The organism is Hoyosella altamirensis (assembly GCF_014191505.1).
Lineage (GTDB): Bacteria > Actinomycetota > Actinomycetes > Mycobacteriales > Mycobacteriaceae > Hoyosella > Hoyosella altamirensis.
In genome coordinates, this window is the sequence record NZ_JACHWS010000001.1 from 1,202,217 (window position 1) to 1,313,577 (window position 111,361).

The window sequence follows — 111,361 nt, forward strand, 5'->3', positions numbered from 1 at the left end:
CCGTCGCGCAGATGTTGATCGGCTGTTCGGCGAATACGCCGGTTGACGCATTATTCATGCGTGATGCGCACCGAACGGGTGCGCGTATTCAGCTGAACTTCGAGGCGGTCGTCGCCTGCTTCGGCTTCGAACTCAACCGCCTGGCGGGTTTCTCGGTTGGTGAGTTCGATATCCACTGTGCGGTCACGTCCGCGATCTTCACCGCGCACTTCCCAGTCATCACGGACATCGAGGTTCTGCACGCGCACAGCGTCGTCCTCGACCTCGACCGTGATGGTGCCTGCTCCTCCGAGGCGGAACATGAACTCGCCGTTCTGGGCGGGGATGTCGATTGAGACGTCGGTGTCGAATCGTCTGTTGTTTACCGTCACATCGATATCTATCGATCCATCATCACTGACGAGCTCGAGTTCAAGTTCGTCGCGGTCCTCTTCCAGATTCTCCTGCCGCCAGCCGGGTTCGAGCTGGATATCACTGAGCGTCACGGCAGCGTCGGAACCATTCTGGACGGTGACGGTAACCATCCCAGCCGGTCCCGCATCGATGGGATAGTCACCCTCGAAGATGACTTCATCGAGCGCCGGCTCGCCTGGTTCGCTCTCGCCGAATTCTGCGGGGGTGGGAAGCGGGATCTCGGTGGTGCGGGCCGGGGGAGTTGTCACCGGCGAAGGGCCAGGATCGTGCGGAGCCCCGCAGGCCACTAGCGCACCGGCACACGTCAGGGCGAGGGCGAACTGGCGTTTCGGTGTGCGCGGCATGGTCTCCCTTAGTCAGTGCATTGTCGGTGCTCGTCCATTTTGACCCGCGAATCGGTGGGAGACGAGCAGACACGTGCGGGTGTGTTGTCAGGGCAAACCCCGATCCGAAATGGGTTGTGCGCACGGATGGCACGACGGCGCGCAAGCTCGACGATTGTACTTATGATTTTTCGTCGCACCCGTCGCTTGCTGGCCGCCCTGCTCACCGGCTTGTTGCTGGTGGGGATTGGGGGTGCCGTAGCACTGATGGTCGCCTGGAATGGAGCCAGGCATGACACCACAGATGTCATCGAGTTCGAGAACGCGCTGGACATCCCTCCGCTCGCCGATTCGCGGACTGAAGCCGACGGGACCCGGGTCTTCGACCTGACGATGCAGCGCGGCACCACCGATCTCGGTCACGGATCAGCCACCGAGACTTGGGGTGTCAACGGCAGCTATCTCGGGCCCACGGTCCGTGCTGCCCGAGGTGAGCGCGTACGGCTTAACGTCTCGAATGAACTCGGCGAGATCAGTACCCTGCATTGGCACGGCATGCACCTGCCTGCGGCGATGGATGGCGGCCCACACCAGATGATCGAGCCGGGCGAGACCTGGTCACCGCAGTGGACGATCGACCAGCCGGCTGCTTCACTGTGGTACCACCCGCACCTCCACGGTGCGACAGCTGAACATGTGTACCGCGGAATCGCCGGTATGTTCCTGATCGATGATGCTGAAACGCCGGAGCTGCCCTCGACCTACGGAGTCGACGACGTGCCCCTCATCGTCCAGGACAAGCGTTTCCGGGACGGGCAGCTCGACCTGCGGCCAGGCATGTTCACTGAGGCCGGAATCATCGGTTCCGACATCCTCGTCAATGGCACGCGAGCTCCGTTCTTCGATGTCACGACTGAGCACGTTCGGCTGCGTCTGCTCAACGCGTCGAATGCGCGGACCTACAACTTCACATTCACCGAAGGTGTCACGTTCGCCTTGATCGCTACTGACGGCGGTCTGCTCGCAGGGCCGGTGCGTCTGAGCCATCTCATGCTCTCGCCGGGCGAACGTGCAGAAATCGTCGTGTCAGTACCTGCGGGTTCATCGACCGTCCTGCGCAGCGTCACCCAGCCGCTTGGGCTGGACATGTGGACGAACCGATTCTCGGGTGGTGACGATTCGCTCGACATTCTGGAACTCCGCGCGGGCCATTCGCTCACACCGAACTCGGCGGTTCCAGACGAGTTGGTGGCCCCGCGTGACTTGGGGGAACCGGCCGTGACGCGGACGTTCACCATTTCCGGTTCGAGCGAGTTCAACGATCAGACCATGGACATGGGGCGTATCGACGAGGTCGTCGAAGTCAATACGACGGAGATGTGGGAGGTGCGCAACGGAACTGGCGCACCGCACAACTTCCACGTTCATGATGTCCAGTTCCAGGTTCTCGACTCGCGAGATCCCGCGCTGGCGGGCCCCAAGGACACCGTGTACATCCCGCCCGGGGAAACCGTCCGGCTACTGATGCGATTTGAGCACTACACGGATCCTGAGGTGCCCTACATGTATCACTGCCACATACTCGCGCATGAGGATCGTGGGCTGATGGGGCAGTTCGTGGTTATCGACGCCAGTGAGCATCAGGATCGGGTACCGCAGCGGTTGCCTCAGGCTGGGCACCATCACTAGCCGTGGACGGTTCGGCTGAACGTTCGGCATACACCCGTGCGTAGCGGGTACCGGCGACAAGGAGCAGCACACCCACCGCGAGGAATGTGAGTACACGATAGAAACCGTCGAGTGCCGCGAGATCGAAGAAGAGGAGCTTCAGCACTGCCATCGCAGCGAGAATGAGCCCAGCCCCGACCATTGCGGTGCGTGCCCGCTGCCGCAGGCCGAAAAGCAAGAGCGCGATCGCGGTCAGCATCCACAAGACGGTCGCAGCGGCGTGGCCACCCCGGAACCCGGCTTCAGAGCCCGCGGCAAGGACACCGGTGAGGACGGCTCCAGCACTCACTGCGTAGAGTCCGACGACCCCAGCGAACGCCCAGATTGTTTCCGACTGGTCCCGGTCCCCAGGGGTCGCGGCAGCCGCGACACCCGCGACGAGGGCCAGCAGCACGCTCGCCGCGATGGCAGCGAGACTTGCCGACTCGATCGCCCTCTCCGAGTCGAACAGCACCTCGGGCTCCGCGCTGGCGAGATACAGGAGCGCGCCGACGACCGCGTACCCGTAGCCCGACAACCGCATTACTGCGGCGCCGGTTCGGTGCGCGGCGACCAGTGCGGTCAGCGCAATGGCGAGTACAACGACGGGGCGCAGGCTTTCCGTCGACGCGGCGAGCGCAGCGCACAGCACCGCGAGCGCCGACACCGCGGCTAGCACGGTGCGTGACGCGACGGGGAAGGCGCGCAAGGCCCATGACGCACCTCCGGCAGCGACAGCCAGTCCCGCCATCAGGATCACATACGTTCCCCGTGTCGTTAGTGCGCCCGTAAAGAGCAGAGGCACCACCGACGTTGCGAGCAGGGCCGGCGCCACAGTGTCGGTGGGGTAGCGCCGTACGACCAGCAATGTTCCGCCGGCAGCAACTGTCGCGAAGACAACTGCGAGGATAACGAGATTCGTTGCATCAGAAGGGGTGCCAAGAGTGATGGCAAGGAGTAACGCGCCCGCGACCGGAATTGTCCGCGCCGCGTTTAATCCTGGCCAGTTTCGCTGATACTGCGCGGGGAAACTCGCGGCGAGCAAGACAATCAGGAATGCCAGCAGCAGAGGGCTCAGCCCGTCGGTGATGACGGGCGCGAGCACGACGGTCCCAATCACAACGATGAGGGCCAGTAGTTGCGAATCCCAGCGCAACGCGAGGCTCAGGCCAGCAGCTGCGACAAGCAGCGCCGTGATCAGCCCGGCTATGGGCGGCACCCATTCATAGAAGGACGTTATGGCGAGGACATCAAGATACAGCCCGGCCACACCAGTGGCCGCGAGGGCCACGGCGCCAACGCGGCCGCCAGGGCGTTCCGCGACGCGCCAGGCCACCGCGATCAGGGCGAGTGAGAAGACTGCACCGGCAATCACCCTCGCGAGTGGCCCGAAGTAGCCGGCTTGGGCCGCCAGTACGAGAAGCAGCACCACACCGACGAGTGTGAGCGCGGCCCCGGAAACCGCGAGCACCCGGCTCACGACTCCCTCGCGGTCCCACCATCGCTGTCGATCCGGGGCGGGGCCCACTGCTCGCTGCGGTTGTTGCGAATATCGCGAATGCGGCGAGTATGGCACTGCCGCAGGGGCGGGCGGCTGAACCGGCGCTGGGGGCTGAACCGGGGCGGGCCGCGAAGTCTCGTGGACGTCGCGCTGGTCGATCCGGTGCTGCAATTCGCCGAGTTCAGCCCGCGCGTAGTGCAGCTGTGAGCTGACCTCGTTGAGGCGAGCGGCAAGTCGCGCAGCGAGCTCGCGATCGTTGGTGTGCGGATTCACTCAAGCATTCTGCACCGCGCACGGCTCAAATGCAGCGCTTCGCCTGGCGGGCCGGGCCTAGGGAAGCAGGGCAGTGAGGAGATCGGGGTCCAGACCGCCGAACGTGTTGAGCAGGAATTCGATCGCTGCGGGACCGCCGAGGCCGCCAGCGATGCCGAGGAAAATGCCGCCGAGCCCGAGCGCAGTGCCGCCGAGGCTTCCGCCGAGGACATTAAGCAGGATGTCTTGAACCATCGAATTCCCCCTAGGGTCATGTACTGCACACGCGATGTCTGCGGTGCTCAGTTATTCAAACACGGCACCAGCTTGGGAATTCATAAAATCGCTGGCTAGGCTGACACTCACGGTGGCAGACTCACTGCATACCTTACGGTGAGGGAGGTCACTAATGAGCGAGCATCATCAGGTTCCTGACGAGCAGAAGCGGCAGTTCAAGGAAGCGCTTGCACACAAGAACGCGCACGATCACGACCCGCATAACAATCATGCTCATGGGCAGGGCAAAGCCCACGATGCTCACGGTGCCGCGGGGAACAGGAAGATGTTCCGCCGCAAGAGCGGCTAACCGGTCGTTCGCAGGGATTCGAGAAGCCGCGTCAGGCCAGAGATTGTATCGCTGAGGTCGCGCACCCGATTGTCGGAGTGCGCGAGCCACAGCGCGGCTTCGTTCATCGCGCCAGATAGCAGGTGGGCGATTGGAGCTACGGGTTGCGAGACGATGACGCCGGTATCCATCAGTTCGGCGAGCGCGGTTTCGAGCTGCCGCATCGATGTGGCGGCGTCGTGTCCTCGCCACGCGTGCCATCCAATCACTGACGGTGCATCGATCAGCATGATCTGCGCCAGACCGGGTTCGGTGCTCGCGGTCAGGAACGCCTGACAGCCGGCGATGAGCTGGGTCCAGGCGTCAGCGTGTGGGGCAGCGGATTCAATTTGTGCTGCGACCTCCAGGTGGCATTCATGCATGACCGCCTCAAAGAGGGCATCCTTTCCTGAAAAGTGGTGGTAGAGACCACCTTTCGTGACACCCGCAGCGGTTGCAATCTCATTGAGGCTGACGTGCGCGTAGCCCCGCTCAGCGAAAAGTCTCCGTGCGTGGCCGAGCAATGCGCGGGCTGTCGTGTCACGTTGTTGCGCCTTGGTGCGTTGGGGCATAACTCTACTTTACCCATTGACCTACCGATGGTCGGTATCTTACCCTTAATAGATACCGACCGTCGGTAGGTGAATGGGGCTATCATGAAACTTTCAAGCTTTTATCCAGTAATCTGCACCAAGAAGCTCGATGAGTCGCGCGCCTTCTATGTGCAACACTTTGGTTTCGAGGTTGCCTTTGAGGCTGAGTGGTACGTCAGTCTGCGCAGGGAAGGGGCACACGGACAGAAGTACGAACTCGCCCTGCTCGATGCCACCCACCCCACACTCCCTGACAGGTTCCGGAACCCTGTGCAGGGCCTGCTGCTGAACTTTGAGGTCGACGATGTGGATGCCGAGTATCAGCGACTGAGCGGCGCGGGTATCGATGTCGAGTTGACTTTGCGCAGTGAAGATTTCGGTCAGCGCCACTTCATCGTCAGCGATCCTTCTGGTGTGCTCATTGATGTCATTACGGAGATTCCGCCATCGGAAGAGTTCGCTGCCATGTTCGCAGCGCAGGACGGCCAGTAGCCCGCTTGTGGCGCAGCGCCTTGTCGGGCTAGGCCGCGCGCTCCGCGCTTACGGCCCGACTACGAACGCATCTGTGGCTGACCGTGACCCCTCGCGTGCGTGGTACACGATGCGGTATGTGCCCGCGCACGTGTCCGCAGGCACCGTCCATTCAGCGCGGGCGATGATTCGTCGGCGTCGTCGTGTGAACGCCACGCGTGTTTCCCAGTCGCCATCATCAGCGATGCGTACCCATCTGCCGTCGCGGTGGTGTTCGACGTCAACGTAATTCGGGCACATTGCATTCGCGGGATGAGCGGCGCTGAACTCAGCGACCACTGTGGCGCCCGGAGGATACGACAGTGAGGGCGCGGTGAGAACCTGGCCATATGTTCCGTTTTCGCGCGGCCGCACGGTGCGTGCCCGCAGTACCTTCCGCGATGCACCACCGCGCTGCCCCTTTGGGAGTGCGGCGCGGCTGGTGAGGTCCCGAGCAAGCCGCACGAATTCCTGCTGGTACGCGCACAGGGTGTAGCGGCCGAAAAGCGTCGATCCGCCCTCATACTGCTGGGAGTCGTACTCTTCTGGAGTGGTGACATATTGGGAGTACGCATTGGAGTAGCCAACGAGCAGGACGTCATCGACGTTCACGCGGAGTTCCGCCGCGACGGAAGTGCGAATGCGAAGTCCCGCGACGATCGTGAACTCCGCCGGTCCCGCGACGAGATACAGCGCACCGATCCGCATGATCTGCAGCGGCAGGATGTTCGGTGTCCAGCCAAGCCGGCCTGACGGCAGCACCACGATACGGCGATCGTGGGAAGCGAAGGGCTTCCTGAGCCCCTCGGGGATACCGATTCCAGGTCCATCTTCTACGCTCCCAGCCAGCGTGGGCAGTCCGATCGCACTGCTACTCGTACGGTGCGGCTTGCCGTCCGGGGTGTAGGCCGGGTCAATCGCGACGTCAGACATGTCGACGTACTGCAGTCGCGAATCCACCCCGCCCACCAGGGGCCGGGCACTACTGAACGCACTCAAAGCAGCACGGAACTGCCGATCCCCGATCATCTGGGTGTTCGTGAATTCATCTCGGGTGGGTCCAGTACCTGGCTTCAGATGAAGATTCGGCGACATATCTCCAGCATTGGTCTGCGGGAACGCGGCGACGAAGGGACTCGCATCGTCGCTATACCGGACTCCCGCATGATCGTGCTCCCAGCGGTACGCCGCGTACCCCTTGTTGTCGCCACTGATCAACCGATTCGTGTTCGTCATCGAGGTTCCATGCGTGGCGAAGAAGCTGATCGCGCCCACATCCGTGCTGCCCTGGCGGAACCGCAGAACCGTCATAGCGGGATCAATCGCGCGCGGAAACTCGCGCTGATCCTCGAGGGGGTTGAGGTCAAAGGCGGGACGTGATCGATTCACACTCGCATCCCACAACTCGGTTTGACCGAACGCGAGGGAACCCGGGGCCATGGCGTCGTGAGCTTTGCCGATTGCCGCCACGATACCGGTGACCACGGCACGAAAAGTCTTCTCGTGGAAGCCCAGGGGCGCAAGGTTATACAGCAGATGGTGCGAGAACCCGCCGGGACCGGCGTGCGTGTGTGTCGCGGTGAGCAGTACATTCTGTTCCCCATACAGGCTGCCGAAGCTTCCACTGAGTTCGGCGAGCACGGCCTGGCGAACGGCGTCGAAGATCATGCCGAGATCCGCGGAAACAAACACGACCCTTTTGGTGCCGTCGTCGACAATGAATGCGCGTGCCCGCAATCGCAGATGGATGCCCCCCGTGCGCTGCTGAGGCATCGAGTACCCCATCATCCCGTTGCCGAACGCCACACCGGTGACGTCGGCGATCCCGCAGCCGACCCTCATCCCTGTCACTCGGCTCAGCGTAGAGAGTTTTGCCGCCTAACGGTGCATCTACGCGGGAGCGACTGCGACGAATGTCTGCCCGGCGACATTCTCGACGCGAACCTCAGCGACGTCGTCAGGTGCTACTAGGGCTGAGCCACTGAGGGTAGTTCCCTCCGCTTCACCGCTTTCGGAAACGAGCCAGCCACCTGCGATCTCTCGATTTCCGTCGCGGTCTACCACGATGAGGTAGCACGGTTCCCCCGCAGGTATGCCAGTGACGGTTGCTGTGAGCCGAATCCAGCCAGCAGCGGGCGTTAAATCTGCGGTGAGCGTCGCACCTGTGGCGGGATCAGATCCGCTGATCGCAACCGGGGCCGGGCCGTCGAGTTCGGTACTTGACGTTCCTATTTGGTACCCGATGACAACGGCGACACCGATGAGCGCCACCATAGCGGCGGCGGTCGCGCCCAACGCGATCGACATCGTTCTGGAGACACGAGCAGGACGTTCCGATCTGGCCTGCCGGACTGCACGGGCGAGGACGAGGTCGGCATCCTCAGGTGCACCGTCGAGGAAGAACTCATGCGGCACGTCGCCCAGTTCGTCCTCGAGAGCGCGCAGGGTATCGACCTCGGCACGCCAGTCAGGGTGCTCCGCGAGATACTGTTCTGCGGCGTCCCGTTCCTCCTGTGACATCTGGCCGAACAGGTACTGTTCGATATCGAAGTCCTTATCCTTCATTCGATTGCACCTCCTTCCTGAACGTGCTCTCTCTTAGTGTTCTTAAAGCGTGATGGGCGCGCGATTTAACTGTGCCGGGCGGAACGCCCAACTTCTCTGCGGTTTCATTGACGGTGTGCCCGAGCACGTAGACGCATTCGAGGACGTCGCGGTGGTGCGCGGGCAAGCGTTCCAAGGCGCCCATCAATTCGAGGCGCTGCGTCACGCGGTCAGCATGATCGGGCTCGACTGGCTCGTGTGCCGGTGACTCGCGGACCTCGGCCGGCCGGGACTGTCGTGCACGCGACCGATCTATGACGATGTTGCGAACCACCGTAAGGAGCCAGCCCCGAACCGATCCCTTGCCATTGACCAGCGCGTCGGGATTGCGCCAGGCGCGCACCAACGCTTCCTGTACGACGTCTTCGGCGGCGGAACGGTCGTTGGTCAGCGATGTCGCGTAGGCGAGCATCGCCCGTCCGTGTTCAGTGAACAGCGCACGGATGATCGCTTCGTCAGCGTCGTTGCGCTGTCGGCGTTTGCGTGACGGCACCATCGTGGCCACCACCCAGCCTCTCCGTTGTTGTTCGTGCAGCCTACTTTTAACACGAACAGATCGGGCAAAACGCTCAAGATCGTGGGATAGTAAAAAAAGAAAATTTCAGGCCTTGCGGTGAACTTTAGTGGCCGGGCGTACGTGTGAACAGTTACCGGGCGGATGAGCCATCCGGGAACAGCACAGAAAGGCCTCACCATGTACCTTCGCTTAATGTCTCGTCTCGCCGCGGTTGCTCTGGCAGCGGTACTTCTCAGCGGCTGCAGCGGTAGTGGGGACACCGGCGCCGTGACCGGCGCAGACAGGCCAGCGGTTACAGAGGCGTCGCTAGTCGCCGACGAAGAGCCAGCGGAAGATGCGGAGACGGGAGACACCGGAGACACAGGCGAGGCCGGGCAAGCGAGCCCCTCCGAACCGGTACTCGCCAAGACTGAAGGCCCCCTGCAGGTTTTCGAAGGGACAGCGCCGGCTGGAGCGGAAAACGCGGTCTCGCTCATCTCCACCCCGAACGGGCAAATCGGCACCTACCTGTCCGATGAGGAGGGCTTCACTCTCTACCGGTTCGACAACGACACGACGAATCCGCCTGCCTCCAACTGTGCGGGTGAGTGCGCCGAAACATGGCCGCGCGTCCTGTTGAACTGGCCAGCCTCGGTGTATGTCGAGGGTGTCGATCCGGACCTCGTCAGCTATATCGAACTCGAGAACGGCGACTGCCAGCTCACCCTCAACAACTGGCCCGTGTACTACTTCGCCAACGACCGGGAACCCGGCGACGTCAACGGACACGGAGTCGGTGACGTGTGGTTCGCGATCGCGCCTGGCGGCGGCAAAGCGCAAGCGAGCTAGGAGCATTCCATGAAATCGAGAGGACCGATTCTCACCCTCGTCGCTGTGCTGGCGCTGGGGCTGGGCATCCTCATTGTCAATATGACGCTGTTCTCACGTTCAGAGTCATCCGATCCTCCCGCAGCCGCGGAAACGGAAACGGCCGAACCAACCGCGGAGACGGTGGAAACAACACCCGCTGAAGCATCCCCCGAGCCAGAGGAGGATGCCCCGGGGTTTCCCGCCGAAGGCATGTACGTGATCGAAATGCCCTCAGAACAGGGACCACTGGTCCTCGGCATCGCAGTCGAAGACGATGCTGCGATCGCGTATGCCTGCGATGGGGCCGACGTCGAGATCTGGCTGCGAGGCGAGGTGACAGGTGACTCGCTCGAGCTGACTGGGCGCGATAACTCTTCGGTGACGGGCAGTTACTTCAATGGCGCCGTCGACGGTGTTTTCGCGCTCGCTGACCAGGAGTGGGACTTCATCGCCGAGGCCCAGTCGCCGCCGGCAGCGCTGTATGCGTTCGGTACGGATACCCGGGTTAGCTGGATTGTTCAGCAGGACGGTTCAGTGACGGGCGTGCAGCGCAACCCCGATGGGTCCACGGAGCCTGCACCAGCGCTCGACCCCGATGGAACAGCAATTATCAACGGCCAGACCGTCCAGGCCAGCCTCATCACTGGCGCCGACGAGATCCCGTAAGGACAGGTGAATGAGTACTCAAGCCCCCGCAACCAGGGGATCATCCGGCCTCATCGTTCCCCTCATTGCTGGTTTGCTGGTTGCGCTCACGCTAGGGGTGTACGGCAGATTCCACGAACCGACCTACTTTTCCGTCAATGTCGCGGGCTTCTCCAGCCCTACGGCGGTGAAAGCGTGGCTCGCGACGGTAGCCATCGCGTTCGCCGTATTCCAGCTGGTTTCGGCGTTCGTAATGTACGGCAAAGTCCCGTCAGTGCGGGCGCCTGCATGGATTGGCACCGCACACAGGTGGTCAGGCCGGATCGCGGTGCTGGCCAGCGTCCCAGTCGCGGTGCACTGCCTCTACGCGCTGGGTTTCCAGGACTACAGCACGCGGGTGCTCGCTCATTCGCTTCTCGGCTGCTTCTTTTACGGGGTGTTCGTGACGAAGATGCTCATTCTGACCAAGAAGGGACTCCCGGCGTGGGCGCTTCCGGTATTCGGGGGTCTTGTTTTCACTGGGCTCACGGGACTGTGGCTGACCTCGTCACTCTGGTTCTTCAGCAATAACGGCCTGACGTTTTAGACAGAAAGGTACCCACGTGGATTTTCAGTGTGTTGACCGCCGTACCGCACTCAAAGTCGCGGGTCTGACGTGTGCGGGCGCCACGGTTGCCGGATGTGCGACCTACGGAGCGCAGGACAATGAGCCCGCCGAACCAGTAGCGCCCGTCACAGTCGATCCGAATGCGGAGGCCGACCCTGCCGAGGCCGCTGACGCGCTCGCAAGTATCGATGATATTCCGGTAGGTGGCGGCGAGGTTTTCGCCTCGGAACAAGTGGTGGTCACTCAGCCTGCCAGCGGCACGTTTCAGGCATTTTCCGCGGTGTGCACGCACGAGGGCTGCATCGTCGCGAACGTTTCCGACGGGACGATCAATTGCTCCTGCCACGGAAGCCGTTTCAATCTTGACGGCTCTGTGGCGAATGGACCTGCCGCCAGTGGCCTTCCACCACGACAGATTTCGATCGCGGGACGGTCCATCATTCTCGGCTAATGCTGCTTCGATCGCTACATCGCTGGCTTCGAGGCGAGGTAGTAGCTATTGAGAATGTCCTGGTCGACATGTTTGATCTCGATGCCGGTGAAGCCAGCCTCCGTCAGCATTTCGGTTGCCTTCTGCTCGCCCCAGGCAGTGCCGAGTCCCTCGCCGCCGAGGGCGAGTGACACCGTCATGCAGTGGGCCGTCGACACTGTGTAGAGCATGACCCCGAGGGGATGGTCCAGGTTGTCCTCGAGCCTGGACGATGCCCGGATATCGACCATGACGAAGGTGCCGCCCGGTTTGAGTGCGGTGAAGATCTGATTCAGCACACGTGCCGGGTGGGCCTGGTCGTGTATCGCGTCAAAAGCGAAAACGACGTCAAAGCGGTTCACTTCCCCTAGCTCACTGACATCCCTCACGATGAAGTCGGTGTTCGGGAGGCCCATCTGGTGCGCTTCACGCTTCGCGGCGCTGATGGCTTCGTCAGCGAAGTCGAAGCCAGTGAATGTACTGCGAGGGTATTCACGACCAAGGAGGTTGAGGGCATGACCGCTGCCACATCCGATGTCGGCGACGCTGATACCGTTCGTCAATCGTTCATGGAAGCCCGGAACGAGAGGAACGATGACTGGCAGCAGTGCGGCATCGTTGGTTGCTGCACTGAGTTCAGCCATGAGTTCGTGGAAACGGGTGTACTCGCTGTACGGGACGCCTCCTCCTGCGCGGAATGATTGGAGCACCTGCTGCTCGACCGTGCTCAGCAGCGGCAGCATTTGCGCCAGGCTTGCCAGGTTGTCAGGCCCGGCAGCTCTACTGAGCAGGGCCCCATGTTCTTCAGGCAGCACATAGGTTTCGGCGGACGGGTCATACCTGACGATCCCGCCGACCGTCATCGCGCCCAGCCACTCGCGGACGTACCGCTCGTTGAGCCCTGCTGCGTGCGCGATCTCGTCGCTGGTAGCTGCCGGCCGGGCGTTCATGGTGTCGAATAGACGGGCCTGGTGACCGATGCTGATCATCAAAGTGAGATAACCGTGGTTGAGGATGGTGAGCAGATTCCCTGCCGCGACCTCGATGGGTGTCATGTTCTTATGCTGCGCCTGAGTTGGCGCACTAGTCATTGGGAGTTCGCCACAACACCGGCATTCGCAGATGGTTGCTCAGTGACGATCTGCGAGCGATCACTTTCGGTGTTGCGTCCCAGATAGCGGAGGACAAAGTAGAGAGGTAGGACGAATGGGGAGAGCAGTATCGCGAAGAAGAGGACTGGTGCCATCAGCCATGGCGATATCCGGCGATCTCTGCTGTCGAGGTAGATCCACCGTCCGATCATGAGGTCCCACGCGATGACTTGAGCCCACAGGCCGGCCAGCGCCTCCGGCTGGGCGATGTACTGCTGCAGGCTCGTGAGGTCGGGTGCGACGACGAGTGCCCAGAATTCTGGGAAGAGCGGAACGATGAGAATCAGGCAGACACTAAGACTGGGCACGACGATGAACGGCGAGGCGATTATCCGTCGCGTGGCCGACCATCTCGGTGCCAGGATCATCATGGCCCAGAACGGAGCGGCGAACAGGAATGACAGGGTGAATAGCAGCTCGGTCATACGGATGCTTCCTTTTTTGAGTACGCGGTATCTCGGTGTTTCGTACTGGAAGTGAGGACGGCACGTGCGCTCACGACCGTGGCGGTGAGTAGAAGCGCCAGCGCGGCGAGCGTGAGCGAATCCGGATGGATCAGCGGCTGCCCGCGAAGTGCCTGCCAGGTGACGAGCGCGACAAACCCCGCGTAGCTCGCCGCTAGCACGCTGATCAGGCGCGTTCTGGTGATTTCGTTCCGCAGGACTGATATTCGCGGGGCCAGGAAGATCAGTGCAAGCGCCGCGAGCGGGATCAGTTGAAGGGCGTGCATTCCGACGAAGTGCGGGATGCGGAGGTCGCCACCTTCGGTGCTCCAGCCAAGTAGTGGGAGTCCGGGGCCTCCATCGGAAACACCCACACTGTGGGCGCCCACCATTGTTGGAGTATCGGCAGCGAGGCGGTCGCGCTGGTCGGGTGTCGGCATGACCATCAGGTACGCGAGACCCATCCCGATTACTGACAGTGTGACGCCATAGCGGATCGAGAGTGTCACGGACCTGTCGCCGAGGTCCTGCCGCCAGAGCAAGACTGCCCAAACCAGGTTGGCGAGGAAGAGGACGACGATCGTCGCGCCCATGATGGACCACAGTGTGGTGTCAAGCTCGGTCAGGGTGTTGAAGTGGCTCTGTCGGCCCCGGATGACTTGGCCGGTGATGATGAGCATTTCACCGAAGGCGGCCACTGTTATCACTGTGCCGAGCCACCAGCCGAATCGCCGCCACCTGCGTTGATACGACATCAGCCACGCCCACATGAGACTGTACGCGAGGAAGGAGACGGCGAACTTGAAGGGTTTCGCCCAGATTGGGGCGCCACCGATTACGCGATCATCGAGAGCGATGCCAAGGATGGAAACGACGGTCAGTGCAGCCATGGTGGCGGCAAGAATCATAAGCGGGCGGTGCGCCTGCCAGAGCGTTCGGACGAGTGTCATAATGATCCCCAGGAGCGAGATGGATAGCAGATACCGCTACTATCGCGATAGTGTAGCTATCCAAATGGAGGTAATGCAATGGCGCATTTGATGCGGATGGCCGAACTCAGCGCTCAATCCGGCGTCCCAGTCGCATCTATCAAGCTCTACCTGCGTGAGGGCGTGCTGCCACCGGGCGAACGGACAAGCCCGAACCAAGCGCTCTACGGCGAGATTCATGTGCGGCGGCTGCGTCTGATTCGCGCACTTCGCGAGGTGGGGGACGTGCCACTCGCCGCCATCAAGACGATAGTGGGCGCGCTCGACGCCCAAACCGGATCTACCCACGAGATCCTCGGAATGGTCCAGCAGGCAATCACGGCGCCGATCGACGATTCAGCGAGGGACGAAGTTGTGGAAACAATGGTCGATGAAATCATCGCGGAGCAAGGCTGGTTCACGCGCCAAAACCCAGCCCGTGACATGGTCGTTGCGGCGTTGTCTCGGGTAATCGAACTCGGAGGAGACCCGGCCCAGTATCGCGAACTGCTGTCCGCGTACGCACGCGCAGCGGAGATCGCGGCACGTGCCGACATTGCTGGGATCGCACGGGAACTCGAGTCAGACACCATTGTCGAGGAAGCGGTGACATGGACTGTTCTCGGTGACACGGTGTTGTCGGGGTTGCGGCGGATCGCACAAGAAAGCGGCTCCGCGAAGTTGTTTCGCCACGAGGAGTGCGAGTGAGCGCGGCAGGAACGGCGCGACGGGCAATCGTCGTGGGAGGAGGTATCGGCGGGCTCGCTTCGGCGGTTGCGCTGACGCGCAAGGGCTGGAACGTTACTGTGCTTAAGCGGGCGCCGCAGTTCCGGGAGATTGGCGCAGGCGTGACGTTGTTCCCGAACGCGATCCGAGCCCTCGATTACCTGGGCTTCGAACCGCAACTTTTTGTCGGACAGGGAATGCGTGCAGGCGGCCTGCGAAGCAAAACCGGTCGCTGGCTGATGCGTCAGGAGGTTTCGCAGTCAGACGTCGCTCCCGTGCACCGTGCGTATCTGCATGACATCCTGCGGAGTGCGGTTCCGGCCGAGTCTCTCATCGCTGATTCCCGCGTCACTGCTGTCACGCTCACTGGCGCGGTCGAGTACTGCAAGGACGGAGAGACACGAACGGTCTACGGCGACCTGATCGTCGCGGCAGACGGAATTTCGAGTGGAATACGCGCGCAGCACTGGCCGGAACTTCCGCCCGCGCAATACGTCGGTGTTACGGCGTGGCGCGCGATCGCGGAAGTTACAAATCCCCACGATTTCGGCTTGACGCAAACCTGGGCACCGGGTGCGGAACTTGGGATCGTGCCGCTTATCGATGGCCGGATCTATTGGTACGCAGCGCTTCTCGCACCGCCGGGTGAGCGCATCGCGGACAATCACGCGTACCTCCTAGAACGGTTTGGTGCCTGGCATGGCCCCATACCCGAACTGATTGCTGCCACCGAGCCGGGTGCCTTGCTCCATCACGACCTGTTCCACGTCTCCCGACAGCCAGAAACGTTCGTTCGCGGCAAAATTGTTCTTCTCGGTGATGCGGCGCATGCGATACCGCCATTCCTGGGGCAAGGCGCATGCCAGGCTCTCGAGGACGCGGCGACGCTCGGCGCGTATATAGGCACGCGGGACGGGCTGGATCGCTACGACCGCGTCCGTCGCGAGCGCGCACATGCCGTCGCAAAGGCGACGACAATGACGGGGCGCATGGGGATATTCGTGCGCAACCCGGCTCTCGCTGCAGCGCGCAACGCTATCGTGCGAGCTACACCCGGAAACATCGCGAGGCGCGCGATGGACCGTGTCACGCGATGGGAAGTTCCGGCCATGTAAGGGAGGCGTCGTGCTGCTGCCAGGCCACGTCGCCCGCGGGGTCGCCGCGGGGACAATCGATCTCGCTTTCCGTAGGTGGACGTCGCTGAGGATCACGGTCGGCTCGGTGTTTACCACGAGTGCGGGCCTGGTGCGGATTGACGAAATTCAGCAGGTAACGCCTGAATCGATCACCGAAGAGGACGCGCGACGCGCGGCTATCCCGACGTGCCTGCCCTCAAGCGGGACGTTCGGAAACTCAAACAGCGTGGACTGACTCAGAGCCTCCCGGTTGGTTATCAACTATCGCCAAGGGGCCGAAAGTATCTGGCTCTCCGCGATGATCATTCGAGGACACAGTTTGATGGCGAAAGCTAACGATCGGTGCACTTCGGTGCGCGCCTGCGACATGTGATCGCTTACAGTTGCCCCGGTAGTGCACCCGACAAGGAGGCGGAATGGATTCGCTGGGTCCCGAGTTTGCAATGATCACCCCAATGCTGGACATGATGGGATTCGTCCTGCCGATCTGGCTCGAGCAGTTCACACAGCAGCAGGTTGACCTCATCAACTACTTGCTGGTGCCGTACGGCATGGAGGCACTTCCCGCTGTCGATTTCGGTCTTGATTACGACATCAACGAAATCGAAAGCGCGAGCATCAGCTGAATCACGCGGCATTTCATCCGGTTTGGGGTACCACTCGTCCTGATGCCCCAAACCGGCTGCGTCCCAAAGTTGGCCCACGCTGAATGTGTGAGAGCGCCAGCTCCTGGGAACCCTCGTGTTGTACGACGAGTTCGCAACATTGAAGGGAAGGAAGCCGATGATCCTGGTGCTGACCGCGCAAACCGGCGTGGAGCGGGACGAACTACTCGTTCCTCTGAAGCATTTCCGTGAAGCAGGAGTTAAGGCGGTCCACGCTGCTCCCGAAGCCGACACGGTGCAAACGTTTCTTCACGACACCGATAAGGACGCGGTAGTCACTGCAGATATCGCGCTGTCAGACGTGAACGCCGCGGAATACGATGCAATCATCATTCCTGGTGGCACCGTCAATGCTGACAAGCTCCGCGGCAACGATGACGCCGTGGAACTTGTCAAAAGCTTCGCTGAGTCGGGAAAGCCGATCGCTTCTATCTGTCATGGCCCGTGGATCCTCGTTGAGGCGAACCTGCTCACTGGGAAGAAGGCAACCTCATACAAGACACTTCGGACCGACATCACCAACGCGGGCGGCGAGTGGGTCGATGAGCCAGTGGTTCGCTCAACTGAGAACGGCTGGACGCTGATCACGTCGCGCAACCCTGGTGACCTGGACGACTTCTGTGCCGCGATCGACGAGGCACTGAGCTGATCAGCGCATAAGTGCCGCGAGATACGGAGTCGTGTCAGCGAGGGATGCTGCCATCGTGCTGTCGTGGTCCTCAGCAGGGTAGTAGCGCACAGTGGCCGGCTCGGTGTTTGCCCGTAGCTGTGACGCCAGAAGTTCAGTGAGCGGGGCCCACACAGTCAAGTCAACTCCGCCCTGCGCTATGAAGAAGGGACGCTCGTAGCCGATGGTGGGTACTTCCATCGCATCGCGAATCACGGCGAAGAAGGACGCGTCGGTCAGCTGGCGCGAGAAAAGCTGACCGATACCGATCCCTGTGACGCGTTCGCGCTGGTCCCAGTAGCAGAGCTCTTCAGCGTCGCTGACCACACGTTTACCGAGTTCGGTGAGGTACGAATCAATTTCGGCATCCGGGTAGGTGGCGCGCAGGCTGGCCATGATGTACGACACGAAGACCGTCAGCCCGGGCTGGCTGACGTCGGGGAGCCACGGACCCGCAGCGGAAATCAGATACTCCAGATGTGACGGCACACCGGTGCCGACGCCGCCACGGAAGTCGAGTTCGGGGGCGTACGCCGGAGCGAGCCGCGTGGTGAAGAGTGTCGCGTGGCCGCCCTGCGACTGGCCTATCGCTGCCCATGTTGCCGAGAGGTCGGCGTCGACCGCGCGGCCCGCTCGTACCATATCGATGACGCTGTAGGCCGCTGCTTCTCCGACCAGGTAGGGATGGACGCCGGGTGTTCCGAGCCCCGAATAGTCTGTCGCGGCGATTGCGTAGCCTTGCGCGAGCCAGTGCCGGAGATAGGTGACATCGCGCTCGGACCGTCCGGCGACCGAGGGTGCGCAGTCATCACCGAGCCCAACCGTGCCGTGCGCCCAGGAAAGTACTGGCCATCCTCCGGCTGGAGGTGTGCCCTCGGGCACGAAGACCGCGCCTGTCACCGGTGTGCGATCACCTGAAGCGCTGGTCGACCAGTAGGTGAGGCGGTGAGCGCGAGCGGTGCCAGGCAACCACAGATGGGCGGGAAGCGGTGCCGAGTTGAGGACAGTACCGGGGATCGCGTTTGGGGATGCAGGTTCAGCGGACGCAGCCGGGAGTGCAAAAACGCTGGCCGAGAACAGAACGAGCGAGAGCACGGACGACGTGACAGTGCGACGCATCCTCTGACCTTATTCGCTTCCTTTGCTCGTGAGACACTTATCGCGTGCGTGAGGTTGAGATTCGCGATGAGAGCATCCGGCTCGGTCAGTTCCTGAAGCTCGCAGGATTCATAGATTCCGGAGCGGATGCGAAAGCAACTATTGCCGATGGTCATGTCGGCGTCAACCGCGAAATTGAGGTCAGGCGGGGCCGGCAGTTGCGTGATGGCGACGTCGTCACGATTGGCGGTGACTCGGTCCGCGTGGTGAGTGCAACGGCTTCCAATGACTGAGAAACACGCTTTTAACCACACCGCATAATGGACGGCAACTTCCGCCGCTAGTGTTTGCAGCCATGCCGCGCCGGTTGCCCTCCCCGCTGATTCCACGCTTGCTGGGGCATCATGACGCGGGTGATCGTGTCCCGATCATCGACGAACTGCGATCCGTGATCTTGTCTGGTGACGTTCCCGCTGGCACCGTGATTCCGCTGCGGGAAGTTGCAGACGCGTTCGGTGTAAGTCAGATCCCAGTGCGCGAAGCACTCAAAACGCTGATGGGCGAAGGCATTATCGCGCATCGCCGGAACGTCGGATACCGCGTCACGCAGCTGACTCGCGCTGAACTACGCGAAATCTACCTGATCAGAGAAGGGCTTGAGAGCGCTGCACTGACCGCGGCTGTGGCGGCGGCATCGGAGAGCGACTTTGAGCGAGCCCGCTCCGTCCACCGTCAATGCGCCTCGGCGTCAGCTGCCAGAGACGGCCGCGAGTACAACCGTCACAGCCGTGAGTTTCATGAGGCGCTGACCGTTCCCTGCGGGATGAAGCGGCTGATGCACATGCTGCAATCCGCGTGGAATCTCACGGAACCCGTTCAGCCCATGGCGCATATCAGCAATGCGGACCGCGCCGCGCTGAATAAAGATCATGGGCGCATGCTCGCGGCGTTCACAGCGCGTGACAGTGCGGGCCTCCTGGCCGCAGCCAACGAGCACAACGAGAGACTGGCGATAGTGGTGGCCGGTCTCGGTCGTGCTGCCGGGCTCACCGACGACGCCGTTTGAGATCCTTCGTCGCGTGTGCCAGTTCGGCACCCCAGTCGCGAGCACGATCCAGTTCCCCCGGAACCAGCGGGCCCTGCATCCCTTCGACGTGGAACACCGCTGGTTTCGCGGCGAGACCAATGTGCCTGTGCTTCAACGCACGGGCGGCGCTATGTGCCGCGGAACCAGGCAGCCAGCGCGGGGAAGCCGCCTTCGTACAAAACACAGCAACATCTACGACTGCGTCACGGTCCGCAAGCGTGGGCAGCCAGTCTCGCAGTGATACGCGCTGGGTGACGAGACAGGACTGACGGTTCGCGGCGTCGAGCCGCGTCTGGGGGCGTGACATGCCGAAGGCATGGGTCGGCCCGCCCGCGACCACAAGGTCCACGTCAGCGAGGGCACCTTCTGTGATGTCGTCAAGGTTGAGAACCGTGACGTCTGCATACTCAGCGAATCCCTCGCCGATTGCTTCGGCGATGGCGCGGGTGTTGCCGAACATCGATTCGTAGACTATGAGGGTCCGCATCATCGAACCTCTGCGGAGTATGGGCAGCGGCGTGATCCGGCGCGAACCCAGTCGGTGTCGGTGCCATCGGCCCCGTTGTTCACTGCGTCGGTCAGCCGGTACTGGGCGAGACGCTCGCTCATCTCGGGCAGGCCGTACAGCGACCCGCCAGAGAGGTCCGCGAGACAGCCGCCGAGAACGGCGCCGATCACTCGCGGGGTAAATGCGTGCCCGAACTGAGTGTGAAGCCGCGCCGTGGTGTCCCAGCACGCAGTGCATGCGGGTGTGGGCGGGACTTCCTGGGCGGTGGGGGACACCTGGCCAAGGATGCTGCACATAGACAACGGGATTTCCTTCTCGCTGGGGATCGACAGGCCGCTATGGGTACTGCCATCACACCGCGTCTCCGCGGTCGCGTGTAGGGCCGTTAGGGGTGGCCTTATGGGACTTTCGGCCCTCCGGGGGAGCGGGCGGGTTCTCACTGTGTGGATCTCGTGTCGCGGATCACCACACGGATCGCTGACACTAGAGGAATGGCAGATTCGACCACCGCACCTCTGGAACTGACGGAACCGCTTCGCGAGGACATCCGCCTCCTTGGCGGAATTCTCGGTGAGATCGTGCGGGAACAGGCGGGTGAGCGAATTTTCCAGTTGGTCGAAACCGCACGTACGGAGTCATTCCGGCTACGCAGGTCCGAAATTCACCGCAGCGAGCTTGCCGCGCTGTTCGACGGCATCGAGACGGCGGACGCGATCCCGGTGATCAGAGCATTCAGTCATTTCTCGCTCCTGGCGAACCTGGCGGAGGACTTGCACCGCGAGCGGCGCCGTGCGGCGCATCGCAAGTCGGGTGAAGCACCCCAGAACAGCAGTCTTGCCGCCACATACCGCAAACTCGATAGCGCCGATCTGCCGGCGGGACGCGTCGCGGAACTGCTGAAAGACGCGCAGGTCTCGCCTGTGATCACCGCGCACCCGACGGAAACTCGCCGCCGCACTGTTTTCGAGGTCATCAAAAGGATCACAGCCCTGATGCGCGAACGGGCACGCCCCGACGTGGAGCCCGAAGATGTCGAGCGGATCGACCTCAATTTGCGCCGCCAGATCCTCACACTGTGGCAGACGGCCGTGATTAGGCTCAGCCGACCGCAACTCGAGACTGAGATCGACGAAGGCCTCCGCTACTACACCATGTCGCTGTTCGAGGTGATCCCGGCGCTCAACGCAGAGATGCGCACCGAGTTGCAACGGCGCTGGCCCGCGACGGACGTCCTGACTCAGCCGCTGGTCCGCCCAGGTTCGTGGATCGGCGGTGACCGCGACGGCAACCCATATGTGACAGCGGATGTCGTTCGTACGGCAACTCGCCGCGCCTCCATGCTCGCTCTGGAGCATTACCTCAATGAGCTCGAAGCGCTCGAGCAGGAACTGTCCATGTCAGACCGGCTAGTCACCGTCACGCCAGAGCTTGCGGAACTTGCGGAAGCCTCCGGAGATGACGCCCCGTCACGTGCCGATGAACCGTACCGTCGCGCTCTGCGCGGCATTCGTGGCCGGCTTAGCGCGACGGCAGGCCGTGTTCTCGATGATCTGCCGCATCACTGGCTTGAGTCGTCGCTCACTTCGTACGGCCGCCCTGATGAACTCCTCGCAGACCTCGAGACGATCGATACGTCACTGCGCAATCACAGCGACGGGATCCTTGCTGATCAACGCCTAGCAGCCCTTCATGAGGCGGTTCTGACATTCGGGTTTCACTTGTGTGGGCTGGACATGCGCCAGAACTCCGAAACACACGAACAAGTCGTCGCTGAACTTCTTGCCTGGGCTGGCGTTCACCAGGATTACGGCTCGCTCAGCGAGACCGAGCGGGTCAATGTTCTGGTCGCCGAGTTGCGCACGCGCCGTCCGCTGATCAGGCCGGACGCAAAGCTGAGCGATCTCGCTCGCGGCGAGCTCGCGATTGCCAGCGCGGCCGCAGCTGCTATCCGTGACCTTGGACCGGATGCAGTGCCGCATTACATCATCAGCATGTGTTCCTCGGTCAGCGATATGCTCGAGGCGGCGATTTTGCTGAAGGAAGCGGGCATTTTCGATCCCGGCAACAGTGAGGACGGCCCATCCTGCAGCGTTCGCCTCATACCGCTCTTCGAGACCATCGACGACTTGCGTGCCGGAGCGAGCATCATTCGGTCGACGCTCGACGTACCGCTCTACCGGGATCTGGTCCGCAGTCAGGGGAACCTGCAGGAAGTGATGCTCGGGTATTCAGACTCGAACAAGGATGGCGGCTACTTAACTGCCAACTGGGCGCTCTACCGGGCGGAACTCGATCTGGTGGAAGCCGCTCGCGATGTGGGAATCCGGTTGCGTTTGTTCCATGGCCGCGGGGGCACGGTTGGCCGCGGAGGCGGGCCTAGTTACGAGGCGATCCTTGCGCAGCCGCCAGGAGCGGTCACCGGTTCACTGCGCATCACCGAGCAAGGGGAGGTGATTGCCGCTAAGTACGCGGAACCGCTGATGGCCCGCCGGAACCTCGAAAGCCTTGTCTCCGCCACTCTGGAGTCGACGTTGTTAGATGTCGAGGGGCTGGGCGACGATGCCGAAGCGGCGTACACGATCCTTGATGAGCTCGCTGAACTCGCACGCGATGCTTACACCGACTTGACGCAACGCACCCCAGGCTTCATCGAGTACTTCAGAACGTCGACGCCACTCGCGGAGATCGGTTCGCTCAACATCGGGAGCCGCCCAGCGAGCCGGAAGCCGACTAAGTCTCACCAGGATTTACGCGCGATACCGTGGGTTTTGTCGTGGACGCAATCACGCATCATGCTTCCGGGTTGGTACGGCGCCGGCAGTGCATTCACAGCGTGGGTGGGTGACGACCAGTCCCGGCTGAAACAACTAACGGATCTGTATAAGCGCTGGCCGTTTTTTCATTCGGTCATGTCCAACATGGCGATGGTGCTGGCGAAGTCCGATGTTGGCCTCGCGGCGCGCTATGCTGAACTGGTTCCGGACAGCTCAGTCCGGGATCTGGTGTTCGGCAAAATCCGGGACGAACATGCCCAGACAGTGGAAATGTATAAAGCAATCACCGGCTATGACGATCTAACGGGCGACAACCCTGCGCTGCACCGCTCAATCCACAACAGGTTCCCGTACCTGGAACCGCTCAACCATTTGCAGGTTGAACTGCTGAAGCGTTACCGGTCCGGCGATGACAGCCCGTACGTGCGGCGCGCTATTCACATGACCATGAATGGGCTGGCGACAGCGCTGCGAAATAGCGGATAGTCACCAGCGTTCGGTGATGACGTCCACGACCGCGTCGGGTGTTTCCCACGGGGGGAGATGCCCCGCGTGGCCGATCGTGGTTATCGTGACGTTGGACATTCCCCGGTACACCTCGAGTGAACGTGGGTCGACACGGCGGTCTTCCAGGCCAAACACGACATCAGTGCCGATTCCGAGTGCGCGGAGCCGCGACGCGAGCGGCTCCTCACCCAGATAGGTGTCGATCGCCTTCGACGAGCCGGTGGTGCCGCGGGGTCCTGCTCGCTGCAGATCATCAACGACAAAATCAGGCACTGTGCCTCCCGGCGCGACGATCGACTGTAGGCCCGCCCGGATCTGGGATTCTGGTGCCAGGCGCCAGACGAGCGGGCCGATGACCGGCAGCCTGATGATCCTTTCGCTCAGAGATCTGGCGCCGGACCGGCTAGCGAGAGTGGGCGACGTGCTGATGAGGACGAGGCGTTCCACAAGCTCGGGGGCCTGCTCGGCCAGTGCGGTTGCGACGAGGCCGCCCATGGAGTGACCGACGATGATCGCTGGTTTGATCGCAGCGTCCCGCAGCACATGAGCGACATGTGATGCTTCTGCGGATATCGGCACGCCACCGATGAGCGCCACGGCGCATGCTGGGACAGACACACGATCGAGGCCGTCCTCGACCTTTTCCCAGATTTGCGGTGAACCACCGAGCCCATGGAGCAGCACAACTTCCCGGTCGCCATCCTCAGTCATGCCCACAACGTACTCGGCATTTCATCACAGGGTGTCGATCAACCCACCCTAAGGTGGCTGTGTCAGACACTTCATTTCCCGCACACTTGATACGTGGTTATCGCTCTCGTCAGCGTTCTAGTGTGCGCTGCTCTCATTGCAGCGCTCGCTGTGCAATCGCACAGGACGCTGTCGCGGCTTCGTTCTGATGCGGATGCCGCGTTCACGGATCTCGCCGCTGAATTGCGTTCCCGGCACGAACTGGTGCCGCGGGTTCTCGCTAGCACCGAGCGATATCTCGGCTCAGCGCGATACGAAGCGTCGAATGTGGCAACTGCCCGCCACGCTGCGCGGACAGCGACGATCGGCCGGCGAGGCTTGCTGAGACAGGCACGAGCGGAAAATGCACTCTCCCAAGCCCTCGCGGATATCTTCAGGTTGGTCTCCGAGGATCCGGCTGGTGCGACCGACCCAACGGTCACATGTGTGCGCGCGCAAGTCGTCGACCTCGCGGATAGGGTTGACTCCTCTGTCCTGCGTTACAACACGGCCGCATCGCGGTACATGGCGAAACGAGGACGGTCTCCGTTTGCGCTGATGACGAGTATTTTTGGATTCGCGCCCCGCGAGACATTCGTACTGGAGGCATAGTTATGGACACCATCAACGTGGCGGTCGTCGTCGGTGCTGTGGTCGTAGCCTTCGTCCTCTGGGCAGGCTTCGTCACAGCGCTCGCCGTCTCAACACGCTCCGCGCCCGTTCGGCCCGGTGAGGCCACCTACGACCTGTCGGGAGAGCCGCCCGCCCTGGTCGCGTTCCTCACCGCACGCTTCCGCGCGGGGGAGACTGCTGCTCCGGCGACGGTCCTCGATCTTGCTGCTCGTGGCGTCCTCAGCATCGAACACATTGGGCCTGAATTGTCGCTCATACGTTTAAGGCGCCAGTCCAGCCGCGATGGGCTGAACCGGTATGAGCGCCTCGTATACGACCGGATTGTGAGTCTTGCGACAGCTGACGGTGTTGTCGCGACGGGTGCGCTTGCGGAGGGCACCGGGCATCTCAATTCGTGGCGCAAAAAGTTCGATAACGCAGTACGTGATGCATCGCGCGACGCGGGGTTATCGGAGGCGCGCTGGCACCGTATACATCACGTGATCCTTGCCGCGGCAGCGGTACTTCCAGCGTTCGCGAGCGGAATCGCATGGGTGGTGCTGATGCCCGTCTCCGAGGGTGAGGACGCTGATCCGATTGGCGGATTCTTCGCTAGCGCCGCGATTGTCTACGCGGTGCTGATGTTTCTCTCCGAGCGGCTCAACACCGAGCGTGGAACACCCGCGGGAGCGCGGGCGGCCGGACACTGGCTAGGGGTGCGCGCGCAATACAAAACGTTGAGCTTTCAGGACAAGTCGGCGGCCTCGGTGACGATTTGGGGCCGCGAACTCGCCTACGCGTCTGCGCTGGGACTTGCAGACCGAGCTGTAGTAAGCCTCCCTATCGCTGTTCCTGCTGATTGCGGACAGGCGTGGTCCGACTTTGGGGGACTCTGGCACCTCGTGCAAGTGCGCTACCGCGGAGATGGTCCGCACGGCCGGGTCTTCTGGGGAAGGTCACCGCGCGACGCGGCGGCCTTGGCGTTGCTGACAGCCGTTATCTTGCTGCCGGTAGTGGTAATCGTTACGGCGCTGCTCTCAGCTTTTGCCGGTCTGCCGGGAAATCCCGTATCTCTGGGCTTCCTGCTGAGTGCGCTGCTTGCGGTCGGTGGTCTCGCGCTCGCAGCCAGCGATTCGGCGTCGCAGCGCACTATCAACGGCCAAGTCGTCAGGCTGCGACGGCGGACGGTCAAGCGTTCAGGTGACTCGGTGACCTACCGTTACTGGGTTGCGATCGATGACGGCACCTCGCGGCGGATCAACGCACTGGGCATCGACGAAGCTGCCTGGTCCTCTCTGACTGAGGGTGACGTCGTCGAAGCGCGGGCAGGCCACAGGCTGGGCTGGGTGTATGGAATCCGCGTGGTTCAGTCGTCCCGGTTCCGGGACGGGACACTCGCGTGACCTTAACGCCAGCGCAGATGCCGAAAGTCCCTCGGGCGCGCGGCCTTAGGCCCTAGCCGGTAGGTTCGCAACAGTAGAGTCTCGGCAGTGGGTGTGTACTCAAGGAGGCGAACATGACGCAGGCTGCGATCGTTGCCGGTGTTGATGGATCTGCAGGTTCGGAACGTGCGGTGCGGTGGGCGGCGCATGAAGCTGTGCTCCGGCGCGCGCCGCTTCAACTTGTCACCGCCATGGTCACCTCGCGTGCCGCGTGGATGCCGCCCGCGTTCTTCACACTCGTCGAAGCCGAAGCAGCAAAGAAAGTCGACGCGGCGCGGCTCATCGCAGAGGACGAGTGCGGAGCCGGGTCTGGAGTGCAGATCACGACGTCGGTAATGCACGAGTCCGCGCGTCCGGGACTGATCAAAGCGTCGAAACACGCTGCGGTGCTGGTTCTCGGGTCGTCCGGCGAGGGGGAGTCTGGTGTTGCGCAACTGCTCGGCTCGACGGCGATCGCACTGGCGGCACACGCTCACTGTCCTGTCGCGGTGATCAGGAAGCACTCACGCAGCGTGCAATCCCGTGCGCGTGTCGTTGTCGGGGTTGACGGTACGAAGAACAGCGAGGCTGCGATCGCGGAGGCGTTCCGCGCAGCCGCGCTGCGGGGCGCTGAACTTGTCGCCCTGCACGCGTGGAGTGACTTCCGGATGTCTACCGCTTTCACAGACGTCGATTTGTCGTGGGAAACGGTTTCCGCGGCGGAAGAAGCAGTGCTCGCCGAACGGCTCGCCGGTTACGCCGCCGACTACCCCGATGTTCCGGTCAGCCGCGCCGTAGTCCGCGATTCACCTCTGCCCCATCTGATTGCGCACTCCCGCCAGGCGGACCTCATCGTGGCGGGCAGCCATGGGCGCGGTGGTTTCACCGGGATGCTCCTCGGCTCGACCAGCGCAGCGCTCATCGAGCACGCGCATTGCCCGGTACTCATTGTTCGCAGCAGGAAATAGTGGGAGAACCATGGACTACGCGCAATACCGAAAGTATGACGCCGTAGGACTCGCGTCCTTGGTCGCAGCGGGTGACGTGACTGCGGAGGAACTGCTCGAAGCCGCTATCGAGCGATGCGAGGCAGTGAACCGGCCGCTCAACGCAGTGACCACGCCGATGTATGGCATTGCAGGCCGGCGTGCGCGGGAAGAACTTTCTGGTGCGCTGGCGGGTGTTCCGTTCCTCATCAAAGACTTGATGCAGGACTACAAGGGGCTTCCGACCGGGAGCGGTTCAAAAGCGCTACGTCACGTGCGGGCCACTGCACACAGCACTGTCGTGCAGAGGTGGCTTGATGCGGGACTCGTGATCTTCGGGAAAACGAACACACCGGAGTTCGGGCTGAAAGGTATCACCGAACCACAGGCCGGCGGAGTGACACGGAACCCGTGGAATCTTTCACATACCGCGGGTGGTTCGTCGGGAGGTGCTGCTGCCGCTGTAGCTGCGGGCATCGTCCCTGTCGCGGGTGCGAGCGATGGCGGTGGCTCGATTCGTATCCCGGCCGCATGCTGCGGGGTGTTTGGCCTCAAGCCCGGGCGCGGCGTCGTGTCGTGTGGACCGCATCACGCGGAGTATCTGCATGGCGCGGCGACAGAGGGGGTTATCTCGCGGACTGTGCGCGACAGCGCCGTCATGCTCGACGTGCTGACAGCGAAACCCGACATGGGCGGGCCGTACCTCGTCGCGCGCCCCGACCTGTCTTACGCCACGCTTGCAGAGCGAGACCCGGGACGCCTCCGCATCGGCTACTCCACGAGGTCCCCGCTGGAAACGGACGTTCATGCCGAAGCCGTCGCGGCTGTGAGCGATGCCGCCGCGCTCCTCGCGCATCTGGGGCACGAGGTCGAGCCGGCCGAGCCAGCGATCGATGGCCGCCAGCTTGCTAGCGATTTCATCGTCATGTGGTGCACGCAGGTCGCAGTGACCGTCGATGAGGTGCAGAAACAGACCGGAGCGAGCGCGGACGATTTCGAACTCGACACGCAGGCTCTCGCCGCGGTGGGACGTGCAGTGAGCGCGACCGAGTACTACTCGGCGCATGAACGCTGGAACAGCTACAGCCGGCAACTCGGCGCGTTCCACGAGAAGTATGACGTTTTGCTGACGCCGACCATCGCGCGGCCTCCGGTGCGGATCGGGCAGCTAGATACGCCACCGGTCCTCAACGCCCTGCTGAGGCCAGTGCTGCGTCTGGGTATTGCAGATAAGTTCGCGTCTACGAGTGTCTGGAAGAACACGGTCCTCGCGAATCTCGCTACTGTGCCGTTCACTCAACTGGCGAATATCACCGGGCGGCCCGCAATGAGTGTGCCAACGTACCGGACGGCTGCGGGGCTGCCTCTGGGCGTGCAGTTCGTTGGTGGCCTTGCCTCGGAGGGCCTGTTGTTGAGCCTTGCGAATCAGATTGAGACAGAGCGTCCCTGGGCCCATCTGGAACCTGTGTGAGAGATCGATGCCAATAGGGTGCGCGACGGGCCCGCACTTGCCACACTGGAAATGATGACGGCAGAGAAGATCACCAGCGCGGACGACTCGGCGCTCGCACGCGACCTGACCGAAGCGATGCGCGGTGAGGTTGATTTTTCAGCCCGCAGACGCGCCGAATATAGCTCCGACGGTTCAAACTACCGTTGCGTACCGGCAGGAATCGTGTTCCCGCTTGATGAGGCGGATGCTGAAGCTGCGGTTGCGGTCTGCCGGAAACACGACGTACCGATAACGACGCGCGGTGGCGGTACCTCTATCGCTGGTAACGCGGTGGGGAATGGCGTGATCCTGGAGTTGTCGCGGCACATGAACCGAATCCTGAGCATCGATCACGAAGCCCGCACGGCCGTGGTCCAGGCAGGTGTCATCCCCGATGTGCTGAACGCTGCGGTCGCCGAATATGGCCTGAGATTTGGTCCGGATCCCTCCACCCATGCGCGCTGCACAATCGGCGGAATGATCGGCAACGACGCGTGCGGCTCACACTCTGTGCGGTGGGGGCGCACTTCAGACAATGTGGTCGACCTCGATGTCCTCTGTTACGACGGCACCCGGATGCGAACGAGCACGCCGCCGGAGCCGATCCGCGAAGCCCTGCGCGGTCTGGCGGCTCGCCATCGTGCCGAGCTGCGTACCGAACTCGGCAGATTCTCGCGGCAAGTTTCGGGTTACGGCCTGCACCATTTGCTGGATGAGAACGGCTTTGACGTGGGCCGCGCGCTCGTGGGATCAGAAGGTACTTGCGTGGTGGTGCTGACTGCGACGGTGAAGCTCGTGGAACTGCCGAAACAGCAACGACTCGTGATCGCGGGGTTCACCGATTCCATTGCGGCTGCCGATGCGGTACCGACGATCCTGCAGCACAATCCGCTGACATGTGAGGGGATGGATGACCGGATCCTGGATGTGCTGCGGTCACGCCGGAAAAACGCAGTCCCGGACGAGACGCTCCCGCGCGGTTCAGCGTGGCTGCTGATCGATGTCGAAGGCGACGATTCCGCCGCTTCGGCGCTCACTGAGGCGATCGCCGACTCCGCTGGTCTCGAAGGCATCTCCACCGTCGACGATCCAGCGATCCGGCGTGCGGTGTTCAAAATCCGTGAGGATGGGTCCGGTCTCGCCACACGTGCACTTGATGGAACGATGTCGTGGCCCGGCTGGGAGGACGCTGCAGTTCCGCCCGCGAAGCTGGGCAGTTATTTGCGTGACTTCGATGCGCTCGTCAAAGAGTACGGACTGACCGGCGTTGTCTACGGACATTTCGGTGAGGGTTGCCTGCACGTGCGCCTCGATTTCGACTTCTCCAGCCACGAGGGAATCGGAAAGTTCGAAGAGTTCATGGAGCGTGCCGCCGACCTTGTGGCTGGCCACGGGGGAGCAAACTCGGGGGAGCATGGCGACGGACGGGCCCGATCAGCGGTTCTGAGCCGAATGTACAGCCCAGGCATGCTTCAGGCCTTTGCCGAGTTCAAGCGGATATGGGACCCGGGAGGGAAACTGAACCCGGGGATCATCGTCGACCCGGCCGGTGTCGCGGATGATCTGCGTCATTCGCCTGATAACCAGTGGCGCAGCCTTCCCGTGAGCTTGGCGTTCCACGAGGATAGGGGAGACATTGGTAAGGCGGTCCACCGCTGCATCGGAGTGGGGAAGTGCCGCACCCTATCCGGTGGTGTGATGTGCCCGAGTTATCGGGCGACCCTTGACGAAAAAGACAGTACGCGCGGACGTGCGCGCGTCCTTCAGGAAATGATTCTCGGTGAAACCATCACAGATGGATGGCAATCCGACGAGGTAGGCGAGGCGCTCGACCTGTGCCTGTCGTGCAAAGGCTGCAGCAGTGACTGCCCGGTCGGGGTCGACATGGCAAGCTACAAGTCCGAATATCTGCACCAGCGCTATCACGGGAAGGTCCGGCCGCTGTCCCATTATTCGATGGGCTGGCTCCCATTGACGGCGCGGCTCGCGTCGAAGACTCCGCGCCTGGCCAACGCGGTTATGGGGTCCGGGCTCAGCAGCGTGATCAAGCGGACGGGAGGGATCGACCCCGCTCGCGAGCTTCCCAAGTTCGCCCCAGGCACCTTCTTGAGGTGGTATTCGGCGCGCGGACGGAAGAAACACGGCAAGCCCGTTCTGCTGTGGGCCGACACGTTCACGAATTTCTTCTCGCCCTACGTTGGTGCGGCCGCAGTTGAGGTGCTCGAGGATGCGGGCTTCTCGGTGCATGTACTCGACAAGCCGTACTGCTGCGGGCTCACCTGGGTCAGCACGGGGCAGCTCGATGATGCGCGGCGAGAGCTGCAGCGGGCATTCGGAGCGGCGGCCCCGCTCGTCGACTCTGGCGTCCCCATGGTGGTGCTCGAGCCCAGCTGCGCAGCGCTGTTCCGCTCGGATGGCGTCGAGCTCCTTCCCGGACGGGAGGCGGAGACAGTCGCCAGGGGAACCTACACGCTCGCGGAGTTTCTGCGGAAGCACGCGCCCAACTGGCAGATACCTGATGTAGTCGGCGAGGCTGCGCTCCAGGTGCATTGTCATCAGCACGCGGTGATCGGCGGTGCATGCGACGCCGCGGTGCTTTCTGAGACGGGTTCCACTACAACTGTGCTCGATGCCGGGTGCTGTGGGCTTGCGGGGAACTTTGGTTTTGAAGACGGACACTTCGAGACGTCACGGAAGGTCGCGGAGACGGGCATACTCCCCGCGCTCGAGAAGCTGCCGGAATCGGTTGTCGTGGCCGATGGCTTCAGTTGCAGGACGCAGCTCGACCAGCTAGCTGGCATCCGTGCTGTCCACCTGGCGGAGTACCTGAGGGCCGGGCTGGACTACGAAATATAGCGCGCGATCTAAGCTGAGCCTCTCGGGGACTGCACAACTTGAGTGCACACGTGTACACTAAGGTTGGTGTGACGTTGAACGGCGTCATGCGCAGTAAGGTGTGCAAGCCCCGGAATTTCGGTAAACGACCGTTCTAGTCCGGGCTTGGAGAATCAGCTCAGAGCTTTCCCGAGGAGCGGTATATGTCCAATCATCACTTGCAGGCCGCGGTTTTTCACGGTGACGCGTTGCGGTACGTCGATGTGGGCGAGGGCCCACCCGTGATTCTTGTCCATGGCTTGCTTGGTTCGCACGCGTCGTGGGGCAGCCAGATCGACAAACTTGCGAGAGACTTCCGCGTGATTGCCGTAGACCTCTACGGATGCGGCGGGTCCGACAAGTTCAAGGGCGACTATTCACTCAGTGCCCATGCGGCGAGCTTGCGAGACTTGATGCAGCACCTCGACATTGAGAAAGCCGCGTTCGTTGGGCATTCGTACGGTGGTGGCGTCAGCATGCAAATGCTGTACCTGTTCCCGGAACGTGTGGAGCGGCTCTGCCTGGTGAGTAGCGGCGGGCTGGGTCCCGAGGTAAGCGCGCTGCTACGCGCGGCGAGCCTCCCCGGCAGCGAGCTTGTTCTGCCAATTGTTGCCTCCCCGGTTGTCCGGGGCCTGGTCGGCGTCGTCGCCGCAGGAATGTCGCTGGTCGGTGCGCCGCTGCGTGCGCCAGCGAGCGTCGCAGAGGTATGGCGAAGCCTAGGGACGGTAGCTGACCCGGCGACGCGCAGTGCCTTCTTGCGTATCACCCGCGGGGTTCTGGGTCCGTTCGGTCAAACGGTGTGCGCCCTGAAGTACTTCCCCGATTACAAGGACCTCCCTGCAATGGTGATCTGGGGCCGTCAGGACCGGATGATCCCGGTCCATCAGGCCGAACGGCACCGCGAGGTCATGCCCCACGCGGAGGCTGTTGTGCTCGATTCGGCTGGACACTTTCCGCATCTGGACGAACCTGAAGCATTCCACGAGGCGATCGTGCCGTTTCTTGCTGCCGGAGCGAACAAGGGCGGCCTCGAACTGCAGACCGGCTGACCTTCTACCTTCCTGCACCGTCCAGTCGGTATAGTCGTCGGCTGGAGGTGGACTGGTGACGGGAAGCGAAGCAGTACTGATACTCGGGGTCTTCATCGGTGGTGCCGCGCCTTGGCTAGAGGCGATCGTGGTGATCCCGGCAGGAATTCTGGCCGGATTACATCCCGCGACCGCTCTGGCCGCGGGTGTTACCGGCAACTTGCTTACCGTCGCGCTCGCTGCCTGGTTTGGTGAGAGAATCCGCCAGTGGTGGCTGGCGCGTAAGCAGCGCAAGGTAGAGACGCACGGCCCGAAGCCGCATAAGTCGCGCCGCAGAGGGTGGATCGAGGCGTCAATGAAGCGCTGGGGTCTTCCCGCCCTTGCGATACTGGGCCCGCTCGGCCTAGGTACTCAGGTTTCAGCCGCGGTAGCGGTCGGCATGGGAACGGGACCGCGCGCAGCGTTCGTCTGGGTCGGTGCGGGCACCGTTGGGTGGGCAATCGTTGCGGCCGCGCTGACCGTCGGGGGAGTCTCAGTCGCTGGCATTGGTGGTTAAGTCTCGACTTATATAAGTAGCCGCTGTATCGTTGGTACGTGCACGCTTTTGATGTTCTCGGTGACCCAGTTCGGAGACGCATACTCGAACTGCTTGCTGACGGGGAAGTCACGTCTGGTTCGATCTCCGCGATCGTGCAAGGCGAATATGGAATTACTCAGCCCGCCGTTTCGCAGCATTTGAAAGTTCTGCGTGACAACGGGTTCGCCTCCGTGCGCAAGGATGGTTCGCGCCGTATGTACACGGTGAGTGCGGCCCCTTTGCGGGAGGTGGACGAATGGCTCGACCGATTCCGAGCGTTCTGGCAGCCCCATTTCGATGCTCTTGCTACTGAGGTTGCTCGTGGGTAAGCGTGCCCGCCGAACCAGCGATGAAAAGAGGCAAGATGATTGACGTCATACACCAGATCAACGCAGTCACCCGCTCGGTCGAGTCGCGAACTCTAGAAGCAGGTGATGCTCGGGTTGTCACTGCGAGTCAAGTCTATGACACCGATGTGAAGGACCTCTGGGATGCTGTCACGAACCCGGAACGGTTGCCACGATGGTTTTCACCGGTGTCGGGTGATCTGCAACAAGGCGGCACCTTCCAGGTTGAGGGTAATGCTGGTGGCACGATCTCTGCATGCGATCCTCCGCACGGCTTCAGCGCAACGTGGGAATACGGAGAATCAGTGAGCTGGATCTCGGTGCGCATCAGCCCGGCAGAGGGCGGTCACGCCCAGCTCGAACTCGAACACACCATGCTTGCCGATGACCATTGGACGCAATACGGTCCGGGCGCTACTGGGGTTGGGTGGGACTCGGCGCTTCTTGGTCTTACCCTGCACTTGCGCAGCGGTGAAGCTGCTGACCCGAAGGCAGCGGAGAAGTGGATGATGTCCGAGGACGGAATCGCATTCATGACCGGTTGCGGCAATCGATGGGGCGCGGCGCACATCGAGGCGGGCGCAGATGCAGCGACTGCAGAGGCTGCAGCGCAGCGGACGATTGCGTTTTACACTACCGTCCCGGAATAGGCTCGGCGTCAGGCCGCGTCGTCGAGAAACTTGTAAATATCGAGCCGAAGCCGGTCTGAAGTGTCCTGGACTGGGAACAATGCACGCGTCGATTGGTCGTTCGCGCGCAGAACCCCGAGCAGGATGTGTTCCGGACGGATTGTGCGATCCTTCCGTGCTAGGGCCTCACGCAGGGCGAGCTCGAGTGCTTTTTTCGCTCCGTCGGCGAATGCGAGGTGCTGACCGAGGAGACTTCCGAGCCAGCCGCGCCTCGGCGCTGGAGTGTCCAGAATGTCGCGGCCGAACTTGTTGTGGATGTCGCGGCGTACGGCATCGAGGTCGATACCGATGGCGGAGAGGGCTTCGGAGTCCATATCGCCGAGCTCTCCCGCCGACTCCAGCGAGCGTGTGACGGTCTCGGGCGTGACGCCATGCTTGCGCAGGGTCTCGCGGAGGTGCTCAGGTGCTGTCCGCGAGAGCGAGAGCACCAGATGTCCTGCGCTGATGACAGGGGAGCCGAGGTCCCTAGCGCAGTTCTGCGCGCCGACGACAATCTCGCGAGAGTCACGGGTAAATCGTTCGAACATCACAACCTCCGGTTGTACTTTTTGTGGACCGCCTGACGGCTGACCTCGAGTGAATCGGCGATCGCCTGCCATGACCAGCCCTGGCGCCGTGCGTTTTCGACCTGGATTGCCTCGAGCCGTTCGAGCAGGCGGCGAAGGGCGAGGACCGCGCGGAGGCCGGTGGCTGGATCTCCACTTGTCGCTGAAGCTGCGAGTTCCGTCGCTTCCGTCATGCTTGTCAATCTATATTGACAACGCATGCGTGTCAACTAAAGTTGACGAAGGCGAGGAGGCGGCCGCCCGAGTAAAGGCCCGGCCAACGCCCAGCAGGCAAAAGGTAAACGCACCAGGTACGTTCGACCCTATGTCGCTTGTCGAGCTTGAGGAGTCCGTACCGCAAGGCACATCCACAGCGTGGCCTGGATTGTTGCGCGTCCGGCCACGATCGATCGTGGCACTCACTGTCGCCGCACTGGGGCTGGCGTGGCTAGCGGTTGCCCTTATCGACGTCGCGGGCCTCGTTGACATCAGTGGTGATGTGCCGCTCTGGCTGTCGCTCTTCAATGAGGGAATTGTCGAAGTCACCCAGTGGATACTGAATGCCCTGGCGGTGGTCGCGGCCAGCTATATCGCTGGACGCCTGGCCGGGGGGAGGTACGCGGGTGGCGCGTCGTTCTTTTTCGTCCTAAGTATTGGGCTTGCGCTGATTCTCATCGAAGAGGCGGGGAACGTCCGGCTCGCCATGGCTGAATACCTCGGCGCGATGTTCGGCGGCCAAATTCTCGGAATGCATCCACATGTCGTGGGGGCCGTTCCCGTCTACGCGGTTCTGGCCTTCTTTCCCGTCTATGCGTTGCTGCGCTACGGAAAATACGTGTGGCGCGCACCGACAGCGCGCTGGTATCTCGTGATTGCTTACTGCCTCTACGGCGGATCCCAGCTGGCTGCGCTCACTTCGCACCTAGCCGGAGTCTGGTACGCCAAAGCCGGCAGTGCCGTAAACGAGCTGATATTCGGTGGCGGTCTTCCGGCACTGCCCAACGTGCACCAAGGTGTGACCGACTACTTCATCGTGGATTCGCTCGTCGAGGAAACAATCGAACTGCTCGCGGTGGCCACGATGCTCGCAATGATTCTCGCCTACATCCACGACCTTCGGCGAGGCGCCGTCTCGGCGGGTCAGAGCCCGAATCGCGACTAGCCGAGCGCTTAGCGCCCGTGCTAGTGGGGCACATCACCCTGGTGCAGGAGTCACCCGCGTGGTCCAATTATGTATACCAACATACATATTGGAGGGCGCATGACTGAGAATCCCGACATCGCGAAGATGAGCGGCCTGGAGCTATTGCGGGCGATGGTCGCGATGCCAGATCAACCGCCTAACATCGGCCGGCTGATCGGCATGGAACCCGGAGTGATCGAGTTCGGGAAGGTGCAGTTGAAGGTGACTACACGTCCGGACTACGCCAACCCGCTCGGTACCGTCCACGGCGGGATCTGCGCCACACTCCTGGACTCGGTAATGGGGACTGCCGTGCACTCGACGCTCGAGGCTGGCGTCGGCTACGGCACCCTCGAACTCAAGGTCAACTACATTCGCACTGTTCCCACGTCAGGTATTCAGCTCACCGCCACGGGCACCACGATCCACGTCGGCCGCACAACCGCTACGGCCGAGGGACAAGTTCACGACGACCAGGGCCGTCTTGTCGCGCACGGGACAACAACTTGCCTTATCTACCGGTGACGGCAACTCACCCCCACGGGGACCCTGGCGGGAGCATGAAGGTGAAGTCCCCCCACGGCGTGTGGCAAAGCACCGTGGTCGGAGGTGGTGGATAGATGAGGATCATCGGGAGCACCTCGCAATAGGGGACGGGCACCGCGTGCGCGGGCTGCACACCAGGTGTGCCTGCGCCGGCGATAGCGGGAGCACTCACAATCGCTGCGGCGGAAAGCATGCCCGCTGCCGCGACGCGCATGAGTTTTGGTCGCTGTGTCATAGTTACCTAGCTTACGTCTCGGATTTCCGCTGCGGGCAGTGCGAGTGAGCGAGCAGCATCGCGTAACCGGCTGACACCCGTACACGGCGAAAGGTGCGCACAGTGGCCACAATCAGCACCCATGTTCTCGATACTGTCAAGGGCCTGCCCGCCACCGGGCTCACCGTGGTCCTGCAGGCACAGGACGGCGCCGAGATCGCCTCAGTCGTCACCGATGGTGACGGGCGCGTCAGCGACGTTGCTGGAGACGACCTTCCCACAGGTGTGCTGCGTCTGGTCTTCGGCACCGGGGCGTACTTTGCGGCGCGAGGCGTGCAGGCTTTCCACCCGGAAGTGGTGGTGTCGATCTCACTGACCGAACACCGCCACTACCATGTGCCGCTCCTGATTTCGCCGTTCTCGTACACGACGTACCGGGGAACCTGATCAGAGGTTCTGCGTTAGCCGTTCGGCGAGCAAACGAGTGAAACGCGCAGGATCCCGCAGTTCGCCGCCTTCCGAGAGCACAGCCATTCCGTAAAGCAGTTCGGCGGTCTGGGAAAGAGCCGGGTCGTCAGCACGCTCGCCATGCGCGTCACGAAGACTCGTCACGAGTGGGTGCGCTGGGTTGAGTTCGAGGATCCGCTTGACCTTAGGAAGCGGCTGACCTGACGCGCGATACAGCTTCTCCAGCGTCGGCGTCATATCGAACGTGTCACCAACCAGGCACGCGGGCGAGGTAGTGAGGCGCGAAGAGAGTCGCGCGTCTTTGATCTCATCGCCAAGCGTTGTCTTGAGCCAATCGAGAACGTCAGCGAACTCCTTGTCCCGTTCCTCCTGCTTGGATTTGTCATCGTCACTCGGTTCGTCCTCCAGGTCGACGTCGCCCTTGGCGATCGACTTCAGGGGCTTGCCGTCATACTCGCCTACCGCGTCTACCCACATCTCGTCAACGGGATCGGTGAGGACGAGCACTTCGACGCCCTTCGCGCGGAAAGCCTCCATATGGGGTGAGTTCTCAATGAGTTCGCGCGTCTCGCCAGTCATGTAGTAGATCGCATCCTGCTTCTCGCCCATGCGATCCACGTATGCCTTGAGGGTCGTGACCTCTTCCTCAGATGACTCATCGCTGCTTGCCCGGGTCGACGCGAACGACGCGATTTCGAGCAGCGTCTCCCGGTTTTCCGTGTCCGAGAGCAGGCCCTCCTTCAGGACGCGGCCGAACTGCGACCAGAATGTGCGGTACTTATCCGCGTCAAGGTCCTTGATTGCTCCAAGAACTTTCTTGACGAGCCGCTTCTGAATCCGTTTGATCTGGCGGTCCTGCTGCAAAATTTCCCGCGAAACGTTGAGTGACAGATCCTGAGCGTCGACAACGCCTTTGACGAAGCGCAGATACTGGGGCATCAACTCTTCGCAGTTGTCCATGATGAACACGCGTTTGACGTAGAGCTGCACGCCCCGAGTGTGTTCCCGGGTGAAGAGGTCGAAGGGCGCCTGCGACGGTATGAAGAGCAGTGCCTGATACTCGAACGTGCCCTCGGCCCTCATCGCGATGGTTTCGAGTGGCTCATCCCAAGCGTGACTGACGTGCTTGTAGAACTCGTTGTACTCGTCAGCGCTGACTTCGTCCTTGGGACGTGCCCACAGCGCCTTCATCGAGTTCAATGTGACGGTTTCAATGGTGGTTTCGTCGTCGGTGGTGCGTTCGATTTCCATCCTGATCGGCCAGGAGATGAAATCGGAGTACCGCTTGACGATCTCCCTGATCTTCCATTCCTTCGTATAGTCGAAGAGATGATCATCGGAGTCTTCGGGCTTGAGGTGCAGGGTGATTTCTGTGCCCTGCGGGGCAGTGTCGATGGTTTCGATCGTGTAGGTGCCCGTGCCCTGGGATTCCCACCGCGTGGCGGTGTCCTCCCCAGCACGTCGCGTCACCATGGTGACGTTGTCGGCAACCATGAATGTCGAGTAAAAGCCGATTCCGAACTGGCCGATAAGGTCGGCTGGGGCTTCAGCATCCTTCGCTTCGGCGAGCGCGCGGCGCAACTCACCCGTGCCCGATTTCGCCAGCGTTCCAATAAGTTCGACGACCTCGTCACGTGACATGCCGATACCGTTGTCCCGCACCGTGAGCGTGCGTTTATCCGGATCCGGCGCTATCTCGATGTGCAGGTCGCTTGTGTCTATCTGCAGATCCTTGTCGCGAAACGCCTCGATCCGCGCTTTGTCGAGCGCGTCCGAAGCGTTGGAAATCAGTTCACGCAGAAACGTGTCCTTGTTGGAGTACACCGAATGAATCATCAGCTCAAGAAGCTGACGTGCCTCCGCCTGGAATGTGCGTTCCTCGACCTGAGTGCTCACTGACTATTCCTCCCGTTTCGTACTGGCCTGACAGCCGACGAAATAGTACTCGGATTCGGGGCAAGCCGACCACTGCCGGGAGGCAGGAGCGTCCAGCAGGGCGGCCGCGTTGCGGCGGCTCTGCTGCATCGTCAGCGCGCTACCAGGGGCGGGAGAAAGTGAGGTCTCCGAACCAGGTGTGACAGATGATCACTGGCCCGAAGAAGGGGAACTGCGCCTCCTCGCAATAGGGGAAGAGCACGGCGTGCGCTGGCTGGACGCCGGGTCGCTCCGGTGTCTCAGCGACCGCGGCCGCGGGCGCCGCGAGCGCGAGGCCTAGGGCCAGCGCGGCTCCGCACATTGCGTGTGATTTTTTGCGCGAACGGGCCATTTCTGCCTCCTCGGAATCATTCGAGATCCACGTGATCAAGCATGACACGAAGGAGGGCACGAACGGCAGGGTCTGTGGGCTATTTCAGCCTCGAACCACAACCCAGCTAGGAGGTCGCAGTGAACCGGTCAGCCGATTCACCCCGCAACCGGCCTGCGGGCAGTTTCCTGCCGCAGATGACGAGCAGGAGGTCCTGGGCGAGACCTTCCACGGTGGCACCGGTGCCGAACGTGAAGTCGAGGTCCGTGGCCGCTAGCCGAACTCCTGACAGGTCCGCGCCGAAGAACTTCACCGACGACGAGTTCGGTGTCGTGTCGGCGAGAACGATGGCGAGTCGCTGAGGGGGTACCAGATATTCGAGTCCGAGCGCCACAGTGATGTCGAGGCCGTGGATGATGTCGTGCCCCAGCGGTGCTTCATATCCCGACCCTGGTGGTTTCCACGGATGATCTGCGTTGGCGTGCAGCAGCCCAGCGAGTTCGGCAGGGGTGAATGCCGACCCATCGCGACGTGCCGTCTGGTCAGCCATCCGGTTGAAGTTTCCGCGGGCTTTGAGCATTTCCAGCACAAACCTCGGGAGTGAGTAGCGGAATCCGATGGTCATGTGCGCAACCACATCGCGAACTCGCCAGCCCGCACACAGACTGGGAGCCTCCCAGGACGCCCCGGGAAGACTGTCAAGCAGGTCTGCGAACTCTCGGCGCTGCGCCCCAATATGGCGCCGGAGCACCGCTGTCTCAGTCATTTCAGAGTCCCACTTCCGCTCAGCCTGTCAGCTCTAGCTCTGTCTTAGTTTATGGACCTCACGGAAAACACAGATTCATCGAGTGCACGGCATTGCGCTCTGCGCCTGGCAGAGTGTGTCCGGGGCAGTCCCGTGACCCGAGGAGGCAACCATGATCGACCGGAGTTCTGAAATCCCGGTTCTCGAAGCTAGGTCGCTGCGACTTGTAACGCCCTCGCTGGCAGCGGCGCTGGGCGTGCCGGACTTCGCGAATGAACTTGGGATGGAACCCGCTCGATCTGCTGGTGTCCTGCTCCTTGATGGGCTCGGTGCCGAACTTCTTTCTCAGCACGCTGACGACGCGCCGGTTCTGTCCGGGCTGGCGTCCCGCTATCGCAACCTGAGTGCCGGCTTCCCCGCCACCACGTCGACCAGCGTGACGGCGCTTGGTACTGGCCTCCACGCTGGCGAGCACGGAATCATCGGCTACACGTTCCGTGCGGGGGCGAGCGACGCGCCCGTTCTCAATACCTTGCGGTGGTGTGCGCACGCCACCAAGGGACACCCAGATCTGCGTGATGTCATCGTCCCCGAAACTGTGCAGCCCCGCCCAACTGTTTTCGAGCGAGTCGCGGCGCACGGCGTCGCGGTGTACCGGATTGTGCCCTCCGACCATCATGGTTCAGGCCTGAGCCGTGCGGTACTGCGGGGAGCGGGCCACGATGTCGCGGCGGACAGTCTTACCCAGCTTGCTGACGGCATCAAAACCGCGACGAATACACCTGGCCGTTCGCTGACGTATGGATACTACGGCGGGATTGACCTGGCAGGACATATCTTTGGCCCGGGCTCGCCGGAGTGGCGCGCGCAACTTCGCGAGGTCGACACCACTGTCGCCCGTATCGCCGAAGAGCTGGGTACGGACACCCTCCTCACGATTGTCGCGGATCACGGCATGATCGATACTGGCGACGATCGCATCGATATCGATACAGAGCCTGACCTGGCGGCTCAGTTAGTCGAGATCGGTGGCGAGCCACGCGTTCGCCACCTCCACACAGTCGCCGGATCCGCAGGGGATGTTCTCGACACATGGCGCGCGGTTGCAGGAGACCGGGCATGGATTGTGCCGCGTGAGGAAGCGATCTCCGCGGGCTGGTTCGGGCCGACGATGAGCGAGCCGTTTCGCCAGCGCCTTGGCGACGTGATCGTCGCGGCACGCGACAACTGGACCTTCGTTCGTTCAGTTGCGGAACCGATGGAAACCGCACTACGAGGGCACCACGGGTCATGGACTCCTAGGGAACAACTGGTGCCCCTCATCCAGATTCGGGCCTGAGGTCGTTACGGGGACGGCGGTTCCACCGAAGGGATAGCGATGGGGCACAATTCCACGTCATTCGCTGGCGTGTACCGGGAACACGTAACGCCAATCTGGCGCTACGTTCGTACCCGGGTGCCCTCAGACTCAGACGCCGAGGACGTGACAAGCGAGGTGTTCGCAGCGGCCATCCGATCGTGGGGAGATTTCGACCCCCAGCGCGGCGCAGTTGGAGCCTGGCTGACAGGCATCGCCCGGCATGCTGTCGCGGACTGGTGGCGCAAACGGGTTCGTGAGGTACCGTCCGACGGATTTGGGCAGCAGGGCGCCAGCGCGGAAGGACCCGAGGGCGAGGTGGTGCGGCGCGACAGCGCTGATGACCTTCGCCGTGTGCTTTGGATCCTCACCGAACGGGAGCGGGAGGCTGTGGCGCTGCGATTCGGCACCGAGCTCACGTCAGAGGAGATCGGCGCCCATCTCGGAATTTCAGCGACAGCAGCCCGGATGCTCGTCTACCGCGCCATCGGAAAACTCCGGGAGGTGATAACCGATGAACGATGAACTTTCCGCCGCGGACGCGCTGGACCAGGAAATTACCGAAACCCTGCAGGGGCATCCCCCAACGGGTTCTGACCCGCGCGTGCTGTGGCTTGCCGCCTCGATACGAACAAACCCGCCAGCGGCGCTCGAACGCCGCGTCGCACAGATAGCCGCGCAACAAGCGCGTCACCGCTGGCGCAGCTTTCAGATCGTCGCCGCTTCACTTGCGGCGCTGTTCATTCTCCACGGGCTCAGTGGCTTCTTCGCCGGTGAATGGATCGCATCGAATCTGCGTGAGCCGTTCAGCCGACACGCCGCGTTCGAAGCCGGACTCGCCTTTATCGCTGCCGGTGCTGCCGTCGGTGCAGGTGCGATTCGGAGGCGCTGGGCGCCGGTTTCCGTAGCTGCGGGCACACCGCTGGGTGTCCTGCTTGCGACGCACGGTGCCCGGGAAATCGCAGTCTTCCCCTACGGCGCGGCGCTGCACCTCACGGAAGGCGCACTTGCCATCGCGCTTTTTGTGATCTGGCTCAGAAATCACCGTTACAGGAAGGCTGGACGGCGCGAAGAGAAGTCATGACCACGACAGTTCGCCTGCGAGCCCCGATGTGGACGCGAATTGTGCTCGCGGTTTTAGCAGTGCCACAACTGGTCACTGGGTTGTGGGCGGTCATCAATCCCCGTCACTGGTACGACACGTTTCCGGGGCTCGGCCCGCTTTTAGTTGCCGCCGAACCGCCCTTCAACGCCCATCTAGCGACCGACGCTGGTGCGGGGTTCCTCGCGGTCGGTGTGGTGGCTGGGGTTGCAGCGCTGTGGGGCGAGCGCCGCGTTGTACTTGTTGGTGGGCTCGGACTTGCAGCTTTTGCATTGCCGCACTTCCTGTATCACGCCGCCAGCCCAGCGCCGGGCCTGAACGCGACGTCCAACACGGTCAACGTCATTATCCTGAGCATTGCTGCGCTGCTGCCGCTGGCGGTTGTCGCGGCGTCACTGAAAGGACGCGATACATGAGGGCTTTGCGCAGAATCTGGAATTATCTGGTGGTGTTGCGGCTCGCGCGGCGCAACAAATCTGATTTGGCGCGGTGGATGATCCGGCGCCCGCAGTTACTTGCCGCGACGGGACTGTACGAGACGAGCCTGCTGTTCAGTAATCGGGTTGACCCGGCGTTGAAGGAACTTGCTGAGTTGAAGGTGGCCACACTCGTGACATGCGAGTTCTGCCTGGATATCGGTTCTGCGCTGGCCCTGAAGTCGGGTTTGACGGAACAGCAGATCACGGAGCTCCCTCGCTACCAAACGAGCCCCGCCTACACCGAGCTGGAGAAGCTCGTCATCGAATACGCGGAGGTGCTGACGGCAACACCGGTGGTCGAAAAGGAGGAACTCCGCAAGCGTCTGCTCCAGCATCTGTCGCGCGCACAACTTGCCGAGCTCGCGGCCACCATCGCGTGGGAGAATCAGCGCGCCCGCCTCAACCAGGGCCTCGGTGTGCGGGCCACCGGCATGTCGGATGGGGCTGCGTGCGCGCTGCCCGACCGGTAGTGGCGCGTATCGTCACTGGACGACCGGACCGCCATCGGTACGGTCGCGCTGGCGCGCGAGAAACGCACGCTCAGCATGGTTTTCGGTGAGTTCGATCGCGGCCGTGTAGGCAGTTGTCGCCTCCGCGCGGCGTCCGAGTTTGCTGAGGAGGTCTGCGCGGACAGCATGAAAGGCGTAGTAGTCGGTCAGGTGCGTTTTGTCGACGGCGTCGAGGGCTTCTTGCGCGCCCTCGACCTGTGCGACTGCGACTGCGCGATTGAGCGCGACAACCGGGCTGGGGGCTATGGTCATCAATTGCTCGTACAGGGCCAGGATCTGGGCCCAATCGGTATCAGCGGCAGCGGATGCGTCCGTGTGGACTGCATTGATCGCTGCCTGAATCTGATACGGTCCCGGCTGGTTTCGCCGCAAACACGCTCGGACTAGCTGCTGACCTTCGTCGATGAGCACTCGGTCCCAGAGTTCCCGGTCCTGATCGTCAAGCAGGACCAGAGCGCCCTCGGCGTTGCACCGGGCTTTGTTGCGGGAAGCCAGCAGCAACATGAGAGCAAGGAGCCCTTGCGCCTCTGGTTCGTCGGGCATGAGCTCGACGATGATCCGGCCGAGACGAATTGCCTCGGCACACAGATCTTCCCGGACGAGCGTGGCGCCCGTACTAGCCTTGTACCCCTCATTGAAAATGAGATAGACGACAGCGAGCGCTGCGGAGAGCCGAACTGGCAGGTCGGCTTCTGCCGGAACACGGTAGGGGATTGCGGCGTCACGGATCTTCCGTTTTGCGCGGACAATTCGCTGTGCCATCGTTGGTGCCGGCACAAGGAACGCTCTCGCGATCTCCTCGGTTGTCAGGCCACCGAGGAGCCGCAAGGTCAGTGCCACCTGCGCTGGACGTGCCAGCGCAGGATGGCAGCACGTGAAGATCAGGCGGAGCCGGTCGTCGAGCACCGCTCCCTCCTCCCCGGTGGCTTCCGCTTGCCGTAGGAGCAGTGCTGCCTGGTGGCGCTGCTGACGGGAGGCGTCTTTCCGGAACCGGTCGACTGCACGGTTTTTCGCAGTGGTGATAATCCAGCCTGCTGGGCTGGGGGGAATCCCGGAGTGTGGCCAGCGGCTCACCGCCGCCGCGAAAGCATCTTGCACAGCTTCTTCCGCAACGTCGATGTCGCCGAATGCCCCGATCAGCACCGAAACAGCACGGCCATATTCTTCACGAAAGATACGATCGATCACTGTGGGGCTGGGTGGGGTGGACATTATTCGGATGTGCCCTGGAACGGCCTGACCTCGATCGGGAGGGTAGTGGCACGGGCTGCCTTGGTGCCCCATTCGAGCGCGGCGTCGAGGTCTGGAGCTTTGACGATGACGAGTCCGCCAAGGCATTCCTTCGACTCTGTGTACGGACCGTCGGTGACGAGCGTGCCGTCGCCGTTCTGCTGCACGACTGTCGCCGTGTCGGGCGGGAATAGCCCGCCTGCGAAAACCCATGCACCGGCTGCTTTCAGTTCCTCGTGAAATGCTTCGATGTTGCGCATGATGGGTTCGAGCGTTTCGGGTGGGGGCGGATCGCCGACGGGCTGAATGACGCTCAAAAGGTAGTTGTTCATTGCATGCTCCTTGCCTGTTTGTGGTCCTCACTCTCTATACGATCGGCAAGCCCTCAGATCGACACTTCAAAAACCTCCGTTGTCGCGCCCGAGTCGTCGAGGAGGTGCTTATGCGCGGTGCGGCGGTAGTCGCTGCGATACTCCTCAAACGCCTCCGGGGACGGAAACCAGAGAACGTGAACTTCCCTGAGTCCGTCACGACTGCGGAGGCGTTGTTCGAGGTGCCCGCCGTGCTCAGCGAGCAGTGGCAGCACAATCTCCTCGTAGCGCAAGAAGCTTTCGATTCCGCCTGGGGACAGCCGGGCCACCATCACATATCTGGCGCCGGCCTGTGGCCCGGAACTAGCAGAAGCATCCATCGGGCACCTCCTTTTCCGAAATGCTACGCGCTCTCATGGGTGACGAGCGGTGCCGCGGGCGCCCGCTCTGGGGGCCGCCATCGCGGCGGCGATGAGCAGGTAGGGAAGTGCGAAAAGTACGAATACCCACGCGTGTCCTGAGAAGGAGAACAGTCCCGCGTAGGCGAGAAACGCCGCCACGGTGAGTATCTCGGTCCCCAGGCCCGCGACAGAGGTCACTGTCGCCCGGCTTGGTCCGGTGATTCGATGCTGCAGGCGGGCATCAGCCACCACACTCGTCATCTGAAACACACCGAATGCCGCGCCGAGCGCGATCCAGCCGAACGGCGAGCCTGCGAGCGCACCAAGCGCCATCAGTCCAGCCCCGGCCGCAACGAGCACTGCCAGGCTGCGAATGTGGAGCCGCGCGCCTGCGCCAGCGCAGAGTCCACCGGCCGCGACACCTATCCAGATGACAAGAACAACCCACGGCACCAACTCCACGCGCACGCCGTCTTCGACGGCAAGGAGAGGTACGTACTCTTCCAGCGATTCCCACAGGGCCGGTACTACCGCGGCAAGAGCAACGGCCGCCAGCACCGGCCGGCTTTGGCGGATCTCCCGCAGTCCTGCACTCAGGGTGCGGAAGTACGCGGGTTCCGTCTCGGTCTCGCTCGTTGCGGCGGTACGCGTTTCGGGCAATAACAGGGCTGATGCCGCGCACATGAGGCAAACCAGGACGCTGGCGGCGCCGATGGCAGCGTAGCCGCCGAGGGCCATGACTGGAATCGCGACGACAGTCGAAACGCCCACAGCAATCACGCCGCATGATCGCGCGACACCCATGATCCGCGCGTACTGCTGCGCCGCACCGCGCGTATCGAGTTCGGTGAATACGAGCGCTTCGAGCGCGCCCGAGGACAGTGTGCCGCCTGCGCCCCACAGCACAAAGCCGAATGCGAACGCCCAGTACGAGGGGAAGATCAGCCAAAGCGCGAAAGCGGTAGCGGCGAAGAGCGGTGCACACGCCAGCAGGAGCCGCCGCGAAACTATGTCAGCCAAAGCGCCGGAGGGAACCTCCAGCACTATCGCCGTCGCAGACCAGATGATGAACAACGACGTTATTTGTGCGACCGACAAGCCTGTGTCGGCGAACAGCACCGCGTAAAAGGGGTACAGAAGTACGAACTCTTCGAGAGCGGCATACGCGTAGAGCGGTCGGGACACCCTGCGGGCAGGGGTACGCGCTACACGGGTCGGCAGGGTGAACATTGAGACCTTCTGGGTTGTACGGGCTGAGGACTACGTGATGCCGACCCCTCCTGGAGGGGCACGAGTCCTGGCCGCACAACGGCCTCGGCGTGAGGATCAATGTCGGTGACGCATAATCGAAAGTATATCGCGGCGCGACCCTATCGGCACTGCCGTGTGTGATGCAGTTCTGGCGGCCGTGTCGACCATGTCGACCATAATGAGCGTGACGGATGTATCGGAAGGCGGGACGGTGCGATGACGCAGGCGAAGGTCACGTGGAACAGCGCGGCATCTGCGCGTGACGAAGACGGCCCGGACGCCGTCGACCTGATCATCAGACAGTGGGCCACAGCTCGGCCGGAACTCGACGTATCAGCGATGGCGATTTTTGGGCGCTTGCACCGTGCTTTCCTGTTGTATCGCACGCAGACTCATGAGCTGTTCGAACGGTATGGCACGAACGAGGCCGGTTTCGACGTGCTGGCGACGTTGCGCCGTTCCGGCCCTGAGCATCGGTTGACGGCGGGGCAGCTGGCGAAGCAGTGCCTAGTGACAACTGGTGGTGTCGCCCTGCGTGTCAATCGGCTCGACACGGCGGGGCTGGTTTCGCGTGAACGTGACGCTGAGGACGCGCGTGTGGTGTACGTAAGTCTGACGGACAAGGGTCGCCAACTCGTCGACGACGTTGCTGACGCGCATTTCCGGAACGAGGCGCACATGCTAGACGGGCTGCCGCCGGAGAAGCAGGCGATTCTCGCAGAGCTTTTGAGGGATCTAGAGCGGGCGCTGCGCAGTGTCGAGCCACCAACGGAGGACGGCGAGCCCGCCCCGCTCTAGTTGTAAAGACAAGCTTCCGCTACAGCAAAAGCTCGCGATTTCGTTGACTATCTTAGCGCTAAGAGATACAACTGAAAGGGAGTGGTCTACCTCACAGCCCTGAGGAGGCACTCACATCACACGACGCAAGCTTTTGCGAGGAGACAAATATGAGCCGACTCCGACTGGCGGCCATGGCGACCCTAGCTTCCGTCCTCAGTGCAGCGCTGACTCTCACTGGATGCGGGGCGATCGCCGGTGCGCCACAGGACCCGGACGGCGAACTGGAAAAGACTGAATTAACGGTGGGGGTGCTTCCGCTCGCGGACTACGCGGCAGTGTACTGGGCTCGCGACCACGGCTTTTTCGAAGCGGAAGGCCTAACCGTAGAGCTCGAGCCGCTGCAGGGTGGCCCGATCGGTGTGCAGAAAGTGATTACCCGGGAAGTGGACTTCAGCTTCTCGAACGTCATCTCGTCATCTATCGCCGCCTCACGCGGTGCGCCGATCCAAACAGTGGTCGTCACGAGCAGTCTCGGACCTGGTGGGCTAGGAATTTTCGTGAACCCAGATTCGCCCATCCGCGAAATGAGCGACCTAGACGGCAGAACCGTCAGCATCAACACCACCAACAGTATTGGGGATGTCGCATTCCGGAACCTCGCCGACTCGGTGGGGGAGACGGCACAGCCGAACTGGGTTGAGGTGCCGTTCAATGAGGTCATACGCGGCGTTCAGGCAAACTCGATCGATGCGGGCTATCTGCCGGAACCGTTCGCTTCGGCCGCGCGGGATGCGGGACTGCGCGAAGTTGTCGCGTTAGCGGAGGGCCCGAACATCGGACTTCCCGTCTCGAATTTCATCGCGAGTAAGCCGTTCCTCGCGCAGAACCCAGACACCACTGCAGCCTTTGTGCGCGCCATGTACGCCGCCGGCATTGACATCAGCGAGAACATCGAGGAGTTTCGCGCCTGGCTCCCTGGAGTAGCAGGCGTGGCGCCCGACGTCGCCGAACATATGGCACTCCCGATCTTCGAGGAAACACTCGATCTCGAGCGCCTGCAATCCCTCGGTGACACGCTTGTTGGACAGGGCCTTCTCGACGAATTCGACGCACACGAGTTCGTCTTCCTACCCGCGGAAGTTCAATCATGAAACTCATCCGAGAACCTCTCAGTATCAAACAGCAGGTCGCGTACGGCGTTGCAGGAACCATCGGGATAAGCGCCCTCACCGAGGGCCTGCTGCGCAGCCCGGTGATCGATAAGCCGGGGCTGCCCATTCCGAGTGCAGTTTTATCTGAATCCATTGCTCTGCTAGGGAATTCAGCTTTCATGACCGAGGTCTGGTTCACCATGCGTCAATGGGCGCTCGGTCTCCTCATCGCGGCGATTGCCGGAGTTGTCCTCGGTGGGCTGATGGGTGCGTTCCGCAAGGTATTCATCGCATTCGAACTCCCCGTCGAATTCTTCCGTCCGCTGCCCTCCATCGCTATCGGGCCGATCCTCGTGCTCGTCCTCGGTGCTGGCATGCTTCCGCTCTCCCTCACAGTCGCAATCGCCTGCATGTGGCCGATCCTGCTCAACACTATGTATGGCGTGCGCGGAACCGACCTTGTCGCGGTGCAGACAGCACGCACCTTCGGTGAGTCCGCACTCGGGGTGTTTGCGCGCATCAAGCTTCCAAGCGCGCTTCCTTTCGCCTTCACTGGCATGCGGGTGGCCGCATCGATCGGCCTGATCGTCGCGGTCAGCGCGGAGCTGCTGATCGGCAGCGGCGACGGCATCGGCGGATTCATTCTTCTGCACGGATCGGTGTCCACCGACATGGATCCGATTTACGCGGCAACCCTCATCGCTGGTGTGATCGGCGTGCTGGTCAGCCTGCTCTTCGTCGTTATTGACTCCACCCTGTTCCGCTGGAAGAAGGGACTTGCCCAGTGAGTATCGCCCCGGCTAATTCAACAATTGAAGGGCAGGTGAAAGCGATGAACTCCAGGAGCTCCACGGCAGCGCCCGCGCAAACGCAAGGTGTTTCGGTTCACCGCCATGCCGTGCCCCCAGCGCGCAACGTGTGGGTGTCGCGCGCGGGCCGTATCGGATTGCGCCTCATCGTGCCCCTCCTCCTTCTCGCCGCGTGGTGGGCGATGTCGAGAACGCCGATCAATGGACTCTTCATCGCGGATCCCGCCGCTGCGTTTGGCCGCGTATTCCAGGACTACCTGAGTGCAAATCCGAGGGACTTTTTCCTTGGCCCAGTCGCGCAGGAGCATTTCCTGCCAAGTATCACCCGCGCGCTTGCCGGCCTTGCCCTTGCAATACTTGTTGGTGTGTCCCTCGGGGTAGCGCTTGGCGTCGTTCCCGTGCTTGCGGCACTCTTTCAGCCGCTGATTCACCTCGGACGTTCGTTGCCGAGCCCCGCACTCCTCGGTGTGTTCTTCTTCCTGTTCGGCACGGGGGACAGCCCGAAAATCTTCCTCATCGCATTCAGCGTCGTGTGGCCAATCCTGTTCAACACGATTCACGGTGTGGAATCAATCGGCGCGAACCGAGCTCAGGCCGCGGCAGTGTTCAAGATCCGCTCGCGTGACGTGTTGTTCCGCATCCTGCTTCCGGGCGCTTCACCCAAGATCTTCGCCGGTATCCGGACCGCGCTGGCGCTCTCACTCATCGTCATGATCATTTCCGAGCTGCAGCGGTCGGAGAACGGACTCGGATACTTGCTGCTCTCCACTCAGCGCGACTTCGACTACACGGGCTTCTGGGCGGTCCTCATTGTCCTCGCCCTCGTCGGGGTGACCTTCAACTTCGTCTTCACAATCATCGAACGCCGGGCTCTGGCCTGGCACAGAGGAGCCACTGATCAGCATGACTGAAGCACAGCACATCCGGGACCGCGGCGATGCCGACAGTCCAGCCGAACTCGACCTCGACGGAGTCTCGAAAGCGTACGGTGACACCCTCGCAGTCCGAGATATCACAGCGTATGTACCAGCGGGCAAGGTCAGCGTCATCGTGGGGCCGTCCGGCTGCGGAAAATCGACGCTGCTGCGAATCATCAGTGGCCTTGACTCGCCCACCGATGGGAGCGTCAGTTTCAACGGCGTCGTCGTCGACGGTGTGCCCGACGGGCTCGCCATGGTCTTTCAGGACTACTCGCGCTCGCTGTTCCCCTGGATGCGAGTCGATTCGAATATCGCGTTTCCGCTCAAACGAGTGCCACGTGAGGAACGTGCTGCCAGGGTGCAGGAAGCAATAGACGCGGTCGGGCTCAACGGGAAGGAAAAGCTGTACCCGTGGCAGATGTCCGGCGGGATGCAGCAACGAGTTGCTATTGCGCGCGCGCTGGCGTGCCACCCGAAGTTGCTGCTCATGGATGAGCCTTATGCTTCGGTCGACGCACAAACTCGGGCGGAACTAGAAGACCTGCTGCTCAAAATTCAGGCGGAGAAGAACATTACGGTTCTCGTGGTCACGCATGACATTGACGAAAGTGTGTACCTCGCGGATCACATCATTGTGTTGTCGAAACCACCGAGTGTGGTGGCGGAAACGATCGAGGTGGATCTGGCCCGGCCGCGCGATCATGTCGTCACCAAGACTGATCCGCGTTTCGTGGAGATCCGTGGGCACGTAACGCGGATGCTGCGCGGAGCGGCGGTCTCGGCGTGACCACACAGAAGCCCCACGTTGCTATTTGTGGCGCAGGTATCGGCGGGCTGACAGCCGCCCTTGCGTTACGGAAGCACGGCATCGATGTCCAAGTTTTTGAGCAGGCAACGAGATTCGGCCGGGTGGGCGCAGACATCAACCTCACGCCCAACGCGGTCCGGGCGCTCGATGAACTTGGCGTCGGCCAGCAGTTGCGGGATTCCGCCGCGAGGCCACAGTTCCGGATCAGCCGCATGTGGGACACCGGTGCAGAAACATCGCGGATCGAGATGGGCGCATCTGCGGAACAGCGGTACGGTTCGCCCCAGCTGACACTGCACCGCGGGGATCTAATGTCAGCGCTCGAGACTGAACTTGCGGACGATTGTGTGTCACTGGGCATGAGGATGGCGGGCGTCGACCTCGAGGCAGGAAACCCAGTTATTCAGTTCGCGGACGGCACAACCTATCAAGCGGACATCGTGATCGGAGCTGACGGTATCCATTCCGCCGTCCGAACCAGCCTGTTTGGTGAAGAGGTTCCGACATTTACTGGAATGGTGGCGTTCCGTGCCGTGATATCCGCAGCCGACGTGGCGGGTCTACCGAACCTAGACTCTTTCACCAAGTGGTGGGGCCCGGACCCTGAGACGCAGATCGTGACGTTTCCGCTCAGTCAGGGCAAAGAGATCTTCGTGTTCGCGACATGCGCCCAGGCGGAGTGGACCGAAGAATCATGGACGGCGCCCGGCAACATCGCTGAACTTAACGAGTTGTACCGTGACTTTCACCCGGATGCCAGGGGACTGCTCGCGGCCTGCGGCAGCGTCCTGAAATCGGCGCTCTACGTTCGTGATCCGCTTCCCGCATGGTCGCGAGGTTCGGCAGTTCTGCTTGGCGATGCATGTCACCCAATGACGCCATTCATGGCGCAGGGAGCCGGCCAGGCGATTGAGGACGCGATCGTGCTGGCTCGTGCACTCGACTCCAGTGACTACGGTTCCATTTACGAAGCGCTCAGCGGGTATGAGAAGACACGCTGGGATCGGACCGCGCAGATCCAGCACGGTTCACGTTCGAACGATTGGCTTAAGGTCGCAGGAAACGCCGATTGGGTTTACGGCTATGACGCGTGGACAGCTCCGCTTGCGTCAGCCGCCTGAGGATCTAGCGGCCCTCACAGCGTAAGGACCATCTACTGATTTGAAACGACAGCACAAAAATTATCTTGACACTAAACATCTTAGCGCTAAACTAAATATGTGACGTAGCGAACACGTCCAACCCAGGGAAGGCCTCACATGACACTCAGCAGCGCAGCACCAGTTGGCACCGCGGCTGTGTCCACCCAGCTCCGTGAACCCAGCACGCGCGACGAGATCTATGTCGCCGGCCAATGGCGCCAAGGCAGCGGAGCTGTCATCGAATCAGTCGATCCCGCAACGGGTGACGTGTTCGCCACGCTGCATAGCGCCACCCCGGGAGATGTCGGCACCGCCGTCGAGGGCGGCCTCGCCGCAGCGGCACAGAGCAAGTGGGCAGACCAGTTGCCGCACGAACGCGCGGCAGTTCTGTACCGCATCGGCAACGCAATCGACGCTCACGCGACCGAGATTTCGGCGCTGCAGACCCGGAATACCGGAAAGACACTTACCGAAACCCGTGCCCTGGCCTCCAGCGCAGCCGCCACGTTCCGCTACATCGCAGCTGCACTGGAAACGATGGAGGACGAAATCACCCCCGCACGCGGGAACTACCTGTCGATGTCGATCCACGAACCAATCGGCGTTATCGGCGCCATCACGCCCTGGAACTCGCCCATCGCCAGCGAGGCGCAGAAGGTAGCTCCCGCGCTCGCAGCGGGGAACGCCGTTGTCTCGAAACCACCAGTTTGGGCCCCATGGATCTCCCTGTACCTCGCTCGGCTTTGTGACGAAGCCGGACTCCCACGAGGGCTGTTCTCAGTCCTGCCAGGGCCAGGCCGCACCGTCGGTGACGCGCTCGCGCGGCACCCCAAAATCGGGAAGATCACCTTCACCGGTGGCACCTCGACAGGGCGCACGCTCGGACACGTCGCTGCTGACAAAATCATCCCGGTCACGCTCGAACTGGGCGGCAAGTCCCCGACGGTCGTCTTCGCAGACGCGGACATGGATCAGGCGCTGGCCGGGGTGCTCTACGGCATCTTCTCGTCAAGCGGGCAGAGCTGCATCGCCGGGTCACGGGTCTTTATCGAACGCGCTGTGTACAGCGAGTTCGTCGACCGACTGGTCTCGGCTGCCAACGAGTTGCGCGTGGGTCCCGGCACGGATCCTGGCACGCAGGTCGCGCCGCTGATCACGCACTCCCACCGGGACCACGTTGCGAGCATGGTGGACGAGGCGCGGAGCGAAGGAGCGGTGGTGCTCGCAGGCGGGTATGCACCCGGCGGCGACCTGGCGGATGGCGCCTACTATCGTCCGACAATTCTTGCCGGACTCTCCAATTCCGCGCGGATCTGCCAAGAAGAGGTCTTCGGCCCCGTCGCAGTAGTCCTGCCGTTCGAAGACGAAGACGATCTGGTGCGACAGGCGAACGACAGCGTGTTCGGGCTGGCGGCGGGCATCTGGACCGGTGATTACCGGAAGGCCTGGCGCACCGCGCGCCGCATCGACGCCGGCACCGTCTGGATCAACACCTACAAGCAATTCAGCATCTCGACGCCCTTCTCCGGCACGAAAGAAAGCGGGCTGGGAACCGAGAAGGGCCGCGACGGTATCCGGTCGTACATGCGCCAGAAGAGCATCTACCTGGATTTATCCGGACAGCCCATTCCCTGGTCCCGCTAACCCACCACGAAAAGGACAACCATGAGTGACCACCCCTACAGCCCCGCATTCGCGAAAGCCGGATTCGGCTTCGTCTCCGGCGCGCTTTCCGTCGACAACGCCGGGATCGCAGTCGCCGGGCGCGCGGAAGCGCTCGACGCGGCAATTGCCCGTCTCACCGAGCGGCTCGCCACCATCGGGATGGACCTGAAAGACGTCATCAAGACGACGTACTTCGTCACGGACGTCACCATGCGCGACGAAGCGAACACGCACTACGAACAACTTTTCGCGGAGCCGCGCCCCGCACGCTCGTTCGTTGAGGTCGCCGCCCTCCCATACGGCGCGACCGTCGAGATCGAAGCAATCGCCTACAAGTAATCCCACAGAAAAGGACCGCAGCAATGACGAACGTCGAACAGCGCACCAGCACACCCGAACTCGAGACCCTCATCGACTCGTGCATCGCGTCACGCGAAACACGGGACGAAGACTGGGCAGCACTCGGATTCCAGGCACAAGCTGGGGGCGACCGGTTCAAACGGGCACAGATCCGTTACATCGGCTCCGGAGCGACTGGAAACCATGAAGACGACAACCGGATTCTTCGGGCCGATCATTTCACCTTCTCCAACATGCGGCTCCCGGTCGGTGCAGTAGGTCCTGAACACACGCATCACGACGTTGAAGAGGTGTTCTTCGTGCTCGAAGGTGAACTCGAAGTGGCTGTGCACGATGTGGAAGATGGCCACAAGAAAGCGGTGCGCCGCCTCGGCTACCGCGACCTGATCCGAGTGCCTGCCGGTGTCCCGCGGAGTCTCGCAAATGTTGGCGACACGGACGCGCTCTTCTGCGTCATCATCGGCACCCCAAAGCCACAGCTTCCCACTTACCCACCCTCGTCAGAAATGCACGGCGTCACCCGCTGACGCACACCAGGACGAACGAAGGATCAGCAATGAACGAGCCCGTTGAGTCCGCGTCGGTACGGCACACCCTGCGCGTCAAGCAGAAGACATGGGAGGCCGACGGCGTGATCAGTCTCTCCCTGGTCGATCCCTCCGGCAGGCCACTGCCTACATGGGAACCCGGCGCCCACGTCAGCCTCCGCCTGCCCAACGGACTTGTTCGCGAGTACTCGCTCTGCTCAAGCCCGCACGATCCGTTCGTCTGGACAGTTGCGGTGCTGCGAACCCCCGATTCACGTGGTGGCAGCAGCTATGTCCACGAAACACTCTCCGTGGGTGAACTAGTCGAGGTGGAGGGGCCACGCAACGCGTTCCACCTCGAAGAAGCGCGACGCCACGTCCTCATCGCGGGCGGGATCGGTGTCACACCGATCCTGGCGATGGCGCGCAGGCTCGAAGAACGCGGCGCCGACTGGACCATGCTGTACACCGGCCGGTCACGCTCGACAATGGCATTCGCTGACGAAGTGAAGTCCTTCGGCTCGGAGAAAGTCACCATTCACGCCGACGACGAGTCTGGCGGTGCGTATCCCGACATCCGCGGGATGCTCCACGCGCTGGATCCCACGTCACTGGTGTACTGCTGCGGGCCCGAGCCACTCCTGCAAGCTGTGAGCGACGCGATGACCAACGCGTCATTGTTGCGAGTTGAACGCTTCAAAGCTCCGGAGCGTACGGCGAGCGACGATGAAACAAGTACCGGCTTCGACATCCTCTGCGAGCGGAGCGGTACACGCGTCCCAGTTGCGGAGAACGAATCCGTGCTCGACGCGCTCACCGGTGCCGGTGTGGAGGTTGAGTCTTCGTGCACCGAAGGGATCTGCGGGACATGCGAAGTGCGGGTCCTCCGCGGCGACGTCGACCACCGCGACTTCCTCATGTCACCAGAAGAGCACGAGGCGGAAGGAACGATGTTCGTCTGCGTTTCCCGGTGCCGCTCCAAAGAACTGGTCCTTGACCTCTAGATCTTTCACCAACCCACCGAAGAAAGGACCGGCACCCGATGTACAACACCAGCGCCCCCATCTGCCGGCTGCGCGCGCTCCGCTCGGTTTCCCTCAAAGTCCCCAACCCCGCCGCCTCAAAAGACTTCTACGACGAGGTGTGGGGCCTGGCCACCGTAGAGGCTGACCAAGACCGGTTCTGGCTGCGGGGCACCGGAACTCAGCATCACGTGCTGCGCCTCGAGCAAGCCGAGAACAACGCGCTGGGCGGTATATCTTTCGCTCTTGCCACTCCGCGGGAGGTGGACGACGCCGCGCGCCAGCTCGAGAAGCTCGGCATCCCGTTGCTCCGCGCACCCGGTCCGCTTGACGACGCGGGCGGAGGATACGGCCTGCAGCTCATCGACCCGGAAGGACGGATGATCGAACTTTCCGCCGACACGTTCGCGGTTTCAAATCAGGAGCCAGCTGGGCGTCGCGCCGTGCCCCGCAAGATAGCGCACGTGGTGCTGAACACCACCGACATTGACCGTGCCACCGCGTTTTACACCGAGGTCCTGGGGATGCGGATCTCCGACTGGTCAGAACACAAAATGGCGTTCCTGCGGTGCAACAGCGACCATCATTCCATCGCGTTCAATCAGGCCGACTGGACCTCGATCAACCACGTCGCGTACGAGATGGAAAGCGTCGACCATTTCATGCGCGGGATCGGCAGCCTCAAGACCCACGGCATCAGCCCGAAATGGGGGCCCGGCCGCCATGGCCCCGGTGACAACACTTTCTCGTACTTCACCGACCCCGCAAATCTGGTGTGCGAATACACCTCCGAGGTCGCCCAGATTGATGAGGACAGCTGGTTGTGCCGCACATGGAAGCGAACCGCGGAATTGTCGGACCAGTGGGGCACGGCAGGTCCACCCACCGCAGCGGTCCGCAATGCGATGGCCGGTGTCTCTGACACGGGGTACCGCGATGCGGTTCCAGCAGGCATCGACAACTACTACTTCGGTGGCAACTGAGATGCGCACCTCCGTCACCACCAGTGGCATCAACGTCGTCGTCAGGGGAGAGGGCCCACCTGTCTTCCTGATGCACGGAATCGGCGGAAGTGCACAATCGTGTGAACCCCTCGCAGGGATCCTCGCCGACAACGGGTACCGCACCCTGTGCTGGGACGCGCCCGGCTACGGTCACTCCGCTGATCCGGTGAGCACCGAAGACTTCGACCATGTCGAGGCTGTCGCCGAAGTGTTGCATTTCCACGACGCTGCACCGGCGCACATCTTCGGCACCTCGTGGGGCGGTGTCCTCGCGACGTGCCTCGCGGACCGCTATCCCGAACTCGTTCGCACACTGACGATCGCGGACAGCACACGGGGTTCCGCTGTGACATCGGAACGGGCGCAGGCGATGCGCACTCGCATCCGCGAGCTCGCTGCGCAGGGCCCGCGAGCGTTCGCCGCAGCCCGCGCCCCGCGCCTCGTCTCGCCGGATGCTGACTACAAGGTCGCGGCAGCAGTCGAAGCGGACATGGCGCGGGTCCGGCTGTCCGGTTACCGCGCCGCCGCGGAAATGATGGCACGGACGAACACGGCGTCAGTCCTGCACTCCCTCACGCACCCGGCGCTCGTGCTCGTGGGAGACGGCGATTCCGTGACCGGCGTCAGTGAATCCCGCCTCCTCGCCGACAGCATTCCAGGTGCGCAGTTCGGCCTGATTCTGGGAGCCGGACACGCGGCCTGCCAGGAGCGTCCCGATCGGGTCGCGGCCCACATGCTGCGATTCCTCGAAAGGAACGAGAAATGAGCCGACTGACAGTCGTGACAGGGGCGGGCCGCGGCCTCGGTTATGCAATAGCCGAACGCCTCGCCGCGGCGGGTGACCATGTCGTCATCGCTGAACGTAACTCTGAGAATGCAGTACTCGCGGAGAAGCGGCTGCGCGCGAAGGGCTACCGCGTCACCAGTGTTGTCACCGACATCTCCGACCGGGACTCAGTGCGTGAACTCGCTTCCGTCACTGAGGAACTTGGTGGCGTGGATGCTCTGGTCAACAACGCGGCACTCGCGGACGGAGTGGGCGGCGACGCGTTCTGGGAACTCGACGAAGATTTCTTCGAACGTGTACTGCGTGTCAACACCTTCGGGACGTGGCTCGTGTCGAAACACCTGTACCCGCAACTCGCGGCGCAGGCTCGCGGTGCGATCGTCAACGTCGCCTCGGACGCCGCCCTCTACGGTTCTCCCCGCCTCGTGCACTACACCGCATCCAAAGGCGCGGTGATATCGATGACCCGGACAATGGCACGCGACGCTGGACCGCACAACGTGCGGGTCAACGCCGTCGCGCCCGGCCTGATCCGCGTCGAGGCCACCGAATCAGTACCCGCGGACCGCTTCCAGCTTTACTCCGATAATCACGTCCTTCCCCGCGAGCAGACCCCGGAGGACGTCGCAGGCGCTGTCGAGTACCTGCTTTCCGAATCAGCCGGGTTCATCACCGGCCAGACGCTCGTCGTCGACGGCGGCTTCGTGATGGGCAACTAGGGAGCACATATGGACCTCAACCTCAGCGGCCGGACGATAATCGTGACGGGTGCCAGCTCTGGCGTAGGACTGGCGACGACGCGGCTGTTACTCGCCGAAGGCGCCCAGGTGGCGGCGTGCGCGCGAGATGGCGAGCGTCTGCGCACCGTCCTCAGCGATCTGCCCGGGGCGTCGCCCCACCGGCTATTCACCGCAAGCTGCGATGTCACCGACCGTGATTCCGCGCAACGCTTCACCGACGCGGTCCTTGGCGAATTCGGCGCGATCGACGGGCTGGTGTGCAATGCAGGGCGGTCGCTCATGGCAACGCTTGACGATACTGACGATCAGGCGTTCCGCGACGAATTCGAATTGAAGATCTTCGGATCCTGGAACATGGTTCGAGCCGCACGGAAAGCCCTCGCGGCGTCCGGCGCTGGCTCGGTGGTGAACGTGAACGCGATCCTGTCCCGGCAACCTGAGAGTCGGCTTGCGGCAACATCCGCGGCCCGTGCGGCGCTGCTGAATCTGACGCACACGCTTGCCGAAACCCTCGCGGAAGACGGCACGCGCGTCAACTCGGTTCTGCTCGGGCTGATCGACACCGGGCAGTGGCGGCGACGGTTCGAAAGCTCCGGTACCACTCTCAGCTATGACGAATGGAGCGCGGAGATCGCGGCGAACCGCGGAATCGCTCTTGGTCGTTTCGGCAACGCCGATGAAGTTGCGTTCCACATCGTCACCCTCCTCTCGCCGCGCAGCAGCTACACCACCGCAGCCACGATCGACGTCGGCGGCGGCGTCGCCCGGTACGTCTGAAAGCGAATCAACATGACAGAACAACGCGAACCCACCGGTGGCGACGTCCTTGTCCGAGTGATGAAACGTCACGGCATCGACACCGCCTTCGGTGTAATCAGCATCCACAACCTTCCACTCGTCGAGGCAGTCGACCGTGAGCTCACTTTCGTCGCGGTCCGGCACGAGGCGGCTGCGGTCAATGCCGCCGATGCATACGCCCGGGCCAGCGGGAAAGTGGGGGTTGCGCTCACCTCGACGGGGACAGGCGCCGGCAATGCGGCCGGATCCATGATCGAGGCACTCACGGCTGGCTCCCGGGTCCTACATGTCACGGGCCAGATCGACAGTGAATTCCTCGGCAGCAATCGCGGCGTGATCCACGAGGTGCCCCGTCAGCTTCAGATGCTCGACGCTATTTCTGGATACGCAAGCACCATCGTCGACGCACGTGACGCTGAGCGGGAACTGGAAAAGGCGATCGAATGCATCACCACCGCGCCTTCCGCGCCAGCCAGCATCGAATGGCCAAGCGACCTTCAGTACCTCGCACGTCCCGAAGATCAGCATCCGGTTAACCGGCCGACTCCGGTCCCGCTGGCCACCGCAGACGACGAGAACGTGGATGACGCGCTCCGGCTGCTGGCCTCTGCGGAACGCCCTCTGATCTGGGCAGGCGGGGGTGCCGCAGGTGCAGGCGAGGAACTCGCAGAACTTCTGCATCAGGTGGGCGCCGGTCTGCTGACCAGCAACTCAGGGCGCGGAATTGTGCCCGAGAGCGATGAACTCGTCATCGGGAACTTCGCATCCGCTCCTGGCGCTGCTGGTCTCATTGCGGACGCGGATCTGTTGCTGAGCATCGGCACCCATTTCCGTTCGAACGAAACAAAGAGCTACCATCTGCAGCTCCCGAAACCGCACATCCAGATCGATATCGATCCTCTGGCGGTGGGCCGGGTATATCCCGCGGATGTCTCACTGACTGGAGATGCTCGTACGGTCCTCGGCCAATTGCTCAGCGGACTCCCGGCGCGCGAGCCGAACCGCGAATTTACAGCGCAGGTAACACAGACTCGCGAGGCGGTCCGCGCTGCACTGACCACCCAGATCGGCGGCTATGCGGAGATCTGCGACTCGCTGCGCGACCAGTTGCCAGCTGAGTCTGTGGTGGCACGCGACGTGACGATTCCGTCAAGCCAGTGGGGCAACCGGCTGCTGCCGTTCTTCGACCGCGGCACGAACATCTTCCCGCTCGGCGGAGGTATCGGTCAGGGCCTCGCTATGGGTATCGGCGCGGCGTTCGCCCGGCCCGACGTGCCCACGGTGGTTCTCGCCGGTGATGGCGGTCTGGCTGTACACCTCGGCGAACTCGCGACCCTGGCTGGTTCTCAGGCCTGGTGCGTGGTGCTGATCTTCAACGACGGTGGCTACGGCGTATTGCGGAACATGCAGCGGGCGAATGGCTTCGCGCGCAGCGGCGTCGACCTGTACACCCCCGATTTTGGACTGCTAGCGCAATCACTGAACATTCCCTACACACTCGTGCGCGGTGCCGGTGTCTTCCCTGACGCCCTGCGCAGGGCCCTAGAGCACAGGGGGCCCACGATCATCGAGGTCGACGTTGAAGCCCTCGACCCCGCCCCGCAGGAATTCACGCCACCTGTTCACATTCCCGTCGCGAAGGGACGGTCATGACAATTGTCTGCCTGCATTCCGGTCCGGGGGCTGCGGAATTGTTCGCGAGCCAACTCGGTGCGTTTGATGGGTCCGCCTGGGAAACGCCCGCGGAACTGACGCTGCGGCCCGCTGTCGACTCGAGTGTCGAAGAGTGGGTCACTGCCGCGGCCCATGTCATTGCCCAGACCGACGACGGCCAGCGTCATGTCCTTGCCACGGGGGAGGCCGCGTTCGGGGCGATCATGCTCGCTGCCGAGCACCCCGGTCTTGTGACGAGCCTTGTCCTTGGGGATCCCGTGGTCGATGAATCCGATGACAACTACTGGCGTCAGATGAAGCGCGTCCAATGTCCCGCCCTGGTGGTGGCGTCCGCGCCGGACCGTGCGACTGACGTCGCACAGGCGCAGTCAGTCGCGGGAGGCATCGCGAATGGGGTGTTCGTGATCATCGACGGATGTGAAGCACCCGCACACAAGAACCGGGACAGCTCGTTCAACGAGTGGCTCGTCTCGTTCTTTGCGATCGCTGAGGGACTGCGGTCGCTCTCAGACCCCAGTGAACCGAACCAGCCTGCAATGGAGGAAGTATGAGCACCCAGTATCTCGAAGTTCACCAGACGCGGAGCGGTGACCTCAGTCCGTACGAGGAAAAGCTCGCGGGGTCACTGATGGAGATTTTCAGCCGCGGAACCCACGACTTGGCTGGTGTCGTTGACGGCCTCAACCGTCTCGGCCTCACCGCACCTGATGGAAATACCTGGACAGAGGCGAACTTCCGCGCCGAAATGAAACGACTGGGAGAATGACATGAAGGTCAAGAAAGTTGTCGGCACCCGCAAAACACTCGACGCCGCAGAGCTCGCGGCAACAGGGCTCCGCGACCGCTGGTACCCGATCTACCCGTCCAGGTTCGTCAAACCCGGAGGCATGACGAAGGTGACGCGTCTCGGCGTCGACTGGCTGCTGTTCCGTGACGCACGCGGCAAGCTCTACATGATCGAAGACCGCTGCCCGCACCGGAGCGCGCCACTCTCGGTCGGACAGCATCTCGGAGATCGCATCGCGTGCCGGTACCACGGTGTTCAGGTCGACGGCACCGGAACCGTAGTGTCAGTCCCCGGGATGCCCGGTTGCGCGCTGGAAGGCAAAAAGGCCACTGTTTCACTCGAGGTAGCTGAGGCCGCAGACACCATTTTCGCCTTCATTCCGCTTACCGAAGACTCGAAACCAACGCCTTTTGCCCTGCCGGAGCGGCTCGCCGATGAGGCGAACTCCTGGTTCCTGAACTACGCCGAATGGGCCGGGCCATGGCGCTTCTACATGGACAACGTGCTGGACCCGATGCACGGTGCCTTCCTTCACCGCGATTCGCATTCGATGTTCGGTGGCGACGTCTCCGCACGCTTCCGGATCCGGGAAACCGAGCGCGGCTTCTTCTTCGAGAAAACTGACCAGCGGGGGGTGAACTTCGATTGGGTGGAATTCTGCCGGGGTGCGATGGATTACGTGGACCTCGAGATCCCGTACGCGGCGTCAGCCGGCCCGGGAGGGGTCTTCGGAATCGTTGGAATGGCGACGCCGATCGATGAGAACAACTCCGCCATCTTCCATTGGCGGACCCGTCGTGTGAGTGATTGGGAACGTGACGTGTGGCGCTTCTTGTTCCGCGCGAAACTCGAGGAGAACCATTGGCAGGTACTGGAGCAGGACCGCATGGTCCTCGAGGCGCTGGCAGCGGACGCCGACGTCGACGAGCATCTATATCAGCATGACCTCGGTGTGTCGCGCATCCGCCGCCTGTACCGGTCGGACGCGAAACAGCAGGCTGCGGCATTGGCAGGGGAGTGAATGCTGCTGACGATCCTTCTTCGGCACGATCAGACTCAGAACCTCGAGCAGCTGCAAGGCAAGCTCGACGACGCAGACTGGTGGCACGGTTTCCCGCCGGACGGGTGCGAAATCGTGTCCTGGGTCGTCGCAATGGGAATAGGCCAGATTGTCACGCTCCGCCTAGACGCGAGTGATCTGGGGAAGGTGAACGTGGAACTGGAACGGCGCGCATGGGGAGTTTTCAGTACGGAGTTTTATCCGACGTACGATTTTCTCCCCGTCCGCCAGCGACTGACTCGCGAGTCTGATCAGAGGAAGAAGGCATGACCCGAGTTTCCGCACCGTCGGTGCCCGAGCCGCCGCGGCCGGGAATGTTCAGCAACGCGCGCGTGCACTCTCAGCACTTCGTCATCTCAGGTATGCACGCGGGCACCGCTGCCGGACCCATTGGCGGCGAGGACACGTACCTGCAGGCGCGCGAGGCCTTCCGCCGCGTTATCGCGCTCACTGAAGCGTGCGGAGCGACCGCGAATGACATCCTCATACTGCGCGTCTATCTGACCGACATCGCTGACAAGGTGGCAGTCGGGAAGGCGCGGGCGGAGGTCTTCACCGGCGACTTCCCGTGCTCGACGCTCGTCGAGGTGTCACGCCTGGTCGAACCCGGACTGAAAGTAGAGATCGAGGCACAGGGCATCATCGGGGCGGCGGCGGCGCATCGCGGTTAGCCTGCCTAGCTGCTCGTCAGGATCACGAGTTGCTGAGTTGCGCGGGTCATCGCGACGTAGGTATCGACAGCTCCTTCGATGCCTGTTCCGAACTCGTTGGGGTCGATGAGTATGACGAGGTCGAACTCGAGGCCTTTCGACAGCTCGGGGGTGAGCGATCGGACGCGGGGATGCGCACCGAATGTCGCAGCGTCGATTCTGCGCGCACTGATGATGCAGGCGACTCCTTCAGCATTCGCGGTGAGCCAGTCATCGAGGATCGGGCCTAACTCGGCGGCCGCTCGATGGACGACAGGGATACCGCTGTGCCGCACGGAATTCGGCACGTTCGCGTCGGGCAGCACCGCCCGGATTATCGGCTCGGCTTCGTACATGATTTCTTCCGGCGTCCGGTAGTTGATGTTCAGTGATCTGTGGCTGATGCTCGTGAAGCCGAGCCGCTGGAGCCTCTCCTGCCACGTTTCGGTGAATCCGTGCCTTGCTTGTGCGCGATCGCCGACGATGGTGAAGCTGCGAGAGGGGCAGCGGCGCAACAGCATATGCCACTCTGCGTCGGTGAGTTCCTGTGCTTCGTCGACGACGATGTGCGCGAACGGGCCTGCAAGCCGGTCTCGCACAGCGTCCGGTGCCGCGGTTTCGTCGACGAGGGCATCGCGCAGGTCTCGGCCACGCAGCATCGGCATCAGGCCTTCGCCGTCGTCATATTCGTGTGATGCGATGAGCTCGTCGACGACCCTGTCCATGTTCGCCTGCTCGGCGGCGAGGGCGGCCTGCCTGCGACGCTGTCGTCGTGACTCTTCCGGATCGCCGAGCCGTTGCCGTGCTGCGTCGAGGAGTGGAAGATCTGCCACGGTCCACGCCTGGGCGGGCGGGCGGTGCAACTTCTCCACTTCCTCGGGAGTGAGCCAGGGCGCGCACATACGCAGGTAGGCGGGTACCGACCACAAGTCGCCAACCACTTCAGCTGCGTCGAGCAAGGGCCAGGACTTGCTGAAAGTAGTGGTCAGTTCCTCATTCTGCGCCAGTTCCCGGCGCAAGAGTGCTGCTGGTACGTCACCGTCGCCGTGCTTATCGATGAGAATCGACAGCAGCGCCTCCCAGACCTCGTAGCGCGCGTCATTGTGTGGGGTGCCGAGTTCCGCCGCGTCGAACGCTTCCGCCCAGTCTGCGGCGCTGAGCCAGATATCAGCCCAGTAGGTTTCGACCAGCAGCCCCTCTGACGGTGGCGTCTCGTAGAACCTGACGGCCGTCTCGATTGCCTTCACCATCGCCGCAGAGGACTTCAGCAGCGCCACGTCCGGGTCGTTCTCGATCGTCGCGGCAGCGCCTTCAGCGATGAGTTCCCGCACTGTGCAGGTCCGTACGCCCTCCTCACCGAGACTGGGGAGGACGTCGGCGATATAGGCCAGGTAGGGCTGGTGCGGGCCCACGAACAAAACTCCGCCGCGGTGGTGACCGAGCCGAGGGTCAGCGTAGAGGAGATAAGCGGAGCGGTGGAGCGCGACGACGGTCTTTCCCGTGCCCGGACCGCCGTCGACGACTAATGCGCCGCGCGATCCCGCACGTATGATGGCGTCCTGGTCGGCGGCGATGGTCCCTAGCACGTCTCGCATCCGGGGAGACCTGCTGCTGCCGAGACTTGCGATGAACGTAGATTGATCGTCAAGCGCGGCATGCCCTTCGAGCCCCTCCGGGGTGAAGACCTCATCCCAGTAGTCGCTGACGCGGCCCTGGGTCCAGCGATATCTGCGGCGACTGATTAGGCCCATTGGTCTGGCGTGTGTTGCTGCGAAGAAGGGTTCCGCCGCTGGGGTGCGCCAGTCGACCAGCAGAGCGTTGCCGACGCGGTCCGTGAGTCCAATCCGGCCGATGTACAGAGGCCGGGATCCGTCTGCGCGGACGATGCGCCCAAGACACAGATCGAGCCGGAAGCGCTGCAGGACACGCAAGCGAGCGGTAATCCGGCGGATCTCGAAGTCGCGGTCCATCGCCTCGCGCCCGGTACCCCCGGGGGCCTTGCGCTGGGCGTCGAGCTGGTCGGACAGGTCGGTGAACTGCTGCTCGAAGCTCTCCGAGATAGCCGCGAAATGCTGATCGTCGCAGGCAATCAGTGCCGGATCCGATTTGGGGGCGAGATGCATGGGAATGCTGAACGCGGTGGTGGTCACCGAGAGATTCTGCGCCCGTACCGGGGTCTTGCGGCAAGCCCCCGGGTCCGCTATAGATTGAAAGGGGCAGGGGGTTCCCAGGTGTGGCAGCGAGTTCCGCCATTTCACTTCAGTCTGTTCGATCACGTTCACGAGATCTCACCTAGCGGACGACGTAAAGTCGGATGTGTCTTAGCGACTTTGATGGAGTAAGAGTTAAAGAAAATGGCGCGTGATACCGGCTTCCCTGCAACTGATGCAGAATTCGATTTCGCGCGGCAGCGACGCCGCGCTAGCCTGTCCAAGCTGTCGAAATGGATGTTGGGGCAGTCTGCCGACGTCAACAGCATCCTGCCCTTCGACGAGGTGGTTTCGGCGTTGGGGCGGCGTGAAGAGCGCCAGGTCGGTCTTCGTGTGATCGATGTTGACGACATCGTCGGGTCAGTTGATCGCACCAGGGACTTTGACCACAGATTCCGCCCGACCACATCGCGGACGCGTGAACGGTGGGAACGGCTTGCCGTGGCGCAGCGGCGGGGCGAGGCGATTCCGCCAATCGACGTGTATCAGGTCGGCAACATGTATTTCGTGGTCGACGGCCACCACCGCGTGTCCATCGCGCGTGCCGTGGGCATGAAGAACATAGAAGCGTATGTCACGGAGATTCGGACAAAGCTGTCGCCCGAGGGTGTGCACCGCCGCGGTGACATCGTCAAGAAGGACCTGCGCCGCTTGTTCGTCGAACGTGTTCCACTTGCCCAGCCGGATCGTGGCAAAGTGAAAATGACGGACCCGTGGGACTACCCGAAACTAGCCGAAGCGGTAGAGGCGTGGGGTTTCCGCTACATGCAGCAGCAGCGTGTGTTTTTCGACCGGCAGACGATCGCGAAGCGGTGGTTTGACGAGGAGTACACGCAGATCGTTGAGATGGGCCGTGATTGCGGAGTCCATATGGATAAGACCGACGCTGAGCTGTACATGTGGCTGACGAACGAACGATATCGCATGATCCGGTCGCACCGGTGGGACGAGAATGTGGCTCGGGAACTTGTCGCGAAGTCGATGGGCCGCAAGTCGCGAGCGGAACCGGGGCCCCATCGCCGCCGAAGGAGTTAGGCCAGTTGTAAAACTAGCCCGGCAGCCCATGAGTGCACTAGGGCATATCATCCCATGATTGTGTTCTGCGCCACAGAATTCCGTACCATAGGCGTATGGTACGGATATTAGTTGTTGCAGATGAAATTGTTCCAAGTTTGTATAGTCCGAGTGTCCAAACAATTAAGCCGGATCTCATCGTCGCCGCAGGTGACTTACCGTGGGATTATCTCGATTTTCTGGAATCCTCACTTAATGTCCCGCTAGTTTTTGTCCCAGGTAATCATGATCCCGAAGTAGAGAAGAAGAATCGTTCGGGCCTGTGCATGCGTGATGGCATGCCGTGTAGCTCGGTGCAGCCATATGGTGGCATCAACGTCGACGGGACGGTGGCGGAGGTTGCTGGATTGCGCATCGCCGGACTGGGTGGATGTGTACGCTATCGCCCCGGCCCGAATCAGTACTCTCAGCGACAATACGCATGGAAAGCGCGGCGGCTCGTGCGCAAGGCACGGCGCGCTTTTGGCCGGGATTCCGGTATCGACATTCTGCTCACGCACGCACCGCCATTCGGGCTCGGGGACGAACAGGACCGGCCACATGTAGGAGTGCACGCGTTGCATCGCGTGCTCGCTGAACTGCAGCCACGCTGGCATTTGCATGGCCATATTCATCCCTACGGGGTTGCGCGCCCCGATCGGCAGGTCGGACGAACGACCATTCGCAATGTTGTGCCGTGGAAGATCATGGAAATCGAACCCGCGTCCACGATCTCCACAGAACACCGCACTGTTTTGTCGGGGTGAGTAGCTCGGGATATTCGACGCTAGTCGACGTCATGAGCGCCCGCGGTCAAGTGGCCGAGCACGAAGCCAGGGGCTCACCTTCGGGGGCTCCGGCCAATGCAGTTTATTGTTTGCCTGCCTTTGAGCGACAGCAGTGAGTGGTGTCGCTGAGAGGTGGGCAAACAGTTGGGGGCTGTTGGTGCGGGCGTTGGGGTCACCTCTCGGTGAGGTTTTTGCCTGTTTCTGTGTCGAAGATGTGGATTTTTTCGGGGTTGAGCCAGAGTTGTGCGGGGTGGCCGGTTTGGACTGGTGAGGCGGCGTCGAGGCGGGCGGTGATTTGGGTGCCGAGTTCCATGTCTTGGCCCATGTCGCGGGCGAGGTCGTCGAGGTCGGGGGAGTGGGCGCTTTGGCCGTGGACTCGGAAGTAGGCGTAGATGTCGGAGCCCATGGATTCGACGAGGTCGATGGTGACGGGGAATGTGTGGCCGGGGGTGTTGCCGGTGAGGGTGGCGTCTTCGAAGTGTTCGGGGCGGGCGCCGATGATGACGTTGCGGTCGGTGCCTGTGGTTTCGAGGGTGCGGCGGATGCGGTCGGGCATTTCGATGGTGCCGAGGTTGCTTTTGAGGGTGTTGTTTTCGATGGTGGCGGGGAGGAAGTTCATGGAGGGGCTGCCGATGAATCCGGCGACGAAGAGGTTGGCGGGGTGGTGGTAGAGCTGGGTGGGGGAGCCGACTTGCTGGACGATGCCGCCGCGCATGACGACGACGCGGTCGCCGAGGGTCATGGCTTCGGTTTGGTCGTGGGTGACGTAGAGGGTGGTGGTGCCGAGGGTTTTCTGGATTTGGGCGACTTGGGTGCGCATTTGGACGCGGAGTTTCGCGTCGAGGTTGGAGAGGGGTTCGTCCATGAGGAAGGCTTTGGGTTTGCGGACGATGGCGCGTCCCATGGCGACGCGCTGGCGCTGGCCGCCGGAGAGGTTTGAGGGTTTGCGGTCGAGGTGCTGGGTGAGTTCGAGCATGGTGGCGACGTCGTCGACTTTTTGTTTGATGGTGGTTTTGTCGGTGCCGGCGAGGACGAGGGGGAAGGCGATGTTCTCGGCGACGGTCATGTGGGGGTAGAGGGCGTAGGACTGGAAGACCATGGCGATGTCGCGGTCTTTGGGGGCTTTGTCGTTGACGACGGTGCCGTCGATGCGGAGTTCGCCTTCGGTGATGTCTTCGAGTCCGGCGACCATGTTGAGGGTGGTGGATTTTCCGCAGCCGGAGGGGCCGACGAGGATGATGAATTCGCCGTCGGCGATGTGGAGGTTGAAGTCGTCGACGGCGAGTGCCCCGTCGGGGTAGCGCTTGATGACGTGGTCCAGGACGATCTCGGCCACTGGGGGGCTCCTTTGCTGAGGTGGTGCGGTGGCGGTGCCGGAGGCTTCGCGGTGCGGGGGGCGGGGTTAGCCTTTGACGGCGCCGGAGGTCAGGCCAGCGACGATGCGGCGCTGGAAGAAGAGGACGAAGATGACGATGGGGATGGTGATGATGACCGCGGCGGCGGCGATGGCGGCGGTGGGGCGTTCGAAGGTGGTGGCGCCGGTGAAGTAGGACAGTGCGGCGGGCACGGTGCGGGACGCGCTGGTGGTGGTGAAGGAGATCGCGAAGAGGAAGTCGTTCCAGCAGGCGATGAACACGAGGATCGCGGTGGTGAAGACGCCGGGCATGGCGAGGGGGGTGATGACTTTCCGGAATGCCTGGTAGGGGGTGGCGCCGTCCATTTTGGCGGCTTTTTCGAGTTCCCAGGGGATTTCGCGGAAGAACGCGGACAGGGTGTAGATCGCCAGTGGGAGCGCGAAGGTGACGTACGGGATGATCAGGCCGAGCCAGGTGTCGAAGGTGCCGATGGCGGTCTGGATCTGGAAGAGGGGGGTGACGAGTGCGATCTGGGGGAACATGGCGATGAGCAGGGACACGGCGATGATGGTTTTTTTGCCGGGGAAGTCGAGCCGGGCGATGGCGTAGGCGGCCATGGTGCCGAACACCAGCGCGATGAAGGTGGAGATCAGGCAGATGCCGATGGAGTTGATCAGGGCGCGGATGAATTCGTAGTCGGTGAAGATCTGCTGGTAGGACTCCGCGGAGGGGGAGCGGGGCAGGAAGTTGCCGTCGTTGAGGGTGCCGGCGTCTTTCAGGGACAGGGACACGATCCAGATGACGGGGATGAACGCATACAGCAGGACGAGGATGTTCACGCCTGTCCACATGGCTTTGCGCTGGGTGGTTTCTTTCTGGTAGCTCATCTGCGATCGTCTCCTGCCCCTGGTGCCGCGGCCCCGAAGAGCTTGATGTATATGAACGCGATTATCGCGATGCTGATAAAGATCAGCACGGACATGGTGGACCCGATGCCGAGGTTGAGCCCGCGTATGAGGTTGTTGTACGCGAGGATCGACACTGAGGCGGTGTCGTTCGCGCCGGCGGTGAGCACGAAGATGTTGTCGAAGATGCGGAACGAGTCCAGGGTGCGGAACAGCAGCGCGACCAGGATGGCGGGTTTGATGATCGGGACGGTGACCCGCCAGAACCGCTGCCAGGCGTTCGCGCCGTCCATGGACGCGGCTTTGAGCAGGTCTTCGGGGACCAGCGCGAGCCCGGCCATTAACAGCAGCGCCATGAACGGGACGGTTTTCCATACTTCGGACAGGATGATGATCCATAGTGAGGACCAGCGTTCGGTTAAGGGTGCGGAGTCCCCGGCCAGCCAGCCCAGGTTCTGGGTCCAGGCGAAGCGCCAGGAGAACGCGGCGACCACGGTCACGATCGCGTAGGGCACCAGCGCGGAGGTGCGGACCAGGCCGCGGCCGACGATGGTGCGGTGCATGACGATCGCGAGGAGCATGCCCAGCACGAGCTGGAAGAACGTGCCGATCACGGTGATAAACATCGTGACACCGAACGCGTTCCACCAGATCGGGCTCGACAGCACGGTGATGTAGTTACCGAGGCCGATGAATTCCTGATCATCCGGGGTGCGCAGGTCGGACCGGAAAAACGACAGCCACACCGCGTAAATCAGCGGGTACGCCGCCACGGCGAGCATCACGATGATCGCGGGGGCGCACAGCAGCAGACCGAGGCGCCGTTCGGCGCGTTTGCCTTCGCTGTGGCGCTGCTTCGCGATCGCGGTGCCGGTGTCCGCGCCGAGCGCGGCCGGGCCAGCTGAACTCGTGGTCATGGCAGGATGCCCCTTCCTTCCAGGGTGTCCTGAATGCGATCGCGCAGCTCGTCAGCTGTCGCCTCAGGGTCAATCGCCGCCGGTGGTGACAACGCGGACGACACGATCGTGGAAATGTTCTGATAGAACGGTGTTTTCGGCCGCGGGACCGCAACCTCAAGCTGCTCAAGCAAAATCTCATACATCGGATACGCTTCCTGGAACTCAGGATTCTCGTAGATCGTCACATTGACGGGCACCTCACCGGCGTCGAGTGCTACTTGGAGCTGGTTTTCCGGGCTCCGCAGGCACATCGCGGCGTCGAACGCCTCATCCGGATGCTCGCTATACGTACTGATCGCGTAATTCATCCCGCCGAGCGTGACGCTCGGGGTTTCCCCAGCCACCACCGAGGGATACGGGGCAAATGCGAGATCCTCGTACACCGCTCTGGTGCGGGCGTCGGTCTCGGCCGCGCCACGCATCGCGCTCAGGACGTAGGGCCAATTGAGTGCGAACGCCGAACGGCCCTGCTGCAACTCAGCGAACACCTCCGGCTCCTGCGCGTTGGACAATGACGCACTCGCGAGCCCGGAGCGGGCATATCGCTGGAGAAGCTCAAGCGCTTGCACAGTGTTCTCGTCGATGGTGGCTTCGGTGCTGTCCTCATTGACCAGATCACCGCCGAACGAGTTCAGCAGCGTGTTGAACCCCACGACCAGACCCTCATACCGCGCACCGGTGAACCCGATCTCGTAAATCTCGCCGCGATCCCGCAGGTCAGACGCCATCTCGAGCATCTCATCCCACGTTTGCGGCGGTTCCGGGGTCAGCGACGGCCGATACCAGAGAAGCTGCACGTTCGTGTGTTTCGGGATGCCGTACAGCACGTCCTGCCAGGTCGCGGTGTCGATCGGGGGCTGCAGAATGTCGGCAGTAGCGAGTTCCGCCTGCTCGGGTGTCAGCTCCCGGATCCAGCCCGCTTCCGCGAACTCCGCCGTCCACGTCACATCCATCCCCAGCAGATCCATACCCGAATCCCGCGACGCGAGCCGGCGCACGAACTGCTCACGCTGACCGTCCGCATCCGCGGGCAGGAGATTCCCCTGAATCCGGTACCGGCCCTCAGCAGCCTCATTACACGCAGCAATGATCCGGTCAAACCCCACCGCTGCAGTGCCGCCGTATACGTTGACAACCACCGTGTCATCCGACGCGCACGACGCTAAACCCACAGCCAGCGCCCCGGCCGCTGCCGCCGCCGTGACTTGCCTCCACCTATGCGAGCGCACCCTGTGGAACGATTGCTCCATGCTTCGCTCCTAGAAGTTAAGTTCATTATGCGGTGATGTACATCACAACGGTCCTCCTTCGTTCGCGTCGGCAAACAGCGCTTTACTGCCACTGTTACCGGATCGTTATGATCTTGACGGCGCATTCTGCGACTATCGAAAATTGGGTTTACAGTTCTTGTGCCGCCGTCTAATTCAGAACTTGAGCGCCTCGCATGAGTGCGGCATTGAGCCGGAAGAAAGCGCTGCGTCGGGGTCAACCCACAAATCAGGAAAGCGGTCCGGGCGGGCGCCCGCTGAAAGCGGCCGCCGCAACAAAGCCAGCCCTGTGAAGGCGTAGAGCCCGATCGCGATAAAGGGTGCGAGGTGCCCAAAATCGTTATAGCCGATGACGGGGTGTATGCCGATCGCGGGCACGAGCGCTGCCGCCAAGGCGGCGCCGACAGTGACGGCCAGCGACCGCGCACCGGGCCGCAATCCACACCACACAATGGGTAGCAGCGCGATGCCGGCGGCGAGCAACATCGCCCCGAACGCAAGCCGGTCCGCCGCAATGAAGGCGCTGAGTTGCTCGCTCACCTGGCTCAGTTCGTCAGCGCGCACGCCGAGGTATTTCACATCCTGGGGGACAAGCACAGCACTATGTCCGACAGTGGTGATGAGCAACCCTCCGACTACCAGTCCAAGCCCCGAGAGGGCAAGAAGCACGCGCCCGCGGCCTGCCGGGCTCCACAGCCAGGCAGCCGCGCCTGGGCGCATGAGCGTGCGGATACCGCGTTCTGCGTTCGGAAGATCCCTGAAGGAAAAAGCCAACGAGACAAAGAAGAGGACCGAAGCTGTAACGATTACTGCGGTCTTGTCAGTGCGCTGTGGAAGCGTGGCCAAATGAGCGCTCAGCAGACCCACCGTGGCGGCGGACCCCGAGAGAAGAAGCGCCCACCACGCCCACGATTTACCCTCACGCAGGGGGCTTAGCGTAAGCCAGGCCCAGAGGAGTCCCAGGCAGACCATTGCCCCCGCGAGATTCACGCGGTTATGAACAATGAATGCCGCCAGCGGCCCATCAGCGTTCTCCACTGCAGCGGCTGAAATATTAGCTGCGCCAAGTTCACTCGCTAGCCATCGCCGGGTCGCGGCGAGACTCGACATCAAACCTGCCAACCCGGCAAGTACCAGCAGGCCAGCCGCAATTCCGAGACCGGCCAGTGCGGAGCGGCGCACGTCGTCCACCGCGTGCGCCGGCGGATGCGCGGGACGTATAAGTCCGTGCGACTTGCGGGAAACACGGATATTGGTGTTGATGCGACGGGGCAGACCTGGCCCCGCGAAGATGAGGCCTTCAAAAAGGGCCAGTAAGTCCGCACCGTTCTGCAGGGCGGCCCTGGCGTCATCGGGAGTCATGATCCCGGGCCCGGCCACTACTGCCAAGTTTTTCCCAAAATGGCTGCGCAACAATCGTGTGAGCGCTGCGGCGCGCTCACGTAAGAACGGGCCGTGCTCACGGCCCCCGGGCAGCAGATGCGTGCGCGCACCGCTGAGAACAAGCCCAGCGCACCCAGCGGCGAGGGCATCTTCACCTAGCCGTAAAGCTTCATCGGGCGACAGGTCTACCGGCAGCTGGACCAAAACGGGTCGATCCGTCACAGTGGCCCAGTCAGCCAGGATCTCACGCGAATCGGCGTTCGGGACGATGTAGGCATCTGCCCGAGAACCGAGTTTCGCAAGTACCGCGGTGACGTCGGGTCCGGTGACCGAAACGAAAACCGGTCCGCTTCGCGATAGCCCATCTTCGAGTTGGGGAATAACGTCGTCAACATACGCCGCATCTGCGACGCTGGTCAGAATTCCGCACAGCGAATGCATCATTCGGGTCGATGAAGCACCCTTGGGGCGTTGTTCACTCGACACCGGGCCGACCACGGTGAAGCCTGCACCGAGGTGACGCCACATCCGGAGGCCGCTGCCGTCGAGGTCCACATGCTGGCCGACACCTGCGGGCGAAGCGAACCGCAGACCCATCACGGTCCGCGCGACACTTGGAGACGGCCGAGCCGACGCCATAAACTCGAAAAGCCTTCGCCCCCAGACGAAATTACCCTGAAAGCTCACTGCATTCACCGTGAGCCTGCGAGCGAGCGTGGCCGAGAGAAGTCGTGTGACGATGGGACGGTAGACCACGTAGGTGTAGTCAGGCATTGGAACCCCCAGGGAGCCTGCTCGGAGCGAATACTTCGATGCTCCCGCGCAACTGAGGTGACGGCTAGAGACCCTAGGGGGAGGGTGTGACCCACCTGCGTTCAGTGCGCGCGGTGATCGGTGACAGGTGTTCGCGGCCCGAATTTTGGCTTAAAAGCCAGACCGCTCGACTCGAGCAACAGGACAGCTCGGTACCTGTGCGGCCGAAGCGGCTCCATGTATTCGAGCATGCGGTCGTCATCGAGTGGTCTGCCGAGCAGGGTCCAGCCGATCATCGCGGCGAGATGAAAGTCTCCGACGGACAGAGCGTCTGCGTCACCTAGCGCGCGCTGAGCAACCTCAGCCGACGTCCACACGCCGACCCCAGGGATAGTTTGGAGATGCTGTCGGGCAACTGCGGGTACAAGGTCGGCGATACGCTCCAGTTGCTCACCAGCGCGAGCCGCGGTGACAATCGTTTTCGCGCGTCGCGGATCTACGCCAGCTTTGTGAAATTCCCACGACGGTACGCGGCGCCACGCGTTAGCCGACGGCGGAACCCACATGGGCCGAGGCGCTGGCCCTGGAGCCGGGGTACCGAACTTGCGAACCAGGCGGCGCCATGACGCACGTGCTGCGATCCCGTGCACGCGCTGTTCGAGAATCGCAGGCACCAGTGCTTCGAGGACGCGGCCAGATCGGCAGATTCGCACGCCGGGACTGCGATGCTGCGCCTCAGCGAGCGTCGCATGCTGAGGTGCGAAGGTATCCGGTTCGTCTGCGGCGCCGAGGAGCGCAGGCACTGTCGTCGTGAACTCTTCCGCGCCGTCTCCCCACGCGGCGACTGAAACGGTGCCTGCGTCAAGCTGGCTGATTCGATAGGTTGCAGATCCAGACGGCATCAGCGTCGTACGCCAGATCGCACCGTCTGGCGCGTGAAAGTGGCACGGATCCCCGGCGCCGCGCGCCAGCGGGCGCAGTGTCGCCGCGACATTAGTCGGATTAGCGACCGACATAGTGAGCACGACTTAACGATATCCATCACCTCAGCAGACCAATCGTGCAGTCTGCAGCGAATGCAGGCGTTAGAATTCGCCATGGTCTTGAGCCGTGGACCCGCCGGGCTTTAGCGTTCACGATGACCCGTGCCGGCGGACAGCCACCAGATGCGACGGTCGCGGGTGAGGCGTCGCAGCCGCCCAGCATGGACACCCACCCGGCGGTGCCGGAGATCGCCGACCGTTTTTCGGCAGCCTGGCGCTCAGCTGATGTACCCCCGGATCTGGCTGCATTTCTGCCAGATTCACCTGCGATCCGGCGACTCGCCCTGATAGAACTCGTCAAGATCGATTTAGAGAACCGCTGGATGCGGGATGAGCATCCAAAGCGGCTAGCCGACTACATGCAGGAACTTCCGGAACTCCAGGATTGGCCTATTCCGCCGGACCTGATCTACGAGGAGTTCCACGCCCGACGCCGGAGCGGTAGCGAGCCTGACCCTGCCGAATACACCTCGACCTTCCCTGGTCAGAGTGGCACGCTAGCGCATTTACTTAGCCAGGAGTCCTACCACAGCACACTGATGGCGCATTCGGGTGCACCGGTATCGCTGGACGAGATCAGCGAAGGGCAGCGTATTCACGATTTCGACCTCATCACCGAACTTGGCCGTGGGGCCTTCGCGAAGGTGTTTCTCGCACGGCAGCGGTCAATGCAGCGTCTGGTCGCGGTTAAAGTGTCTGAGGCACATGGCACCGAACCGCAAACGCTGGCGCAGCTGGACCACGACTACATTGTGCGAGTATTTGACCAGCGTCTCTTGGAGGGCAGCAAGTTAAGGCTGCTCTACATGGAGTACGTACCCGCGGGAACACTGTACGACGTTCTTGAACGGGTGCGTGTTACGCAACCGGCCCAGCGTAGTGGCCAGCTGCTCCTTGACGTGCTTGACGGTGTACTGGGCAACCGCGGAGAGCTTCGCCCCGGCGAGTCCACCATCCGTGGCGAGCTCGCGACGATGTCGTGGCCGGAAACTGTAGCGTGGCTGGGGAAGCGGCTCGCTGATGCGGCAGATTACGCGGCCCGGCACGGTGTTCTGCACCGAGATATCAAGCCAGCGAATGTCTTGCTGACGGCAGAGGGACTGCCGAAGCTCGCAGACTTCAATATTAGTTTCAGCGCCAGCGTGAAGGGCGCGAACCCAGTAGCCTACTTCGGCGGATCCTTGCCATACATGTCTCCGGAGCAACTCGAAGTCATCCATCCTGATCATCCGCGCGCGGCCACTGACCTTGACGCGCGAAGTGATCTCTACTCCCTGTGTGTGATGTTGTGGGAACTGCTCACTGGAAGAAAGCCATTTGATGACGGGGGAGTTGCCGGTGGAGATCGCAGCACAATCGATGCGATGCTTATCCGTCGTGCCACTGTTGAGGAACCGTCGCTCCAGGTGTTGCCCCAAGACTGCCCGACCGCTTTGCGCCGGGTTTTGCTGAAGGGGCTTTCTCCGGATCGTGAAAGCAGGTGGGCGTCGGGGGCTGAACTCGCTCAGCAGTTCCGAATCTGCCTCGATGAACACGCACGCGACCTGGTTTACCCGTCTCCAGATAGCTGGCGGAAACGCCTCCGGCGCTGGAACCACCCGATCATGGCGTTCGCGATCGCTGCCCCGAATGCACTCGCGATTCTGTATAGCTACAACCACAACAAGTCACTGATAATTGATCAGCTCGCCTCGTCTGTGCAGGAGCAGTTCGACACCATCACTCGTCTCAGCTATCTGATCGCGTTCCCGTTGGGCGTGGTATTCACGATTTCGATGCAGCTGTATTTTCTCTCTGTCGCACGCGGACTTCGGCGGGGGCTTTCGTACTCGCGGGCACAGCTCGCCCGGGCACGAGCGCACACCCTGCTTCTGGGACAGCGAGTCGTACTTCTGTGTTTCGCTCTCTGGGTCACGACTGGCATCGGCATTCCTGTGACGCTCTATGTTTCAGGCGCAAGCGTTCCCGCGAGCAGCTATGCGCACTTCATCTCGACGCAGCTGGTGTGCGGCGCGATCGCCCTCGCGTACCCGTTCTTCCTCGTCAATTTCTATGCGGTGCGGTGCTTGTATCCGATGTTTGTGCCACTTGGAGAGATCAGCACAGACGATGCGCGCCGTCTGCGCCGCCTCGACCACCGCAGTGACGTGTTCTTGGCGATAGCCGCGGCGATTCCACTCATCGGCGTGGCCGGAGTCACATTTATTCCGCCCGAAGACTTCGCGTCGGTGATAGTTGCGGTACGGGTGCTCTGTGTCGGCAGCGTCATCGCATTCGTTCTCGCCTATTGGTTGTTCCGCATGCTCGAGAAGGACGTCCGCGCGCTTGAGCGGGTTGCTGCAGTTCGATGAGACCGCTATCCCACTGTAGTGGGACCACCTTCCATTATGTGGACGTCCAACTATAGGATGTTGTTTAGTTTCTTGACAGAAGTACTGACCATCTCGCCAATGCGGGCGTTACCGGGTCTCCTTGCGGCAGCCGCAAGGCAGGCCAGTTCCGCCCCGGGCAGGGGAGGAAAACATGAGTGATGTGCTGATCGAGAAGTCCGGCAGGCTCGGTCTGATTACGCTGAATCGTCCAGCGGCGATAAACTCCCTGACCCACGACATGGCCCGGGACATCGCGGCCGCGCTTGCGGCGTGGGAGCACGACGACTCGGTGCGTGCTGTGGCGATAACTGGAGCTGGTGAGCGCGGCCTCTGCGCGGGCGGCGATATCGTCGCCATCCATCGGGATGCCCAGGGCGACGGCAGTCAGACGAAGAGCTTCTGGCGTGACGAGTACACCCTCAACGACCAAATCTCCAAGTATCCGAAGCCGTATGTCGCGTTGATGGATGGCATCGTCATGGGCGGCGGAGTTGGTGTCTCGGCGCACGGCAGCGTGCGAATTGTGACTGAGCGTTCGGCCATAGGTATGCCCGAGGTTGGGATCGGTTTCGTTCCTGACGTCGGCGGTACCTACCTACTCGCCCGGGCGCCAGGGGAACTAGGCACGCACATTGCCCTGACCACGGCGCGACTCACCGCAGGCGATGCGATCGTGTGCGGCTTTGCGGACCATTTTGTGCCGAGTGCAGAGCTCGAAGCGCTGCTCGCCGCTCTGTCGGAGGAAGCGCCGCACGAGGTCATCTCGCGTTTCGCACAGCCTGCACCGGAATCCGAACTGCATACACAGCGTGAGTGGATCGACAGTTGCTACAGCGCGGACACCGTCGAAGAAATCGTGGCAAGGTTGCAGCGCAGCGCAACACCGGAAGCGGGCAAGGCCGCACAGCAGATCCTGTCGAAGTCGCCCACCGCCCTCAAAGTGGCACTGCGGTCATTACGGAGCGCCCGTCGCTCTCCGAGTCTGGCGGTGACACTCAACGAGGAATACCGTGTCTCGCTGGCATGTTTGCGGTCGCCGGACCTGGTGGAAGGCATCCGCGCGCAGGTCGTCGACAAAGATCGCAACCCCCGATGGTCGCCAGCTCAGCTCGAGGACGTGTCGGACGATCTTGTTGCCTCGTTCTTTCGTGACCTCGGCGACGAGGAACTCGGACTCAGCTAACCATTCAGCGTGTCTGTAGCGCGCCAAGGTTGCGCGGCAGCGTAACGTCTCTTCGCGTGATTACGGTGAGTACAGATGGTTCCTGCCTGAAGAATCCTGGCGGTGCGATCGGCTGGGCCTGGGTTAACCATGACGGGCCGAGTGCGTCCGGGGGCGCTGGCTCTGGAACTAATCAGATCGCAGAGCTCACCGCCCTGCTCGAAGCGATAGTCGCTCATCCGGGCGCGGAGCCGCTGGTCATCGAATCTGACTCGCAGTACGCGATTAAATGCGCATCCGAGTGGCTGCCTGGCTGGAAACGCAAGGGCTGGACGACAGCATCAGGCAGCCCGGTCAAGAATCTTGGCCTCGTGCAGGCGATTGACCGCGCAATACAGGAGCGTCCGGGTGCCGTCACTTTCACGTGGATACGCGGTCACACTGGCAACCACCATAATGAGATCGCCGATGACCTCGCAGGCAAGGCGGCACGGTTAGCAGCGGGGCAGCTAGCCGTGTGACAGCACTCCGTCACTGTGTGGTGCCGGAGTGAGGGCCGTTGCCGTGTGGGACAGGATGCGCCCGAAAACGTCCTTATCAAGCGCGGGATCGGCCGCGCGCTGAATCCCGATGCCGAGTGCGAGTCCGACAGCTGCGATCGCTAGCGTTTCCTTATCCATGGGAAGGCGCAGGCCTGCCTCAGATTCGAGCCGGGCAAGCAGTGCCGCTACGTGCTGGCGAATCCTGGCATACCGCGCGGCGTTGGCTGTGCGAAGGGTGCCGTCATGTGCACTGAAAGCATTGATCTCAATCTCGAGCCTGGCGATTGAGATGTCGCCCAGGACGGAGGCGCTCCAGTCGCTGAGGCTGGTGATCCAGGCATCCGGCGACTCAGTTACGGCATCCGCGACGCGCGCGATGGCGCGATCGGTTTCACGGTCATAGATCGCGTCCACCGCAGCAATTCCAAGTTCCGTCTTATTGGCGAAGTTCGAGTAGACCGCGCCCGTCGTGAAGCCTGCTTCGGTCGCAACGTGGCCGAGTGAGGTCGCGCGGAATCCGTCCCGCAGGAACAGTTCGACGGCAGCCGAAATTATCTGGTACCGGGTGCGTTCCTGGCTCTCCGTGCGGTTGAGTCGCGGCATGCGCACGATGATAGTGCAGCTTGACAAGTCCGCACCAGGATTTAGGATAATGCCATTATCTGGATAATAGGAAGATCTCTGGAAGGCTGTCAATGGTGACGCACACGCCAGTTCCCGACCACGACGTCATTGTCGTAGGCGCCGGCTTCTCCGGCATCGGTGCCGCGATCAAGCTCGACCAGGAAGGATTCGACTACCTGGTCGTTGAAGCCTCCGACGGCGTCGGGGGCACCTGGCATCTGAACACGTACCCGGGCGTCGCGGTCGACATACCGTCCTTCAGTTACGCGTTCTCTTTTGAACAAGGACACCGGTGGTCGCGGACGTACGCGCCGGGCTCAGAACTCAAGGCATATGCGGAGCGTTGCGTCACCAAATATGGTCTGCGGCCTAACATTCGCCTCAGCACCAAAATAGCGAGCGCCGAATTCGATGAATCCTCCGATCGGTGGCGGCTGGTTACCGATGCTGGCGAGGAGATGACCAGCCGTTTCGTGATCTACGCGGTCGGCCCGTTCAGTGAGCCCCAGACTCCGGACATACCAGGTATCGAGTCCTTTGCCGGTACCGTCATGCACACGGCCCGGTGGGATCATAGCCAGGACCTAACCGGCCGCAGAGTGGCCATCATCGGTACTGGTGCGTCCGCGGTACAAGTCATCCCGGCCATCGCGCCGGAGGTCGAACGCCTCACAGTTTTCCAGCGGACACCGATCTGGGTGCTTCCGCGCGTGGATCTGCCGCTATCCAGGGCAGCGCACCTCGCGCTCGACAAGCTTCCCCTAGTCCGGCGTGCCGCGCGCCTTGCAAGCCAAGCCGTCGTCGAAACCACATTTGTGGTCGCCGCCCAGTACAACCGCACCTTGCCGATGCTTGCGGGCAGCGGATCGCACGCGGGCCGTCGTTTTCTGCAACGCGAGGTCAAAGATCCTGTCGTGCGAAAAAAGCTCACACCGAACTATCCGCTTGGATGCAAGCGGCCCAGCTTCTCGAACACCTATCTCGCGGCATTCAACCGCCCAAACGTCCTTCTGGAAACCGATTCGATCGCCAAGGTCACTCCCGGTGGAATCATCACTGTGGACGGCACAGAGCACGAATTCGACACGCTGATCCTCGCAACCGGCTTCAAGCTCTTCGGGCCGGGCGGGATGCCTTCCTTCAGGATTTCAGGTAAGGGCGGCGCTGACCTCGCCACCTGGTGGGAGGAGAATCGCTACCAGGCCTACCAAGGCGCCAGTGTCCCTGGGTTTCCCAACGTCTTCACCATCTTGGGGCCCTACGCCTACAACGGTTCGTCCTACTTCGAACTGATCGAGAATCAGCTTCGGCACATCATCCGGTGTCTCAAAACAGCGGAGAAGCGCGGAGCGACCCGAGTGGAAATCAGTGAAGAAGCCAATACCGAATACTTTGAGGCGATGATCGGCCGCCGCGAGCGTCAAATCTTCTTCAATCAAGACTGTTCCAACGCCAACAGCTACTATTTCGACCCGAATGGCGATGTACCGTTCCGGTCCGCGACAACCCTGCATTCACGTTGGGCGAGTGGCCATTTCAGCATCGACCATTACGAATTCACCCATCGCGAGCCGTCGCCCGCGTGACATGCTGGAGCACATGAGCGATGACACAGGCTCCCTGCGAGCGGACATCGACCCGGTTCTGGCCTTTCAGGAAGCCCACCAGCTCCCCGGACTGGTTGACGTGCATACCCATTTCATGCCGAAACGGGTGATGGACAAAGTGTGGGCGTACTTCGATTCCGCGGGTCCGCTTACGGCTATCGAGTGGCCAATTGCCTACAAACTCGAGGAGGACGTGCGCCTGCAGCGCCTCCGCAGTTACGGGGTTGTGGCGTTCACGTCGCTGGTCTACCCCCACAAGGCGGGCATGGCGGAGTGGCTGAATCAGTGGGCGGCGGATTTCGCTGCCCGGACCCCGGACTGTCTTCACACAGCGACGTTCTACCCTGAGGAAGGCGTCGAAAAGTACGTCACTTCCGCGTTAGAGTCTGGCGTCCGGGTGTTCAAGTCGCACATTCAAGTAGGGGATTATGACCCCCTGGATCCATTACTCGATGGCGCGTGGGGAGCTCTTGCGGACAGCCGCACTCCGGTCGTGATCCATTGCGGGTCGGGGCCTGCACCCGGACGCTACACAGGTGCGCCCCCGATAGCAGAGCTCATGAAGCGGCATCCCCGCCTTCGGCTGATCATCGCGCATATGGGTATGCCTGAATACTCCGATTTCCTGGCGCTCGCCGAGGCACACGAGACCCTTCTGCTTGATACAACGATGGCGTTTACCGATTTCCTGAGCGACCGGGCGCCATTGGACCGGCGTGATCTGCCACGTTTGCGGGCCCTTGGTGATCGCATCCTCTTCGGCAGCGACTTCCCAAACATTCCCTACCCGTACGTGCACGCCCTCGAGATCCTGGCGAACCTCGAACTTGGGGACGACTGGATAAGGGCAGTCTGCTACGACAACGGGGCGCGGGTCTTCAGCCTCGCCGTGTAGTGCTGCTTCGTATTCAGTCCCTTGCGCGATCGCGCCCCGGGGTCGCGGCGCGCTGGATTATGCCATCAGATGCAAAGAGGCTGAGTGGTTCGCGACGCGGCAGCACGACACCGAGCAGACCGCGCAGCAGAGCGCCGCTCATGTTGGCGTAGTCAAAGTAGTCACGCCACACAGCAATCTTTCCCTCGCGGAACTCGAACGTTCCGCATACCCAAAATTCGGTTCGCAGCCGACCCAGGCTCAAAGCATCGGTGCGCTCCGTCAGCACCGCTCGATCGTCGCCGCTGATGTTGCGGAACTGGACATCAAACCGGATGGCAAGTTTGTCCATCATCACGAAAGCCTGCCTAAGGCGCGATTTGCCACGAACCTTAGGCAGAGAAACGTTGTGCCACACGACATCTTCAGTTACAAAGCTCAATGCCTGCTCATAATTGCGATCGCGGAGGGCGGCAAGAAACTCAACCACCGTGCCCGTGTTGGTACTGGTCATGTGACGTCCTCTCATTCGAGATCCTGGCGCCTACGGATTCTCCCACGTTCTGTGGCGCGCCTGAAATGCTGCGGCAAGTTTTTGCGACACTCCGCGAGAATCTTCCGGCTGGTCTACGCTCCGGATATGCCCCTGACACAGCCTTCCGGCGGGCACCACTCTCACCGGCGTAGCGTCAGCGTCAACCCCATCTTCACGCGAGAACCACTCGAGATCCCGCACGATCGGTTTCCGTCTGACCAGCTTGATCCTGATACCGCCTACCAGATCGTTCACGACGAACTGATGCTTGACGGTAACGCCCGCCTCAACCTCGCGACGTTCGTCTCGACCTGGATGGAACCGCAGGCCAGAACGCTCATGGCCGAATGTTTCGACAAGAACATGATCGACAAGGACGAGTACCCGGGCACAGCCGAACTCGAACAACGATGCGTGCGCATGCTCGCGAACTTGTGGCACGCCCCGCCAGCTGCCGCTCCAACAGGCTGCTCGACAACAGGGTCCAGTGAGGCATGCATGCTGGCTGGCCTTGCACTTAAGCGGAGGTGGCAGCAAGCAGGCGGAGAAAAGCGCGGCCGCCCCAATCTGGTTATGGGCGTCAACGTCCAGATTTGCTGGGATAAGTTCGCCGCCTACTGGGACGTTGAACCGCGACTAGTCCCGATGGAGGGTGACAGGTACCACCTCACCGCGGACGCAGCTGTGAAGTACTGCGACGAGAACACCATCGGCGTCGTAGCGATCCTCGGTTCGACCTACGACGGGAGTTATGAACCCGTCGCCGATATTTGTCGCGCTCTCGACGATCTGGAGTCCCGCACCGGCTGGAACATTCCCGTCCACGTAGACGGCGCTTCAGGCGCCATGATCGCTCCGTTCTGTGACCCCGACCTTGAGTGGGACTTCCGCCTCGAACGCGTCGCATCGATCAACACCTCTGGGCATAAGTACGGTCTCGTTTATCCGGGTGTCGGATGGGTGGTGTGGAGAGATGCGGAAGCACTTCCCGATGAACTCGTCTTCCGGGTGAACTACCTGGGTGGTGAGATGCCCACCTTTGCGCTGAATTTTTCACGGCCGGGAGCTCACGTTGCCGCGCAGTACTACAACTTCATTCGCCTCGGGTTCGACGGATATCGCCGCGTTCAGCGAACATGCCGGGACGTCGCGATGCACCTCTCCGGAGCCATCGCCGAACTTGGCCCCTTCGAACTTGTCACCGATGGCAGCGAACTGCCAGTGTTTGCCTTCACGGTGCGCGACGACGTCACTGGCTATTCGGCTTTTGATGTGTCCGCAGCGCTGCGCGAATCGGGCTGGCTGGTACCTGCATACACATTCCCCGCCAATCGGGAGGATCTTGCCGCATTGCGCGTCGTCGTGCGGAACGGATTCAGCCACGACCTCGCTGACCGTTTTCTCGACGAGGTCAAGCGTGTGCTGCCGAGATTGCACCGGCAGGACAGCCCGCAACGCGGAAGTGAAGCGGCGTCTTTCTCGCACAGCGCTAACCGGACGTAGCTTTGTTGCATGCACATGATGTTCACGCGGCGCCGCCGCACCGGCCTTACCGCGGTATGCGCAGCGGCCGCGCTTGCACTCGCGGCTTGCGGCGGCCCGGCTGAAGAACCGCCACGGCCCACACCCACACAAACGACGCCCGCACCGGAGCCACCGCCCCCGCCGCCACCCGACCCGGTGACGGCAGTGAAGATCGACAATGTGCGCCAGGCACGCCCCCAGACCGGTCTCAGCCTCGCAGATATCATCTACGTCGAACCCGTGGAATATGGGCTCACCCGGCTACTTGCCGTGTACAGCACGGAAGTCCCCGACGCCGTCGGGCCCGTGCGCAGCGCACGGATCACCGATATCGAGTTACTCGCGCAGTTCGGCGAACCTGTATTTGCGTACTCTGGCGCAGCCCCGCACGTCCTCGACGCGCTGAATGCCACCCCGATCATCTCCGCCACCGAAGCGGGGGCGAGGGGAGCCTTCTATCGGGAACCGAGCCGCGGCGCACCCCACAACCTCTACCTGCGTCCAGCGCAGCTGCCCCCGCCGGGACAGGCTCCGGACATACCCGTAATGGTCACCGGACCCGGGCCGGAAAACGGGGTTCCGTCGCCCGAATACCGTGCCCAGTACGAAACAGCCCTTTATGACTTCACTTGGTCAGAGGAAAACCAGCAGTGGATGATCAGCGTCGACGGCTCGCCGATGGAGACGACCGACGCGGGGCAAGCATCGACGCCGAATGTGGTTATTCAGGAGGTCGACGTCAGGATTGAGCCAGCTGGGTCCCCGGTGGCCGCAACGGTCGGTGAGGGTGCCGCCACAGTCTTGCGCGACGGACTGCGATACGACGGACGCTGGACGCGCCCGTCACCGAGCGAGCCCACCCGTTACGTAAGCAACGAAGGTGAGGAGTTGCCCGTCGGTGAGGGCACGGTCTGGGTACTGCTAGTGCCCGCTCAGTAGCGCCGGAGCAACGCTGCGAGGGCCTGCCCGCCACCAATGCACATCGTGACGATGCCGAGTTCGAGGTCGCGGCGGACGAGATCCTTCGCGACACGCAGCGACAGGATCGCGCCGGTCGCGCCCACCGGGTGGCCGAGCGCGATCGCTCCGCCGTACGGGTTGGTTTTCGCGGGGTCGAGCTTGGCATCCCGGATGACTGCGAGTGCCTGGGACGCGAACGCCTCGTTCAGCTCAATGGTGTCGATGTCGTCCGGGGACGTGCCCGTCGTTTCGAAGAGTTTCTGAAGCGCAAGGACGGGGGCGTATCCCATCAACTCGGGTTCCATCGCCGCTGTAGTTACGGCTTCGACGGTAACCAGCCCTGTGAGTTCGCGCTGCTTCACCACGGACTCGCTTGCGAGTACTACTGCCGCACCGCCGTCGTTGATGCCTGAAGCGTTGCCCGCGGTCACCGTCCCGTCTTTCTCAAACGCTGCGCGAAGCTTGCTGAGCACTTCGATTGTCGTATCAGGTTTCGGGTGCTCATCCTTGCTGACGGTTCGAGCGTTCCGCCCTGAGATTTCGACGGGAACAATCTCCTCGGAAAAGGCGTCCTGTGCTTTCAGCGCGGCGGCGCGCTGCTGTGACTGCAGGGCGAACTCATCTTGCTCCAGGCGGGAGACGCCGTATCGCGTCGCCACATTCTCAGCTGTCACCCCCATATGGATGCTGTGGAAGGGGTCGGTCAGCATCATCACGGTGCCGTCAACGAGTTTGCGGTCACCGAGCCGGTATCCGGCGCGGGCATTGAAGTCGTAGAAAGGCATACGCGACATTGACTCATCCCCACCCGCGAGGGCGATGTCGGCGCCACCCCAGCGGATCTGCATCGCGGCCGACCAGATCGCCTGCAAACCGGACCCGCAAAGCCGGTTCACTGTATAGGCGGGAACGTTCTTCGGCAGGCCCGCGGCGACCGCAACCCGACGGGCGTTGTACGCGTCGGGACCGACCTGCCCGATGCAGCCCATCACAACTTCATCAACATCGGCGGCGTCGATGTTCGCCCGGAAGAGTGCTGCCTTCGCTGCCGCTGCGCCGAGTTCGTGAGCCGGAACATCTTTGAACGCGCCGCCGAAGCTGCCGATGGGTGTGCGTGCACCGTCCACAATGACAATTTTGTCGTTGTTCGTCATTGTGCTGATAGTAGGGCATACGGTGTTCGCCGCCGCGAAAGCACGAACTGTCAAGCATTTTCCCGTTCGCACGTCCGATACTTGAGTCATGACTGAGTTGCCTCGTGACCGGGTGCGTGAACTTCTCGATGCTGTGCTCGACGACGAGGCGAGCGATCGTGACGACATGGCGAGGCGTGTTTACATCTCGCCGTTTCATTTCAGCCGTCAGTTCCGGCTCGGTACCTATGAGTCTCCGGTCGCACTGCGGCGGCGAGTCATCCTGGAGCGCGCAGCGTGGCGGCTTCGCCGCGGGGAAAGCGTCACCGACGTGGCGTTGACCGAAGGCTACGAGTCCGTCGAAGGGTTTTCGCGGGCATTCTCGCGGGCGTTCGGTTTCCCGCCGAGCGCGGCAGATCGCACCAGCACCCACTGGCTGCCCGCACCGAACGGTATCCACTTTCACCCGCCAACGTCATTATGGGTGGATTCGGCAGAAGGGCAGCGGAGCAGCATGGACCCCACGACGCAGATGGTCCACCATGACATCGACGACACGCGCTACCTGCTCGAACTCGCGGGGAAAGTCGCGGTCCGGGACTACGACAGGCCACTGCTTCCCCGGCATGTCGTGCTCGGGTGGGATGGTCCTGAAGAATCCATCGCAGCGGTTCTGGAACATCTCATCTGGTCGAAAGAAGTGTGGCTCGCATCTATTGATGGCGCGGATGTCCCCGCCCGCGGGGGCCGGGATATCGGGGCGCTCGCAGCGAGGCACGAGACCGCTGCGCCGCGCTGGATCTCAGCGGTGCAGCGCATCGCAGCGGAGGACCGGTGGGGGGATGTGCTGATCGACGCGCTGTGCGACCCGCCCGAGAGCTTCGTTCTCGGCAGCGTGATCAGTCATGTCATGACCTTCTCCGCATACCGTCGCCAGGTAGTGCGGCAGATGCTCCGCAACGTCGGCGTGGAAGCAGACCAAGGCGACCCCATTATGTGGCTGCGTACACGCCACCAGCCCGCACACGAAAGGCAAGACAGTTGAGCCGTACTCAGTTCTACACCGCTACGAGCCTGGACGGGTTCATCGCCACTTCCGATGATTCACTAGCTTGGCTGCTGACTCGCGCCCACGACGAGGACGGACCGCTGAACTACAACGAGTTCTTCCGCGACGTAGGGGCCATGGCGATGGGGTCAACCACCTACGAGTGGGTCATTAATCACGAGTTCAAAGACAAGGACCCAGCGGACTGGGTGTGGCCCTATTCCATTCCCGGGTGGGTGTTCACGCACCGGGACCTGCCAGTGATTCCTAACTCGAACATCACTTTTGTCCGTGACGACGTCGGCCCGGTGCACCAGCAGATGATGGAGGCTGCAGCGGGGCAGAATGTCTGGATAGTCGGCGGTGGTGACCTGGCGGGACAGTTCGCAGATGCGGGGCTGCTCGATGAGCTCATCGTGTACCTCGCGCCGGTCACTTTAGGTGCGGGCAAACCGCTAATGCCGCGGCATCTTGAACTCAAGGTTGAGGAGGTCGGGCGCAACGGTGAGTTCGCCTGCGCCCGCTACTCTGTGGTCCGCTAGCTCGTCGCGGCGATGGCGAAGGGAAGTACGGCTGCGGCCCCTGCGCGCCGCAGCGCGTACGACGCCATTGTGAAGGTCCAGCCGCTGTCGGTTACCGCGTCGATCAGCAGGATGGGGCCAGCTGGAAGGCTCGCTGGAATCTGCCACGCCTCGTAGAGCCCCGCCACACGGTACGCCGAGTTCTGTGCCGAAACGCCGACGTGATCGTCCCGTAAAGGCAGAACGCCAAGGTTGGTGAGCTTGCCGATGTCGGCAAGTTGCGTAGCGAGGGATTCTACGAGCAGAGGATGAGACTGCGATTGCAGCGCAAGCACCGACTGGGGCCGGTCCTTCCACTGCCAGGCCTTGAGCACCGAAATGCTCGCCCGCACAACTTCATCGGGTGCGGCACAGTCAGGCTGGTCTAGAAGCGCGCGCAAACGCTGACCCCAGCCGAGATCGGTTAGCCGACCGATGGCGCGCCCGGGTTCTGGCCCTTCACTGATTCTTCCGGAAAGCGGCACGCCCAGTTTCGCCATACCCGACGGCCATTGCCGCCGCGGCGCAACGTCGACGCCTGGGCGCGATAGGCGCTCCGCGGTCGCATTTGCTGTCGACGAATCAACGTCGGTGCTGAACCGTGCGCCTGCACAATTGTCACAGCGGCCGCACGGAACCGGAGCAGGACCTAGCTCAGGATCGTCAAGCTGGCGGCGCAGAAACTCCATCCGGCACATTTGCGTGGTGGCGTACTCGGTCATCGCAAGCTGCTCCGCTAAACGAGCCTCATCGAGGCGCGAATAACGTTCACGGTCGTACGACCAGGATTCGCCCGTCCCCGTCCAGCCGCCCTTGACTCGGCGTACTGCGCCGTCGACATCAAGAACCTTGAGCACCATCTCTAGACGGCTGCGTCCAAGGTCAACAAGGGGCTCGAGGGCCTGCGTTGACTGCGGCCGCTGCGGATCGAGCGCGCTGAGAACCTTCCGGACGACGGACTCCGCGGGAAAAGCCACCGATGCGAAGTACCGCCAGATGTCCTTGTCTTCAGGCCCAGGCAGCAGAAGGACCTCCGCCCGGCTCGCCGCGCGGCCGGCACGGCCCACCTGCTGATAATAGGCGATCGGCGACGACGGCGCGCCCATGTGAACCACGAAACCAAGATCCGGCTTGTCAAAGCCCATTCCTAGTGCCGACGTGGCGATGAGGGCCTTCACCTGGTTGCCAAGCAGTTCCCCTTCGAGCACTTCACGTTCCGCGGCGTCCGTCCTTCCGGTGTACGCCGCAACTTCGTAACCATGCTCCTTGAGGAGCGCAGCGAGATCCTCCGCTGCTGACACAGTGAGGGTGTAGATGATCCCGCTGCCCGGGAGCTCTCGTAAGTGTTCCGCCAGCCACGCCGCACGCTTGCTGCCCGCACCAAGATTGAGGACGGACAGATGCAGAGATTCTCGGTCGAGACCGCCACGAAGCACTAGTGTCGCTCCATCGGCGCCCACACCCAACTGTTCCGCAATGTCGGTGACGACCCGGTTGTTGGCTGTCGCGGTGGTCGCCAGAACCGGCGTTCCCGGTCGAAGGTCACCGAGCAGACTACGGATGCGACGGTAATCGGGGCGGAAGTCATGCCCCCAGTCGGAGACACAGTGCGCCTCGTCGACCACGACCATTCCCGCGTCGCCAGCAAGATGGGGGAGCACTTGATCTCGGAAGTCAGGATTGTTCAGACGCTCCGGACTCACTAGGAGCACGTCGAGTTCGCCCGCGGCCACCTGGGCATGGATGCCCTCCCACTCCGTCACGTTGCCCGAGTTAATCGTGGCGGCAACTACGCCGGCACGTTCGGCGGCGGAAACCTGGTTGCGCATCAGCGCGAGCAACGGCGACACAATCACGGTCGGGCCTTTGCCGTCAGCGCGGAGCAGCTTCGCGGCGATGAAATACACCGCTGATTTACCCCAGCCCGTCCGCTGAACCACAAGAGCACGCCGCTGTTGGGCAACGAGAGCCGCGATCGCGGTCCATTGATCATCGCGCAGTACGGCACCTGAACCAGCGAGCTCGCTGAGCAGATTCTGCGCGCGTGATCTCAGGTCGGGGGCAAGCACATCAGACATCACCCCATACTGCCTGACGCCTGTGACAAGTTCGGTCCCGTTATTCAGCCCAGCGGGGTTCTGCTGTAAACGAGGCGGAGAGCCACAGATCGTAGCCAAGATCATCAAGCTCGTCGGAAATCTCCTGACGGATTCCGTCCAGCGCTTCGACACTCCGCGCGGGAGTGTCAGGACCCACCACGAAATCGACCTCGATCCCGAGTTGACCACCCACCTTCGCGCTCCGCAGAAACGTATCCGCAAAGCCGTGCCGACGTTCTAGCGAGTCGACGCACTCGCGTACCCGCGTCTCCAGTTCCGCGGGCGGCGGCATCAGAAGGACCTCGCGGAAACCTTGGATGAGCAGCCGGACCGGCATCGCGAGAAACAGCAGGCACACCATAGCGACCATCGCGGGATCGACGTAGGCGGCGACAGCATCGTTGCCTTGACGCTGGAGCAAAAACGCAACGATGAAGCCGACAAGCACGCCAGCACTGAGCACGGTGTCCATCAGCCACTGGGTTGTTTCGGCGCGCACCAAGTCGGATCGTACGGTGCGCTGCTTGCGATGGAGATACGCGGTTATCAGGCCGCAGCCAACAGTTGCTGCCGCGGCGTAGATGACAGCCCATCCTGCGTCTACCTCCCGGCCACCGCTGAGCAGATCCATCACGGCAACCGTGAGCGCGTAAACGCACAGCGCGCCGATAGCGACTGCTTTGACGATGATGGTCAGCGGCTCCAGGACATCGCGGCCGAAGGGAAAGTGTTTGCTTTCGCCCTTGCGGATGATCCGGTGCGCCAGCAGCGAGAGAAGAGACAGCAAGACGCTGATAAATGAGTAGAGCCCGTCGAACACGATCATCTGGGACTGGACCGCCAGGCCCCAGCCGATGGCGAGGACCGCCCAGAAGAGTGCAGCCCAAACGGACAGAAGGATCAAACGGCCAACGGTGCGCGAGTTATTCATCGCCGCTCAGATTAGCCGCGCGCGACCGCAGACTGGAAACGCTCATCGCGCAACCCGATGCCGGGGGAGACCTGTGGGGGTACGGTCGACCCAAAGTCACGTCAGGTTCACTTGGAGGTACTCGCAGATGGCGCACGCACTGGTGCTCGGTGGCGGATTTGGCGGGATTGCTGCAGCGCATGAGTTGCGCCGCCGGCTTCCCGCCGCCGATGAGGTGACACTCATCGCCGCGAGCGACACATTCTTTGTGGGTTTCGCCAAGCTGTGGGAGCTAGGAGGGATCCGTCCGCTCGCTGATGGCACTCGACGTCTGACGGACCTCGATGCACACGGCATCCGGTTTGTGCAGGCGGAGATTACGTCGCTCGATGCGGGTAAGCGGACGGCCGAAACCAGTGCGGGGACCTTCACGGCTGACGGCCTCATCGTTGCGCTCGGCGCCAGCTGCTCGCCGAAACACAGGCGATTCTTCGAACTGGGCGTGCACAACCTCTACAGCGCGAATTCGCTCCCGGCGATCAAAGCCGCGCTCGAGGAGATGAGAAGCGGAACGATTGTGGTGAGCATCTTCGGCGCTCCTTATCTGTGCCCGCCGGCTCCTTTCGAAGCCGCGCTGATCGTCGACGAGTGGCTGCGCGAACGTGGCCGACGTGACGACATCGAGGTTGTCGTGACAACCCCGCAGCCGATCACCCTTCCAGTCGCCGGGCCGGACGCCAGCCATTTCCTTGCTGAGCAGCTCGGGGCTCGGAATGTCACCGTGCTCACTGAACACAAAGTCGACGATGTCGAAGCGGACGGCACCATAATCTTCGCGAACGGGAGAACGGTCCACTCCGATCTCACGCTCGGTGTGCCGGCGGCCTCACCGCCAGCAGTGGTCTCTCAGAGTTCCCTAGCTGGCGCGTCCGGCTGGGCTGAACCAGACCGCGAGACATTCGCAACGAATGCCGACCGCGTTTACGCGGTCGGGGACTGCACCATGGTGCCCACAGCCACCGCGCAATTGCCGAAGGCGGGGGTATTCGCGGAGGCGGAAGGCAAAGTCGCGGCCGCGAACCTTGCTGCAGACCTCCATGGCGGCGAACGCGCGCGTTTCGACGGGCATGGCTATTGCTACCTCGAACTGCCCGGACGCAAGGTTGCCCGGGTCCAGGGCAACTTTTACGCCGAGCCGCGCCCTGATGTTGAGCTCAGTGCACCCGATGAAGCGTCTTTTGCGGCGAAGCAGCAGTGGGAGTCCGACCGGCTCGCACAGTGGTTCGGGTAACGCGCTAGTCGGGCAGCAGCGGAACGGAAATGCCCGGATCGCGTCCGAGCAGTGCGCCCCGCGTCAGCGCTGCCTTACCGAATTTGTCCCAGATGCTGTCGACCGCGCTATCGAGCTGGCCTGGCGACGGTGACGCAACTGTACCGAACGGGAGCGTGAGCTGAGTCCCGGCCTCATCGGCAAGGTTGCCAACTGCGACGCCGACGAGCGTGATGCCCCGCTCGTCAATAAGCTGTTGTGCCTCCGCAAGCAATGACCGCGCCACAGCGAGCAGGACCGCTGTCTCGGATGTTGGCAGCGAAACAGTATGAGAACGAGTGGCACGTGTGTAGTCGCCGAAACGCAGGCGCAAGACGACGGTTCGCCCAGTTCGGCGCGCGGCCCGCATCCGGCGGGCAACCCGATCGACGAGTGTAAGCAGCGCGGCATCGATGTCGTCTCGCGCGTGCTGTCCGCGTCCGATTGCCCGTTGTGCCCCGATGGAACGCCTTCTTCGCCCCGTCTGGACCCGCCGCGGGTCGCGGGCATGCGCTAGCGCGTTCAAATGCCGGGCACTGGCTCGGCCGAGTATCGTCGCGAGTTCCGCCTCACCCGCCCTCGCGATGTCGCCGACCGTCGTAAGACCGAACTTTCGGAGCCTGCCGGATGTCACCGCGCCAACGCCCCACAGCCGCTCGATCGGCAGTGGGTGGAGGAAAGCGATTTCTGCACCGAACGGCACAACGAGGAGCCCGTCGGGTTTGGCTACGGCGCTCGCAACCTTCGCGAGAAACTTGCTCCCAGCGACACCGACGCTAATCGGTAAGCCAGCCTGTTGCCGCACATCAGTGCGCAGCCGTTCCGCAATTTCACGGGGCGTTCCTGAGACCTTGCGGAGGCCACCCACATCGAGGAACGCCTCGTCGATGGAAATACCCTCAACGAGGGGGGTGGTATCGCGGAAGATCTGGAAAACCACGCGACTGGCCTCGGCGTACGCAGACATCCGGGGAGGAACGACGATCGCCCGAGGGCACAGTCTCCGTGCCTGAGCGCCACTCATTGCCGTGCGGACCCCGAACGCTTTCGCCTCGTAGCTCGCTGCGAGGACAACACCCCCACCCACGATCACGGGGAGACCGCGCAGCCGGTGGTTGTCGCGCTGCTCGACAGAGGCGTAGAACGAATCGAGGTCAGCGTGAAGAATGGTCGGATCCCCACTGGACACGAACATATGTTCGCATGGGGGTATGACAGATTCCGCGCTTCCGCATTAACCGAGATCCAGATTTACGAGCATGTACAAAACGAACATTCCACACTGAGGCCTGTCCATTTTGTACATGCTGACAAACTCACATCCGGCCCTCAGAGGTCGAGGTGGACTCTTAGTGCCCGTTCGATCTCGCCGAGCACCCGCTTTGGGACCGTGCCCGTGCGCTCTCCGACCCGTTTCACCGAAATGGATCGGACTTGGTCGCAGTGAGCCTTGGAATCGCCCGGAGAACCCGCGTCTCCGGCCGGAATCAGCACGTGGAACGAATCGAAACGCCGAACGTCCCCTGAGATGGGCACGACTGTCACGAGCCCCCGCTCCAGCCTTTCTGCGGCGCGGTTGGCCCGGTCATTGCTCACGATGATGGCTGACCTGGTCAGGTCCTTCGTGCCACCTGGCGTACTGAAGTCCACGTCTCGCACCTCACCGCGCCTCACTGTGACAGTCCATCCGCGATCGCCAGTTCCCATACGGCTGCGTCGTTGGCGTCCGACCAACTTTCCAGTGCAACTCGGTACGCGTCCTCGAGCCGGTTATCGCGTAGTGCCTGGATCGCAGCGCGCAAGCCGTCGTTCCGTGATTCCAGCCCAGTTCGGCGCACATAGTCATCAAGGGTTCTGACATCGTCCCGAGGGAGCGTCACGAGAAACTTCATAGGGCCCAATGCTACGAGGAAAATCCGTAGACTCAATCCATGGTGGATCCAGTCCTGCGCCAGATTCCCGACGGGATGGTCGACATCACTGCACCGCAGGAGATCGACGGATTGTCATACATCGATCCGAATGATCCGGCGATGCCGATGTATCGGGTCATCGCGAACAACCGGCAGCCAGTTGCGCTGCGGGACATGATGATCAGGCCAGTCCGAACTGGTTATATCGGCACTGGCGCGCCGAAGCCAGACCCAGCACTCGTCCCACCGACAGGTGAGGAAGCAGTCCCGGACGTCGACGTATCCGAGGTTTACCTCCCAATCGAAGGAGGAGTGGCTCGCTGCCAGCTTTACCGGCCAGAGAATGCGCCGCCAGACGCCACCCTCCCGGTCATCGTGTACTACCACGGCGGCGGCTTCACAGTCGGTTCCTCCGAGGACACCGACTTCATCGCGCGGAAGCTCTCTCACAGCAACGATGCGCTGGTGGTCTCTGCGAACTACCGGCTAGCCCCCGAATTCCCCTTCCCGGCGCCGTTCGACGATGCGATGGGGGTGTACAAGTGGGTGGCCGAGAACGCCGCGCGACTCGGAGGCGACGCGCGACGGATCGCGGTGGGCGGTGACTCAGCAGGGTCGAACTTCGCCGCCGCGGTACCACTGCGGGCGCGCGACGAAGAGGTCCGGGTTCCCGATGCAGTGATTTTGCTCGGGGCGTTCACCGATTTCCACGGCGAGCGGTGGGAGTCATTCATGCGCATGGCTCCGCGCGGCATCGTGTACGACTCTGCATTCTTCGGCTTCATACGTGGCGCGTACCTACCGAACACAGAGTGGTCCCACCCCTGGGCTAGCCCGATCGAGGGTGACCTCACCGGCTACCCACTTGCGATCGTCGCTACGGGTACGCATGACCCGATTATCGACTCAGCTCGCGCGTTCGGCGACCGCATCCGCTCGTACGGCGGGCGGGTGGTGGAGTACTACCCCGAAGGGATGCCCCACGGTTTCTATTTCTTCCCCGGTGTGCACGCGGAAGAAGCAGTTGCGTTCCGCGTCGTTGCAGAAACTCTGCGGCCCCTGCTCTGGGATGAGGAGACGTAAGCCTCACCAGCCTCACCAGCCTTGCCGGCCCCCGCAACTATCCGCGCGGGAACTTTGGGTACAGCACACCGGTTATGTGCTGCACGACGCGCACAACCTGGCTGGAGTAACCGAATTCGTTGTCGTACCAGAGGTACACGACGGCATGGTTTCCATTGACGATCGTGGCCTCGGCGTCGACGACGCACGCTGCTCGTGAGCCTACGAAGTCAGTCGACACCGTTTCTGGTGACGCGATGAAATCGATCTGGCGCTGCAGCGGTGACGTCAGAGAAACCTCACGCAGGTGAGTCACGAGCTCGTCGCGGGTCGTTTCCTTGTCGAGTGTCAAGTTGAGGATCGCGATCGAGACGTCGGGAGTGGGGACCCGGATCGATGAGCCGGTGAGCTTTCCGTCAAGTTCAGGGAGGGCCTTGGCGACGGCGGAGGCGGCACCAGTCTCGGTGAGCACCATGTTGAGCGGTGCCGAACGGCCACGCCGGTTGCCTTTGTGAAAGTTGTCGAGGAGGTTCTGGTCGTTCGTGAACGAGTGGACGGTTTCGACGTGGCAATAGTTGACGCCGTATTCGTCGTTGATCACCTTGAGCGCAGGCACAATGGCGTTGGTGGTGCAGCTCGCGCAGGAGATGATCTGATCGCTGTCCTCGATCACGTTGTGGTTCACTCCGTGGACGATGTTCTTCACATCGCCCTTTCCTGGCGCGGTCAGGACGACTTTGGCCACGCCCGGCCGCAGGTGCTGCGACAGGCCGGCGCGGTCGCGCCACTTACCAGTGTTGTCGATAAGGACAGCATCGTTGATGCCGTAAGCGGTGTAGTCGATGGTGGTGGGATCGTCGCTGTAGATGACCTTAATTTCGTTGCCGTTCGCGACGATTGTTTCGTTGGCTTCATCGACATGGATGGAGCCGTTGAAGTGGCCGTGCACGGAGTCTCGCCGCAACAGCGAGGCGCGCTTAACCAGGTCGTTGGCGCCACCTTTGCGGATGACGATTGCTTTCAGGCGGAGGCCGTTCCCGGATCCCGACTTCTCGATCAGAAGCCGCGCAAGCAGCCGGCCGATACGGCCGAAGCCGTAAAGAACGACATCTCGTGGCGAACCGTCGTGGACATTCTCGGAAGCGAGCGCACCCGCGACTGCCTGCCGGGTGAACTCATCAATGGACAGGCCTTTAGGGTCTTTCTTGTACGACATCGCGAGGTGACCGATGTCGATGCGTGACGGTCCAAGATCAAGTTCGGCGATCGTCTTCAGAATGGGGAAGCTGTCTTCGATGGCTAGTTCGGCATCTTCGATCTGACGAACGAAACGGTGTGTTTTGAGGATGCCGACAGCGGACTTGTTCACAAGGGACCGGCTATGCACGAGGATGGTGACGTCCTTGCGCCGATACAGCTGTCCAATGATGGGGATCATTGCTTCAGCGAGCTCTTCGCGGTGCTGCCAAACTCCGAATGCATCGTCAGTCACTACTGGTCCTCCATCGTGAACGTCCATGCTCCGGCGCGATGACCGGCGCATACTCCGGAGAAGAGCGTACTTGAGCGGTACAAACGGAGGTATCAGCGGATGTCCGATTTGTAACTACGGTCACACGGCGCTGTCGCTGGACCCGGTCAGGGCACGCCGGATCAGCGCTTCGACACTCTCCCGCGCGGGCGCTTCGTCTGCGAGCACGACCTGCATCAACAGTCCGCACAGCAGCACACCAAGCATGTGGCCCGTGACTGGGTCTGTTCGGCGGGAGAGGACCTCTGCTAAAGCGTTGTCCCAGGCTACTGCCGCCTCACGCAGGTGTGGGCGGTGCAGCGCGAGTGCGTAGAGGTTGTATTCAGCCATCGTGTCGCTGCGTGTTTCACTGACGGATCGGAGGACGAACTCGGACAACGCTCGCGCGATGTCGGCGTCCGGGTCCAATGATTCCTCCCACGCACGCAACGCTGCGACGCTGCGCTCCGCCGCTCTTGTCAGGGCGGCGGCAAGCAAATCATCGAGGGTGGCGAAGTGATAAGTCGTCGAGCCTAGAGGCACTTCGGCGGCTGCAGCGACGCGGCGGTGAGTGAGCGCGCTGACACCTTGCTCGGTGAGCACGACGATCGCCGCCTCGACGATCCGGTCTCGTCGGTCAGGATCCGTGGGTCCGCGCTGCCGCCGCGCGGGTACGGGTGTCACTCGCTGCACATTCCTAAAGTATCTCGGGAAGAGTATGGACGCTAGTACACAAAAGCGTGTACGTTTGTCCACATCGCGTGTGATGCACGTCACCATGGGAAAGGTTCTCGCCGTATGAACGACCTCTATCTAGAAGGACGCTGGGTTTCTCCCGCGCAGACCTCGCGTGGCCGAGCAATCATCAACCCCGCTGACGGCAGCGAGCTCACAACGGTAGACGAAGCCGCGCCGGACGACGTCGACCGCGCGGTGCGCGCCGCGCGGAAGGCCTTCGACGACGGCTCCTGGCGAGAAACTCCCGCGCGCGAACGCGGCGAGATTGTGAGAACGGTAGCGACCCTGCTCGAGCGTGACAAGGAAAAGATCGCACACACCGAAAGCCTGGACACCGGCAAAACCGTTGCGGAAGCACGAATCGACATCGACGACGTAGCGGCGGTCTTCCGCTACTACGCCAACCTGGCAGACACCGACGGTGGGCGCATTGTCGACGCAGGCAGCAGCGAGGTCGTGAGCCGGGTCGTGTATGAACCGGTTGGAGTGTGCTCGCTGATCGCGCCGTGGAACTACCCGCTGCTGCAGATGTCCTGGAAACTCGCCCCGGCACTGGTTGCGGGAAACACCACTGTGATCAAGCCAAGCGAGGTCACCCCACTTTCGACGATCCACCTCGTCAAGCTGCTTGACGAAGCTGGCGTTCCCGGCGGCGTCGTGAACTTGGTACTCGGCGGCGGCCCAGAGGTCGGTGCAGCGATGGTGAGTCACCCCGGCGTCGATCTCGTCTCGTTCACGGGCGGGCTCGCAACCGGCAAGCGGATCATGGCCGCGGCGGCCGAAGGCGTGAAGAAAGTGGCACTCGAACTCGGCGGTAAGAACCCCAACGTCGTCTTCGCCGACGTCGATCTCGACACCGCTGTTGACTACGCACTTGCCGCGGCGTTCTTCCACTCCGGTCAGGTGTGTTCGGCAGGATCACGGCTGATCATCGAAGATGCCATCCATGACGAATTCGTGGCCGAGCTTGGGCGACGGGCCGATCTGATCCGTCTCGGCGATGGTCTCGACCCCGAAAGTGAATGCGGACCGCTCGTGTCCGCGGAGCACCGCGACAAGGTCGAGGCCTACATTGCCACGGCGCAATCAGAGGGAGCACGGCTCGTCGCCGGAGGCTCCCGCCCCACGGATCCAGGACTCCAGGATGGCTATTTCCTCCGTCCCACAGTGTTCGCCGACTGCACCCGGGACATGACAATCGTCCGCGAAGAAGTATTTGGCCCCGTCGTGAGCGTCGAACGCTTCGCCACTGAGGCCGAAGCGGTCCGTCTCGCGAACGATACCGAATACGGCCTCGCCGGAGCTGTGTGGACGAATGATGCGTCGCGTGCTCAGCGCGTCGCCGCAGCCCTCCGCCACGGCACAGTGTGGATCAACGACTACCACCCGTACGTACCGCAAGCCGAGTGGGGCGGATTCGGCAAGTCCGGGATCGGACGTGAACTCGGCCCAAGCGGGCTCGACGAATACCGCGAATCGAAGCACATTTATCACAACATCGCCCCGGCACCCATGCGCTGGTTCAAGGGCGGCACAGGAGGTAACGAGTGACCAGCAAGCGCTACGACTACATCATCGTCGGCGGAGGCTCCGCCGGGTGCGTCCTTGCGAACAGGCTTTCCGAAGATCCTTCGAACGAGGTACTCGTGCTTGAAGCGGGCCGCCGGGACTGGAGCTGGGACCTCTTCATCCACATGCCAGCCGCTCTGACCATGGTGATCGGCAACCGAATGTACGACTGGTGTTACGAGTCCGAACCCGAGCCCCACATGGGTGGCCGGCGCGTTTCGCACGGGCGCGGCAAGGTTCTTGGCGGATCGAGCTCTATCAACGGCATGATCTTTCAGCGCGGCAACCCGATGGACCTGGAACGCTGGGCGTCAGACCCGGGAATGGAAAACTGGGACTACGCGCACTGCCTTCCCTACTTCAAGCGCATGGAGCACTGCGCCGCGGGTGCCGACGAGTGGCGTGGCCAGGGCGGACCGCTGTGGCTTGAACGCGGCCCCGCGAAGAACCCGCTCTTCAGCGCGTTCCTCGAAGCGGCCCAGGAAGCGGGTTACCCACTGACGTCCGACGTGAACGGATTCCGGCAAGAAGGGTTCGCGCGATTCGACCGCAATATCAAGAACGGCCGCCGCTGGTCCTCAGCCCGTGCCTACTACCACCCGGTTAAGTCACGTCCGAATCTGACGCTGCGCACGCTCTCACGAGTTAATCGGGTGCTGTTCGACGGTAAGCGCGCCGTGGGCGTTGAATACAAGCGGGCTGGCGGCCCGCGCCGGACCGTCTATGGCGGGGAAGTGATTCTGTCAGGCGGTGCAATCAATACGCCGCAACTGTTGCAGCTATCAGGTGTCGGCAACCCTCATGACATCGAGTCACACGGCATCAAAATGGTGCACAGCCTGCCGGGTGTGGGAGAAAATCTGCAGGATCATCTCGAGGTGTACGTTCAGCACGCCTGCACGAAACCCATTTCGTTCAACCCGGTCCTGAAGGTCCGGAGCCGGCCCAAGGTCGGAGCGCAGTGGATGTTTGGGAAGAAAGGCCCCGCAGCAACGAACCATTTCGAAGCGGGCGGGTTCGTCCGCGGCAACGATGTCGTCGATTATCCGAACCTTATGTTCCATTTCTTGCCGATCGCGGTGCGCTATGACGGGACGGCCGTCAACGCGGAGCACGGGTACCAGGTACACATCGGTCCGATGTATTCCGACGTGCGGGGCAGTGTGAAGATCAAATCTGCTGACCCCAAACAACATCCCGCATTGCGGTTCAACTACTTGTCAACCGAGAACGACCGCAAAGAATGGATCGAAGCGATCCGGGTGGCTCGCGAAATCCTGAAACAGCCCGCCTTCGCCGAGTACGACGGCGGCGAACTCTCGCCTGGCCCTGAGGTGGAGTCCGACGAGGAAATCCTCGACTGGGTTGCTCGAGACGCAGAAACTGCGTACCACCCCTCGTGCACGGCACGTATGGGCGTCGACGAGATGTCTGTCGTTGACCCGAATTCGATGAAGGTGCACGGACTCGAAGGTCTGCGCGTCGTCGACGCATCCGCAATGCCATATCTCACGAACGGCAATATCTACGCCCCAGTGATGATGCTCGCTGAGAAAGCTGCCGACCTGATTCTCGGAAACGCTCCGCTGGAGCCGTCGACGGCGAAATACTACCGATACCGCGATCAAGAAGGGTGAGTCCAGTGGTGGCCGCAGAAGACAGTGCCCGGACTGAGTCCGCGCAGAGCACCGATCGCAACCGCATCAATCCCGTTGTCTTCTTCGGGTCGTCCGCGCTGATCATCGCCTTGTCCGTGTGGGCGATCATCACTCCGGACGGCGCCGCGAATGCTATCGGCACTGTCGTGGGGTGGATCTCCACCGGCTTTGGCTGGTATTACTTTCTCGCTGCGACACTGTTCTTGATCTTCGTGGTGTATATCGCGCTGTCACGTTACGGGACCGTGAAGCTCGGCCCGCAACATTCGCGACCGGCATACAGCATCTTCGCGTGGGGGGCGATGCTTTTCGCCGCAGGAATTGGCATCGACCTGATGTTCTTCTCGGTAGCCGGACCAGTGACTCACTACCTCGCCCCGCCCGAGGGAGATCCGGAGACCATCGAAGCTGCGAGGCAAGCGATCGCCTGGACGCTCTTCCACTACGGCATCACTGGGTGGGCCATGTACGCCCTGATGGGCATGGCGCTCGGCTACTTTGCCTTCCGGTACCGCCTGCCCCTTTCGATTCGGTCCGCGCTCTACCCCATTGTCGGGAAGCGTATTTACGGCGGCATAGGCAACACAGTCGATCTCGCTGCCGTCATCGGCACGATCTTCGGAATTGCAGTGTCGCTCGGGATCGGCGTGATCCAGCTGAATTTTGGGCTGAACTTCATGTTCGACATTCCGATAGGCACAGCCGCTCAGGTCGGACTGATCGTGGTCGCGGTACTCATGGCGACCGCTTCGGCAGTCGCCGGAGTGGACAAGGGAATCCGGCGATTGTCGGAACTCATGTCATCCTGGCTATTGGTCTCATGCTCTACATCGTGATTTGGGACGACCCAATCCGACTGCTCAATTCCTGGGTGCTCAACATTGGCGACTACGTTAGCCGCTTCCCAGGAATGACACTCAACACCTTCGCATATGAACAACCGACCGAATGGCTCGGCGACTGGACCCTCTTCTTTTGGGCATGGTGGATCGCCTGGGCACCCTTTGTCGGGCTCTTCCTTGCGCGAATTTCCCGCGGCCGCACGATCCGGCAATTCGTCGCAGCAACCCTGATCATCCCTTTCCTGTTCACGCTGACGTTTCTGTCGATTTTCGGCAACACTGCACTCGGTCTCATCCGGGATGGGAATGCTGAGTTCGGGGAGACGGCAATGAATGCACCCGAGGAGGGCTTCTACACACTGCTCGCACAGTATCCCGGCGTGACTTTCAGCGCTGGCCTCGCGACCTTCGTTGGGTTGTTGTTCTATGTGACGTCGGCGGACTCAGGCGCGCTGGTTATGGGAAACTTCACATCGCGCCTCGCCTCGCCAACGACGGATGCGTCCCGCTGGGTCCGGATCTTCTGGGCAGCGGCAACAGGGCTGCTGACGATGGCCATGCTCCTGGTGGGCGGACTCGGCGCATTGACGAGCGCGACAATCATCATGGGCCTGCCGTTCTCGTTCGTGATGTTCCTCGTGATGTGGGGGCTCTACAAAGCGCTTCGGGTGGAACGCTTGCGGGAGGACGCCGCGCGCACCAGCATGCCTGCATCATTGTCCGAGAGAACCGGCGGAGAACCGCTTGGGCCTGGACGCACGTGGCGTCAACGGATTGCAAGGGCGATGACCTACCCAGGCAGGCGTGCGGTCGATCGTTTCATCGAGGAATCGGCACGTCCTGCATTTGCTGATGTGGCAGAGGAAATCCGCACCCAGGGCGGGGATGCGACAGTTCTAGAAGAGCCTGTCGAACCTTTCGATGTTCCCCATCTCGAACTGAGAGTTTCCATGGGTCAGGAGGAGGATTTCGCGTACTGCATCTGGCCAGAAGAGCACCCAACACCGTCCATCGCGCCGCTTGCGGTGGGTGCCGTGGGTGCAACCGAAACCACGTACTACCGGTTTGGTGTGTACCTCAACGAAGGCAGCCAGGGGTACGACGTCATGGGATACAGCAAAGCGCAGCTCATCGGTGACATTCTCGACCAGTACGAACGTCACCTCGAGTTCCTGCGCCTACACCGTGAGTCGGCTAACGCATCAGTTCTCCCCGAACATGGATTGCCCGCGTCGGACGCACGTCCAGACGACCAACCCATTTAGGCAGGCCCAATTAGCCAACCCGGGGGAGTACCCCAGAATTAGGGTCACACCGTGATCTTGACCCCATGATCACCTGCGGCGGATACTGAAGGGAGCGGGTGGAGCCGCTCTGCGGCTGTCCCACTCGCTGCCGAGGCGCAGGGGTTGGTTATGAAGATGCGCAGGATCGCGGCGGCTGCCGCAGGCGTAATGATGGCGCTCGTGGTCGGGTTCGGTACGACAGCAACAGCACAGGTTCCCCAAGTGAGCTGGACGCCATGCGTGTCCTATGCGAAAGCCTGTGTCCAGCTATCTACGAACCAGGCGTGGCTGATGAATAACGGCTGGGTGACCTATGGTCCAACTCCAATCCGCCACGGCAAACCCGGATATGAGACGCCGCCGGGAATATTCAATGTGACATTCAAGAACATCAATCACTGGAGCACGATTTACGACGCCCCGATGCCGTACTCGGTCTTCTTCAACGGCGGTATTGCGTTCCATCAAGGTTCGCTTGATTCGGGGTCCGGTGGCTGCGTCCGAATGACCATGGAAGCGGCGCAAACCTTCTACTACACTCTCCAGCCTGGTGACGTGGTGCACGTGGTGTGGTGACCTACTCCAGACGCGGCGACTTCCATGAGTTCCAGTAGGTAATCTCCTGGACCGGGCGTCTTTTGGCGGGCCGGAAGTCGGTTCCCTTGGTGTAGGCGACAGGCAGCAGGGCCGCTTGTGTCACGTTGGCGGGAAGGCCCAGAATGTCCGCAGCTGCGTCTTCCTCGAGCAGGTGCAGCGTCGTCAGAACGGAGCCAAGTCCTCTGCTGCGCAGGGCGAGCTGGAAGGACCACACGGCGGGGAACACTGAACCGTAGAGGCTGGCCTGAAGGAACGTGGAATCGACGCCGTCGCGCGGGCTCAGAACGCACGGCACTACGTGCACAGGAACGCGGTGCATGTTGTCGGCGAGGAACTGACCGGAAGAGACAAGGCGGCGCTGCTGCTCCCGAAAGCGTTCCGGTACGGAGGCGATCTGTGTGTCAGCATCGCCGTAGTAGCGTTCCCATCCGCGCCGGTAAATCTCAGCGAGTGCTGCTCGTTTATCGGCATCGGTAACGACGAGGAAGCGCCATCCTTGAGCGTTCGTGCCGGTGGGTGCCTGCACAGCGAGCTGCAGACATTCCTCGATGACGTTACCCGGAACTGGACGCTCCAGGTCGAGGCGCTTGCGCACCGCGCGTGTAGTGCTGAGCAATTCGTCTACGGATCGGATATCCATCGCGGCAGGCCTCCACAGTTCACCGATAGTCGCTTCGTCATACTCGGGCGTTCGATACGGTTGGCAATGTTACGAGGAAATACGAATAATTACCGGCGACGTCAGGCCGGGAACGATATGAGGAAGTTGCAATGGGAACCCAGGCAGCGCAGCTGGAGCGGCACCACGTAGTGATCATCGGATCTGGCTTCGGGGGCATTTTCGCTGCCCAGAAGCTCAAGCACGCAAATGTGGATGTGACGTTGATTGCGCGAACCACCCACCACTTGTTTCAGCCGCTCCTTTACCAAGTGGCAACGGGAATTCTCTCGGTTGGTGAGATCGCAGTGCCCAACCGGATCATCCTCCGCAAGCAGAAGAACGCGCAGGTGCTGCTCGGAAAGGTCGTCGATATCGACGTGCGGAATCAGACTGTCACGTCAGAAGCGTCCGATCACACGACTGTCACGTCCTACGACAGCCTCATCATCGCAGCAGGTGCAGAGCAGTCGTATTTCGGGAACGACCACTTCGCACGGTTCGCACCCGGTATGAAAACCATTGACCATGCCCTCGAACTCCGCGGAAAGATCCTCACTGCGTTCGAGCGGGCAGAGCTGTCGGAAGATCCGCAGGAACAGGCAAGGCTTCTCACGTTTGTTGTCGTGGGGGCGGGGCCCACCGGTGTGGAGATGGCGGGGCAGATTGCTGAGCTCGCGCGCCAGACCCTCGTCGGGGCGTTCCGCAACATCGATCCTTCTATGGCTCGTGTCGTTCTTGTCGATGCCGCTCCACTCGTGCTTCCTCCTATGGGGGAGAAGCTAGGCGGGAAAGCCCAGCGGCGCCTCGAGAAAATCGGTGTGGAAGTGCTTCTCGATACGTTCGTGACCGACGTCGACGAGGGCGGTCTGGTGGTCAAGGACAAAGAGGGTAACGAACGGCGGATCCCTGCATATGCCAAAATCTGGGCCGCTGGCGTTTCGGCAAGCTCCCTAGGCAAGATTGTCGCCGAACAGACCGGCACCGAACTCGACCGCGCGGGCCGGGTACGGGTGAACCCGGATCTGACAATCAAGGGGCAATCGAACGTCTTCATCGTCGGTGACATGATGGCGCTTGACGATGTCCCGGGTATCGCCCCGGCCGCAATCCAAAGTGGAACTTATGTCGGCAAGCTGATCAAGTCGGAGGTGGCGGAATCGGCCGGCGCACCGGGCGACCGGAAGCCATTTAAATACCTCGATAAGGGCAGCATCGCTGTCATCTCGAAGTACAGCGCGGTCGGGCGTGTTATCGGCGGCAAGATCCCGGTGACAGGGGTCGTGGGCTGGTTCATGTGGCTCGCTATCCACTTGTTCTATCTGGTCGGATTCAAGAACCGTTACAGCACGCTGCTGTACTGGACGTTCGCGTTTGTGTCGAATGCGCGTACTCAGCTCAACGTGACAGAACAATGGATGCTTGGCCGCCAGGCGATCGAGGAAGTCGAGGAGCGGAAGAAAAAGTCCAAGCCTCAAGCGGGGTAGTGGCTACAGCACTTTTGCGGGAAGCGTCAGAATCAGAGGTCCCTCTTCCGTGATTGCGATGCTGTGCTCGGAGTGCGCTCCGCGCGAGCCGTCCGCGGAACGGATGGTCCAACCGTCATCGTCAAGAATGATTCGATCGGTCGTTTTCGCGAACCAGGGTTCTATCGCGAGTGTCATTCCGCACCGCAGCTTCATGCCCCGACCAGGGATGCCTTTATTCGGCACATGCGGCTCCTCGTGCATTGTTCTGCCCAGCCCGTGGCCACCGAAGTCGGTGTTCACGGGGTAGCCGTATTTGTTCGCTACTGCACCGATGGCTGCCGACACATCGCCTAGGCGGTTGCCTGCGCGGGCGGCTGCGATGCCCGCAGCAAGCGCGTGTTCAGTCGCTTCAAGGAGGCGCTGATCGTCACCTCGTGGTGTGCCGATGATCATGCTGCGCGCGGAATCAGCGACCCAGCCGTCGATTGCGACCGCAAGGTCCATGCAAAGGAGGTCGCCGTCACGCAGGGTGTAGTTGGATGGGAGTCCGTGCAAGACAGCGTCATTAACGGAGACACACAGCACGTTGCGGAAGGGGCCTGAGCCGAAAGATGGTGAGTAGTCCCAGAAACACGATTCCGCGCCCCGCGCTCGGATCATGGTGCGCGCGTGCTGTTCGAGTTCACGCACGTTCACCCCCACTCCGGCCAGGTCAGATAGCTCGTCGAGGACTGTCGCGACGAATGCCCCGGAAATACGCATCCGCTCGATCTCTGCTGGCGTCTTGAGTTCAACCACAACCCCTGCCCCTCCTGTTGGTATTTAAATACCACCTTATCCGGGTAGGTATTTAAATACCACTCGCGGTACCCTCACTACATGGTCAGGAATCCGCTCACCCCAGAACAGATCGCCGCGGGGCGCCGGCTAGGTGCGCTTCTCCGTGAAGCTCGCGGCGATAGCGCGCTGGCCGATGTCGCATCCCGCGCGGGGATCTCACCCGAGACGCTTCGCAAGATCGAAACCGGCCGCATGCCAACCCCCGCCTTCGGCACGATCGTGCACCTCAGTGTGGCACTTGACGTGCCGCTGCAATCAATCGCTGATGCCTGGCGTGATGTTGACGCGTTCGAGAAGGCGTCATAAGGCTGTGGACATCACCCGCCAGCCGCCCGTCGTTTTCGTGCACGGAATCCGGCTCAGTAGTGCCGCGTGGGGAGAACACATCCGTCGCCTTCATGCCGCGAACCATCGCGCAATCGCGGTCGACTTACCTGGCCACGGCAAGCGCCGCGGCCAGCCATTCACGGTAGATGGCGCGACCGAGGCTATCTACGAGGGGATCGATGACGTGGGAGGCAGAGCCCTCGTGGTGGGTCATTCCCTCGGCGGGTACATGACCATCGCGGCAGCCGCGCGAACCCCCGAGAAATTCGCCGGACTCCTGATCGCAGGCGCGACAGCTATTCCGAACAGGTTGTTTGGCCTGCCATTCCTTGCGGCGCATCGCCTACTTTTGCGCCTGCCGGACCGGGGCGATCGTCTCAGTCGTTCACTGCTCGAAAAGTTCGCCGAACCACCACTTGTCGACGAAATGATGCAGGCAGGAATAGCCACGGAAGTCATTCCGGACGTGGTGCGCGAGGTGACACGATTCGATGTGCTCGCAGCGCTGCGCGCCTACGCCGGGCCAGTGTGGTTTGTCAACGGCAGATTCGACCATTTTCGCGCGCATGAACGGAACTTCCTTGCCACTTCCGCGAACGCAACCCGGCGTGTGATCCCGGGCGCCGGACACTATCTTCCAGCCTCGCACACAGACGCATTCGCCGCGATAGTCAAGGAAGCAGCAGCAACCCTTACAGGAACGTCGACGAGCTAGCTTCACATCGCACGGGGAAGTTCACTGACCGTGCAATGAAGCACTTCTCGTGAGCACGTTCGTGAAGGCGCGTCAGCCTGCGCTCGGAAACCCCGGCGCGCAGAGTAACTTCCGGCCGCAGAACCACTTCGGAGAATTCCCCAGCACCATCCGGGTGTTCAACCATGTGGCCGATCGCGTGGTCGACATAAGAGGTCACTATGACGCCCGAATTCGCCGCGAGGCCAAGGAACCAGAGCATATGACACTGGGCGAGCGCGGAAACGAGAAGTTGTTCTGGGTTCCACCGCTCAGGGGTGCCGAGGAAGCTCGCGTCTGCAGTGCCGAGAATCGTCGATCGAGCTTGTGACCGCACAGTGTGGTCCCGTGAGTAGCGAGTGTAATCAGCTGTCTCACCAGACCATTCGACCGTCACCTCATATGTGTGGTCCGCAGACACGCGCTTCTTTCCCTCCTCCTGGATTCAGTCTCTACGGTTGAGACGTTACCGCTGCGACGCCGTCCAAACGGTAGCCTCCGCGGACACGAGGGCACTGAGGGGGACGTTCCGGTACCGTTTCACCGAGCAGAAGGGGAACGTGATGAGTGCCGAGATTTCTGTCAGTTCAGTGGGCGCCACGAAGATCGCGGCATGGGACGACCTCCTGCCGGAGCAACCCGCATATGCGCGTGTCGCGAACGTGGATCTGGTGATCATCCGCCACGGCGGAAACCAGGGCGTTTCCGTGATGTACGGGCGGTGTCAGCATCGTGGTGCTCTGCTGTCCGACGGAACTGTTCGGGCGGGACGGTTAGTGTGCGGTCTCCACGGCTCCACCTATGACGCCGAGACGGGCACCAACATCCACTACCAGGGTGCAGACCTGAAGAAGTTTGATGCCTGGGTCGAAGACGGTGCGGTCTGGGTCGATGAGGCAGAAATCGCACGATGGGAAAACCACCATCCGCAGAAGTACGCGCGAGATGCTTACCAGGGCCTTTACGCTGATTTCAAGGGCACTCCGGAAGAACCACACAACGGCGCAATCCAGCGTCTCGCGGCGGACGGTCTCACCAAGGTCGGGCATCACGGTCAGGTCGAAGCGATGGGGGTACCGCGCGCGGACCTGCCCACCTGGGACGATCTGCAGCTGGTGACGGCACAACTTGCAACTCCGCCGCTACTCGATGACGCCGCCGTCGGTACTGCTGTCACGATCGGACCGCGAGCCGCACGTCCGCTGCGCCTCGAAATCCCGCTTTTTGTCTCTGACATGAGTTACGGAGCGCTTTCCGAAGAGGCGAAAACCGCACTCGCCAGCGGCGCCGATCTTGCAGGCACAGGTATCTGTTCAGGGGAAGGCGGAGTCCTCCCCGAAGAGCAAGCTGCGAACAGTCGCTATTTTTACGAACTCGCGTCGGCGAGATTTGGGTACACGCTCGAAAAGGTCACTGCCAGCCAGGCGTTCCACTTCAAACTCGGGCAGGCGGCGAAGACCGGAACCGGTGGGCATTTGCCGGGTCACAAAGTAAAGGGCAAGATCGCGCGCGTTCGCGGGCTCGAAGAAGGTACCCCAGCGGTTTCTCCGGCCCGTTTCCCAGACCTCACAAGTGTCGATGACTACCGGCGTGTCGCAGCCGAGATCCGAGAGGCCACCGGGGGGATCCCGATCGGCGTGAAGATGTCTGCGCAGCACATCGAACGCGACCTCGACGCTGCGGTGGCCATCGGATTCGATTACGTGATTCTCGATGGTCGCGGTGGCGGGACGGGTGCTGCTCCGCTCCTCTTCCGGGACAACATCTCCGTACCGACGATCCCTGCGCTAGCGCGAGCGCGCCGCCATCTCGACTCGATCGGGGTGCACGACGTCACCTTGATCATTACCGGTGGTCTGCGCACCCACGCTGACTTCATCAAGGCACTCGCATTGGGCGCCGACGCCATCGCTATCGCAAACTCGGCGATGCAGGCCATCGGATGTCTCGGTATGCGAGCGTGCCACACGAACAAATGTCCCGTTGGCATCGCCACCCAGGACCCAGTCCTGCGTAACCGACTTCCCGTCGACGAAGCGGCGCAACGGCTCGCTCGATATCTCGGTGCCACTGTCGAACTGATGCAGGTGATGGCGCGAGCATGCGGGCATGACCATCTTTCGAAATTTAGCCACGACGACCTTGTTACGTGGAAACGTGACGTCTCCGCACTATCGGGCGTCGCTTTTGGAGGTGTGACCGCGCCTTAGCGCTTCGTATACTGCGCGGTCACGCTCGCAGCTCCACTGTCGCTGTTCGATGCAGCCGGTGGCTGCCGTCCTCGGCGATGACGGCGTGGTCGATGAGCGCGACTGCGGTGTCGTCGGTGAGATCAAGCGTCATTACCCCGTTGCGAAACCATGGTCCGTGCGGGATCGTCCAGTCGAGACCAGTGTCGTCGACCTTCGCTCGGTGCGCGATCCACCGGAATGCCGAGGCAACAGTTCGTGCGCCAAGAATTTTCTTCGCTTGGCGGACTGCCTTCGGCAGCGGGTTCCGGAACGGCGACATCGTGAGCTGGGTAATCGCCATGGGGGAGAGCGGCAAGTCGTCCAGTTTGCCGGCGCCGATGTACGAGCTGTGGACGTCTCCCGACAACCATGTGAACGTCCGGGGCTGGTGCGGTTTGCGAGCAGCATCGCGGGCGAGCGCCACCATGTCGAGGAACGACGCGCGGAACGCGCCCCAGTGTTCCAGGTCTAGGGCACGGCGAATTCGCTCGCCCGTACGGGCCCATCGGGGTCCCCAACGGCCTGCACAAACTGCTTCGTTCCAGCCTTCGAGCTGATGAATCCCGGGCAGCATAAGCACCGGGAGGGACGTGCCGATCAGGATATGCGGCGCGTCGGATTCGAGGACCTGGTCGCGCACCCACCGCCACTCTTCTCGGTCAAGAAGCCGTCGGTCCGTCTCGGTAAGGTCCCTCGAACATCTGGTGTCGACCATCACAAGGTGCGCGAGCCCAAAATTCCTCTCGAAGCTCCACCGCGCCTGCTCCGGGTGCCGGTCGGAGTCGAGCGCGAACCTTCTCAGGAATTCGTCCCGGCCCGCTTCGTCCCGCGTACTACGCAGTGCGTTGAAGACGACATTGTCTGCGAGCTGCGCGGGCGAGAGGTTACCGAGGTGCTGGTAGACGCAATATGAGGAGAGTGCGCCTTCGACGATCCGATTCCAGTGGGGGTTCTGTGCGGCTTCGTGCCGCCACGCAGACGAGGTATTCCAATCGTCACGCAGATCGTGGTCATCCAGGATCATGCACGTGGGGACGGTTGAGAGTAGCCATTGCACATCCGGCTGTGTCCACGCCTCCTCGTAGAGGATTGCGTACTGCCCGAAGTCGACAGCGTGAAGCTGCCCGTCGTCTTCGCGGGTGAGGTGTTCGGCGAGTGACTCCGGACCATTGTCGGCATACACCTGATCGCCGAGGAGACACAGGACGTCAGGCCACTCCGAGGTATCGATGCTCATCATGAAACGCGACAGCGCGACGAGTGAGTCCGCACCCAGTTCCTTCGAAACCTCGGGGGAGAGGTCGCCCGCTCGGTAGCAGGAACCAAACGCGATTCGCGTACGGCGGCCCGGAGATGCCCCTTCGGGGAGAGTCCGGATCACGCTCTGGGGCCGAACTGCCTCGCCCTCCGCGAGTTCTGACGGCCACGTCGGTTCGCCGTCCAGTTCGAGCGCGTACGGAAGTGCGCTGCCTGGGGCGAGGCCGGTGAGCACGATCAAAGCGAAGTTCCGGCCATGGACTGACCAGGTGGCCTCGGTGACCAACTGATCGTCGCAGCGCACGG

The 111,361-nt window shown here is 62.2% G+C and carries 117 protein-coding genes and 2 pseudogenes (2 of these 119 only partly in view); 74 read left to right on the plus strand and 45 right to left on the minus strand.

Going from position 1 to position 111,361, the window contains the following annotated elements:
- On the plus strand, positions 1-46 hold the 3' end of the coding sequence (locus FHU29_RS05800) for a 1-phosphofructokinase family hexose kinase (RefSeq protein WP_064440859.1). 878 nt of this gene lie to the left of the window's left edge; only the last 46 of its 924 coding nucleotides appear in the window; its start codon lies off the left edge, out of view; its stop codon occupies positions 44-46.
- Positions 47-50: 4 nt separating this feature from the next.
- Here FHU29_RS05800 and FHU29_RS05805 read toward each other — a convergent pair whose 3' ends face one another.
- Complete coding sequence (locus FHU29_RS05805) at positions 51-758, minus strand: hypothetical protein (RefSeq protein WP_064440858.1); 708 nt, start codon at positions 756-758, stop codon at positions 51-53.
- Positions 759-920: 162 nt separating this feature from the next.
- Between FHU29_RS05805 and FHU29_RS05810 the strand changes: the two genes are divergently transcribed.
- A complete protein-coding gene (locus FHU29_RS05810) occupies positions 921-2,426 on the plus strand; it encodes a multicopper oxidase family protein (protein ID WP_064440857.1) in 1,506 nt (501 codons plus the stop codon).
- On the opposite strand, the gene FHU29_RS05815 is transcribed toward FHU29_RS05810, so the two are convergent.
- Positions 2,359-4,218 carry a DUF2339 domain-containing protein gene (locus tag FHU29_RS05815; protein ID WP_064440856.1) on the minus strand — a complete coding sequence of 620 codons (1,860 nt, stop codon included), beginning with the start codon at positions 4,216-4,218 and terminating at the stop codon, positions 2,359-2,361. The genes FHU29_RS05810 and FHU29_RS05815 overlap by 68 nt on opposite strands.
- Before the next feature lie 57 nt (positions 4,219-4,275).
- Positions 4,276-4,452, minus strand: coding sequence for a hypothetical protein (locus FHU29_RS05820; RefSeq protein ID WP_157095178.1), 177 nt, complete (start codon positions 4,450-4,452; stop codon positions 4,276-4,278).
- Positions 4,453-4,606: 154 nt separating this feature from the next.
- Between FHU29_RS05820 and FHU29_RS05825 the strand changes: the two genes are divergently transcribed.
- Positions 4,607-4,783, plus strand: a complete 177-nt coding sequence (locus FHU29_RS05825) for a DUF5302 domain-containing protein (RefSeq protein WP_183377479.1) — start codon at positions 4,607-4,609, stop codon at positions 4,781-4,783.
- Here the strand turns inward: FHU29_RS05825 and FHU29_RS05830 are convergent.
- The gene (locus FHU29_RS05830; RefSeq protein WP_064440855.1) at positions 4,780-5,373 is read right to left on the minus strand and encodes a TetR/AcrR family transcriptional regulator; all 594 of its coding nucleotides are present in this window, start codon (positions 5,371-5,373) and stop codon (positions 4,780-4,782) included. The genes FHU29_RS05825 and FHU29_RS05830 overlap by 4 nt on opposite strands.
- Before the next feature lie 84 nt (positions 5,374-5,457).
- On the opposite strand from FHU29_RS05830, the gene FHU29_RS05835 reads away from it, so the two are divergent.
- Entirely contained in the window at positions 5,458-5,886 is a 429-nt protein-coding gene (locus FHU29_RS05835; protein ID WP_064440854.1) for a VOC family protein, read from the plus strand.
- Positions 5,887-5,934: 48 nt separating this feature from the next.
- Here the strand turns inward: FHU29_RS05835 and FHU29_RS05840 are convergent, their stop codons facing one another.
- Genes FHU29_RS05840 through FHU29_RS05850 form a run of 3 tightly spaced genes read right to left on the minus strand, consistent with a single transcriptional unit; the run spans position 5,935 to position 9,016 of the window.
- Complete coding sequence (locus FHU29_RS05840; RefSeq protein WP_221194843.1) at positions 5,935-7,746, minus strand: neutral/alkaline non-lysosomal ceramidase N-terminal domain-containing protein; 1,812 nt, start codon at positions 7,744-7,746, stop codon at positions 5,935-5,937.
- A 48-nt stretch (positions 7,747-7,794) separates the two neighbouring features.
- Positions 7,795-8,469 (minus strand): hypothetical protein, encoded by a 675-nt coding sequence (locus FHU29_RS05845; RefSeq protein ID WP_064440852.1) that lies wholly within the window; start codon positions 8,467-8,469, stop codon positions 7,795-7,797.
- Positions 8,459-9,016, minus strand: coding sequence for a sigma-70 family RNA polymerase sigma factor (locus FHU29_RS05850; protein ID WP_232322987.1), 558 nt, complete (start codon positions 9,014-9,016; stop codon positions 8,459-8,461). The genes FHU29_RS05845 and FHU29_RS05850 overlap by 11 nt, the downstream gene beginning before the upstream one ends.
- A gap of 201 nt (positions 9,017-9,217) precedes the next feature.
- Here FHU29_RS05850 and FHU29_RS05855 point away from each other — a divergent pair, with 201 nt between their 5' ends.
- The 4 genes from FHU29_RS05855 to FHU29_RS05870 are packed head-to-tail and all read left to right on the plus strand — an operon-like array spanning position 9,218 to position 11,577.
- Positions 9,218-9,853, plus strand: a complete 636-nt coding sequence (locus FHU29_RS05855) for a COG4315 family predicted lipoprotein (RefSeq protein ID WP_074390886.1) — start codon at positions 9,218-9,220, stop codon at positions 9,851-9,853.
- Positions 9,854-9,862: 9 nt separating this feature from the next.
- Positions 9,863-10,540, plus strand: a complete 678-nt coding sequence (locus tag FHU29_RS05860) for a hypothetical protein (RefSeq protein WP_064440850.1) — start codon at positions 9,863-9,865, stop codon at positions 10,538-10,540.
- Positions 10,541-10,550: 10 nt separating this feature from the next.
- On the plus strand, positions 10,551-11,105 hold the full coding sequence (locus tag FHU29_RS05865) for a DUF6529 family protein (RefSeq protein ID WP_064440849.1): 555 nt from the start codon (positions 10,551-10,553) through the stop codon (positions 11,103-11,105).
- Between the two features lie 16 nt (positions 11,106-11,121).
- Positions 11,122-11,577 (plus strand): QcrA and Rieske domain-containing protein, encoded by a 456-nt coding sequence (locus tag FHU29_RS05870; protein ID WP_064440848.1) that lies wholly within the window; start codon positions 11,122-11,124, stop codon positions 11,575-11,577.
- A 14-nt stretch (positions 11,578-11,591) separates the two neighbouring features.
- Here FHU29_RS05870 and FHU29_RS05875 read toward each other — a convergent pair whose 3' ends face one another.
- The 3 genes from FHU29_RS05875 to FHU29_RS05885 are packed head-to-tail and all read right to left on the minus strand — an operon-like array spanning position 11,592 to position 14,139.
- Positions 11,592-12,650, minus strand: coding sequence for a class I SAM-dependent methyltransferase (locus FHU29_RS05875; RefSeq protein WP_064440972.1), 1,059 nt, complete (start codon positions 12,648-12,650; stop codon positions 11,592-11,594).
- Positions 12,651-12,682: 32 nt separating this feature from the next.
- Complete coding sequence (locus FHU29_RS05880) at positions 12,683-13,171, minus strand: ABA4-like family protein (RefSeq protein WP_064440847.1); 489 nt, start codon at positions 13,169-13,171, stop codon at positions 12,683-12,685.
- Entirely contained in the window at positions 13,168-14,139 is a 972-nt protein-coding gene (locus tag FHU29_RS05885; protein ID WP_064440846.1) for an LTA synthase family protein, read from the minus strand. The genes FHU29_RS05880 and FHU29_RS05885 overlap by 4 nt, the downstream gene beginning before the upstream one ends.
- A 78-nt stretch (positions 14,140-14,217) precedes the next feature.
- Between FHU29_RS05885 and FHU29_RS05890 the strand changes: the two genes are divergently transcribed.
- From FHU29_RS05890 to FHU29_RS05910, 5 genes are all read left to right on the plus strand, one after another.
- On the plus strand, positions 14,218-14,865 hold the full coding sequence (locus FHU29_RS05890; protein ID WP_083962367.1) for a MerR family transcriptional regulator: 648 nt from the start codon (positions 14,218-14,220) through the stop codon (positions 14,863-14,865).
- Positions 14,862-15,998, plus strand: a complete 1,137-nt coding sequence (locus FHU29_RS05895) for an FAD-dependent monooxygenase (RefSeq protein WP_064440845.1) — start codon at positions 14,862-14,864, stop codon at positions 15,996-15,998. Before FHU29_RS05890 ends, FHU29_RS05895 begins: the two co-directional genes overlap by 4 nt.
- A gap of 10 nt (positions 15,999-16,008) precedes the next feature.
- Positions 16,009-16,254 (plus strand): hypothetical protein, encoded by a 246-nt coding sequence (locus FHU29_RS05900; protein ID WP_064440844.1) that lies wholly within the window; start codon positions 16,009-16,011, stop codon positions 16,252-16,254.
- 181 nt (positions 16,255-16,435) lie between these two features.
- On the plus strand, positions 16,436-16,645 hold the full coding sequence (locus FHU29_RS05905) for a hypothetical protein (protein WP_013807350.1): 210 nt from the start codon (positions 16,436-16,438) through the stop codon (positions 16,643-16,645).
- 157 nt (positions 16,646-16,802) lie between these two features.
- Positions 16,803-17,333 carry a type 1 glutamine amidotransferase domain-containing protein gene (locus FHU29_RS05910; RefSeq protein ID WP_064440843.1) on the plus strand — a complete coding sequence of 177 codons (531 nt, stop codon included), beginning with the start codon at positions 16,803-16,805 and terminating at the stop codon, positions 17,331-17,333.
- On the opposite strand, the gene FHU29_RS05915 is transcribed toward FHU29_RS05910, so the two are convergent.
- Positions 17,334-18,470, minus strand: coding sequence for a lipase family protein (locus FHU29_RS05915; RefSeq protein ID WP_064440842.1), 1,137 nt, complete (start codon positions 18,468-18,470; stop codon positions 17,334-17,336).
- A 44-nt stretch (positions 18,471-18,514) separates the two neighbouring features.
- Here FHU29_RS05915 and FHU29_RS05920 point away from each other — a divergent pair, with 44 nt between their 5' ends.
- Both FHU29_RS05920 and FHU29_RS05925 read left to right on the plus strand, forming a co-directional pair.
- Positions 18,515-18,742, plus strand: a complete 228-nt coding sequence (locus tag FHU29_RS05920; RefSeq protein ID WP_064440841.1) for an RNA-binding S4 domain-containing protein — start codon at positions 18,515-18,517, stop codon at positions 18,740-18,742.
- A gap of 62 nt (positions 18,743-18,804) precedes the next feature.
- Positions 18,805-19,515, plus strand: a complete 711-nt coding sequence (locus FHU29_RS05925) for a GntR family transcriptional regulator (RefSeq protein ID WP_064440840.1) — start codon at positions 18,805-18,807, stop codon at positions 19,513-19,515.
- Here FHU29_RS05925 and FHU29_RS05930 read toward each other — a convergent pair.
- Complete coding sequence (locus tag FHU29_RS05930; RefSeq protein WP_064440839.1) at positions 19,496-20,023, minus strand: flavodoxin family protein; 528 nt, start codon at positions 20,021-20,023, stop codon at positions 19,496-19,498. The genes FHU29_RS05925 and FHU29_RS05930 overlap by 20 nt on opposite strands.
- Positions 20,023-20,319 (minus strand): hypothetical protein, encoded by a 297-nt coding sequence (locus FHU29_RS05935; RefSeq protein WP_183377480.1) that lies wholly within the window; start codon positions 20,317-20,319, stop codon positions 20,023-20,025. Before FHU29_RS05935 ends, FHU29_RS05930 begins: the two co-directional genes overlap by 1 nt.
- 216 nt (positions 20,320-20,535) lie before the next feature.
- Here FHU29_RS05935 and ppc point away from each other — a divergent pair, with 216 nt between their 5' ends.
- Positions 20,536-23,304, plus strand: a complete 2,769-nt coding sequence (gene ppc / locus FHU29_RS05940; protein ID WP_064440970.1) for a phosphoenolpyruvate carboxylase — start codon at positions 20,536-20,538, stop codon at positions 23,302-23,304.
- Here ppc and FHU29_RS05945 read toward each other — a convergent pair whose 3' ends face one another.
- Positions 23,305-24,036 carry an alpha/beta fold hydrolase gene (locus FHU29_RS05945; protein WP_064440837.1) on the minus strand — a complete coding sequence of 244 codons (732 nt, stop codon included), beginning with the start codon at positions 24,034-24,036 and terminating at the stop codon, positions 23,305-23,307.
- 93 nt (positions 24,037-24,129) lie between these two features.
- Between FHU29_RS05945 and FHU29_RS05950 the strand changes: the two genes are divergently transcribed.
- The 9 genes from FHU29_RS05950 (at position 24,130) to FHU29_RS05990 (ending at position 34,041) form a co-directional block, all read left to right on the plus strand.
- Positions 24,130-24,666 carry a LemA family protein gene (locus FHU29_RS05950; RefSeq protein ID WP_064440836.1) on the plus strand — a complete coding sequence of 179 codons (537 nt, stop codon included), beginning with the start codon at positions 24,130-24,132 and terminating at the stop codon, positions 24,664-24,666.
- Positions 24,667-24,668: 2 nt separating this feature from the next.
- Positions 24,669-26,069 carry a DUF2207 family protein gene (locus FHU29_RS05955; protein WP_064440835.1) on the plus strand — a complete coding sequence of 467 codons (1,401 nt, stop codon included), beginning with the start codon at positions 24,669-24,671 and terminating at the stop codon, positions 26,067-26,069.
- 113 nt (positions 26,070-26,182) lie between these two features.
- Positions 26,183-27,055, plus strand: a complete 873-nt coding sequence (locus FHU29_RS05960; protein ID WP_064440834.1) for a universal stress protein — start codon at positions 26,183-26,185, stop codon at positions 27,053-27,055.
- A gap of 10 nt (positions 27,056-27,065) precedes the next feature.
- Entirely contained in the window at positions 27,066-28,544 is a 1,479-nt protein-coding gene (locus FHU29_RS05965) for an amidase (protein ID WP_064440833.1), read from the plus strand.
- 54 nt (positions 28,545-28,598) lie between these two features.
- Entirely contained in the window at positions 28,599-31,421 is a 2,823-nt protein-coding gene (locus FHU29_RS05970; protein WP_232322986.1) for an FAD-binding and (Fe-S)-binding domain-containing protein, read from the plus strand.
- A gap of 182 nt (positions 31,422-31,603) precedes the next feature.
- Positions 31,604-32,488 (plus strand): alpha/beta fold hydrolase, encoded by an 885-nt coding sequence (locus tag FHU29_RS05975; RefSeq protein WP_064440832.1) that lies wholly within the window; start codon positions 31,604-31,606, stop codon positions 32,486-32,488.
- 55 nt (positions 32,489-32,543) lie between these two features.
- The gene (locus FHU29_RS05980) at positions 32,544-33,023 is read left to right on the plus strand and encodes a small multi-drug export protein (RefSeq protein WP_232322985.1); all 480 of its coding nucleotides are present in this window, start codon (positions 32,544-32,546) and stop codon (positions 33,021-33,023) included.
- 38 nt (positions 33,024-33,061) lie between these two features.
- Positions 33,062-33,373, plus strand: a complete 312-nt coding sequence (locus tag FHU29_RS05985) for an ArsR/SmtB family transcription factor (RefSeq protein ID WP_064440830.1) — start codon at positions 33,062-33,064, stop codon at positions 33,371-33,373.
- Positions 33,374-33,408: 35 nt separating this feature from the next.
- Positions 33,409-34,041, plus strand: a complete 633-nt coding sequence (locus FHU29_RS05990; RefSeq protein ID WP_064440968.1) for an SRPBCC family protein — start codon at positions 33,409-33,411, stop codon at positions 34,039-34,041.
- An 8-nt stretch (positions 34,042-34,049) separates the two neighbouring features.
- Here FHU29_RS05990 and FHU29_RS05995 read toward each other — a convergent pair whose 3' ends face one another.
- The gene (locus FHU29_RS05995; protein ID WP_064440829.1) at positions 34,050-34,607 is read right to left on the minus strand and encodes a Clp protease N-terminal domain-containing protein; all 558 of its coding nucleotides are present in this window, start codon (positions 34,605-34,607) and stop codon (positions 34,050-34,052) included.
- A complete protein-coding gene (locus FHU29_RS06000; protein ID WP_064440828.1) occupies positions 34,607-34,819 on the minus strand; it encodes a hypothetical protein in 213 nt (70 codons plus the stop codon). The genes FHU29_RS05995 and FHU29_RS06000 overlap by 1 nt, the downstream gene beginning before the upstream one ends.
- 131 nt (positions 34,820-34,950) lie before the next feature.
- Between FHU29_RS06000 and FHU29_RS06005 the strand changes: the two genes are divergently transcribed.
- Both FHU29_RS06005 and FHU29_RS06010 read left to right on the plus strand, forming a co-directional pair.
- Positions 34,951-35,787, plus strand: a complete 837-nt coding sequence (locus FHU29_RS06005; protein ID WP_064440827.1) for a hypothetical protein — start codon at positions 34,951-34,953, stop codon at positions 35,785-35,787.
- Between the two features lie 99 nt (positions 35,788-35,886).
- Positions 35,887-36,333, plus strand: a complete 447-nt coding sequence (locus tag FHU29_RS06010; protein WP_064440826.1) for a PaaI family thioesterase — start codon at positions 35,887-35,889, stop codon at positions 36,331-36,333.
- Positions 36,334-36,340: 7 nt separating this feature from the next.
- Here FHU29_RS06010 and FHU29_RS06015 read toward each other — a convergent pair whose 3' ends face one another.
- Positions 36,341-36,589 carry a hypothetical protein gene (locus FHU29_RS06015; protein WP_064440825.1) on the minus strand — a complete coding sequence of 83 codons (249 nt, stop codon included), beginning with the start codon at positions 36,587-36,589 and terminating at the stop codon, positions 36,341-36,343.
- Between the two features lie 102 nt (positions 36,590-36,691).
- Here FHU29_RS06015 and uraH point away from each other — a divergent pair, with 102 nt between their 5' ends.
- The gene (uraH, locus tag FHU29_RS06020) at positions 36,692-37,015 is read left to right on the plus strand and encodes a hydroxyisourate hydrolase (RefSeq protein WP_013807327.1); all 324 of its coding nucleotides are present in this window, start codon (positions 36,692-36,694) and stop codon (positions 37,013-37,015) included.
- Here uraH and htpG read toward each other — a convergent pair whose 3' ends face one another.
- The 3 genes from htpG to FHU29_RS06035 all read right to left on the minus strand — a co-directional run bounded on the left by htpG (position 37,016) and on the right by FHU29_RS06035 (position 40,047).
- Entirely contained in the window at positions 37,016-38,932 is a 1,917-nt protein-coding gene (gene htpG / locus FHU29_RS06025; RefSeq protein ID WP_064440824.1) for a molecular chaperone HtpG, read from the minus strand.
- Positions 38,933-39,071: 139 nt separating this feature from the next.
- On the minus strand, positions 39,072-39,302 hold the full coding sequence (locus tag FHU29_RS06030; RefSeq protein WP_064440823.1) for a hypothetical protein: 231 nt from the start codon (positions 39,300-39,302) through the stop codon (positions 39,072-39,074).
- Positions 39,303-39,408: 106 nt separating this feature from the next.
- Positions 39,409-40,047, minus strand: a complete 639-nt coding sequence (locus tag FHU29_RS06035; protein ID WP_064440822.1) for a maleylpyruvate isomerase family mycothiol-dependent enzyme — start codon at positions 40,045-40,047, stop codon at positions 39,409-39,411.
- Positions 40,048-40,198: 151 nt separating this feature from the next.
- On the opposite strand from FHU29_RS06035, the gene FHU29_RS06040 reads away from it, so the two are divergent.
- From FHU29_RS06040 to FHU29_RS06060, 5 genes are read left to right on the plus strand one after another with little or no spacing between them, the layout of a single operon-like run.
- On the plus strand, positions 40,199-41,365 hold the full coding sequence (locus tag FHU29_RS06040; protein WP_064440821.1) for an alkaline phosphatase family protein: 1,167 nt from the start codon (positions 40,199-40,201) through the stop codon (positions 41,363-41,365).
- A gap of 39 nt (positions 41,366-41,404) precedes the next feature.
- Positions 41,405-41,908, plus strand: a complete 504-nt coding sequence (locus tag FHU29_RS06045) for an RNA polymerase sigma factor (protein WP_064440820.1) — start codon at positions 41,405-41,407, stop codon at positions 41,906-41,908.
- The gene (locus FHU29_RS06050) at positions 41,898-42,467 is read left to right on the plus strand and encodes a hypothetical protein (RefSeq protein WP_064440819.1); all 570 of its coding nucleotides are present in this window, start codon (positions 41,898-41,900) and stop codon (positions 42,465-42,467) included. The genes FHU29_RS06045 and FHU29_RS06050 overlap by 11 nt, the downstream gene beginning before the upstream one ends.
- Complete coding sequence (locus tag FHU29_RS06055; protein ID WP_064440818.1) at positions 42,464-42,901, plus strand: hypothetical protein; 438 nt, start codon at positions 42,464-42,466, stop codon at positions 42,899-42,901. The genes FHU29_RS06050 and FHU29_RS06055 overlap by 4 nt, the downstream gene beginning before the upstream one ends.
- Positions 42,898-43,434 carry a carboxymuconolactone decarboxylase family protein gene (locus FHU29_RS06060; RefSeq protein ID WP_064440817.1) on the plus strand — a complete coding sequence of 179 codons (537 nt, stop codon included), beginning with the start codon at positions 42,898-42,900 and terminating at the stop codon, positions 43,432-43,434. Before FHU29_RS06055 ends, FHU29_RS06060 begins: the two co-directional genes overlap by 4 nt.
- Before the next feature lie 12 nt (positions 43,435-43,446).
- On the opposite strand, the gene FHU29_RS06065 is transcribed toward FHU29_RS06060, so the two are convergent.
- From FHU29_RS06065 to FHU29_RS06080, 4 genes are read right to left on the minus strand one after another with little or no spacing between them, the layout of a single operon-like run.
- Positions 43,447-44,685, minus strand: a complete 1,239-nt coding sequence (locus FHU29_RS06065; protein ID WP_064440816.1) for an RNA polymerase sigma factor — start codon at positions 44,683-44,685, stop codon at positions 43,447-43,449.
- A complete protein-coding gene (locus FHU29_RS06070; protein WP_064440815.1) occupies positions 44,685-45,035 on the minus strand; it encodes a YciI family protein in 351 nt (116 codons plus the stop codon). Before FHU29_RS06070 ends, FHU29_RS06065 begins: the two co-directional genes overlap by 1 nt.
- 53 nt (positions 45,036-45,088) lie before the next feature.
- Positions 45,089-45,394, minus strand: a complete 306-nt coding sequence (locus FHU29_RS06075) for a hypothetical protein (RefSeq protein WP_064440814.1) — start codon at positions 45,392-45,394, stop codon at positions 45,089-45,091.
- Positions 45,395-45,427: 33 nt separating this feature from the next.
- A complete protein-coding gene (locus FHU29_RS06080) occupies positions 45,428-46,645 on the minus strand; it encodes an MFS transporter (RefSeq protein WP_064440813.1) in 1,218 nt (405 codons plus the stop codon).
- A gap of 237 nt (positions 46,646-46,882) precedes the next feature.
- On the opposite strand from FHU29_RS06080, the gene FHU29_RS06085 reads away from it, so the two are divergent.
- The 20 genes from FHU29_RS06085 (at position 46,883) to FHU29_RS06180 (ending at position 63,371) form a co-directional block, all read left to right on the plus strand.
- A complete protein-coding gene (locus FHU29_RS06085) occupies positions 46,883-47,464 on the plus strand; it encodes a MarR family winged helix-turn-helix transcriptional regulator (protein ID WP_064440812.1) in 582 nt (193 codons plus the stop codon).
- A gap of 149 nt (positions 47,465-47,613) precedes the next feature.
- Positions 47,614-48,597 carry an ABC transporter substrate-binding protein gene (locus FHU29_RS06090; protein ID WP_064440811.1) on the plus strand — a complete coding sequence of 328 codons (984 nt, stop codon included), beginning with the start codon at positions 47,614-47,616 and terminating at the stop codon, positions 48,595-48,597.
- The gene (locus tag FHU29_RS06095) at positions 48,594-49,385 is read left to right on the plus strand and encodes an ABC transporter permease (RefSeq protein ID WP_064440810.1); all 792 of its coding nucleotides are present in this window, start codon (positions 48,594-48,596) and stop codon (positions 49,383-49,385) included. Before FHU29_RS06090 ends, FHU29_RS06095 begins: the two co-directional genes overlap by 4 nt.
- A gap of 44 nt (positions 49,386-49,429) precedes the next feature.
- Positions 49,430-50,317 carry an ABC transporter permease gene (locus tag FHU29_RS06100; protein WP_064440967.1) on the plus strand — a complete coding sequence of 296 codons (888 nt, stop codon included), beginning with the start codon at positions 49,430-49,432 and terminating at the stop codon, positions 50,315-50,317.
- Positions 50,310-51,113: an ABC transporter ATP-binding protein gene (locus tag FHU29_RS06105; protein WP_064440809.1), complete on the plus strand. Its 804-nt coding sequence runs from the start codon at positions 50,310-50,312 to the stop codon at positions 51,111-51,113. Before FHU29_RS06100 ends, FHU29_RS06105 begins: the two co-directional genes overlap by 8 nt.
- Complete coding sequence (locus FHU29_RS06110) at positions 51,110-52,255, plus strand: FAD-dependent monooxygenase (RefSeq protein WP_064440808.1); 1,146 nt, start codon at positions 51,110-51,112, stop codon at positions 52,253-52,255. The genes FHU29_RS06105 and FHU29_RS06110 overlap by 4 nt, the downstream gene beginning before the upstream one ends.
- A gap of 138 nt (positions 52,256-52,393) precedes the next feature.
- Positions 52,394-53,920: an aldehyde dehydrogenase gene (locus FHU29_RS06115; protein ID WP_064440807.1), complete on the plus strand. Its 1,527-nt coding sequence runs from the start codon at positions 52,394-52,396 to the stop codon at positions 53,918-53,920.
- 21 nt (positions 53,921-53,941) lie between these two features.
- A complete protein-coding gene (locus tag FHU29_RS06120) occupies positions 53,942-54,280 on the plus strand; it encodes a RidA family protein (RefSeq protein WP_064440806.1) in 339 nt (112 codons plus the stop codon).
- Positions 54,281-54,303: 23 nt separating this feature from the next.
- Entirely contained in the window at positions 54,304-54,828 is a 525-nt protein-coding gene (locus FHU29_RS06125) for a cupin domain-containing protein (RefSeq protein ID WP_064440805.1), read from the plus strand.
- Positions 54,829-54,857: 29 nt separating this feature from the next.
- On the plus strand, positions 54,858-55,832 hold the full coding sequence (locus FHU29_RS06130) for a PDR/VanB family oxidoreductase (protein ID WP_064440804.1): 975 nt from the start codon (positions 54,858-54,860) through the stop codon (positions 55,830-55,832).
- A 38-nt stretch (positions 55,833-55,870) separates the two neighbouring features.
- Entirely contained in the window at positions 55,871-56,833 is a 963-nt protein-coding gene (locus tag FHU29_RS06135) for a VOC family protein (protein ID WP_064440803.1), read from the plus strand.
- On the plus strand, positions 56,823-57,620 hold the full coding sequence (locus tag FHU29_RS06140; RefSeq protein WP_232322984.1) for an alpha/beta fold hydrolase: 798 nt from the start codon (positions 56,823-56,825) through the stop codon (positions 57,618-57,620). The genes FHU29_RS06135 and FHU29_RS06140 overlap by 11 nt, the downstream gene beginning before the upstream one ends.
- Complete coding sequence (locus FHU29_RS06145) at positions 57,617-58,360, plus strand: 3-oxoacyl-ACP reductase family protein (protein ID WP_064440801.1); 744 nt, start codon at positions 57,617-57,619, stop codon at positions 58,358-58,360. Before FHU29_RS06140 ends, FHU29_RS06145 begins: the two co-directional genes overlap by 4 nt.
- A gap of 9 nt (positions 58,361-58,369) precedes the next feature.
- Positions 58,370-59,158, plus strand: a complete 789-nt coding sequence (locus FHU29_RS06150; RefSeq protein WP_064440800.1) for an SDR family oxidoreductase — start codon at positions 58,370-58,372, stop codon at positions 59,156-59,158.
- 12 nt (positions 59,159-59,170) lie between these two features.
- Positions 59,171-60,832 carry a thiamine pyrophosphate-binding protein gene (locus FHU29_RS06155; RefSeq protein WP_064440799.1) on the plus strand — a complete coding sequence of 554 codons (1,662 nt, stop codon included), beginning with the start codon at positions 59,171-59,173 and terminating at the stop codon, positions 60,830-60,832.
- On the plus strand, positions 60,829-61,404 hold the full coding sequence (locus FHU29_RS06160; protein WP_083962365.1) for an alpha/beta fold hydrolase: 576 nt from the start codon (positions 60,829-60,831) through the stop codon (positions 61,402-61,404). The genes FHU29_RS06155 and FHU29_RS06160 overlap by 4 nt, the downstream gene beginning before the upstream one ends.
- Complete coding sequence (locus tag FHU29_RS06165) at positions 61,401-61,619, plus strand: recombinase-like helix-turn-helix domain-containing protein (protein WP_013807299.1); 219 nt, start codon at positions 61,401-61,403, stop codon at positions 61,617-61,619. Before FHU29_RS06160 ends, FHU29_RS06165 begins: the two co-directional genes overlap by 4 nt.
- 1 nt (position 61,620) lies before the next feature.
- Positions 61,621-62,661 (plus strand): Rieske 2Fe-2S domain-containing protein, encoded by a 1,041-nt coding sequence (locus FHU29_RS06170; RefSeq protein ID WP_064440798.1) that lies wholly within the window; start codon positions 61,621-61,623, stop codon positions 62,659-62,661.
- Positions 62,662-62,970, plus strand: coding sequence for a hypothetical protein (locus FHU29_RS06175; RefSeq protein WP_064440797.1), 309 nt, complete (start codon positions 62,662-62,664; stop codon positions 62,968-62,970).
- Entirely contained in the window at positions 62,967-63,371 is a 405-nt protein-coding gene (locus FHU29_RS06180; protein ID WP_064440796.1) for a RidA family protein, read from the plus strand. The genes FHU29_RS06175 and FHU29_RS06180 overlap by 4 nt, the downstream gene beginning before the upstream one ends.
- Before the next feature lie 5 nt (positions 63,372-63,376).
- Here the strand turns inward: FHU29_RS06180 and helR are convergent, their stop codons facing one another.
- Positions 63,377-65,512 carry an RNA polymerase recycling motor ATPase HelR gene (gene helR, locus FHU29_RS06185; protein WP_064440965.1) on the minus strand — a complete coding sequence of 712 codons (2,136 nt, stop codon included), beginning with the start codon at positions 65,510-65,512 and terminating at the stop codon, positions 63,377-63,379.
- Positions 65,513-65,743: 231 nt separating this feature from the next.
- On the opposite strand from helR, the gene FHU29_RS06190 reads away from it, so the two are divergent.
- On the plus strand, positions 65,744-66,634 hold the full coding sequence (locus FHU29_RS06190; RefSeq protein ID WP_064440795.1) for a ParB/RepB/Spo0J family partition protein: 891 nt from the start codon (positions 65,744-65,746) through the stop codon (positions 66,632-66,634).
- Positions 66,635-66,771: 137 nt separating this feature from the next.
- The gene (locus tag FHU29_RS06195) at positions 66,772-67,419 is read left to right on the plus strand and encodes a metallophosphoesterase family protein (RefSeq protein WP_157095176.1); all 648 of its coding nucleotides are present in this window, start codon (positions 66,772-66,774) and stop codon (positions 67,417-67,419) included.
- Between the two features lie 193 nt (positions 67,420-67,612).
- Here the strand turns inward: FHU29_RS06195 and FHU29_RS06200 are convergent, their stop codons facing one another.
- From FHU29_RS06200 to FHU29_RS06225, 6 genes are all read right to left on the minus strand, one after another.
- On the minus strand, positions 67,613-68,776 hold the full coding sequence (locus FHU29_RS06200; protein WP_183377482.1) for a sn-glycerol-3-phosphate ABC transporter ATP-binding protein UgpC: 1,164 nt from the start codon (positions 68,774-68,776) through the stop codon (positions 67,613-67,615).
- A 66-nt stretch (positions 68,777-68,842) separates the two neighbouring features.
- Positions 68,843-69,682, minus strand: coding sequence for a carbohydrate ABC transporter permease (locus tag FHU29_RS06205; protein ID WP_064442698.1), 840 nt, complete (start codon positions 69,680-69,682; stop codon positions 68,843-68,845).
- Positions 69,679-70,617: a carbohydrate ABC transporter permease gene (locus FHU29_RS06210; protein ID WP_221194683.1), complete on the minus strand. Its 939-nt coding sequence runs from the start codon at positions 70,615-70,617 to the stop codon at positions 69,679-69,681. The genes FHU29_RS06205 and FHU29_RS06210 overlap by 4 nt, the downstream gene beginning before the upstream one ends.
- Positions 70,614-71,909 carry an ABC transporter substrate-binding protein gene (locus FHU29_RS06215; protein WP_183377483.1) on the minus strand — a complete coding sequence of 432 codons (1,296 nt, stop codon included), beginning with the start codon at positions 71,907-71,909 and terminating at the stop codon, positions 70,614-70,616. Before FHU29_RS06215 ends, FHU29_RS06210 begins: the two co-directional genes overlap by 4 nt.
- Before the next feature lie 174 nt (positions 71,910-72,083).
- Positions 72,084-74,084, minus strand: a complete 2,001-nt coding sequence (locus tag FHU29_RS06220) for a beta/alpha barrel domain-containing protein (RefSeq protein WP_064442134.1) — start codon at positions 74,082-74,084, stop codon at positions 72,084-72,086.
- A gap of 101 nt (positions 74,085-74,185) precedes the next feature.
- A complete protein-coding gene (locus tag FHU29_RS06225) occupies positions 74,186-75,079 on the minus strand; it encodes a DNA-3-methyladenine glycosylase family protein (RefSeq protein ID WP_064442144.1) in 894 nt (297 codons plus the stop codon).
- 122 nt (positions 75,080-75,201) lie between these two features.
- Between FHU29_RS06225 and FHU29_RS06230 the strand changes: the two genes are divergently transcribed.
- The 3 genes and pseudogenes from FHU29_RS06230 to FHU29_RS06240 form a co-directional block, all read left to right on the plus strand.
- Complete coding sequence (locus tag FHU29_RS06230) at positions 75,202-77,457, plus strand: serine/threonine-protein kinase (protein WP_232323056.1); 2,256 nt, start codon at positions 75,202-75,204, stop codon at positions 77,455-77,457.
- A 172-nt stretch (positions 77,458-77,629) separates the two neighbouring features.
- On the plus strand, positions 77,630-78,661 hold the full coding sequence (locus FHU29_RS06235) for an enoyl-CoA hydratase/isomerase family protein (RefSeq protein WP_064442133.1): 1,032 nt from the start codon (positions 77,630-77,632) through the stop codon (positions 78,659-78,661).
- Positions 78,662-78,717: 56 nt separating this feature from the next.
- Positions 78,718-79,155 (plus strand): annotated as a pseudogene (locus FHU29_RS06240) (ribonuclease H family protein); the annotation flags it as partial.
- On the opposite strand, the gene FHU29_RS06245 reads toward FHU29_RS06240, so the two are convergent.
- Entirely contained in the window at positions 79,150-79,785 is a 636-nt protein-coding gene (locus FHU29_RS06245) for a TetR/AcrR family transcriptional regulator (protein WP_064442132.1), read from the minus strand. The pseudogene FHU29_RS06240 and the gene FHU29_RS06245 sit on opposite strands and share 6 nt — an antisense overlap.
- A 95-nt stretch (positions 79,786-79,880) precedes the next feature.
- Between FHU29_RS06245 and FHU29_RS06250 the strand changes: the two genes are divergently transcribed.
- Positions 79,881-81,392, plus strand: coding sequence for a flavin-containing monooxygenase (locus FHU29_RS06250; protein ID WP_232323054.1), 1,512 nt, complete (start codon positions 79,881-79,883; stop codon positions 81,390-81,392).
- A gap of 13 nt (positions 81,393-81,405) precedes the next feature.
- Positions 81,406-82,308: an amidohydrolase family protein gene (locus tag FHU29_RS06255; RefSeq protein WP_064442141.1), complete on the plus strand. Its 903-nt coding sequence runs from the start codon at positions 81,406-81,408 to the stop codon at positions 82,306-82,308.
- A gap of 13 nt (positions 82,309-82,321) precedes the next feature.
- Here the strand turns inward: FHU29_RS06255 and FHU29_RS06260 are convergent, their stop codons facing one another.
- Positions 82,322-82,801: a limonene-1,2-epoxide hydrolase family protein gene (locus FHU29_RS06260; RefSeq protein ID WP_064442130.1), complete on the minus strand. Its 480-nt coding sequence runs from the start codon at positions 82,799-82,801 to the stop codon at positions 82,322-82,324.
- Positions 82,802-82,927: 126 nt separating this feature from the next.
- On the opposite strand from FHU29_RS06260, the gene gad reads away from it, so the two are divergent.
- On the plus strand, positions 82,928-84,325 hold the full coding sequence (gad, locus tag FHU29_RS06265; protein WP_064442140.1) for a glutamate decarboxylase: 1,398 nt from the start codon (positions 82,928-82,930) through the stop codon (positions 84,323-84,325).
- Positions 84,326-84,334: 9 nt separating this feature from the next.
- On the plus strand, positions 84,335-85,285 hold the full coding sequence (locus tag FHU29_RS06270; RefSeq protein WP_083962502.1) for a DUF3048 domain-containing protein: 951 nt from the start codon (positions 84,335-84,337) through the stop codon (positions 85,283-85,285).
- Here the strand turns inward: FHU29_RS06270 and FHU29_RS06275 are convergent.
- Complete coding sequence (locus FHU29_RS06275) at positions 85,279-86,460, minus strand: thiolase family protein (protein WP_064442138.1); 1,182 nt, start codon at positions 86,458-86,460, stop codon at positions 85,279-85,281. The genes FHU29_RS06270 and FHU29_RS06275 overlap by 7 nt on opposite strands.
- Before the next feature lie 88 nt (positions 86,461-86,548).
- On the opposite strand from FHU29_RS06275, the gene FHU29_RS06280 reads away from it, so the two are divergent.
- Positions 86,549-87,484: a helix-turn-helix transcriptional regulator gene (locus FHU29_RS06280; protein ID WP_064442129.1), complete on the plus strand. Its 936-nt coding sequence runs from the start codon at positions 86,549-86,551 to the stop codon at positions 87,482-87,484.
- A complete protein-coding gene (locus tag FHU29_RS06285; RefSeq protein WP_064442128.1) occupies positions 87,481-88,029 on the plus strand; it encodes a dihydrofolate reductase family protein in 549 nt (182 codons plus the stop codon). The genes FHU29_RS06280 and FHU29_RS06285 overlap by 4 nt, the downstream gene beginning before the upstream one ends.
- Here FHU29_RS06285 and FHU29_RS06290 read toward each other — a convergent pair.
- Both FHU29_RS06290 and FHU29_RS06295 read right to left on the minus strand, forming a co-directional pair.
- Positions 88,026-90,125 (minus strand): RecQ family ATP-dependent DNA helicase, encoded by a 2,100-nt coding sequence (locus FHU29_RS06290; protein ID WP_064442127.1) that lies wholly within the window; start codon positions 90,123-90,125, stop codon positions 88,026-88,028. The two genes, FHU29_RS06285 and FHU29_RS06290, sit on opposite strands and share 4 nt — an antisense overlap.
- 40 nt (positions 90,126-90,165) lie before the next feature.
- Positions 90,166-91,077: a cation diffusion facilitator family transporter gene (locus FHU29_RS06295; protein WP_064442126.1), complete on the minus strand. Its 912-nt coding sequence runs from the start codon at positions 91,075-91,077 to the stop codon at positions 90,166-90,168.
- A 127-nt stretch (positions 91,078-91,204) separates the two neighbouring features.
- On the opposite strand from FHU29_RS06295, the gene FHU29_RS06300 reads away from it, so the two are divergent.
- On the plus strand, positions 91,205-92,347 hold the full coding sequence (locus FHU29_RS06300; RefSeq protein ID WP_064442125.1) for an NAD(P)/FAD-dependent oxidoreductase: 1,143 nt from the start codon (positions 91,205-91,207) through the stop codon (positions 92,345-92,347).
- 4 nt (positions 92,348-92,351) lie between these two features.
- On the opposite strand, the gene dinB is transcribed toward FHU29_RS06300, so the two are convergent.
- The 3 genes from dinB to FHU29_RS06315 all read right to left on the minus strand — a co-directional run bounded on the left by dinB (position 92,352) and on the right by FHU29_RS06315 (position 94,257).
- The gene (gene dinB, locus FHU29_RS06305) at positions 92,352-93,560 is read right to left on the minus strand and encodes a DNA polymerase IV (RefSeq protein WP_064442124.1); all 1,209 of its coding nucleotides are present in this window, start codon (positions 93,558-93,560) and stop codon (positions 92,352-92,354) included.
- A 134-nt stretch (positions 93,561-93,694) separates the two neighbouring features.
- The gene (locus tag FHU29_RS06310) at positions 93,695-94,072 is read right to left on the minus strand and encodes a type II toxin-antitoxin system PemK/MazF family toxin (RefSeq protein ID WP_083962500.1); all 378 of its coding nucleotides are present in this window, start codon (positions 94,070-94,072) and stop codon (positions 93,695-93,697) included.
- Entirely contained in the window at positions 94,036-94,257 is a 222-nt protein-coding gene (locus tag FHU29_RS06315) for a ribbon-helix-helix domain-containing protein (RefSeq protein WP_064442122.1), read from the minus strand. The genes FHU29_RS06310 and FHU29_RS06315 overlap by 37 nt, the downstream gene beginning before the upstream one ends.
- Positions 94,258-94,296: 39 nt before the next feature.
- On the opposite strand from FHU29_RS06315, the gene FHU29_RS06320 reads away from it, so the two are divergent.
- Positions 94,297-95,361, plus strand: a complete 1,065-nt coding sequence (locus FHU29_RS06320) for an alpha/beta hydrolase (protein ID WP_064442121.1) — start codon at positions 94,297-94,299, stop codon at positions 95,359-95,361.
- 37 nt (positions 95,362-95,398) lie between these two features.
- Here FHU29_RS06320 and FHU29_RS06325 read toward each other — a convergent pair whose 3' ends face one another.
- Positions 95,399-96,859 (minus strand): glyceraldehyde-3-phosphate dehydrogenase, encoded by a 1,461-nt coding sequence (locus tag FHU29_RS06325; RefSeq protein WP_064442120.1) that lies wholly within the window; start codon positions 96,857-96,859, stop codon positions 95,399-95,401.
- A gap of 93 nt (positions 96,860-96,952) precedes the next feature.
- Positions 96,953-97,534: a TetR/AcrR family transcriptional regulator gene (locus tag FHU29_RS06330; protein WP_083962499.1), complete on the minus strand. Its 582-nt coding sequence runs from the start codon at positions 97,532-97,534 to the stop codon at positions 96,953-96,955.
- A gap of 114 nt (positions 97,535-97,648) precedes the next feature.
- Between FHU29_RS06330 and FHU29_RS06335 the strand changes: the two genes are divergently transcribed.
- The 4 genes and pseudogenes from FHU29_RS06335 to FHU29_RS06350 all read left to right on the plus strand — a co-directional run bounded on the left by FHU29_RS06335 (position 97,649) and on the right by FHU29_RS06350 (position 103,519).
- Positions 97,649-99,139: an aldehyde dehydrogenase family protein gene (locus FHU29_RS06335; RefSeq protein WP_064442118.1), complete on the plus strand. Its 1,491-nt coding sequence runs from the start codon at positions 97,649-97,651 to the stop codon at positions 99,137-99,139.
- On the plus strand, positions 99,136-100,794 hold the full coding sequence (gene betA, locus FHU29_RS06340; RefSeq protein WP_064442117.1) for a choline dehydrogenase: 1,659 nt from the start codon (positions 99,136-99,138) through the stop codon (positions 100,792-100,794). Before FHU29_RS06335 ends, betA begins: the two co-directional genes overlap by 4 nt.
- A gap of 116 nt (positions 100,795-100,910) precedes the next feature.
- Positions 100,911-102,922: pseudogene (betT, locus tag FHU29_RS06345) on the plus strand (choline BCCT transporter BetT).
- Between the two features lie 150 nt (positions 102,923-103,072).
- The gene (locus FHU29_RS06350) at positions 103,073-103,519 is read left to right on the plus strand and encodes a L,D-transpeptidase (RefSeq protein WP_013807263.1); all 447 of its coding nucleotides are present in this window, start codon (positions 103,073-103,075) and stop codon (positions 103,517-103,519) included.
- Between the two features lies 1 nt (position 103,520).
- Here the strand turns inward: FHU29_RS06350 and FHU29_RS06355 are convergent, their stop codons facing one another.
- Positions 103,521-104,180: a nitroreductase family protein gene (locus FHU29_RS06355; protein ID WP_064442116.1), complete on the minus strand. Its 660-nt coding sequence runs from the start codon at positions 104,178-104,180 to the stop codon at positions 103,521-103,523.
- Between the two features lie 131 nt (positions 104,181-104,311).
- Here FHU29_RS06355 and FHU29_RS06360 point away from each other — a divergent pair, with 131 nt between their 5' ends.
- Positions 104,312-105,685, plus strand: a complete 1,374-nt coding sequence (locus tag FHU29_RS06360; RefSeq protein WP_064442115.1) for an NAD(P)/FAD-dependent oxidoreductase — start codon at positions 104,312-104,314, stop codon at positions 105,683-105,685.
- Between the two features lie 3 nt (positions 105,686-105,688).
- On the opposite strand, the gene map is transcribed toward FHU29_RS06360, so the two are convergent.
- Positions 105,689-106,465, minus strand: coding sequence for a type I methionyl aminopeptidase (gene map / locus FHU29_RS06365; RefSeq protein WP_064442114.1), 777 nt, complete (start codon positions 106,463-106,465; stop codon positions 105,689-105,691).
- A gap of 81 nt (positions 106,466-106,546) precedes the next feature.
- Here map and FHU29_RS06370 point away from each other — a divergent pair, with 81 nt between their 5' ends.
- Complete coding sequence (locus FHU29_RS06370; protein ID WP_064442113.1) at positions 106,547-106,813, plus strand: helix-turn-helix domain-containing protein; 267 nt, start codon at positions 106,547-106,549, stop codon at positions 106,811-106,813.
- Between the two features lie 4 nt (positions 106,814-106,817).
- Complete coding sequence (locus FHU29_RS06375) at positions 106,818-107,549, plus strand: alpha/beta fold hydrolase (RefSeq protein ID WP_083962498.1); 732 nt, start codon at positions 106,818-106,820, stop codon at positions 107,547-107,549.
- Here the strand turns inward: FHU29_RS06375 and FHU29_RS06380 are convergent.
- Complete coding sequence (locus tag FHU29_RS06380) at positions 107,527-107,988, minus strand: OsmC family protein (RefSeq protein ID WP_064442111.1); 462 nt, start codon at positions 107,986-107,988, stop codon at positions 107,527-107,529. The genes FHU29_RS06375 and FHU29_RS06380 overlap by 23 nt on opposite strands.
- A 142-nt stretch (positions 107,989-108,130) precedes the next feature.
- On the opposite strand from FHU29_RS06380, the gene FHU29_RS06385 reads away from it, so the two are divergent.
- Positions 108,131-109,777, plus strand: coding sequence for a glutamate synthase-related protein (locus tag FHU29_RS06385; RefSeq protein WP_064442110.1), 1,647 nt, complete (start codon positions 108,131-108,133; stop codon positions 109,775-109,777).
- Between the two features lie 19 nt (positions 109,778-109,796).
- On the opposite strand, the gene FHU29_RS06390 is transcribed toward FHU29_RS06385, so the two are convergent.
- A protein-coding gene (locus FHU29_RS06390; RefSeq protein WP_157095351.1) for an alkaline phosphatase D family protein crosses the window boundary here: on the minus strand, positions 109,797-111,361 show its 3' portion. The gene runs 166 nt beyond the window's last position; the window shows 1,565 of its 1,731 coding nt (coding positions 167-1,731); the start codon falls outside the window, past its right edge; the stop codon is at positions 109,797-109,799.

Excerpts from the sequence above, each read along its gene's own strand:
- FHU29_RS05805 (WP_064440858.1), bottom strand. The coding sequence starts at position 758 with ATGCCGCGCACACCGAAACGCCAGTTCGCCCTCGCCCTGACGTGTGCC.
- FHU29_RS05810 (WP_064440857.1), top strand. The coding sequence starts at position 921 with ATGATTTTTCGTCGCACCCGTCGCTTGCTGGCCGCCCTGCTCACCGGC.
- FHU29_RS05820 (WP_157095178.1), bottom strand. The coding sequence starts at position 4,452 with ATGGTTCAAGACATCCTGCTTAATGTCCTCGGCGGAAGCCTCGGCGGC.
- FHU29_RS05825 (WP_183377479.1), top strand. The coding sequence starts at position 4,607 with ATGAGCGAGCATCATCAGGTTCCTGACGAGCAGAAGCGGCAGTTCAAG.
- FHU29_RS05830 (WP_064440855.1), bottom strand. The coding sequence starts at position 5,373 with ATGCCCCAACGCACCAAGGCGCAACAACGTGACACGACAGCCCGCGCA.
- FHU29_RS05835 (WP_064440854.1), top strand. The coding sequence starts at position 5,458 with ATGAAACTTTCAAGCTTTTATCCAGTAATCTGCACCAAGAAGCTCGAT.
- FHU29_RS05840 (WP_221194843.1), bottom strand. The coding sequence starts at position 7,746 with ATGAGGGTCGGCTGCGGGATCGCCGACGTCACCGGTGTGGCGTTCGGC.
- FHU29_RS05845 (WP_064440852.1), bottom strand. The coding sequence starts at position 8,469 with ATGAAGGATAAGGACTTCGATATCGAACAGTACCTGTTCGGCCAGATG.
- FHU29_RS05855 (WP_074390886.1), top strand. The coding sequence starts at position 9,218 with ATGTCTCGTCTCGCCGCGGTTGCTCTGGCAGCGGTACTTCTCAGCGGC.
- FHU29_RS05860 (WP_064440850.1), top strand. The coding sequence starts at position 9,863 with ATGAAATCGAGAGGACCGATTCTCACCCTCGTCGCTGTGCTGGCGCTG.
- FHU29_RS05865 (WP_064440849.1), top strand. The coding sequence starts at position 10,551 with ATGAGTACTCAAGCCCCCGCAACCAGGGGATCATCCGGCCTCATCGTT.
- FHU29_RS05875 (WP_064440972.1), bottom strand. The coding sequence starts at position 12,650 with ATGACACCCATCGAGGTCGCGGCAGGGAATCTGCTCACCATCCTCAAC.
- FHU29_RS05880 (WP_064440847.1), bottom strand. The coding sequence starts at position 13,171 with ATGACCGAGCTGCTATTCACCCTGTCATTCCTGTTCGCCGCTCCGTTC.
- FHU29_RS05885 (WP_064440846.1), bottom strand. The coding sequence starts at position 14,139 with ATGACACTCGTCCGAACGCTCTGGCAGGCGCACCGCCCGCTTATGATT.
- FHU29_RS05890 (WP_083962367.1), top strand. The coding sequence starts at position 14,218 with ATGGCGCATTTGATGCGGATGGCCGAACTCAGCGCTCAATCCGGCGTC.
- FHU29_RS05905 (WP_013807350.1), top strand. The coding sequence starts at position 16,436 with ATGGATTCGCTGGGTCCCGAGTTTGCAATGATCACCCCAATGCTGGAC.
- FHU29_RS05910 (WP_064440843.1), top strand. The coding sequence starts at position 16,803 with ATGATCCTGGTGCTGACCGCGCAAACCGGCGTGGAGCGGGACGAACTA.
- FHU29_RS05915 (WP_064440842.1), bottom strand. The coding sequence starts at position 18,470 with ATGCGTCGCACTGTCACGTCGTCCGTGCTCTCGCTCGTTCTGTTCTCG.
- FHU29_RS05925 (WP_064440840.1), top strand. The coding sequence starts at position 18,805 with ATGCCGCGCCGGTTGCCCTCCCCGCTGATTCCACGCTTGCTGGGGCAT.
- FHU29_RS05930 (WP_064440839.1), bottom strand. The coding sequence starts at position 20,023 with ATGCGGACCCTCATAGTCTACGAATCGATGTTCGGCAACACCCGCGCC.
- ppc (WP_064440970.1), top strand. The coding sequence starts at position 20,536 with ATGGCAGATTCGACCACCGCACCTCTGGAACTGACGGAACCGCTTCGC.
- FHU29_RS05945 (WP_064440837.1), bottom strand. The coding sequence starts at position 24,036 with ATGACTGAGGATGGCGACCGGGAAGTTGTGCTGCTCCATGGGCTCGGT.
- FHU29_RS05955 (WP_064440835.1), top strand. The coding sequence starts at position 24,669 with ATGGACACCATCAACGTGGCGGTCGTCGTCGGTGCTGTGGTCGTAGCC.
- FHU29_RS05960 (WP_064440834.1), top strand. The coding sequence starts at position 26,183 with ATGACGCAGGCTGCGATCGTTGCCGGTGTTGATGGATCTGCAGGTTCG.
- FHU29_RS05965 (WP_064440833.1), top strand. The coding sequence starts at position 27,066 with ATGGACTACGCGCAATACCGAAAGTATGACGCCGTAGGACTCGCGTCC.
- FHU29_RS05970 (WP_232322986.1), top strand. The coding sequence starts at position 28,599 with ATGACGGCAGAGAAGATCACCAGCGCGGACGACTCGGCGCTCGCACGC.
- FHU29_RS05975 (WP_064440832.1), top strand. The coding sequence starts at position 31,604 with ATGTCCAATCATCACTTGCAGGCCGCGGTTTTTCACGGTGACGCGTTG.
- FHU29_RS05990 (WP_064440968.1), top strand. The coding sequence starts at position 33,409 with ATGATTGACGTCATACACCAGATCAACGCAGTCACCCGCTCGGTCGAG.
- FHU29_RS05995 (WP_064440829.1), bottom strand. The coding sequence starts at position 34,607 with ATGTTCGAACGATTTACCCGTGACTCTCGCGAGATTGTCGTCGGCGCG.
- FHU29_RS06000 (WP_064440828.1), bottom strand. The coding sequence starts at position 34,819 with ATGACGGAAGCGACGGAACTCGCAGCTTCAGCGACAAGTGGAGATCCA.
- FHU29_RS06005 (WP_064440827.1), top strand. The coding sequence starts at position 34,951 with ATGTCGCTTGTCGAGCTTGAGGAGTCCGTACCGCAAGGCACATCCACA.
- FHU29_RS06010 (WP_064440826.1), top strand. The coding sequence starts at position 35,887 with ATGACTGAGAATCCCGACATCGCGAAGATGAGCGGCCTGGAGCTATTG.
- FHU29_RS06015 (WP_064440825.1), bottom strand. The coding sequence starts at position 36,589 with ATGACACAGCGACCAAAACTCATGCGCGTCGCGGCAGCGGGCATGCTT.
- FHU29_RS06030 (WP_064440823.1), bottom strand. The coding sequence starts at position 39,302 with ATGGCCCGTTCGCGCAAAAAATCACACGCAATGTGCGGAGCCGCGCTG.
- FHU29_RS06035 (WP_064440822.1), bottom strand. The coding sequence starts at position 40,047 with ATGACTGAGACAGCGGTGCTCCGGCGCCATATTGGGGCGCAGCGCCGA.
- FHU29_RS06040 (WP_064440821.1), top strand. The coding sequence starts at position 40,199 with ATGATCGACCGGAGTTCTGAAATCCCGGTTCTCGAAGCTAGGTCGCTG.
- FHU29_RS06045 (WP_064440820.1), top strand. The coding sequence starts at position 41,405 with ATGGGGCACAATTCCACGTCATTCGCTGGCGTGTACCGGGAACACGTA.
- FHU29_RS06050 (WP_064440819.1), top strand. The coding sequence starts at position 41,898 with ATGAACGATGAACTTTCCGCCGCGGACGCGCTGGACCAGGAAATTACC.
- FHU29_RS06055 (WP_064440818.1), top strand. The coding sequence starts at position 42,464 with ATGACCACGACAGTTCGCCTGCGAGCCCCGATGTGGACGCGAATTGTG.
- FHU29_RS06060 (WP_064440817.1), top strand. The coding sequence starts at position 42,898 with ATGAGGGCTTTGCGCAGAATCTGGAATTATCTGGTGGTGTTGCGGCTC.
- FHU29_RS06065 (WP_064440816.1), bottom strand. The coding sequence starts at position 44,685 with ATGTCCACCCCACCCAGCCCCACAGTGATCGATCGTATCTTTCGTGAA.
- FHU29_RS06070 (WP_064440815.1), bottom strand. The coding sequence starts at position 45,035 with ATGAACAACTACCTTTTGAGCGTCATTCAGCCCGTCGGCGATCCGCCC.
- FHU29_RS06075 (WP_064440814.1), bottom strand. The coding sequence starts at position 45,394 with ATGGATGCTTCTGCTAGTTCCGGGCCACAGGCCGGCGCCAGATATGTG.
- FHU29_RS06080 (WP_064440813.1), bottom strand. The coding sequence starts at position 46,645 with ATGTTCACCCTGCCGACCCGTGTAGCGCGTACCCCTGCCCGCAGGGTG.
- FHU29_RS06085 (WP_064440812.1), top strand. The coding sequence starts at position 46,883 with ATGACGCAGGCGAAGGTCACGTGGAACAGCGCGGCATCTGCGCGTGAC.
- FHU29_RS06090 (WP_064440811.1), top strand. The coding sequence starts at position 47,614 with ATGAGCCGACTCCGACTGGCGGCCATGGCGACCCTAGCTTCCGTCCTC.
- FHU29_RS06095 (WP_064440810.1), top strand. The coding sequence starts at position 48,594 with ATGAAACTCATCCGAGAACCTCTCAGTATCAAACAGCAGGTCGCGTAC.
- FHU29_RS06100 (WP_064440967.1), top strand. The coding sequence starts at position 49,430 with ATGAACTCCAGGAGCTCCACGGCAGCGCCCGCGCAAACGCAAGGTGTT.
- FHU29_RS06105 (WP_064440809.1), top strand. The coding sequence starts at position 50,310 with ATGACTGAAGCACAGCACATCCGGGACCGCGGCGATGCCGACAGTCCA.
- FHU29_RS06115 (WP_064440807.1), top strand. The coding sequence starts at position 52,394 with ATGACACTCAGCAGCGCAGCACCAGTTGGCACCGCGGCTGTGTCCACC.
- FHU29_RS06120 (WP_064440806.1), top strand. The coding sequence starts at position 53,942 with ATGAGTGACCACCCCTACAGCCCCGCATTCGCGAAAGCCGGATTCGGC.
- FHU29_RS06125 (WP_064440805.1), top strand. The coding sequence starts at position 54,304 with ATGACGAACGTCGAACAGCGCACCAGCACACCCGAACTCGAGACCCTC.
- FHU29_RS06130 (WP_064440804.1), top strand. The coding sequence starts at position 54,858 with ATGAACGAGCCCGTTGAGTCCGCGTCGGTACGGCACACCCTGCGCGTC.
- FHU29_RS06135 (WP_064440803.1), top strand. The coding sequence starts at position 55,871 with ATGTACAACACCAGCGCCCCCATCTGCCGGCTGCGCGCGCTCCGCTCG.
- FHU29_RS06145 (WP_064440801.1), top strand. The coding sequence starts at position 57,617 with ATGAGCCGACTGACAGTCGTGACAGGGGCGGGCCGCGGCCTCGGTTAT.
- FHU29_RS06150 (WP_064440800.1), top strand. The coding sequence starts at position 58,370 with ATGGACCTCAACCTCAGCGGCCGGACGATAATCGTGACGGGTGCCAGC.
- FHU29_RS06155 (WP_064440799.1), top strand. The coding sequence starts at position 59,171 with ATGACAGAACAACGCGAACCCACCGGTGGCGACGTCCTTGTCCGAGTG.
- FHU29_RS06160 (WP_083962365.1), top strand. The coding sequence starts at position 60,829 with ATGACAATTGTCTGCCTGCATTCCGGTCCGGGGGCTGCGGAATTGTTC.
- FHU29_RS06165 (WP_013807299.1), top strand. The coding sequence starts at position 61,401 with ATGAGCACCCAGTATCTCGAAGTTCACCAGACGCGGAGCGGTGACCTC.
- FHU29_RS06170 (WP_064440798.1), top strand. The coding sequence starts at position 61,621 with ATGAAGGTCAAGAAAGTTGTCGGCACCCGCAAAACACTCGACGCCGCA.
- FHU29_RS06175 (WP_064440797.1), top strand. The coding sequence starts at position 62,662 with ATGCTGCTGACGATCCTTCTTCGGCACGATCAGACTCAGAACCTCGAG.
- FHU29_RS06180 (WP_064440796.1), top strand. The coding sequence starts at position 62,967 with ATGACCCGAGTTTCCGCACCGTCGGTGCCCGAGCCGCCGCGGCCGGGA.
- helR (WP_064440965.1), bottom strand. The coding sequence starts at position 65,512 with ATGCATCTCGCCCCCAAATCGGATCCGGCACTGATTGCCTGCGACGAT.
- FHU29_RS06190 (WP_064440795.1), top strand. The coding sequence starts at position 65,744 with ATGGCGCGTGATACCGGCTTCCCTGCAACTGATGCAGAATTCGATTTC.
- FHU29_RS06205 (WP_064442698.1), bottom strand. The coding sequence starts at position 69,682 with ATGAGCTACCAGAAAGAAACCACCCAGCGCAAAGCCATGTGGACAGGC.
- FHU29_RS06210 (WP_221194683.1), bottom strand. The coding sequence starts at position 70,617 with ATGACCACGAGTTCAGCTGGCCCGGCCGCGCTCGGCGCGGACACCGGC.
- FHU29_RS06215 (WP_183377483.1), bottom strand. The coding sequence starts at position 71,909 with ATGGAGCAATCGTTCCACAGGGTGCGCTCGCATAGGTGGAGGCAAGTC.
- FHU29_RS06220 (WP_064442134.1), bottom strand. The coding sequence starts at position 74,084 with ATGCCTGACTACACCTACGTGGTCTACCGTCCCATCGTCACACGACTT.
- FHU29_RS06225 (WP_064442144.1), bottom strand. The coding sequence starts at position 75,079 with ATGTCGGTCGCTAATCCGACTAATGTCGCGGCGACACTGCGCCCGCTG.
- FHU29_RS06230 (WP_232323056.1), top strand. The coding sequence starts at position 75,202 with ATGACCCGTGCCGGCGGACAGCCACCAGATGCGACGGTCGCGGGTGAG.
- FHU29_RS06235 (WP_064442133.1), top strand. The coding sequence starts at position 77,630 with ATGAGTGATGTGCTGATCGAGAAGTCCGGCAGGCTCGGTCTGATTACG.
- FHU29_RS06245 (WP_064442132.1), bottom strand. The coding sequence starts at position 79,785 with ATGCCGCGACTCAACCGCACGGAGAGCCAGGAACGCACCCGGTACCAG.
- FHU29_RS06255 (WP_064442141.1), top strand. The coding sequence starts at position 81,406 with ATGAGCGATGACACAGGCTCCCTGCGAGCGGACATCGACCCGGTTCTG.
- FHU29_RS06260 (WP_064442130.1), bottom strand. The coding sequence starts at position 82,801 with ATGACCAGTACCAACACGGGCACGGTGGTTGAGTTTCTTGCCGCCCTC.
- gad (WP_064442140.1), top strand. The coding sequence starts at position 82,928 with ATGCCCCTGACACAGCCTTCCGGCGGGCACCACTCTCACCGGCGTAGC.
- FHU29_RS06270 (WP_083962502.1), top strand. The coding sequence starts at position 84,335 with ATGCACATGATGTTCACGCGGCGCCGCCGCACCGGCCTTACCGCGGTA.
- FHU29_RS06275 (WP_064442138.1), bottom strand. The coding sequence starts at position 86,460 with ATGACGAACAACGACAAAATTGTCATTGTGGACGGTGCACGCACACCC.
- FHU29_RS06280 (WP_064442129.1), top strand. The coding sequence starts at position 86,549 with ATGACTGAGTTGCCTCGTGACCGGGTGCGTGAACTTCTCGATGCTGTG.
- FHU29_RS06290 (WP_064442127.1), bottom strand. The coding sequence starts at position 90,125 with ATGTCTGATGTGCTTGCCCCCGACCTGAGATCACGCGCGCAGAATCTG.
- FHU29_RS06295 (WP_064442126.1), bottom strand. The coding sequence starts at position 91,077 with ATGAATAACTCGCGCACCGTTGGCCGTTTGATCCTTCTGTCCGTTTGG.
- FHU29_RS06300 (WP_064442125.1), top strand. The coding sequence starts at position 91,205 with ATGGCGCACGCACTGGTGCTCGGTGGCGGATTTGGCGGGATTGCTGCA.
- dinB (WP_064442124.1), bottom strand. The coding sequence starts at position 93,560 with ATGTTCGTGTCCAGTGGGGATCCGACCATTCTTCACGCTGACCTCGAT.
- FHU29_RS06310 (WP_083962500.1), bottom strand. The coding sequence starts at position 94,072 with ATGGGAACTGGCGATCGCGGATGGACTGTCACAGTGAGGCGCGGTGAG.
- FHU29_RS06315 (WP_064442122.1), bottom strand. The coding sequence starts at position 94,257 with ATGAAGTTTCTCGTGACGCTCCCTCGGGACGATGTCAGAACCCTTGAT.
- FHU29_RS06320 (WP_064442121.1), top strand. The coding sequence starts at position 94,297 with ATGGTGGATCCAGTCCTGCGCCAGATTCCCGACGGGATGGTCGACATC.
- FHU29_RS06325 (WP_064442120.1), bottom strand. The coding sequence starts at position 96,859 with ATGGACGTTCACGATGGAGGACCAGTAGTGACTGACGATGCATTCGGA.
- FHU29_RS06335 (WP_064442118.1), top strand. The coding sequence starts at position 97,649 with ATGAACGACCTCTATCTAGAAGGACGCTGGGTTTCTCCCGCGCAGACC.
- FHU29_RS06350 (WP_013807263.1), top strand. The coding sequence starts at position 103,073 with ATGAAGATGCGCAGGATCGCGGCGGCTGCCGCAGGCGTAATGATGGCG.
- FHU29_RS06355 (WP_064442116.1), bottom strand. The coding sequence starts at position 104,180 with ATGGATATCCGATCCGTAGACGAATTGCTCAGCACTACACGCGCGGTG.
- FHU29_RS06360 (WP_064442115.1), top strand. The coding sequence starts at position 104,312 with ATGGGAACCCAGGCAGCGCAGCTGGAGCGGCACCACGTAGTGATCATC.
- FHU29_RS06370 (WP_064442113.1), top strand. The coding sequence starts at position 106,547 with ATGGTCAGGAATCCGCTCACCCCAGAACAGATCGCCGCGGGGCGCCGG.
- FHU29_RS06385 (WP_064442110.1), top strand. The coding sequence starts at position 108,131 with ATGAGTGCCGAGATTTCTGTCAGTTCAGTGGGCGCCACGAAGATCGCG.